This window comes from Klebsiella sp. CN_Kp097, from assembly GCF_040064495.1.
Taxonomy (GTDB): Bacteria; Pseudomonadota; Gammaproteobacteria; order Enterobacterales; family Enterobacteriaceae; genus Klebsiella; species Klebsiella aerogenes.
The window spans coordinates 222952-338294 of the sequence record NZ_JBEAIL010000007.1 but is presented as its reverse complement, the minus strand read 5'-3'; the positions used below and the strand labels follow the sequence as shown (position 1 = coordinate 338294).

General features: G+C 55.5%; 105 protein-coding genes and 1 pseudogene (2 of these 106 only partly in view). 42 read left to right on the top strand and 64 right to left on the bottom strand.

The window, feature by feature from the left end; translation table 11 throughout:
• On the bottom strand, positions 1-463 hold the 5' portion of the coding sequence (locus ABLV07_RS11955) for an XRE family transcriptional regulator (RefSeq protein ID WP_015705566.1). Its footprint begins 83 nt before the window's first position; 463 of the gene's 546 nt are visible here — the first part of the coding sequence; the start codon lies at positions 461-463; its stop codon lies off the left edge, out of view.
• A gap of 88 nt (positions 464-551) precedes the next feature.
• On the opposite strand from ABLV07_RS11955, the gene ABLV07_RS11950 reads away from it, so the two are divergent.
• Entirely contained in the window at positions 552-1724 is a 1173-nt protein-coding gene (locus ABLV07_RS11950; protein ID WP_257986724.1) for a benzoate/H(+) symporter BenE family transporter, read from the top strand.
• On the opposite strand, the gene ABLV07_RS11945 is transcribed toward ABLV07_RS11950, so the two are convergent.
• Positions 1701-2570: an AraC family transcriptional regulator gene (locus tag ABLV07_RS11945; protein ID WP_032707079.1), complete on the bottom strand. Its 870-nt coding sequence runs from the start codon at positions 2568-2570 to the stop codon at positions 1701-1703. The genes ABLV07_RS11950 and ABLV07_RS11945 overlap by 24 nt on opposite strands.
• A gap of 183 nt (positions 2571-2753) precedes the next feature.
• On the opposite strand from ABLV07_RS11945, the gene ABLV07_RS11940 reads away from it, so the two are divergent.
• Positions 2754-3650 (top strand): EamA family transporter, encoded by an 897-nt coding sequence (locus ABLV07_RS11940; RefSeq protein ID WP_348853289.1) that lies wholly within the window; start codon positions 2754-2756, stop codon positions 3648-3650.
• 45 nt (positions 3651-3695) lie between these two features.
• Here the strand turns inward: ABLV07_RS11940 and ABLV07_RS11935 are convergent, their stop codons facing one another.
• Positions 3696-4364: a DUF3313 domain-containing protein gene (locus tag ABLV07_RS11935; protein ID WP_032708181.1), complete on the bottom strand. Its 669-nt coding sequence runs from the start codon at positions 4362-4364 to the stop codon at positions 3696-3698.
• A gap of 135 nt (positions 4365-4499) precedes the next feature.
• Positions 4500-6092 (bottom strand): ABC transporter substrate-binding protein, encoded by a 1593-nt coding sequence (locus ABLV07_RS11930; RefSeq protein ID WP_026612294.1) that lies wholly within the window; start codon positions 6090-6092, stop codon positions 4500-4502.
• Positions 6093-6328: 236 nt separating this feature from the next.
• Here ABLV07_RS11930 and pepT point away from each other — a divergent pair, with 236 nt between their 5' ends.
• Positions 6329-7558, top strand: coding sequence for a peptidase T (pepT, locus tag ABLV07_RS11925; protein ID WP_015705572.1), 1230 nt, complete (start codon positions 6329-6331; stop codon positions 7556-7558).
• Here the strand turns inward: pepT and tehB are convergent.
• A complete protein-coding gene (gene tehB, locus ABLV07_RS11920; RefSeq protein ID WP_015705573.1) occupies positions 7555-8151 on the bottom strand; it encodes a tellurite resistance methyltransferase TehB in 597 nt (198 codons plus the stop codon). The two genes, pepT and tehB, sit on opposite strands and share 4 nt — an antisense overlap.
• A 2-nt stretch (positions 8152-8153) precedes the next feature.
• Entirely contained in the window at positions 8154-9152 is a 999-nt protein-coding gene (gene tehA / locus ABLV07_RS11915; protein ID WP_015705574.1) for a dicarboxylate transporter/tellurite-resistance protein TehA, read from the bottom strand.
• Between the two features lie 111 nt (positions 9153-9263).
• Between tehA and ydcK the strand changes: the two genes are divergently transcribed.
• Positions 9264-10244 (top strand): YdcK family protein, encoded by a 981-nt coding sequence (ydcK, locus tag ABLV07_RS11910; RefSeq protein WP_026612293.1) that lies wholly within the window; start codon positions 9264-9266, stop codon positions 10242-10244.
• Positions 10245-10248: 4 nt separating this feature from the next.
• On the opposite strand, the gene rimL is transcribed toward ydcK, so the two are convergent.
• From rimL to ABLV07_RS11895, 3 genes are all read right to left on the bottom strand, one after another.
• On the bottom strand, positions 10249-10809 hold the full coding sequence (gene rimL, locus ABLV07_RS11905) for a 50S ribosomal protein L7/L12-serine acetyltransferase (RefSeq protein WP_015366387.1): 561 nt from the start codon (positions 10807-10809) through the stop codon (positions 10249-10251).
• Between the two features lie 68 nt (positions 10810-10877).
• Positions 10878-12533 carry a glucan biosynthesis protein gene (locus tag ABLV07_RS11900; RefSeq protein WP_157195313.1) on the bottom strand — a complete coding sequence of 552 codons (1656 nt, stop codon included), beginning with the start codon at positions 12531-12533 and terminating at the stop codon, positions 10878-10880.
• Complete coding sequence (locus ABLV07_RS11895; RefSeq protein ID WP_152691907.1) at positions 12511-12804, bottom strand: hypothetical protein; 294 nt, start codon at positions 12802-12804, stop codon at positions 12511-12513. Before ABLV07_RS11895 ends, ABLV07_RS11900 begins: the two co-directional genes overlap by 23 nt.
• Positions 12805-12854: 50 nt before the next feature.
• Here ABLV07_RS11895 and ABLV07_RS11890 point away from each other — a divergent pair, with 50 nt between their 5' ends.
• Positions 12855-13943: an NAD(P)-dependent alcohol dehydrogenase gene (locus ABLV07_RS11890; RefSeq protein WP_015366385.1), complete on the top strand. Its 1089-nt coding sequence runs from the start codon at positions 12855-12857 to the stop codon at positions 13941-13943.
• A gap of 41 nt (positions 13944-13984) precedes the next feature.
• Here ABLV07_RS11890 and ABLV07_RS11885 read toward each other — a convergent pair whose 3' ends face one another.
• Together ABLV07_RS11885 and ABLV07_RS11880 are read right to left on the bottom strand one after the other, a co-directional pair.
• On the bottom strand, positions 13985-14758 hold the full coding sequence (locus tag ABLV07_RS11885; protein WP_015705578.1) for an ABC transporter substrate-binding protein: 774 nt from the start codon (positions 14756-14758) through the stop codon (positions 13985-13987).
• Between the two features lie 11 nt (positions 14759-14769).
• Positions 14770-15939 (bottom strand): pyridoxal phosphate-dependent aminotransferase, encoded by a 1170-nt coding sequence (locus ABLV07_RS11880; RefSeq protein ID WP_015366383.1) that lies wholly within the window; start codon positions 15937-15939, stop codon positions 14770-14772.
• A gap of 288 nt (positions 15940-16227) precedes the next feature.
• Between ABLV07_RS11880 and ABLV07_RS11875 the strand changes: the two genes are divergently transcribed.
• Entirely contained in the window at positions 16228-17574 is a 1347-nt protein-coding gene (locus ABLV07_RS11875; protein ID WP_045388153.1) for an L-cystine transporter, read from the top strand.
• 50 nt (positions 17575-17624) lie between these two features.
• Here the strand turns inward: ABLV07_RS11875 and ycaC are convergent, their stop codons facing one another.
• Positions 17625-18248, bottom strand: a complete 624-nt coding sequence (gene ycaC, locus ABLV07_RS11870) for an isochorismate family cysteine hydrolase YcaC (RefSeq protein ID WP_015366381.1) — start codon at positions 18246-18248, stop codon at positions 17625-17627.
• A gap of 172 nt (positions 18249-18420) precedes the next feature.
• On the opposite strand from ycaC, the gene ABLV07_RS11865 reads away from it, so the two are divergent.
• Positions 18421-19317: a LysR substrate-binding domain-containing protein gene (locus ABLV07_RS11865; protein WP_058676082.1), complete on the top strand. Its 897-nt coding sequence runs from the start codon at positions 18421-18423 to the stop codon at positions 19315-19317.
• On the opposite strand, the gene ABLV07_RS11860 is transcribed toward ABLV07_RS11865, so the two are convergent.
• Positions 19256-20764 (bottom strand): carboxylesterase/lipase family protein, encoded by a 1509-nt coding sequence (locus ABLV07_RS11860; protein ID WP_058676081.1) that lies wholly within the window; start codon positions 20762-20764, stop codon positions 19256-19258. The genes ABLV07_RS11865 and ABLV07_RS11860 overlap by 62 nt on opposite strands.
• A 42-nt stretch (positions 20765-20806) precedes the next feature.
• Complete coding sequence (locus ABLV07_RS11855) at positions 20807-22150, bottom strand: VOC family protein (RefSeq protein ID WP_015705582.1); 1344 nt, start codon at positions 22148-22150, stop codon at positions 20807-20809.
• A gap of 236 nt (positions 22151-22386) precedes the next feature.
• Here ABLV07_RS11855 and pcaH point away from each other — a divergent pair, with 236 nt between their 5' ends.
• The 6 genes from pcaH to ABLV07_RS11825 all read left to right on the top strand — a co-directional run bounded on the left by pcaH (position 22387) and on the right by ABLV07_RS11825 (position 28283).
• Positions 22387-23127 carry a protocatechuate 3,4-dioxygenase subunit beta gene (gene pcaH, locus ABLV07_RS11850; RefSeq protein WP_020078656.1) on the top strand — a complete coding sequence of 247 codons (741 nt, stop codon included), beginning with the start codon at positions 22387-22389 and terminating at the stop codon, positions 23125-23127.
• Entirely contained in the window at positions 23124-23744 is a 621-nt protein-coding gene (pcaG, locus tag ABLV07_RS11845; RefSeq protein ID WP_045366220.1) for a protocatechuate 3,4-dioxygenase subunit alpha, read from the top strand. The genes pcaH and pcaG overlap by 4 nt, the downstream gene beginning before the upstream one ends.
• A gap of 175 nt (positions 23745-23919) precedes the next feature.
• Entirely contained in the window at positions 23920-24843 is a 924-nt protein-coding gene (locus tag ABLV07_RS11840; RefSeq protein ID WP_015366376.1) for a LysR substrate-binding domain-containing protein, read from the top strand.
• Between the two features lie 300 nt (positions 24844-25143).
• The gene (locus ABLV07_RS11835) at positions 25144-27516 is read left to right on the top strand and encodes a glucose/quinate/shikimate family membrane-bound PQQ-dependent dehydrogenase (RefSeq protein WP_032714614.1); all 2373 of its coding nucleotides are present in this window, start codon (positions 25144-25146) and stop codon (positions 27514-27516) included.
• Positions 27517-27643: 127 nt separating this feature from the next.
• Positions 27644-27913: a hypothetical protein gene (locus tag ABLV07_RS11830; protein ID WP_020078653.1), complete on the top strand. Its 270-nt coding sequence runs from the start codon at positions 27644-27646 to the stop codon at positions 27911-27913.
• Between the two features lie 91 nt (positions 27914-28004).
• The gene (locus ABLV07_RS11825) at positions 28005-28283 is read left to right on the top strand and encodes a hypothetical protein (RefSeq protein WP_015366372.1); all 279 of its coding nucleotides are present in this window, start codon (positions 28005-28007) and stop codon (positions 28281-28283) included.
• A 56-nt stretch (positions 28284-28339) separates the two neighbouring features.
• Here the strand turns inward: ABLV07_RS11825 and ABLV07_RS11820 are convergent, their stop codons facing one another.
• The 10 genes from ABLV07_RS11820 to ABLV07_RS11775 form a co-directional block, all read right to left on the bottom strand.
• A complete protein-coding gene (locus ABLV07_RS11820) occupies positions 28340-29458 on the bottom strand; it encodes an S-(hydroxymethyl)glutathione dehydrogenase/class III alcohol dehydrogenase (RefSeq protein ID WP_015366371.1) in 1119 nt (372 codons plus the stop codon).
• Positions 29459-29481: 23 nt separating this feature from the next.
• Complete coding sequence (locus ABLV07_RS11815) at positions 29482-29757, bottom strand: metal/formaldehyde-sensitive transcriptional repressor (protein ID WP_015705585.1); 276 nt, start codon at positions 29755-29757, stop codon at positions 29482-29484.
• Positions 29758-29861: 104 nt separating this feature from the next.
• Positions 29862-30335 carry a GNAT family N-acetyltransferase gene (locus ABLV07_RS11810; RefSeq protein WP_015705586.1) on the bottom strand — a complete coding sequence of 158 codons (474 nt, stop codon included), beginning with the start codon at positions 30333-30335 and terminating at the stop codon, positions 29862-29864.
• A 19-nt stretch (positions 30336-30354) separates the two neighbouring features.
• The gene (gene hpaX / locus ABLV07_RS11805; protein ID WP_157195312.1) at positions 30355-31737 is read right to left on the bottom strand and encodes a 4-hydroxyphenylacetate permease; all 1383 of its coding nucleotides are present in this window, start codon (positions 31735-31737) and stop codon (positions 30355-30357) included.
• 284 nt (positions 31738-32021) lie between these two features.
• A complete protein-coding gene (gene cybB, locus ABLV07_RS11800) occupies positions 32022-32549 on the bottom strand; it encodes a cytochrome b561 (protein WP_058676079.1) in 528 nt (175 codons plus the stop codon).
• 142 nt (positions 32550-32691) lie between these two features.
• Complete coding sequence (locus ABLV07_RS11795; protein ID WP_015366366.1) at positions 32692-33594, bottom strand: endonuclease/exonuclease/phosphatase family protein; 903 nt, start codon at positions 33592-33594, stop codon at positions 32692-32694.
• 268 nt (positions 33595-33862) lie between these two features.
• A complete protein-coding gene (locus ABLV07_RS11790) occupies positions 33863-35974 on the bottom strand; it encodes a peptidase domain-containing ABC transporter (protein WP_348853290.1) in 2112 nt (703 codons plus the stop codon).
• Positions 35964-37241 (bottom strand): HlyD family secretion protein, encoded by a 1278-nt coding sequence (locus ABLV07_RS11785; RefSeq protein WP_213703586.1) that lies wholly within the window; start codon positions 37239-37241, stop codon positions 35964-35966. Before ABLV07_RS11785 ends, ABLV07_RS11790 begins: the two co-directional genes overlap by 11 nt.
• Before the next feature lie 12 nt (positions 37242-37253).
• On the bottom strand, positions 37254-37958 hold the full coding sequence (locus ABLV07_RS11780; RefSeq protein ID WP_348853291.1) for a CPBP family intramembrane glutamic endopeptidase: 705 nt from the start codon (positions 37956-37958) through the stop codon (positions 37254-37256).
• A 177-nt stretch (positions 37959-38135) separates the two neighbouring features.
• Positions 38136-38453: a colicin V family bacteriocin gene (locus ABLV07_RS11775; protein ID WP_348853292.1), complete on the bottom strand. Its 318-nt coding sequence runs from the start codon at positions 38451-38453 to the stop codon at positions 38136-38138.
• 781 nt (positions 38454-39234) lie between these two features.
• Between ABLV07_RS11775 and gap the strand changes: the two genes are divergently transcribed.
• On the top strand, positions 39235-40233 hold the full coding sequence (gap, locus tag ABLV07_RS11770; protein ID WP_047069353.1) for a type I glyceraldehyde-3-phosphate dehydrogenase: 999 nt from the start codon (positions 39235-39237) through the stop codon (positions 40231-40233).
• Between the two features lie 42 nt (positions 40234-40275).
• Here the strand turns inward: gap and ABLV07_RS11765 are convergent, their stop codons facing one another.
• From ABLV07_RS11765 to ABLV07_RS11735, 7 genes are all read right to left on the bottom strand, one after another.
• Complete coding sequence (locus tag ABLV07_RS11765) at positions 40276-41067, bottom strand: YdcF family protein (protein WP_047056601.1); 792 nt, start codon at positions 41065-41067, stop codon at positions 40276-40278.
• 110 nt (positions 41068-41177) lie between these two features.
• Entirely contained in the window at positions 41178-42614 is a 1437-nt protein-coding gene (locus ABLV07_RS11760; RefSeq protein WP_047056599.1) for an amino acid permease, read from the bottom strand.
• Positions 42615-42624: 10 nt separating this feature from the next.
• Positions 42625-43620 (bottom strand): succinylglutamate desuccinylase, encoded by a 996-nt coding sequence (gene astE, locus ABLV07_RS11755; protein WP_015705594.1) that lies wholly within the window; start codon positions 43618-43620, stop codon positions 42625-42627.
• A 10-nt stretch (positions 43621-43630) separates the two neighbouring features.
• Positions 43631-44971, bottom strand: a complete 1341-nt coding sequence (gene astB, locus ABLV07_RS11750) for an N-succinylarginine dihydrolase (RefSeq protein ID WP_221914287.1) — start codon at positions 44969-44971, stop codon at positions 43631-43633.
• Positions 44972-44993: 22 nt separating this feature from the next.
• A complete protein-coding gene (gene astD, locus ABLV07_RS11745; protein WP_171829561.1) occupies positions 44994-46460 on the bottom strand; it encodes a succinylglutamate-semialdehyde dehydrogenase in 1467 nt (488 codons plus the stop codon).
• Positions 46451-47473 (bottom strand): arginine N-succinyltransferase, encoded by a 1023-nt coding sequence (gene astA / locus ABLV07_RS11740; protein ID WP_161798757.1) that lies wholly within the window; start codon positions 47471-47473, stop codon positions 46451-46453. The genes astD and astA overlap by 10 nt, the downstream gene beginning before the upstream one ends.
• A gap of 18 nt (positions 47474-47491) precedes the next feature.
• Complete coding sequence (locus ABLV07_RS11735) at positions 47492-48697, bottom strand: bifunctional succinylornithine transaminase/acetylornithine transaminase (protein WP_015366354.1); 1206 nt, start codon at positions 48695-48697, stop codon at positions 47492-47494.
• 531 nt (positions 48698-49228) lie between these two features.
• Between ABLV07_RS11735 and ABLV07_RS11730 the strand changes: the two genes are divergently transcribed.
• From ABLV07_RS11730 to ABLV07_RS11705, 6 genes are all read left to right on the top strand, one after another.
• Positions 49229-50503, top strand: coding sequence for a Glu/Leu/Phe/Val dehydrogenase (locus ABLV07_RS11730; protein ID WP_015366353.1), 1275 nt, complete (start codon positions 49229-49231; stop codon positions 50501-50503).
• A 184-nt stretch (positions 50504-50687) separates the two neighbouring features.
• Positions 50688-51119: a MarR family transcriptional regulator gene (locus tag ABLV07_RS11725; RefSeq protein ID WP_015366352.1), complete on the top strand. Its 432-nt coding sequence runs from the start codon at positions 50688-50690 to the stop codon at positions 51117-51119.
• The gene (locus ABLV07_RS11720) at positions 51119-52771 is read left to right on the top strand and encodes an MFS transporter (protein WP_015705599.1); all 1653 of its coding nucleotides are present in this window, start codon (positions 51119-51121) and stop codon (positions 52769-52771) included. Before ABLV07_RS11725 ends, ABLV07_RS11720 begins: the two co-directional genes overlap by 1 nt.
• A 27-nt stretch (positions 52772-52798) precedes the next feature.
• Positions 52799-53884, top strand: coding sequence for an HlyD family secretion protein (locus ABLV07_RS11715; protein WP_348853293.1), 1086 nt, complete (start codon positions 52799-52801; stop codon positions 53882-53884).
• Positions 53881-55260, top strand: coding sequence for an efflux transporter outer membrane subunit (locus tag ABLV07_RS11710; protein WP_015705601.1), 1380 nt, complete (start codon positions 53881-53883; stop codon positions 55258-55260). The genes ABLV07_RS11715 and ABLV07_RS11710 overlap by 4 nt, the downstream gene beginning before the upstream one ends.
• Positions 55261-55935, top strand: a complete 675-nt coding sequence (locus ABLV07_RS11705; RefSeq protein WP_074160623.1) for an O-methyltransferase — start codon at positions 55261-55263, stop codon at positions 55933-55935. It abuts the gene before it with no gap.
• Between the two features lie 47 nt (positions 55936-55982).
• Here ABLV07_RS11705 and hrpA read toward each other — a convergent pair whose 3' ends face one another.
• Positions 55983-59885 carry an ATP-dependent RNA helicase HrpA gene (gene hrpA / locus ABLV07_RS11700; RefSeq protein ID WP_047064770.1) on the bottom strand — a complete coding sequence of 1301 codons (3903 nt, stop codon included), beginning with the start codon at positions 59883-59885 and terminating at the stop codon, positions 55983-55985.
• A 201-nt stretch (positions 59886-60086) separates the two neighbouring features.
• Between hrpA and azoR the strand changes: the two genes are divergently transcribed.
• Positions 60087-60692 (top strand): FMN-dependent NADH-azoreductase, encoded by a 606-nt coding sequence (gene azoR, locus ABLV07_RS11695; protein ID WP_015366346.1) that lies wholly within the window; start codon positions 60087-60089, stop codon positions 60690-60692.
• 36 nt (positions 60693-60728) lie between these two features.
• Here the strand turns inward: azoR and ABLV07_RS11690 are convergent, their stop codons facing one another.
• The 14 genes from ABLV07_RS11690 to paaA form a co-directional block, all read right to left on the bottom strand.
• On the bottom strand, positions 60729-61139 hold the full coding sequence (locus tag ABLV07_RS11690; protein WP_026612288.1) for a GFA family protein: 411 nt from the start codon (positions 61137-61139) through the stop codon (positions 60729-60731).
• Positions 61140-61154: 15 nt separating this feature from the next.
• Entirely contained in the window at positions 61155-61745 is a 591-nt protein-coding gene (gene paaY, locus ABLV07_RS11685) for a phenylacetic acid degradation protein PaaY (RefSeq protein WP_020078643.1), read from the bottom strand.
• 9 nt (positions 61746-61754) lie between these two features.
• Positions 61755-62681 carry a phenylacetic acid degradation operon negative regulatory protein PaaX gene (gene paaX / locus ABLV07_RS11680; protein WP_026612287.1) on the bottom strand — a complete coding sequence of 309 codons (927 nt, stop codon included), beginning with the start codon at positions 62679-62681 and terminating at the stop codon, positions 61755-61757.
• Between the two features lie 99 nt (positions 62682-62780).
• Positions 62781-64097 (bottom strand): phenylacetate--CoA ligase PaaK, encoded by a 1317-nt coding sequence (gene paaK, locus ABLV07_RS11675; RefSeq protein WP_004224503.1) that lies wholly within the window; start codon positions 64095-64097, stop codon positions 62781-62783.
• 26 nt (positions 64098-64123) lie between these two features.
• On the bottom strand, positions 64124-65329 hold the full coding sequence (gene pcaF, locus ABLV07_RS11670; RefSeq protein WP_348853294.1) for a 3-oxoadipyl-CoA thiolase: 1206 nt from the start codon (positions 65327-65329) through the stop codon (positions 64124-64126).
• The gene (gene paaI / locus ABLV07_RS11665) at positions 65329-65751 is read right to left on the bottom strand and encodes a hydroxyphenylacetyl-CoA thioesterase PaaI (RefSeq protein WP_015366341.1); all 423 of its coding nucleotides are present in this window, start codon (positions 65749-65751) and stop codon (positions 65329-65331) included. The genes pcaF and paaI overlap by 1 nt, the downstream gene beginning before the upstream one ends.
• On the bottom strand, positions 65741-67162 hold the full coding sequence (paaH, locus tag ABLV07_RS11660; RefSeq protein WP_047054837.1) for a 3-hydroxyacyl-CoA dehydrogenase PaaH: 1422 nt from the start codon (positions 67160-67162) through the stop codon (positions 65741-65743). The genes paaI and paaH overlap by 11 nt, the downstream gene beginning before the upstream one ends.
• Positions 67163-67165: 3 nt before the next feature.
• A complete protein-coding gene (gene paaG / locus ABLV07_RS11655) occupies positions 67166-67954 on the bottom strand; it encodes a 2-(1,2-epoxy-1,2-dihydrophenyl)acetyl-CoA isomerase PaaG (protein WP_348853295.1) in 789 nt (262 codons plus the stop codon).
• Between the two features lie 2 nt (positions 67955-67956).
• Complete coding sequence (gene paaF / locus ABLV07_RS11650) at positions 67957-68724, bottom strand: 2,3-dehydroadipyl-CoA hydratase PaaF (protein ID WP_015366338.1); 768 nt, start codon at positions 68722-68724, stop codon at positions 67957-67959.
• Positions 68721-69791, bottom strand: a complete 1071-nt coding sequence (paaE, locus tag ABLV07_RS11645; RefSeq protein ID WP_015705611.1) for a 1,2-phenylacetyl-CoA epoxidase subunit PaaE — start codon at positions 69789-69791, stop codon at positions 68721-68723. Before paaE ends, paaF begins: the two co-directional genes overlap by 4 nt.
• 7 nt (positions 69792-69798) lie before the next feature.
• Positions 69799-70296: a 1,2-phenylacetyl-CoA epoxidase subunit PaaD gene (gene paaD, locus ABLV07_RS11640; protein ID WP_077203555.1), complete on the bottom strand. Its 498-nt coding sequence runs from the start codon at positions 70294-70296 to the stop codon at positions 69799-69801.
• Positions 70297-70307: 11 nt separating this feature from the next.
• Positions 70308-71063 (bottom strand): 1,2-phenylacetyl-CoA epoxidase subunit PaaC, encoded by a 756-nt coding sequence (gene paaC, locus ABLV07_RS11635; protein WP_015366335.1) that lies wholly within the window; start codon positions 71061-71063, stop codon positions 70308-70310.
• Between the two features lie 7 nt (positions 71064-71070).
• Positions 71071-71358: a 1,2-phenylacetyl-CoA epoxidase subunit PaaB gene (gene paaB, locus ABLV07_RS11630; protein ID WP_002902768.1), complete on the bottom strand. Its 288-nt coding sequence runs from the start codon at positions 71356-71358 to the stop codon at positions 71071-71073.
• A gap of 11 nt (positions 71359-71369) precedes the next feature.
• Positions 71370-72299: a 1,2-phenylacetyl-CoA epoxidase subunit PaaA gene (gene paaA / locus ABLV07_RS11625; RefSeq protein WP_015366333.1), complete on the bottom strand. Its 930-nt coding sequence runs from the start codon at positions 72297-72299 to the stop codon at positions 71370-71372.
• A 286-nt stretch (positions 72300-72585) separates the two neighbouring features.
• On the opposite strand from paaA, the gene paaZ reads away from it, so the two are divergent.
• Together paaZ and tynA are read left to right on the top strand one after the other, a co-directional pair.
• Positions 72586-74631, top strand: coding sequence for a phenylacetic acid degradation bifunctional protein PaaZ (gene paaZ / locus ABLV07_RS11620; RefSeq protein ID WP_032714638.1), 2046 nt, complete (start codon positions 72586-72588; stop codon positions 74629-74631).
• Positions 74632-74814: 183 nt separating this feature from the next.
• The gene (tynA, locus tag ABLV07_RS11615; protein ID WP_032714639.1) at positions 74815-77082 is read left to right on the top strand and encodes a primary-amine oxidase; all 2268 of its coding nucleotides are present in this window, start codon (positions 74815-74817) and stop codon (positions 77080-77082) included.
• A 2-nt stretch (positions 77083-77084) separates the two neighbouring features.
• On the opposite strand, the gene ABLV07_RS11610 is transcribed toward tynA, so the two are convergent.
• Both ABLV07_RS11610 and ABLV07_RS11605 read right to left on the bottom strand, forming a co-directional pair.
• Complete coding sequence (locus tag ABLV07_RS11610) at positions 77085-78035, bottom strand: zinc-dependent alcohol dehydrogenase family protein (protein ID WP_047465298.1); 951 nt, start codon at positions 78033-78035, stop codon at positions 77085-77087.
• A 517-nt stretch (positions 78036-78552) separates the two neighbouring features.
• The gene (locus tag ABLV07_RS11605; protein WP_047038378.1) at positions 78553-80052 is read right to left on the bottom strand and encodes an aldehyde dehydrogenase family protein; all 1500 of its coding nucleotides are present in this window, start codon (positions 80050-80052) and stop codon (positions 78553-78555) included.
• 235 nt (positions 80053-80287) lie between these two features.
• On the opposite strand from ABLV07_RS11605, the gene feaR reads away from it, so the two are divergent.
• The gene (gene feaR / locus ABLV07_RS11600; RefSeq protein ID WP_348853296.1) at positions 80288-81196 is read left to right on the top strand and encodes a transcriptional regulator FeaR; all 909 of its coding nucleotides are present in this window, start codon (positions 80288-80290) and stop codon (positions 81194-81196) included.
• Here the strand turns inward: feaR and ABLV07_RS11595 are convergent, their stop codons facing one another.
• The 3 genes from ABLV07_RS11595 to ABLV07_RS11585 are packed head-to-tail and all read right to left on the bottom strand — an operon-like array spanning position 81197 to position 84343.
• Positions 81197-81520, bottom strand: coding sequence for a YdbL family protein (locus ABLV07_RS11595; RefSeq protein ID WP_015366327.1), 324 nt, complete (start codon positions 81518-81520; stop codon positions 81197-81199).
• Between the two features lie 7 nt (positions 81521-81527).
• Positions 81528-81713 (bottom strand): YnbE family lipoprotein, encoded by a 186-nt coding sequence (locus ABLV07_RS11590; RefSeq protein ID WP_032714641.1) that lies wholly within the window; start codon positions 81711-81713, stop codon positions 81528-81530.
• A complete protein-coding gene (locus tag ABLV07_RS11585; RefSeq protein ID WP_157195305.1) occupies positions 81710-84343 on the bottom strand; it encodes a YdbH family protein in 2634 nt (877 codons plus the stop codon). The genes ABLV07_RS11590 and ABLV07_RS11585 overlap by 4 nt, the downstream gene beginning before the upstream one ends.
• A gap of 186 nt (positions 84344-84529) precedes the next feature.
• Between ABLV07_RS11585 and ABLV07_RS11580 the strand changes: the two genes are divergently transcribed.
• From ABLV07_RS11580 to hslJ, 3 genes are all read left to right on the top strand, one after another.
• Complete coding sequence (locus ABLV07_RS11580) at positions 84530-85030, top strand: DedA family protein (RefSeq protein ID WP_087876943.1); 501 nt, start codon at positions 84530-84532, stop codon at positions 85028-85030.
• Between the two features lie 146 nt (positions 85031-85176).
• Positions 85177-86166: a 2-hydroxyacid dehydrogenase gene (locus ABLV07_RS11575; protein WP_087876942.1), complete on the top strand. Its 990-nt coding sequence runs from the start codon at positions 85177-85179 to the stop codon at positions 86164-86166.
• 125 nt (positions 86167-86291) lie between these two features.
• A complete protein-coding gene (gene hslJ, locus ABLV07_RS11570; RefSeq protein ID WP_151084904.1) occupies positions 86292-86714 on the top strand; it encodes a heat shock protein HslJ in 423 nt (140 codons plus the stop codon).
• Between the two features lie 16 nt (positions 86715-86730).
• On the opposite strand, the gene ABLV07_RS11565 is transcribed toward hslJ, so the two are convergent.
• Positions 86731-86997 (bottom strand): DUF333 domain-containing protein, encoded by a 267-nt coding sequence (locus ABLV07_RS11565; RefSeq protein WP_032711780.1) that lies wholly within the window; start codon positions 86995-86997, stop codon positions 86731-86733.
• Positions 86998-87652: 655 nt separating this feature from the next.
• Between ABLV07_RS11565 and nifJ the strand changes: the two genes are divergently transcribed.
• From nifJ to ttcA, 7 genes and pseudogenes are all read left to right on the top strand, one after another.
• Positions 87653-91180 carry a pyruvate:ferredoxin (flavodoxin) oxidoreductase gene (nifJ, locus tag ABLV07_RS11560; protein WP_042894581.1) on the top strand — a complete coding sequence of 1176 codons (3528 nt, stop codon included), beginning with the start codon at positions 87653-87655 and terminating at the stop codon, positions 91178-91180.
• Positions 91181-91541: 361 nt separating this feature from the next.
• A complete protein-coding gene (ompC, locus tag ABLV07_RS11555) occupies positions 91542-92684 on the top strand; it encodes a porin OmpC (protein WP_042894578.1) in 1143 nt (380 codons plus the stop codon).
• A 144-nt stretch (positions 92685-92828) separates the two neighbouring features.
• Positions 92829-93263, top strand: a complete 435-nt coding sequence (gene uspF / locus ABLV07_RS11550) for a universal stress protein UspF (protein WP_015366316.1) — start codon at positions 92829-92831, stop codon at positions 93261-93263.
• 236 nt (positions 93264-93499) lie between these two features.
• Positions 93500-93796, top strand: a complete 297-nt coding sequence (locus tag ABLV07_RS11545) for a type II toxin-antitoxin system RelE/ParE family toxin (protein ID WP_042894575.1) — start codon at positions 93500-93502, stop codon at positions 93794-93796.
• Between the two features lie 57 nt (positions 93797-93853).
• Complete coding sequence (locus ABLV07_RS11540) at positions 93854-94189, top strand: HigA family addiction module antitoxin (protein WP_032711784.1); 336 nt, start codon at positions 93854-93856, stop codon at positions 94187-94189.
• Positions 94190-94223: 34 nt separating this feature from the next.
• A pseudogene (locus ABLV07_RS11535) lies at positions 94224-94493 on the top strand (tyrosine-type recombinase/integrase); the annotation flags it as partial.
• Between the two features lie 47 nt (positions 94494-94540).
• Positions 94541-95476 carry a tRNA 2-thiocytidine(32) synthetase TtcA gene (ttcA, locus tag ABLV07_RS11530; protein ID WP_032711785.1) on the top strand — a complete coding sequence of 312 codons (936 nt, stop codon included), beginning with the start codon at positions 94541-94543 and terminating at the stop codon, positions 95474-95476.
• 47 nt (positions 95477-95523) lie between these two features.
• On the opposite strand, the gene dbpA is transcribed toward ttcA, so the two are convergent.
• From dbpA to zntB, 3 genes are all read right to left on the bottom strand, one after another.
• Positions 95524-96897, bottom strand: a complete 1374-nt coding sequence (gene dbpA / locus ABLV07_RS11525; protein WP_063410896.1) for an ATP-dependent RNA helicase DbpA — start codon at positions 96895-96897, stop codon at positions 95524-95526.
• A 14-nt stretch (positions 96898-96911) separates the two neighbouring features.
• Positions 96912-97094 carry a hypothetical protein gene (locus ABLV07_RS11520; RefSeq protein ID WP_071596126.1) on the bottom strand — a complete coding sequence of 61 codons (183 nt, stop codon included), beginning with the start codon at positions 97092-97094 and terminating at the stop codon, positions 96912-96914.
• 287 nt (positions 97095-97381) lie between these two features.
• Positions 97382-98365 (bottom strand): zinc transporter ZntB, encoded by a 984-nt coding sequence (gene zntB / locus ABLV07_RS11515; RefSeq protein ID WP_015366313.1) that lies wholly within the window; start codon positions 98363-98365, stop codon positions 97382-97384.
• Positions 98366-98545: 180 nt separating this feature from the next.
• Here zntB and ABLV07_RS11510 point away from each other — a divergent pair, with 180 nt between their 5' ends.
• Positions 98546-98989 (top strand): GNAT family N-acetyltransferase, encoded by a 444-nt coding sequence (locus tag ABLV07_RS11510; protein ID WP_020078629.1) that lies wholly within the window; start codon positions 98546-98548, stop codon positions 98987-98989.
• A 403-nt stretch (positions 98990-99392) separates the two neighbouring features.
• Here the strand turns inward: ABLV07_RS11510 and ABLV07_RS11505 are convergent, their stop codons facing one another.
• Genes ABLV07_RS11505 through ABLV07_RS11490 form a run of 4 tightly spaced genes read right to left on the bottom strand, consistent with a single transcriptional unit; the run spans position 99393 to position 103646 of the window.
• Positions 99393-100310, bottom strand: a complete 918-nt coding sequence (locus ABLV07_RS11505; protein WP_020078628.1) for an ROK family protein — start codon at positions 100308-100310, stop codon at positions 99393-99395.
• The gene (locus tag ABLV07_RS11500; protein WP_015366311.1) at positions 100307-101167 is read right to left on the bottom strand and encodes an ABC transporter permease; all 861 of its coding nucleotides are present in this window, start codon (positions 101165-101167) and stop codon (positions 100307-100309) included. Before ABLV07_RS11500 ends, ABLV07_RS11505 begins: the two co-directional genes overlap by 4 nt.
• Before the next feature lies 1 nt (position 101168).
• Positions 101169-102089 carry an ABC transporter permease gene (locus ABLV07_RS11495; RefSeq protein WP_077202982.1) on the bottom strand — a complete coding sequence of 307 codons (921 nt, stop codon included), beginning with the start codon at positions 102087-102089 and terminating at the stop codon, positions 101169-101171.
• 24 nt (positions 102090-102113) lie between these two features.
• The gene (locus tag ABLV07_RS11490; protein ID WP_348853297.1) at positions 102114-103646 is read right to left on the bottom strand and encodes an ABC transporter substrate-binding protein; all 1533 of its coding nucleotides are present in this window, start codon (positions 103644-103646) and stop codon (positions 102114-102116) included.
• Between the two features lie 232 nt (positions 103647-103878).
• Here ABLV07_RS11490 and ABLV07_RS11485 point away from each other — a divergent pair, with 232 nt between their 5' ends.
• The 7 genes from ABLV07_RS11485 (at position 103879) to ABLV07_RS11455 (ending at position 111464) form a co-directional block, all read left to right on the top strand.
• Positions 103879-105012, top strand: a complete 1134-nt coding sequence (locus ABLV07_RS11485) for an ROK family transcriptional regulator (protein ID WP_015705629.1) — start codon at positions 103879-103881, stop codon at positions 105010-105012.
• Positions 105013-105025: 13 nt separating this feature from the next.
• On the top strand, positions 105026-106477 hold the full coding sequence (locus ABLV07_RS11480) for a M81 family metallopeptidase (RefSeq protein ID WP_320896786.1): 1452 nt from the start codon (positions 105026-105028) through the stop codon (positions 106475-106477).
• 3 nt (positions 106478-106480) lie between these two features.
• Positions 106481-108298 (top strand): ABC transporter ATP-binding protein, encoded by a 1818-nt coding sequence (locus tag ABLV07_RS11475; RefSeq protein WP_126033178.1) that lies wholly within the window; start codon positions 106481-106483, stop codon positions 108296-108298.
• Positions 108299-108485: 187 nt separating this feature from the next.
• A complete protein-coding gene (locus ABLV07_RS11470) occupies positions 108486-109232 on the top strand; it encodes a DeoR/GlpR family DNA-binding transcription regulator (protein ID WP_180236780.1) in 747 nt (248 codons plus the stop codon).
• A 13-nt stretch (positions 109233-109245) separates the two neighbouring features.
• Positions 109246-110328 carry an oxidoreductase gene (locus ABLV07_RS11465; protein WP_015705632.1) on the top strand — a complete coding sequence of 361 codons (1083 nt, stop codon included), beginning with the start codon at positions 109246-109248 and terminating at the stop codon, positions 110326-110328.
• Between the two features lie 203 nt (positions 110329-110531).
• Entirely contained in the window at positions 110532-110726 is a 195-nt protein-coding gene (locus tag ABLV07_RS11460; protein WP_015366303.1) for a hypothetical protein, read from the top strand.
• 171 nt (positions 110727-110897) lie between these two features.
• Complete coding sequence (locus ABLV07_RS11455) at positions 110898-111464, top strand: DJ-1/PfpI family protein (RefSeq protein WP_015366302.1); 567 nt, start codon at positions 110898-110900, stop codon at positions 111462-111464.
• 65 nt (positions 111465-111529) lie between these two features.
• On the opposite strand, the gene ABLV07_RS11450 is transcribed toward ABLV07_RS11455, so the two are convergent.
• The 5 genes from ABLV07_RS11450 to ABLV07_RS11430 form a co-directional block, all read right to left on the bottom strand.
• Entirely contained in the window at positions 111530-112870 is a 1341-nt protein-coding gene (locus ABLV07_RS11450; protein ID WP_320896785.1) for a VasL domain-containing protein, read from the bottom strand.
• A 20-nt stretch (positions 112871-112890) separates the two neighbouring features.
• The gene (gene tssE / locus ABLV07_RS11445; protein WP_020078623.1) at positions 112891-113334 is read right to left on the bottom strand and encodes a type VI secretion system baseplate subunit TssE; all 444 of its coding nucleotides are present in this window, start codon (positions 113332-113334) and stop codon (positions 112891-112893) included.
• A gap of 1 nt (position 113335) precedes the next feature.
• Complete coding sequence (gene tssJ, locus ABLV07_RS11440) at positions 113336-113872, bottom strand: type VI secretion system lipoprotein TssJ (protein WP_175879567.1); 537 nt, start codon at positions 113870-113872, stop codon at positions 113336-113338.
• Positions 113873-114100: 228 nt separating this feature from the next.
• On the bottom strand, positions 114101-114670 hold the full coding sequence (locus ABLV07_RS11435) for a DUF3304 domain-containing protein (RefSeq protein WP_213194032.1): 570 nt from the start codon (positions 114668-114670) through the stop codon (positions 114101-114103).
• A gap of 108 nt (positions 114671-114778) precedes the next feature.
• A protein-coding gene (locus ABLV07_RS11430; RefSeq protein WP_348861445.1) for a DUF2235 domain-containing protein crosses the window boundary here: on the bottom strand, positions 114779-115343 show its end. 1880 nt of this gene lie beyond the right edge of the window; only the last 565 of its 2445 coding nucleotides appear in the window; its start codon lies off the right edge, out of view; its stop codon occupies positions 114779-114781.

Below are 115343 nucleotides of genomic sequence, written 5' to 3'. Positions count from 1 at the left end.
TCAGGTCGCCGGCAAAGCGCCGCCCTTCTCCCGCCTGCAACGTCTGCCATTGCCCCTGCAGACATAAATCCAGCGTACCGCTAATGACCACGACATGTTCAATGACGCCGGTCTCATGCGGCGTCGATTCGCTCAGCGCGCCCGGGGCGAGGGTAATTGAAAAATGGTCAAAACGTAGCTCAGGATCCCAGGGAAAAATCGGCGTCACTACCATCGCCTGCTGCTGCGGGTCGAAGGCGGCGGGCGCAGCCGTCTCATCGGCAACGATGAACGTCGAAAACGCCACATTGAGGCCGGTGGCTATCTTCCACAACGTCGCGACCGTTGGACTGGATTCATTACGTTCAATTTGCCCGAGCATCGCTTTCGATACCCCGGTTTCTTCCGCCAGCCGCGACAAACTCCAGCCGCGCTGCTGACGCAGGCTTTTCAGCGTCGTTGCCAGATGTTGCGCAATATTCATGGATGGCTCCTCATCATTTTCTTGATATTACCAGTTGTACGCTATAACGCACAATGCTACCTTCATCGTATGTTATAACGCACAAGAGGTGTTCATGCGCTCCTTTACCCTTCCCATCCCCACGCTGCTCGCGGGATTTGTCGCCGTGCTGGTAGGCTATGCCAGTTCTGCCGCCATTATCTGGCAAGCGGCCGCCGCCGCTGGTGCCGACGCCGGGCAAATAGCCGGCTGGATGACCGCCCTTGGCCTGGCGATGGGCGTCAGCACGCTGGTATTAACGCTATGGCGTAAAGTCCCCATCCTCACCGCATGGTCAACTCCAGGCGCGGCTTTACTGGTCAGTGGATTACAGGGAGCGACGCTAGCGCAGGCGGTGGGAATATTTGTTTTCGCCAACGCGCTGATCCTGCTATGCGGCGTGACGGGACTGTTTGCCCGCCTCATGAAGATCATTCCGCATTCGCTGGCGGCGGCAATGCTGGCGGGGATCCTGTTGCGTTTTGGTCTGCAGGCATTTGGCAGTTTGCAGGATAATCTCCCGCTATGCGGCGGGATGTTCGCCGCCTGGCTGTTATGCAAAGCGCTCTACCCACGTTTTGCGGTCGTTGCGGCGTTAGCGGCAGGCGGGATCATTGCCCTGCTAACCGGCGCGCTGTCGCCAGTGGCAAACGATATGGTTTTTGTTGCTCCGCAGTGGATTACGCCGCAGTTCACCCCTTCGCTACTGCTCAGCGTCGGTGTACCGTTTTTCCTTGTCACCATGGCGTCACAGAATGCGCCCGGCCTGGCGACCATTCAGGCATCAGGCTATCGGGTTCCGGTCTCGCCGCTAATCGTATTTACCGGCGCGCTGGCGTTGTTATTCTCACCATTTGGCGTCTATTCCGTGTGCATCGCCGCCATTACCGCCGCCATCTGTCAAAGCCCGGATGCGCATCCGGATGCGGATAAGCGCTGGCTCGCCGCAGCGGCGGCCGGTGTGTTTTATCTGTTGGCGGGGCTATTTGGCGGTTCGATAACCGCGCTTATGGCGGCGCTACCGCCGGTGTGGATCCAGATGCTGGCGGGGCTGGCATTGTTAGGAACCATTAGCGGCAGCCTCTATCAAGCGCTGGGGCAAGAAAACGAGCGCGATGCCGCAGTGGTAACCTTTTTAGTCACCGCCAGCGGCGTCTCTCTGGCAGGAGTCGGCTCGGCCTTTTGGGGGCTGGTCCTCGGCGGTATCAGCTATATGCTGTTAACCACGCTGCGCCGCACGTAGCTGGCTTGGCGTAAGACCCGTGGCGCTCTTAACCCGGTGGCTAAAGTGGCTGGCGGAGCTAAATCCGCAGGCCAGCGCAATCTCGGTCAACGGCTGTTGGGTGTGGCAAATCAGATTTTGCGCCTTAATCATCCGCCGCTGCATCACATACTGGTGCGGCGCCATATTCATTGACTGGCGGAACATCCGCGCAAAATGGTACTCGCTAAGCGACGCCTGTGCGGCAAGATCGGCAAGCGTAAGCGGCTGCTCGAGGTGCTCCTCAATCCACGCCAACAGATTACGCAAAAGATGCGGCGCCAGGCCACCGGTAACCGTCGGCAGGCGCCACTGCACGTTCGAATAGTTTTGAATCAGATGTGTTAACAGCAACGTACTGGCGGAGCTTAATAGCAGTTGATTAGCCTGCTGGCGCCAGTCGTTATCAAGCAGAAACTGGCGATACACCGCGGTAATTTTGTCATCGCTGGCAAAGGTTTTTTCCTGCAAGCTGAAAGACGCCGGGCTGCGATCCCAAATTTGCTCGCCGACGCGACGCAGGTGCTCATCGGTGCAATAGAGATGAACGAAAGAGAGATCGCCGCGAATATCCCAGGTGCTTTCATCGCCCTTTGGCATCAGACAAAAACGGTCCGGCCCGCCGCCATTCTTCCAGCCGTACGGTGTTTTTTGGTAGCTTTCGTAACCATCGGCGACATACAGGCTCAACGTGTGGTGGTCGCTGCGCACCGTGATCCGGTCAAGGTCGTTGTACCACGCGGCAAGCTGGATCCCGGAATTGAGTTCCACGGTCCCCCGCAGCACCGCATTTTGTTGTTGTAATGTTTCGAACGTCCCGTATGCCATAGCCTTCACATCGTTTTTAATCCGCAGACCTCTAGTCTATGAATTGTCATCACCGCTTACCAGCATTGACCATGAGCTTGTGAAAAATAAGCGCAAGATTTTGCAAGTCAGCAACAAAACGGTGACAGCGCTTTGCCTGGAAAAATCGCACACTTACGCCAGGCATTTTAAAGGAGAGACATTTTGAACGCATTACTCTACGGGCTGGTGGTGGTTATCTGGGGTACCACATGGATTGCAATCTTTTTACAACAGGGCCCCGTCGCCGCGCCGGTATCGATTTTCTGGCGTTTTGCCGTCGCCAGCGTCACCATGCTGACGATTTTGCTGATGACCCGCCGCCTGCGCCCGCTGGCGATGCGCGATCATCTCTTTTGCATGCTGCAAGGCTGCTGCGTCTTTTGCTTTAACTTCTGGTGTTTTTATACCGCCGCGGCGCATATCAATACCGGCCTTGAGTCGGTCATCTTTTCGATGGTGGTATTATTTAACGCGATCAACAGTTTTATTTTCTTCCGCCAGCAGCCGCCGGGGCGCTTTTGGCTGGCAGCGGCGCTGGGGCTCGCAGGAATTGTCACCCTCTTCTGGGACGATCTCCTCGCCAATGGTCTGAACGCGTCGCTGCTGTGGGGAATCGGCCTGAGCGCCCTGGGAACGTACGGTTTTTCATTGGGCAACATGCTGAGTATTCGTCACCAACGCCGCGGGCTTGAGACATTGACCACCAATAGCTGGGCCATGTTTTACGGCACCCTGGTCATGGGCGCGATCGCGCTGCTGCGCGGCGATAACTTTACGCCGCAGTGGACCTGGAGTTATATGGGCGCCCTGTTGTATCTGGCGTTGTTCGGTTCGGTGATCGCGTTCGGCGCTTATTTCACTCTGGTAGGCCGTATCGGGGCCAGCAAAGCGGCCTATAGCACGCTGCTTTTCCCACTGGTGGCGTTAACTATCTCCACCTTCTACGAAGGTTACGTCTGGCATAGCAATGCGGTGATAGGTCTGGCGTTAATACTGGTAGGAAATCTGGTGATGTTCGCCCGCCCCGAACAGCTGTTTATGCGCCGCCGGCTGGCTTAATAATAAGCCCGTCAGGCAACTCGCAAGACGGGCTTAACGCATCAATTACTTCTGCGACGGATCGAATTTCACCGCATCGATCGCCATATCATCAATCACTTGCTTCAACGTATCTGCGGTCAGCGGCGTGCTCTCATTAGACAGCGTTTTACCTTCGCCTTTACGCACAACCTTAATAACCGGCTTATTGGTCTTCGCGTCGATCAGTTCGCCTTCGAAGTAGAGATTCGTGTCCATCGTGCGATGGCCGGTTGCCGCCTGGGTACCCGCGACAATCATCGCCACCGGGATCACTTCATAGAACTGCAGCCCTTCTTTGCTGGTATCAACACCGGTGATTGCGCCGCGGAAAATCAGGCTGCGCGGGCCGGCCGTGGTCGCCAACGGCTTACGTTCGCTGATGGCCTGTTTCATCTGCTTGTTGGTGTAATTAAGGATGTCCTGCAGCGCTTTCTCCCCTACCTGGGTCGTTGGTTTCGGCACCGGATAGTAGGTGATTGGACGGTAGACGACGTTGTCATAGTTGCTCGGATTGTAGTCCGGGGAGATCCAGCGCAGTTCTGGTTTGCCGGAAGCCGAAGTGGTCTCTTTTAACTTAGAATAATCTTTTAAAAACCCGGAATACTGCTCCGGTTGCGCCAGTTTGGATGCACAACCAGTTAATGCCAGTAGCCCGGCCAGAGCGGCTACTTTAAATAACATTTTTGTACGCATGGATAATCCCTGTAAATGCAGTTTGTCGGCAAGGTTTATAACAAAATTTCACGCTTAGTTTTGTGACAAAAATGGTGGTCCGTCAACTCCTTGCAAAAAATAAATCCGCCAACGCGGCGGATTTATTTACGATGTTTATTTTACGTCCACCTGATAAAAAATATGCTTCCCAAACGGGTCGATTTCATACCCGGTCACCGATTTACTCACCGGTTCAAAAATAGTTGAATGCGCAATCATCACGGCCGGCATTTGATCGTGCATCATCTGCTGCGCCTGTTTATACAAAGCTTCTCGTTGCGGCCGGTCGGTGATGGTTTTAGCTTCGGCGATAATTTTATCAAACGGCGCATAGCACCATTTGGCCGAATTAGAACCGCCGTTGGCCGACTGGCAGGTAAATAATGGGCCAAAGAAGTTATCCGGGTCCCCGGTCGCGGTAGTCCAGCCCATTAACGCCGCCTGATGCTCGCCGTCTTTCACCCGCTTAAGGTATTCGCCCCATTCATAGGTGGTGATTTTGGTCTGCACGCCGATTTTAGCCCAATCAGCCTGGATCATTTCCGCCATCCGTTTCGCATTCGGGTTATAGGGACGCTGAACCGGCATCGCCCACAGGTCGATGGTGATGGGACTCTTCACTCCGGATTCGCGCAGCAGCGCTTTTGCTTTTTCCAGGTCCCAGCTGTAGTCCTGCAGATCGGCATCGGCACTCCAGACCCCGGGCGGCAGCAGGTTTTTCGCTACCGTACCGGTACCGTGGAACACCGCATCGATAATTGCCGGTTTGTTGATCGCCATCGCCAACGCCTGGCGCACCTTCACATTATCCAGCGGCGCTTTCTGCGTGTTGAAGGCGAGGAAACCGGTATTAAGCCCGGCTTTGCTCATCAGATTGATCTGCGGGTTCTTTTTCATCCGCGGTAAATCGGCGGGATTGGGGAATGGCATGACCTGACACTCATTTTTCTCAAGCTTAGCGTAACGCACCGAGGCATCAGGCGTGATACTGAATACTAAACGATCGATTTTCGCTTTACCCTGCCAGTAATCAGGAAATGCGGTAAACAAAATCCGCGAATCTTTTTGATATTGCGCCAGCTTAAACGGCCCGGTGCCGATGGGATCCATATCAACACGCTGCGGGGTACCGGCTTTCAGCATCGCATCAGCATATTCCGCAGAGAGGATTGAAGCAAAATACCAGCCGAGGTCAGCGACAAAAGGCGCCTCGGGGTGCGCGAGGGTAAAACGCACCGTATATTCATCCGGTTTATCAATTGCGGTAATTAACGAACCAAACTCCAGGCTTTCAAAATTGGAGTAGTTGCCATTAGAGACATTATGATAGGGGTTATTCGGATCTTTTTGCCGCATAAACGAAAAAATAACGTCATCAGCATTAAAATCACGGGTCGGTTTAAAATATTTATTACTTTGGAATTTAACGCCTTTGCGTAAGTGAAAAGTATAAACTTTACCGTCTTCGCTCACCTCCCAGCTTTCCGCCAGGCTGGGCTGCAATTCCGTGGTGCCAACTTTAAAGTCCACCAGCCGGTTATATATCGGTACCGCGCTGGCATCGACGCTGGTCCCGGAAGTATAAAGCTGCGGATTAAAGTTTTCCGGCGAGCCTTCAGAGCAATAAACCAGTGTTTTCGCATTCACGGCAGAACTCACCGCTAATGCCGCTATCGTCAGAGCTATTGAAGTAGATGTGCGTTGCATGCGTTTCCCTTTTCATTTTTTGACTAATGAATAGCTTTTTGTTTTATTGCCCATAGATAACACTAAAGCCAGATTGCAAACACCTTAAAAATAACTATACCCTAAATAATTCGAGTTGCAGGAAGGCGGCGACGCAGCGAATCCCCAGGAGCTTACTCCAGTAAGTGACTGGGGTGAGTGAGGAAAGCCAACGCACATGCAACTTGAAGTATGACGGGTATATAGAAGGAAACACTATGGCCTCGCCCTTAACCAGACAATTAACCCAGCGCTTCTTTCGCTATCTGGCTATCACCAGCCAAAGCGATCCACGAGCAACCACGTTACCCACAACGCCCGGACAACATCAGATGGCGCAGGCGTTAGCCGACGAGCTACGTCAGTTTGGCCTTGACGATATCGTTGTCGACGAGCATGCGACCGTGACGGCGGTTAAAAAAGGCACCGTCCCCGGTGCGCCGCGGATCGGCTTTATCACGCATATTGATACCGTTGATGTCGGACTGTCGCCGGATATTCATCCACAAATCCTGCGATTTACTGGCGAAGATCTCTGCCTTAACCCGGAACAGCAAATCTGGCTGCGGGTTGACGAGCATCCGGAAATTCTGGCCTATCGTGATGAAGAGATTATTTTCAGCGACGGCACCAGCGTACTGGGCGCCGATAACAAAGCAGCGGTGACCGTTGTTATGACGCTGCTGGAAAACCTGACCGCCGAACATAAGCATGGTGATATCGTCGTGGCGTTCGTCCCGGACGAAGAAGTTGGCCTTCGCGGGGCAAAAGCGCTGGATTTATCGCGTTTTGCCGTCGATTTTGCCTGGACCATCGACTGCTGCGAACTCGGCGAGATCGTTTATGAAAACTTTAACGCCGCCTCTGCGGAGATACGGTTTACCGGCGTAACCGCACACCCGATGTCCGCCAAAGGCGTATTGGTCAACCCGCTGTTAATGGCTACCGACTTCATGAGCTATTTCGACCGCCAGCAGACCCCGGAGCACACCGCCGGGCGCGAAGGCTACGTATGGTTTAACGGTATTCATGGCGATCAGAACAGCACAAGGTTGCAGGCAAACATTCGCGATTTCGATCTGGACAGCTTTAACCGCCGTAAACAACAGATTGGCGAAGCGGCAGAGAAAATCGCCGCCCAGTACCCTACTGCCAGGGTTGAATTCACTATCAGCGATACTTACAGCAATATCAGTAACGCCATTGGCGAAGACCGCCGGGCTATTGACCTGATGTTCACCGCGATGGAAAGCCTCGGTATAACGCCAAAACCTACGCCGATGCGCGGTGGTACCGACGGCGCAGCGCTCTCGGCAAAGGGTCTGCTGACGCCGAACTTCTTCACCGGCGCGCACAACTTCCATTCGAAATTCGAATTTTTGCCGCTGCGCGCCTTTGAGGCCTCCTATCTTACCGCCCTGCAGCTGTGCCTGCTGGCGGCGGATTAAGCCAGTTTACGCGCCAGCATTGTGGCGAAGCGTAGCTTGATGCGGTTTCCGCTGGCGTCGGTGCGGTGCAGTTCGCCGACGTCTTCGTTGTACTTGAGGAACTGCCAGCCAGCATAATAGTCACGCAGTTCTTCAGGTTTGAAGGCGAACGGGAAGCCCACGGTACAAGGGTAATCTTCGGTATCCATTGCGGCAACAATCAGGTTATAGCCGCCAGGCTTAGTGCAGCGCTGCATGTTGGCGATAAGACCAGGGATGGTTTTGGCTTCCAGGAACATCATCACCACGGTAGAAAGAATAAAATCATACTCGCCATCAAAGCTCAGCGTATTCAGATCTTTTATCGCAGTCTGCAGGTTCTCCAGCCCTTCGGCCTGACGAATGTTCTCCAGATTATCGATACTCATGGGATTTTTATCCCACGCGGTGACGTTGTAACCTTTTGCCGCCAGATACAGACTGTTTCGTCCATTGCCGCAACCAAGGTCGAGCGTCTGTCCCGGCTGCATCTGGGAGGAGGCATACACCACTTCTGAGTGGGTGCGCGTCAGGCCATATTTTTCAGTAAAGTAGTTTTCGTCACGAGTCGTCATGATTAATCCTTGTTTGGCAATAAAGTGGCACGGTCTACGCGAATTAACAGTTTACCCCGCACCAGCAGAAGAAAGGTACGCAGCAGCAGCAGGCCGATAATCAGGTTACTAAAAATAAATAAGGGGATCGCCAGAGTATGGAAAAATCCGTGCGGCTGGCCGTGACCCAGATGCAGGCCGGTGGTCGCCAGTGCGGAAATCCCGAACGAGAAGCTCCAGAATGACGCATTAAACGGCTGCTGCAGATACCACGGCATCAGGCGCAGCATAAATAGCAACTGCAACAGCCCATAACCAAATAGCATTTTGGCAAACGTATCACCGTCGCCGCCATTGACGCTGAGCCACGCGCTACAGGCCACCAGCGCCGGCGCCAGCTGGATGCCCAGCGACGTCCGCAACGCCGCCGGTAGCTCGCCGTTGCTGCGCAGCCGCTGCAGGATAACCGGCTCCAGGCTGAGCCAGGAAAAGACGCCAGCGCCGAGAAACGCCAGTCCGGCATCATTAAATCCCAGCGCGCCGCAGGCCATGGCGCTGATAAAATTGTTGGCGACGGTCGGCAGATATAAACCGGGCGTCGTCGCCTCTCCTGGATGTTTACCCCGCCACAACCCGGCGCTCTGCCAGGCCGCATAGCAAAGCTGCAGCGTAACCCCCGCAGCAAATAACGCCAGCGACAACGGGCGATACCAGCCAGCAAAAGCGATCGACACCAATAGCGTTGTCGCCGGGATCAGGCTGACAAAACTGCTGGCCACCGGATGACGCATCTCCTGCCGAACGCTCCACGGGAAACGAATAGCCCGCGCAATAAACACTATCATTAATAGCGCCCAGATAGTTGTCGCCAGCACCACCAGCGCATCGCCAATAATACTGCTCACCGGCCAGATGGTACTGGCATAACGCCAGGCGAAGCCCATGCCGATTATCCCCAGCACCATACCAAAATAGCCAGCCGGTAGATTCAGTACCTGGCCGCCCGTTACGTGTTTATTCATTTTATTTAAAGTTTCAATTTAATTTTAAGTTGCATTTTAAAGGAACCTTATAAAACGCGCTACGGAGATTTTTGCTATGTTTATGTTAACCAACAGTAAAGAGAAATGCTGATGAAGAAATATCGTCTGAGCGACCACGTCCGCCTGTATCACTTTGAAGAAGACGGAATTAAACATAGCGTAACTCTGCGGCAAATCGTGGCGCTGATTGATTTCTCTGACGTTAAGGCCGGAAGCGAAGGCGGCTGGCTCGATAATGAAGCCGCGTTAAGCCAGGGCGGCGACTGCTGGATATATGATGCCAATAGCGTCGTCTTCGCTGGCGCGCGCGTTGACGACAACGCCCGTCTGACCGGCACCTGCGTGATAAGCCACGGGGCGACAATTAGCGACAACGCATGGCTTGATAATGTTGAGGTAAGTCACGGCGCCAGGATAAGTGACAACGTCACTATAAAGCAATCGCAAATCCGTGGCGTCTGCCGAATCGCCGACCAGGCGCGTATTCTCCCCCACTGTCTGGTGATTGCCGCTCAGGGACTCACTTCTGATATCGACAAAGTGCTGCAAATTTATCAGCGCGCCACGGTCAGCGCCTCACGGATTGTTCATCAGGCGCAAATCTACGGCGATGCCGTGGTTGAGCATGCTTTTGTTGAACACCGTGCCGAAGTGTTCGATAACGCACGTATTGAAGGTAATGAAAATAACGATGTATGGATCTGTGACAACGCCCGGGTCTACGATCGCGCGCGGCTGGTCGCCGGGCGCGGCGAGGATCAGATCCCAACCCTGCGCTACAGTTCCCAGGTGGGCGAAAACGCCGTGGTCGAAGGCAACTGCCTGTTAAAGCATCGTGTCATGGTCGGCGGGCACGCCCATCTTATCGGCGGCCCCATTCTGCTGGATGACGAGATACTTATCGAAGGACATGCGACGATTCGAGGCGATGTGATTATCGAACAACAGGTAGAAATCTGCGGTAACGCCTGTATCGAAGCGCTGGAGGGTGACAGAATTCATCTTCGCGGGCGCAAAATCGTGAGCGGCGACGAGCATATCACCCGTACGCCGCTGCTGGGTTCGCTATAGCAGCTTATTGCGGGTCAATAATCCGCGCGTAGATATTCTGATCGTCATATGCGCCATTTAAAAACTCGGCCTGCTTCAGACAACCTTCCAGTTGGAAACCATTACGCAGCGCCACCTGATTACTGCGCTGGTTGGCGACCCGGCATTTAATAACGAAACGGCGAACGGCGCCCGTTTGCGCATAATGATGGATAAACGCCTGTAACGCCTGCGACAACAGTCCCTGCCCCTGATGGCTTTGATCGATCCAGTAACCGATATAGGCCGTCTTGTTCAACGGTTCAATCTGGTTAAATGACAGGACGCCGATCATCTGCCCCTGTAAAAACAGCAGGAACATTTTTGCATAACCGCGCTGGTGCAGCATCACGTTTCCCTGCACGTGGCGCCGGGTTTCATCTTCACTCAACACCTCCGCAGGCCAGCTTAAAGCATGCTGCAGCCAGTCACGGTTTTTGAGCACCAATTGATGGAGTTCGCTGACGTAACGTTCGTCAACCGCACGCAGCTCCAGCTGTTCGTTGACCGGGATAGTTTCGATGATGGGGCTGTTTTCGGCAGTCATGACGATATCTCACTGATAAACAACAACGCCCGCAGAAGCGCGCCGCGGGCGGATTTCAACGACCTGGGTTATTTCATAATCCGGTCATCAACGTAGTTACGCCGATCCGCCGCAGGCGGGAAGTACTGATACAGCCAGGTTTCGCTGATAGCGTCGCCACGGCAGCGCAGGAACATGCGCATCTCCACCGGATCGGTGGAATCTGAAGTCGGATACCAGTCAAAGAGAATACGATAGCCGTCAAACGGCTCGACGTAGAGGATCTCTACCTGCTTAGCCTCGCCGCTGGAGAGCGTAATCACCGGCTCAATGCCTTTCGGCGCCGCGGCTTTCAGGTCGCCGCCAACAAAATCGATAGCAAAGCGGCGCGCCCATTTGTCCGGGTAGTGTTCACCCGGCGCCCATCCTTCCGGGAAGCCGCCCATTCCGGTGCGTGTCGCCAGCACTCGCGCCAGCGGAGAGCGTACCGGCGGCTGCGCGCTCCAGTACAAGCGGTAGCTAAAGTCCAGTTGATCACCCGCTTTTACCGGTTTTTCCGGCTGCCAGAAGCAGACGATATTGTCCAACGTTTCGCCGGTGGTCGGGATTTCCATCAGGCTAACGGCCCCTTTTCCCCACTGATTACGTGGCTCCACCCACAGGCTCGGGCGCTTGTTATACCAGCCCATCACATCCTGATAATGACTGAAATCGCGATCCAGCTGCAGCAGGCCAAACCCCTTCGGGTTTTTATCCTGGAACGCGTTGAACTGCAGCTTTTGCGGATTATTCAGCGGACGGCAAATCCACTCGCCGTTGCCGCGCCACATCGACAGGCGGTCAGAATCGTGGATTTGCGGATGGATGGTATCGCACATCCGGCGTTCGTTGTTACCGCAGCTGAACATGCTGGTCATTGGCGCAATGCCCAACTGCTTAATGTCCTTGCGCGCATAGAGATGATTTTCGACATCCATGATCACCTGCGTTTGCTGGCAATTCACGGTGAACTTATAGGCGCCGGTGACGCTCAGGCTATCGAGCAGCGCGTAGACGGTGAACACCGTCGCGCCAGGTTTGACGGTTTCAAACCAGAATGACGTGAAATCCGGGAACTCTTCCGGGGTATCGGTAAAGGTGTCAACGGCCAGACCGCGCGCCGACAGGCCGTACTGGTAAGTGCTGTCGACCGCGCGGAAGTAGCTGGCGCCCAGAAAGGCGACGATATCGCGGCGCGCCAGTTCCGGCGCCTTAAACACGCGAAAACCGGCGAAACCGAGATCGGTCTGCCCTTCCAGCTGTTTGGTATCAACGCCGGCGTCGTTGTACTGGAACAGCTCCGGACGGAAGTGTATCTCCCGCGCCTGCTGAGACTGCGCGTCCAGCGAGAACATACGCACCCGGCGGCGGAAGCCCATACCAACATGGAAAAACTGGATATCCAGCTTACGCTCTTCAACGTTATTCCACAGCGAATGCGCCGCATCATACTGGATGCTGTTATAGGCCTGAGGGGTCAGATTCGCCAGCGTCGGCGGCAGGTCACGCGGCGCGCCGCCCCACGGCTGGCGGGCTAAGTCATGAGCCATCGCCTGCAGGACGGAAAAGTCAAAGCGGCGCGTCTGGCCATCGGCGATAGCAGAATCCGCGGCGAAAGCCGCTTTAGTGAATAACGAGGCGACTCCTGACGTTCCGCATACGGCGGCAACAGCCATGGATGATTTAAGAAAACGTCTGCGGTTCATGCCTGGAAAAGCGTCCTTTTTGAGAGTTCGACGGATACGCAACGTTGCAAACATCTGCGTCGTGAATTCCGCTCACTCTAGACAAAAATGATTGATAATCCAATTGTTGGCAGGCGAAAAGCATGAAAAAAAAGATGTCCACCGGAACAGACTGAATAACCACCCAGCGATCGCTATCGCTGAGCTGTTTTGGCGAACAGGCGCAACCCGAGACCTCAGCGTTTTTACCCCCGCTTTGTTTATTTTCAGCACGAACAGGATAAATTTTCATCACGCCAGGTGTAATCTCTACTCTCCAGGGAAAAATGTCAGGAGTATCTAATGAAAGTAAAAGCCGCCGTGACGTTGGGTTATCAACAACCATTTAGCATTAAAGATATTCAGGTTAGCGCCCCTAAAAAAGACGAAGTGATGGTAAAAATTGTCGCTACAGGCGTTTGTCATACCGACGCGGTAATCCGCGATAACGCCGGGATCCTGCCGATGCCCGCCATCCTGGGCCACGAAGGCGCAGGTATCGTGGTTAACGTCGGTGATGCCGTTCGTGGGGTCGAAATTGGCGATCATGTGGTACTGAGCTACGCCGCCTGCCATCACTGTGAGAACTGCCTCACCAACCATCCTTCCGCGTGCGAAAGTTTCAATGACTTAAACTTTGGTGGACGCTTAGACGATGGCACCACCCCTTATCGTCTGGATGATCAAGAATTATCCGTCTTCTTCGGCCAATCTTCGTTTAGTCAGTATGTGGTCACCAAAGCGACGAATGCTATTGTTGTCGACCGTGATGTCGAACTTTCGCTTCTTGGTCCGCTGGGTTGCGGAATTCAAACCGGGAGCGGCACGGTGTTAAATCGACTAAAACCGGTGGCCGGGGAATCGTTAGTGGTATTCGGCTGCGGCGCGGTTGGTTTAAGCGCCATTATGGCTGCAAAGCTCACCGGCTGTAGCCAAATCATCGCCGTCGATATTCATGCGAACCGCCTTGAGCTGGCACGTGAACTCGGCGCAACCCACGTGATCAATGGCAAACAGGAAGATAGCGTTGCGGTTATTCGCCAACTGACCGGTAAAGGGGCGCACTACGCCATCGAAACGACCGGCGTCGCCGCCATCGTTCTGCAGGCGATCCACGCGATTAAGCCGTTAGGCACGGTGGCGGTCGTCGGCTTTACCGGCGATATCACCTTTAATGTGCAAAACGATCTGATGGCGGAAGGTAAATCATTGATAGGGGTAATCGAAGGCGACGCCGTACCGCAGCTGTTTATCCCACAGCTGGTACAGTTTTATAAACAAGGGAAATTCCCCATTGATAAGCTTATCGAGTTCTATCCGCTCGAAGAGATTAATCAGGCTTTCGCAGATTCAGCTTCCGGTAAAGTCATCAAACCGGTGGTGCTGATGTAATGCGGGCGGCTCTTTGCGCAGCAAAGAGCCGCAAATAAAGATTATTTCACACTGACATCGATACCGGGGAAGTACTTCGCCGCCAGACGGGTGATAGTGCCGTCAGCGCGCACTTTATCAATTGCCGCGTCGAGCTGTTTTTTGGTCGCCTCATCACCCTTGCGCAAGCCGTAGCCAATACCGCTGCCCAGAATCGTATCATCAGCCACCGGCTTACCGATAAAACCGAATCCTTTACCCTGCGGCTTACTGAGGAACCCGGCCTGCCCGGCGGCAGACATCACCAGCGAGGCGTCGATACGGCCGTTAAGCAGATCGGCCCACGCCATGTTCTGGTCTTTGTAGGAAACTACCGTGACGCCGTGTTTTTCCCAGTGTTCTTTGGCAAAGGTCTCCTGAATCGAGCCCTGTAGCACGCCGATGGTTTTGCCCTTCAGCCCTTCCGGCGTCGCCTGCATACCGCTGTCGGACTTGCCCACCAGCTGTGAAGGAATACGGTAGATCGGCTGGGTGAAATCAATACTCTTGCGACGTTGCTCGGTAATGTTCATCGCCGAGTTAATCGCATCAAATTTCTTCGCCACCAGTCCCGGAATGAGCGCATCAAAGGAGGTTTCGACCCAGCTGCATTTCAACTGCGCGGCCTGACAAATCGCGTTGCCGAGATCAATATCAAAACCCTGCAGCTCTCCTGCCGGGTTGCGGCTTTCGAACGGCGGATATTCCGCTTCCACGCCGTAGCGCAACTCGCTGGCGGCAAAGCTTGATACGGTACACAGCATTCCCAAAGCTAGAGTTAGGGCTTTTATTTTCATCGTCTGGCTCCTTAACGCGGCTTAACGCGGCACAGCGCCTGCGCGCCAGCCCGCAATGTGGCTTCATCTTTGGCAAAAGAGAGCCGAATCAGTTTGTTATCAGTACCATCGGTATAAAATGCCGATAGCGGAATCGTGGCGACGCCGTATTCGGTAATCAGCCGCTTAACCATCTCGCTGTCATGCTCATCGCTGAAATGGCGATAATCCGCCAGCATGAAGAAAGAGCCGGCGCTCGGCAATAAGCGGAACGGTGAGTCTTGCAGCAGTTGCTGGAGCAAATCACGCTTTTGCTGATAAAAAGCGGCCAGCGACAGCCATGAAGCCGGGTTCTGCATATGCTCTGCAAAAGCGTACTGCATCGGCGTATCGGCAGAAAACATGAGGAACTGATGTACCTTGCAGATCTCATCCATTAGCGCTGCTGGCGCCACGCAGTAGCCAACGCGCCAGCCGGTCACATGGTAGGTCTTGCCGAAGGAAGAGATAATCACGCTGCGTTCCGCCAACTGCGGATGGGTCGCCATGCCGTGATGCTTTTCGCCGTCGAAGACTACGTGCTCGTAGACTTCGTCGGACAAAACCACAATATCGGTATTGCGGATCAGCATCGCCAGTTGATTAAGGTCATCGGCGGATAATACCTGGCCGCTTGGGTTATGTGGCGTATTAATGATGATCATCCGCGTCCGCGGGGTAATCGCGGCGCGTACCTCGTCCCAGTTAATAGCGAAATCCGGCACGGTGAGCTTAATCGCCACCGGGGTCGCGCCTTGCAGACGCACGATCGGCGCATAGCTATCAAACGATGGCTCAAAGTAAATCACCTCGTCGCCAGCATGTACCAGCCCGCCAATGGCGGAATAGATCCCCTGGCTGGCGCTGGCGGTGACCAACACTTCACTATCGACATCATATTGCGTGCCGTACAACGTGGCGATTTTATCAGCAATACGCTCCTTTAAGGCCCGCAGGCCGGTCATCGGCGCGTATTGGTTATGTCCGGCGGTCATCGCCTGCGTCACGCCGGCCACCAGCTGTGGGTCGCAGGCAAAGTTAGGCGCGCCCTGAGAAAGATTAATCGCGTTATGCTGCGCGGAGAGCTGACCGATAACGGTAAAAATCGTGGTGCCGACATCCGGCAATTTCGAGCGGGTGGTGACCGAAGCACTAAGAGCCATGATTAATCCTTTCTCGTTTTATTTGCATATCCATTCAAACTAAAGCGCCTTCAAGCGACAAGCGAATTGTTATCATAAGAGCTATGCATTTCGATCATGGCTCCCAGGGCTCCTGCTGAAATATGACAGGACTAACACTCAGGAGATAAACCACAATTTTTATATGCCTTATGCTATTCAATTCTTTATAATCCCCAGCGGTTCTAAGGTTTTTCACAGCCTTAGAGAAATTTGGAATAAATCTCTTTCCGGCATTTCAGGTGCTGAATGGGGCAAGAGGCACATCTTATGTTTATTACGCCAGCGTATATCGCGTTATTTTTAATCGCATCATGGGGACTTTTTAAACTCGAACAAAAAAGCCACTCGTTATCAAAAAGCGTTTTTATCGCCATCTTTCTCGGCGCCCTTCTCGGATTATCACTCCATTTCATTGCCAACGAACCGCGAAAAACGGTCATTGATTGGTACAGTATCGTCGGCAACGGCTATGTTAATTTGCTGAAACTTGTCGCGGTTCCGCTGATTTTCATTTCAATTCTGTCAGCGATTAATAAACTCGAAAATAGCGCCGGTATTGGCCGAATGTCCTTAACCATTGTTGCCTGCATGCTATGCCTGGTGATGGTGGCAGGCTGGGTCGGACTGTTTACCGCTGATTTACTCGGTCTTGACGCCAGCGCTTTTAGCCATATGCAATCGACGCTGACCGCCGAAGACGTCAGCAAAACCGCAGCCGTTTCGTTACCCCAACTGGTCACTTCGCTGATCCCGACAAATATTTTTCTCGACCTGACCGGCGCGCGCAGCGTATCGGTTATCGGCATCGTTATATTTACCCTGCTGGCCGGAGTCGCGTTATTGAAGGTGAAAAAAGAGGCGCCGGAGGAAGGTCAAAAACTAAGTAGCGGGATTAACGCGATTCAAATTTGGGTGATGAAGATGGTGCGTATCGTGATAGCGCTGACGCCATATGGCGTCCTCGCATTGATGGCAAAAGTCTTTTCGACCTATCAGCTAGCGCAATTCACCAGCCTGCTTGGCTTTATTGCCGCCTGTTATCTGGCGGTCGCTATCATGTTTATCGTGCATGCGATTCTACTGATCGTTAGCGGTCATCATCCTCTGCGCTACTTTAAAACGGTGTGGCCGGTGCTCACCTTCGCTTTTGTTTCCCGCAGCAGCGCGGCTTCGATTCCATTAGCCATTACCGCACAGGAAAAATTCGGCGTGCCGAATACCATCGCCAATATTGCCGCCTCTTTTGGTTCCAGTATGGGGCAAAACGGCTGCGCCGGGATCTATCCGGCTATCATGGTGGCCATGATTGCGCCAACGCTGGGTATCGACCCACTGTCCTTCTCGTTTTTAGCCAGCTTACTTCCGGCTATCGCGCTGGGCTCAATTGGCGTCGCAGGCGTCGGCGGCGGTGGGACATTTGCGGCGTTGATTGTCCTGTCTACGCTCAACTTCCCGGTGGCGCTGGTCGGCATTTTTATCGCCATCGAGCCAATTGTCGATATGGCGCGTACCGCGCTGAATGTGAATGGGTCGATGATGTCGGGCGTACTGGCGTCGCGGCTATTGAAACATCAAAGTGCAAAGTCGCACCATGTCGCCTCGATAAGTGAATAATCCCGTCTGATTGAAACGGCGGCCAGGCCTGAAAACTGGCCGCCAGCTGTTTATTTCTTGCTCAGCAGGTTAAAGCTGGTCATCAGGTTACGGTAATCCGGAATGTGGTTAGAGAACAGGGTTCCCAATCCTTCAATATCATTGCGCCAGTCGCGGTGCAGCTCACAGGCCACGCCAAACCACGACATTAACTGCACGCCCGCTTGCGACATACGATCCCACGCCGCATCACGGGTGATCGGGTTAAAGGTACCGGACGCATCGGTCACCACAAAGACGTCGAATCCCTCTTCAATCGCCGACAGCGCCGGGAAGGCCACGCACACTTCAGTGACGACACCGGCAATAATCAGCTGTTTCTTACCGGTGGCTTTTACCGCGTTAACGAAATCTTCGTTATCCCAGGCATTAATATTGCCGGGACGAGCGATATAAGGGGCGTCGGGGAACTGTTCTTTTAGTTCCGGCACCAGCGGGCCGTTAGGGCCATTCTCAAAACTGGTGGTCAGAATAGTCGGTAGTTTAAAGTATTTAGCCAGATCGCTGAGGGCAAGGACGTTGTTCTTGAATTTATCCGGCTCGATATCACGAACCAGTGAGAGCAGGCCGGTCTGATGGTCAACCAGTAATACTGCCGCATCATTTTTATCCAGACGAACGTAAGGTTTAGACATGGTGGCTCCTTTTATACACATCAACTAATCGGTGAGAGACGTTGTATCAACGAGATTAATAATAGTGTAAGCAGCGGATGACGATTAGATGGCAAAAACGGAACGCATCGTCCCAATTTCGCAACGAGGCGTGGCATACTGCCCATGATCAAAATGCATAGCTGGAGCCAACATGTCGCGTAGCGCCCTGCCTTTTCATACCGTAGAAACGTTTCTGATAACCGCGAGGCATCTCAACCTAACCCATGCCGCACAGGAGCTATGCCTGACGCAGGGGGCTGTCAGCCGACAGATCGCCGCGCTGGAAAACTGGTTCGGCTTCCCGCTATTTGAACGCCACGCCCGCGGCCTGCGACTGTCGCCACAGGGCAGCGCGCTTTATCCGGAGCTACAGTCGGCATTCGGCCGCCTGATAACGGTGGCCGAGCAGGCGCGCCAGCAGCAAACCGTCGTGCGCCTGAAAGCGCCTACCTGCGCGATCCGCTGGCTGGTGCCGAAACTGCTGGAGATTGAACGGCGTTATCCGGAACTGCAGGTGGCGTTGACCACCACCACCGAGCATAACGTCAACTTTAAAACTGAGCCCTACGATGCGGCGATTATCTTCGGCACCCATCAGAGCGCCGGCGACCTGCTGTTTGAAGAGGCACTGACGCCGGTAGCCAGTCCCGATACGCCATGCGATCCCCAGCTATCAGGCGTCACATTTCTCCATCCGACGCGCGATAAAACCGACTGGCAGCTGTGGCTTGCGCACTTTCCGCATGAAACTGCGCTAAAAATGCATAAAAACCAATATTTCGACACCATGGATCTGGCGATCACCGCCGCGATGCAGGGGCTCGGCGTGGCCATGGCGGACGAAACGCTGGTTGCCGGGGATCTGCGAACCGGGCGACTATGTCGCCCCTTCTCACTTAGCGTCAAAACCGGCGCCAGCTACCGGCTGGTTGTTCGCCGCTCGCAAAGCAAGGCCGACGGGCTGGCGCGCTTTCGCGCCGCGCTGGTTAATCCAGTGTCACATGATGTTTCATCACCCGACGAAACAGCGCCAGCCGCGCGCGCATAAAGCGGTTCTCAACTTTAAAGCCCGCGCACTTGTTGAGGCCGATACACAATAAACGGTCCCGTCCGCGCTGGCAGGCAGGCCAGCGCACCGGGCCGGTTAACTCGCTGCACTGATTGCCCGCCTGGCGAGCAAAATTAGCCCAGTAGTCGGCGACCTGTGCGGCGAAGGCTTGATCCGCCTCACTGGCGTACTGACATACCGGCTCGGCGCGGGTCAGGTTGTCAAAAACGTAAACCACTTCGTTGCCATGCCAGGCGCCATGGAGATAAGTTTCATGTTCCGCTTCGGCCACATAGTCAAACCAGTAGCGCCAGCACGGTTGCCCGAGACGCTGCTGCGCCTGCATGACAACATACCCCAAAGTCGTGAACGCCATATCGCGACACACTTCCCGCCCTAACGCCTCATCGCCTTTAACGCCGGGATACAGTAGTTTAATCAGCCCAAGGCCAAAACGGCGTTCGCGACGCAGTTTTTGAATCTGACCGGCAATATCGACGCCAAATACCGCCATCACGCTGGCCTCATCGCTATTGGAGCCAATCATCACCGGCATCGCATGCTGACGTCCCTTAAAGAACGTGTCGAGCATGGGCTCCGGCAGCACCGCATCGCCGACAATCGGCGCCGGGCCGATATTCAGCGGCGCAGTCAGCGCCCAAAAGGCATCGGCGGGGATTGCCCGCAGCTGTTCCGCGCTGGCATCGGCAAGAGAAAAATGTTCCGCCAGCAGCTTTCCCTTGGCCAGCGCCTTTTCCCGCGGTAAATCCGGTAAGGTATAACCGCTTTGCACGATCGCTTTATGGAACAATCCCTTCGCTTTCGGCGACGCCATTAACGACAGGACGCTGCGCGCCCCCGCGGATTCGCCGAACAAGGTGACATTGGCGGCATCGCCGCCGAAGACGTGGATATTATCCTGCACCCAGCGCAGCGCGGCTATCTGATCGAGCAGTGCAAAATTATACAACCGCTCGCCCTCTTCGCCTTCCAACGCTGGATGGGCGAAAAAGCCGAGGTGTCCAAGACGATAGTTCACGGTGACCACCACCACCTCGCGGCTGGCCAACGCGCTACCGTCGTAGGGCGGCAGACTGCCGGCGCCGATGGTGTAGCCGCCGCCGTGCAGCCAGACCATCACCGGGAGCGGCTGCGAACGGGCGGCGGGCGCCCACACGTTGAGATAGAGACAGTCTTCGGAAAAACGGCCAGGATCGCCGCCGCCCAGTTCACGACAATATTCGATATCCTGCCAGCTGGCGGCGGAAAAGGTATCGGCCTGACGCACGCCCTGCCAGCGCTCTGGAGGCTGCGGCGAACGCCAACGCAGCTCGCCTACCGGCGGCTGCGCGTAAGGAATACCACGCCAGATATGGATCCCCTGTTCACGGGTGCCGGATAACGTGCCCTGCCGCGTTTTCACCAGCGGCGTAGATGAATTCTGCATAACAACGTCCTTTTGCAAGTTATGCCATGCAGAGTACCGATTTTAGAGCAGACCGCAACGGCGTTTACTCCGCTCCTCCGCCTGTTGGTATAACTCGAACTCATCGAGGACCTCGCAGCCTAACGCCGCTTCAAAAGCTTCACGGCTGGCGTTACCGTGACTGCGGGCCTGCGTTTCGTTGCCCAGATTCGATTGGAAGATCCCCGCCGCGCTCACCGGTAAAAAATCTTCATAAACAATCGGCTGCGCGACTACCCAACCACGTTCGATCAGCGGTTGCGGATCGTCGCCGGGGCCAAAAGCATGGCGATGCGCTTCCCCCGCAGGCGTCAGGCGATAGCGAAACCACGCCAGCCCCTGCTGACGCAGCAGAAATTCGCTGTCAGGAAATTCGCTAAAGACCTCCTGCAAATGGCGCTGATGATTAAGGTTGTCTTTACCGACCCCGGCCTCATTCAGTAAGCGGTCATACAGCGCTCGTCCTTTCGGCGTCAACGCGACGCCGCGTTGCTCAATTTCGCCAAAGCGCGCGCTGTGTGTGCCTTTATGTTCACCAGCAAACATCACCGGTTCTTCCAGCGCTTTAAAACTGGTTTGCCGCAGTAAAATCGGCACCTCGCGGCGCGGCGGCCCCTCAATGAGCGCTTTCGGTTCGATACCACATTGCGGCATCAGCGCCTGAACCCGATCGATATCAAGAGTGCGCGGCGTCAGATGGTTAATGTGGCAACCGGGGAAACAGACCACATCGGCAATCAACCGGTGCTCATTATGCAGCGCGTGATAGGTTTGCTCGTCAACGGTGGCATGACGGTGCCAACGGAAAGTTTCCAACGCTTCGGTGACGAATTCACGCGCTTCTGCAGCCGTGAATTCTCCTCGATCTTCGTGTAACGCAATGAGTTCACGGCAGCGAGGCGTAAAGATATCGCGACGGGCGAGAATATCCGCCGCTCGCTGGCGCAGCGCCTCGTTGCCGATCAGTTCAAGGCGCAGCAATGAGGTGAAAACGCGAAACGGGTTACGCGCCAGCGCCGCGTCATCGACCGGGCGAAATGCGGTGGAGTGAACCGGTACCCCAGCCTGCGACAGATCGTAATAGCTAACGGGATACATCCCCATAATGGCAAACATGCGACGCAGGGTCGCCAGTTCTTCCGCCGTTCCCACGCGGATCGCGCCGTGGCGCTCAACGTTCAGCCGTGCCAGCTCGTCGGCATTAGCCAATTGTTCATGTAATTTCGGGTTATGTTCCAGGACCGCCAGATTCACATCCGCCACCAACTCCAGGAGGGTTCCATATTGCGGAACTTCCTGCTGGTACATTGCCGACATAGCCTGTGAAAAGTTTTCCCGAATCTCATCAGCCGTGATGGTGTTCGCCATGATGTCTTACCTCCAGTGAATACTTCCTGGAGTGTAGGAAAGCGCGTTAAGAGTGGCGGGAAGAATTTACAAACTGTGATGCGGATAACCTGCTACCGCGTTTCGCCTGCACAAATCATAACCAATGGTTATGAAAGATTAGATTTAATTTCACTTTAAATTAACAAAACATTTACAGAGACTGTTTCTGGCGACATTACAACAACATGCCTCTCTTCCGATTGATGGAGTACCCTATGAATAATAAATGGTCACCGCGCGAGGTTGTACATCGCGATTACAATAGCCATCCGCCGGCGCTGGCGCCGGGATATAAAACTAGTGTGCTGCGCTCGCCGCGTAATGCCCTCATCTCCCTGCAAAATTCACTTTCTGAAATTACCGGTCCGGTGTTCAGCAGCGACGACCTTGGCCCGCTGGATAACGATCTCATCCTCAACTATGCCAAAGACGGCCTGCCGATTGGCGAGCGAATTATTGTTCACGGTTACGTGCGCGACGGCTTTGGCCGACCAATGAAAAATACGCTGGTGGAAGTGTGGCAGGCCAATGCCGGCGGCCGCTACCGTCATAAGAAAGACCAGTATCTGGCGCCGATTGACCCCAACTTCGGCGGCTGTGGACGGGTGCTGACTGATGAAAACGGTTATTACTGTTTTCGCACAATCAAACCCGGCCCCTATCCGTGGCGTAATCAGGTTAGCGACTGGCGCCCGGCGCATATTCACTTTTCGCTCTCCGGCGATGCCTGGGCGCAGCGGCTGATTACCCAAATGTACTTTGAAGGCGATCCGCTTATTAAACAGTGTCCGATTGTCAGAACCATCAATAACGATGATGCCGTGCGTACCCTGATTGCCGAGCTGGATACCCACGCCGCCGTGCCGCTCGACAGCCTGGCCTATCGTTTTGACCTTGTGCTGCGCGGGCATCGCGCCACGCTGTTCGAAAATCGTACTCAGGGGGCCGCCCAATGAAAGACTATTTAGCTGAAACCGCCTCGCAGACTGCCGGGCCTTATGTGCATATTGGTCTGGCGCCGGACGCTGCAGGGTTTCATATTTTCGAAAAAAACTTCGGCCCCAACTTAGTGAGCGCGGAAACCAAAGGCCAACGTATTACGATTGAAGGCCGGGTTTTCGATGGTTCCGGAACGCCGGTACGCGACGTGCTGCTGGAACTCTGGCAGGCTAACGCCGACGGGCGTTATAACCATCCCGACGACCGTCAGCAGAGTAAGGCTCTGGACCCAAACTTCCGCGGCTGGGGGCGCACGTGTTCAGACTTTGCATCCGGCGTCTGGCGCTTTCAAACCATCAAACCCGGCGCGGTCGTCGGCCGTGACGGACGCATGATGGCGCCGCACCTCAATCTGTGGGTGGTAGCGCGGGGTATCAACATCGGCCTGAATACGCGGATGTATTTTGCTGATGAGCAGGCGGCAAATGAACAGGATCCGGTATTGAATCTGATTGAATGGGAAGTTCGCCGCCAGACGCTTATCGCGCAACGTGAAGTGCGTGGAGATGAAGTCGTCTACCGCTTTGATATTTATTTACAGGGCGATAAAGAGACCGTGTTCTTCGATATTTAATTTCCCACCAAAACATCCTTTTTTCCAGCCCCGCTGAGTGCGGGGCTTTTTATCGCGCCTGACAGAAATGACTTGTAAGACAATAAGATCAAATGTTAATAATATTTTGCTAACTAGTTATCAAAATTAAACAACTTCGCTTGCTACCGAGACAGCTCTGTTTTTAACATCGATTATGGAAAAAAATGGTCTCTTCAGTCAGCGCATTCGCTTGCGCCATTTACATACTTTCGTCGCCGTCGCACAGCAGGGAACCCTGGGGCGGGCGGCAGAAACCCTGAATCTTAGCCAACCTGCGCTATCAAAAACGCTCAACGAGCTGGAGCAGTTGACCGGTACCCGTCTCTTTGAGCGCGGGCGGCTTGGCGCGCAGTTGACGCTGGTTGGCGAACAGTTTCTTACCCACGCGGTTAAGGTGCTGGATGCCCTCAATACCGCAGGCCAGGCTCTCAATCGTAAAGAAGGCATGAATAGCGATGTGGTGCGGATTGGCGCCCTGCCAACCGCGGCGCTCGGTATTTTACCTACGGTGATTGGTCAATTTCATAAACAGCAAAAAGACATCACCTTACAGGTCGCCACCATGAATAACACCATGCTGCTGGCGGGGCTAAAATCCGGCGATGTCGATATTGGTATTGGGCGCATGTCTGATCCGGAACTGATGAGCGGCCTCAACTATGAACTGCTGTTTCTTGAATCGCTAAAGCTGGTCGTCCGCCCCGGCCACCCGCTGCTGCAGGAGACGGTAACGCTCAGCCGGGTGATGGAATGGCCGGTGGTGGTCTCACCGAAAGGGACAATTCCGCGGCAGAACGCGGAAACGCTACTGCAAAGCCAGGGTTGTAAAATTCCCCCCGGCTGTATTGAAACGCTGTCGGCCTCGCTTTCACGCCAGCTCACCGTCGATTACGACTATGTCTGGTTCGTCCCTTCCGGCGCGGTGAAAGACGACCTGCGTCGCGGTTTGTTAACCTCATTACCTATCGCCACCGAAGGCGCCGGCGAGCCGATCGGTATTCTTACCCGGGTGGACGCCAGCCTGTCGCAGGGGGCGCAAACTCTACTGAGCGCGATACGCAAATCCATGCCTGGCTGACTCTCAGTGGCCGTTACCCCGAATCAGCACATTGAGGTAACGGCACCGCTACGTTCATTCTTCTGCCACTTAATATATACATCGCGCTAATCAATTAGTGCGAAATCATTCATTAACATTTGCGCTCATTTCATTAACAGATTTATCATAGCCATGATTTCACCATTTGGTTCATGTGAAATGAATTCATCTTTTGAAATCACATTTATGAAGCTTTGAACAGCTTCACTCAAAAGCAATTTCAATTTGCACTTGATTCATTTGGTACACGCCTGGCAAGGGGTGGTATAAGGAGACAACATGGCTACGGGCAACGTGCCGCGCGGATTCCCCCGGATCCTGCAGTGGCTACTCGCCGGACTGATGTTAATCATCGGTCTGGCAATCGGCATTTTAGGCGCCAAACTGGCAAGCGTCGGCGGCACCTGGTATTTCGCCATTATGGGACTGGTGATGGTTATCGCCTCCCTGCTTATTTTCCGCAATCGGCGCGGCGGCATCGTTCTTTATGCCGTCGCCTTCGCGGCTTCCATTGTTTGGGCTATCAGCGACGCCGGCTGGACCTACTGGCCGCTGTTCTCACGCCTGTTTGCGCTTGGCGTTCTGGCTTTTCTGTGCGCCATTGTTTGGCCTTTCCTTTCCAGCGCACCGGCAAAAAAAGGCGCGGCCTTCACCCTCGCGGGCGTGCTGGCCGTGGTACTGCTGGTCAGTTTTGGTTGGATGTTTAAATCCCAGCCGCTGGTCAGCGCCAGCGAACCCGTGCCGGTAAAACCGGTACAGCCAGGTGAAGAACAAAAGAACTGGCAGCACTGGGGTAATACCACTCACGGCGACCGTTTCGCCGCGTTGGATCAGATCAATAAAAACAATATCAACCAGCTACAGGTTGCCTGGATTGCCCATACCGGCGATATTCCGCAGAGTAACGGTTCCGGTGCGGAAGACCAGAATACGCCGCTGCAGATTGGCGATACGCTTTATGTTTGTACGCCATATAGCAAAGTCCTGGCGCTGGATGTCGATAGCGGCAAAGAAAAATGGCGCTACGACTCGAAAGCGACGGCGCCTAACTGGCAACGTTGCCGCGGTTTAGGCTACTACGAAGATAGCCAGGCGCAGGCTAATGCCGTGGCCGGGACTCAGCCTGCCGCCTGTGCCCGCCGCCTGTTCCTGCCGACTACCGATGCGCGCCTGATCGCAATCGATGCCGATACCGGTAAAGCCTGTGAAGCATTTGGTGAACACGGTACCGTCGATCTCAGCGTCGGAATGGGGGAAATCAAACCTGGTTATTATCAGCAGACCTCTACCCCGCTGGTGGCCGGTAACCTTGTTGTCGTTGGTGGTCGCATCGCGGATAACTACTCCACCGGTGAACCGCCGGGTGTAGTTCGCGCTTTTGACGTGCATACCGGTAAACTGGCCTGGGCCTGGGATCCGGGTAACCCGCAGCTGACCGGCGTACCGCCGGAAGGACAAACCTACACGCGCGGGACGCCGAACGTCTGGTCCGCGATGTCTTACGATGCCAAACTGAATCTCATTTATCTGCCAACCGGTAACGCCACGCCAGATTTCTTCGGCGGCGAACGTACGGCGCTGGATGATAAATACAGCTCATCAATCGTTGCGGTCGATGCCGCCACCGGTAAAGTGCGCTGGCATTTCCAGACCACCCATCACGATCTGTGGGATTTCGACCTGCCTTCGCAACCACTGCTGTACGATCTGCCGGACGGTAAAGGCGGTACGACGCCGGTACTGGTGCAAACCAGCAAGCAGGGCATGATCTTCATGCTTAACCGCGCGACGGGTGAACCGGTGGCGAAAGTGGAAGAACGCCCTGTCCCGGCCGGCAACGTCAAAGGTGAACGCTACTCGCCGACGCAGCCCTACTCCGTCGGCATGCCGATGATCGGCAACGAAACGTTGAAAGAATCGGATATGTGGGGCGCCACCCCGGTTGACCTGCTGCTGTGCCGTATTCAGTTCAAAGAGATGCGCCATCAGGGGGTCTTTACACCGCCGGGTGAAGACCGCTCCTTGCAGTATCCGGGCTCGCTTGGCGGAATGAACTGGGGCAGCGTGTCGGTCGATCCGAATAACGGCCTGATGTTCGTCAATGACATGCGCCTTGGACTGGCTAACTACATGGTACCGCGAGCGAAAGTAGCTAAAGATGCCAGCGGTATCGAAATGGGTATCGTGCCGATGGAAGGTACGCCGTATGGCGCGATGCGCGAACGTTTCCTGTCGCCGCTGGGTATCCCCTGCCAGAAGCCGCCGTTCGGCACCATGTCGGCGGTTGATCTGAAAAGCGGTAAGCTGGTCTGGCAGGTTCCGGTAGGTACGGTAGAAGATACCGGTCCGCTGGGTATCCGCATGCATATGCCGATCCCTATCGGCATGCCAACGCTGGGAGCTTCGCTGTCTACCCAGTCTGGCCTGCTGTTCTTCGCCGGCACCCAGGATTTCTATCTGCGCGCCTTTGATACCGCCAACGGCAAAGAGATTTGGAAATCTCGCCTGCCGGTGGGCAGCCAATCCGGCCCGATGACCTACGTTTCACCGAAAACCGGTAAGCAGTACATCATTATCAACGCCGGCGGCGCGCGCCAGTCTCCGGACCGCGGCGATTACATCATCGCCTACGCGTTACCCGATAAAAAATAAAACCAGGGCCCCGTTCAGGGGCCTTTTTTTCTTCACCGCTTTCAGATTCCATTTAGGTGCCGATCCGCACGCCTTTGTTACACTAGCGTCTTATATTTCCGGCTCGATAATCAGGGAAGAAGCCATAATGTCTTTAATGAAAGGCGCTGCCGCGTTGATTTTTCTCCTGTTGCTGCAAGGTTGTACGCATCACCAGCCTCAGCAACTTTATCGCCATGATTTTGTAATTAAACATCCTTTGACTGGCAAACCTATTCCGTATCTGCCCTACCAAATCACCACGCCAGACGGCAAAATATTCAAGGGCAGAACCGATAAAAACGGTTTAACCGTAGAGGCGATTTCCACTATGCCGGGGGAATTCAAGCTCAATGTGATCCCTGCGTCAGCACTATAAGTGCCTTCGGCAGGCTCTAATTTTAGAATGTTCTATTGCGTTATGTTATTATTGCGAATGGTTATCAATAACAACATAACAAGGATAAAAGATGAAAGGAGCCCTCCATCACCTGCCGATCGGCGCACTCTTATTAGCCGCAACCACCTCAGCCCAGGCGCTGAAAGCGCCAGAAGTGGATTTACGCGATCCAAAGCTGTGGGAAGAGAAAAAGGTCAATCCGCTAAACGATATCTCCGCCCCCTGCGAAGTGGCAAGCGGCCCGGATTGCCCAGTCTGGGAAGATCAAAAGTCCGATATTCAGCGTGAAAGAGAACGGCGAGAGCAACGTCGTTGGCAAACCGGCTATGAGCACTGGCGCAAGTATTAACGCGGCCAGAAGTCAACCCGGGCGATAAATGGCCCGGGTTTCGCTATCAGCAATACTTAGTTATCACCGAAGTGAATAACCGTACGAATCGATTTACCTTCATGCATCAGATCGAAGGCTTCGTTGATCTGATCGAGCGGTAACCGGTGGGTGATAAACGGATCGAGGCGAATCTTACCCGCCATCGCGTCTTCAACCATCCCCGGCAGCTGGCTACGCCCTTTCACGCCGCCGAAGGCGGAACCACGCCATACCCGGCCGGTGACCAACTGGAACGGACGGGTTTTAATTTCCTGGCCGGCGCCAGCAACGCCGATGATAACGCTCTCACCCCAACCTTTATGGCAGCACTCCAGCGCCGCGCGCATGACGTTGACGTTACCAATACATTCGAAACTGAAATCAACGCCGCCATCGGTTAGCTCGACAATCACGTCCTGAATCGGTTTATCGTAGTCGTTCGGGTTGATGAAGTCGGTAGCACCCATCTCCCTGGCGAGGGTAAATTTATCCGGATTAGTGTCGACCGCCAGAATACGTCCAGCCTTCGCCTGCACCGCCCCCTGAATCACCGCCAGGCCAATACCGCCCAGCCCGAACACCGCGACGCTGTCGCCCTCTTTCACCTTCGCCGTGTTATGTACTGCGCCGATACCGGTGGTGACGCCGCAGCCCAACAGACATACTTTTTCCAGCGGCGCCTGCGGGTTTACTTTTGCCAGCGAAATCTCGGCGCAGACGGTGTATTCGCTGAAGGTGCTGGTGCCCATATAGTGATAAATCGGCTCGCCGTTATAGGAGAATCGCGTAGTGCCATCCGGCATCAGACCTTTCCCTTGGGTGGCGCGGACCGCCTGGCAGAGGTTAGTTTTGCCAGACTTGCAGAATTTACATTCGCCGCACTCGGCGGTATACAGCGGAATAACGTGATCGCCAGGTTTCAGGCTGGTCACGCCCTCGCCGACTTCAACGACGATACCGCCGCCTTCATGGCCCAAAACCGCCGGGAACACGCCTTCCGGGTCGTCGCCAGAGAGAGTAAAAGCATCGGTGTGGCAAACACCGGTGTGGGTGATTTTGACCAGGACTTCGCCTTTCTTTGGCGGCGCGACGTCAATCTCCACGATTTTTAACGGCTGGCCGGGGCCAAAGGCAACTGCTGCACGTGATTTCATACTGTCCATTCCTCGTCGTGATTTTACTTTAAATAGGATCGTAGCAGGTGACCGACTTCCGCCATGCGGGCGGCGCGTTGGTCCGGGGTGGTATCGCCGCTAACCAGTTCATCCTGCAGATGCATCTCCACCAACTCGCCCATCAAACCGTTGGCGGCGCCGCGAATGGAGGCAATCTGTTGCAGGATAGTCATGCAGGGTTCGCCGGACTCCAGCGCACGTTCCAGCGCTTCAACCTGCCCGCGAATACGGCGTACGCGGCTAAGCGCACGCTTCTTGTCTTCTGGTGAATGTGGCACGAGAGGCCCTCCATATCATATAGGGGGGTATACTATATTTATTTAACTAAAGTGGCAAATTGAAACGCCGTTAACAACCATAGCATAGCGGCGCAAGTTTACCGTTAATCGAGAGTGAGGCTCATGGCTATACAGCGTAGCTCGGCGTTGGCCATTTTCGAATAATGACTCTTTTCTCCTTGTGAAACAAAGCCATGGCGTAGATAAAAGCCCGCCGCATTGGGGGTCGCCTCAAGCGTAATCGTTTCGAGCCCCCGTCGGCGAGCTTCGGCAATAACCGCCCTCATGATCAAATCCGCGCATCCCTGCCCGCCCCACTCCGGCAGCGTAAAGATCGCTTCCACGCTTAAGGACTCAATATCGAGATAGCCGGTAGCGACGGGTTGGCCCAGCCTATTTTCCACGATATAAAACGGATTATCGGCAACGGCGTGACGATACCCTTCGGGCATCTGTTCCGGCGTCCAGGCGTGAATCACTTCAGCGCCATAGCTTTGACGACAGCCATGGCGAATCGCCTGATTACGGATATTCCACAACGCAGGGGCTTCATCAGGTACCGCGCGTCTCACTCTCATCACTACTCCTTTATCTTTTTTATGGCGTCGCTCGTGGACGGCTGGCCTTCATCGGGATGCGCGATACCACCAGCGCCCCCAATACCAGGAACCCGGCCACGAGGTAAAAGCCGGCGTTAAAGCTGCCGGTTAAATCCTTCAGCCAGCCGAATAACAGCGGACTCATGGCCGATCCCATATTACCCGTCGCGTTAATCACCGCAATGCCGATCGCTCGTGAGCGCAGGCTGATGGACTGATCTGGCGTGGTCCAGAAAATCACCATCGCCGCATAGGCCCCTGCCGAGGCCATAATTACCCCCAACAGTTGCATGATGCTATTTGATCCGTGCGCCGCCAGCATCCAGCCCGCGGCGGCAAACAGATAGGGCAATAACGTGTGCAGCTTACGTTCCTGTAAGCGATCAGAACGTTTACTCCAGCAAATCATCGCCACAATGGTACAGATATGTGGTACGGCGCTAAGCAAGCCGATGGCGATATTGCTGCTGCCCTGGTTAAAGCTTTTGAGGATCAGCGGCGTCCAGACGCTGAGCGCGCTTAAGGTATTACAGAGAAAGAAATAGGCCAGCGTATACATCAACACCACCGGGGTGAAGACGTCGCGCCAGAGGCTGCCTTTCCCCTGCTGCAGGGCGCTCAGGCTGGCGCTACCGTTCGGTTGCACCAGTCGTAGTTTGTCCTTCTCCATCATCTCGCCAAGGCAACGTTTGTCATCATCGGTGAGCCATTTGGCCTTTTGCGGACTATCGTCAAGATAGAACCAGACTACCGCCCCCAACAGCACCGATGGGAATCCTTCCAGCAGGAATAACCACTGCCAGCCTTTAAGCGCCAGCATGCCATCCATACTGAGGATATAGCCGGAGACCAGCGAGCCCAACGCCATCGTCACCGGCATAGCAATCATAAACAGCGCATTGGCGCGCGCCCGGTAGTAGGCCGGAAACCAGTAGGTTAAATAGAGTAGAAGCCCTGGAAGAAAGCCGGCTTCGGCAATCCCCACCAGCATGCGCAGCAGATACAGGCTGTTTGGCCCGGTCGCAAACATGGTCGCTGTCGATGCGATTCCCCACACCACCATAATGCTCGCAATCCAGCGGCGCGCGCCAACGATCCCCAGCATGATGTTACTGGGAATACCAAAGATGACGTACATCGCATAGAACAACGTCGTCGCGAGGCCGAACATGGTGCTACTCAGCCCCAAATCCTGGCTCATGGTGAGCCCGGCAAAGCCGATATTGATACGGTCAAGAAATGAAAAGATAAAAAGCAGAAACAGAAAAGGAATTAAGCGACGGAACAATTTATTGATCACCACCTGTTCGCGCGGGCTCAAGCGTTCAGCGCCCCCCGCATCGGCGACAGGAGGGGAAGTGGCCGGTATATTATCGGTCATGTCAGGTTTTCCTTTTGCTCATCGGTATTGAAAATGCAGGCGTTTTAGCCAATGACGCTGCGGATACCGCTGAACGTGGCTGGGTGTCGTTTCGACGGCCTCCCGGCTGGATTCAATCCACCGCACTCAGATTCTTATAGAACCTTTCATTTCAATTAGACATTTTTATTTACACTATTGATACAGATTTGCAGCATAAGTAACATTTCATGAATCATTTATTGGCGAGTTACGGAAACAAAAAACCCGCCGGTGGGCGGGTTCAGGAGTGCCGGGCGTGATACTCAGCGCTTGCGCGGCATCATGCGCAGCAGCGTATTATCTTTCCATAAATAGTGATGCAGCAGCGCCGCCAGCGCGTGCAGGCCAATCACGAAATAGCCGATATTGGCAAGTAAGCCGTGCAGCCCCTTAAGGCTGTCGACCAAAGCGAAGTTGCTTTGCGCCGCAAAGGGCATCGCCAGGCCGAAAGCAAACCACGGGTTACCGCGGTAATACATCATTACCATGCCAATCGCCGGTAGCGCGATAAACAACAGATAGATCACCAGATGGCCAAGATGGGCGAAACCGGTCATCATCGGCGAGGGTTTAGGAACAATCGGCGGCGCCGGAGACTTCAGGCGCACCAGCAGGCGTGCGATCATCAGGACAAAAATGGAAATACCGCAGGAGACGTGGATCATGTTTATCACCGGACGGTCGCTGCGCGGAAAGAAGCCGCGCAGTTCCATCGCCGCGTAGGCGACGACAACCAGTAAAAAGACCAGCCAGTGTATTCCTATCTGCAGGCCAGAATATTTATCGCGCATGAACAAACCTTAATGGAAGTGTGATGTTGTTAACATAACCGCCTTCCCTTAAATTTTCATTAACCTTTACCGAGGCTTAAAAAACTGCGTTAGCGCGAATTGAATAGCATCAGGGCTCTTTTGCAAAGAGCCCTGGGCAATGTTACTGCTCGGTGAGTTGCAGTTCAGCAATGACCGGCAGATGGTCACTGGCCGCTGACCAGTTAAATTCCGGCGAGTTATGCGGGATCTCCAGCTTCTTCACATCCCACTTTTGTCCTTTGAAGGTGAAAATGTGGTCGATATCAATGGCCGGGTTAACGGCAGGCCAGCTACGCGTATCCGTCCCCTGCTTCGACACTTCGTTAAAGAAATAACCGATCTCTTTCACCGGCTGTTCTTCACGGGTTGAATTGAAATCGCCGGCCAGGATCTTAATTGAAGAGGCGATATCTTTAAAATCAGACGCCGCATCGCCAATACTCAAATCAAGAAGATAGCGAGCCTGTTCGGTACGCATGGTGGGATCTTTTTGCCAGTCGAGATGGGTCACCATAATAATCGGCGCGGAATCAAAACCCGGTACATCAACCTGCGCCAGTAGCGCCACGCGCTGTTCCGCATTGCCTGACGGCAGCTTCACCACCTGAGAATGCAGGATTTTATATTTTGACAGCAGCCCCAGTCCGTATTCGCCACCGTCGAAATCTAACGCTTTACCAAAGGCATAATGCATATTGTTAGCATCGGCAATCGTCTTAAGCTGATCGATTTTCTGGCTGCGCTGAGTTTTGTGATCGACTTCCGGGACGGCAATAATATCGGCGTTAATTTTTTTAATCGCTGAATTAAGTGCCGTAAAATCGGCCACATTATCAGACGCTTCATTCTTGCCGATATTATAGGTTGCTATACGTAATTTCGGCTGATGTTGGGTATAGACTTTATCCGGCACCCCGCCTTTCTGTACGGCAAGTATTTCATTACCAGCAAGTTTCTCTGCTGCCTGGACGTTAGCCGCCAGGCAGGCCAGCGCCACCATCGTCAGTGCAATGCTCTTTTTCATTGGTATGCTATTCCCCTTGTTTAAGTATTCTTATATTAAGGGTACCGAGTGAAGACATTGATTATCGTGATGTATAGCGCAAACTTATAACGCAGAGTGAATTAAGTATCCCGAAAGATTTGAGGTTATCCACAAAACGAGTCGGTATCAGATCGCATAGTTTGTGGGTAACTCACTGCAGGCCCTGCCACTCCTGCCATTCCGCTTTGTGTTCATTATTCAACCGCATCGCAAACCAAATGGCCGCAGTGGATTAGGATATTGGCTGTTAATTGGATTCGCCGAGGGTGATGATCCTGTCCGCGGTTTGCAGGGTCGTTTCACGGTGAGCAATAATTATTCGGGTTATATTCAACTTTTTCATTGCCAGACTGACGTCTTTTTCACACTCTGCGTCCAGTGCGCTGGTGGCTTCATCCATGAATAATATATCCGGACGGCGATAAAGCGCCCGGGCAATAAAAATCCTCTGTTTCTGACCCCCAGATAGCCCCTCCCCCAGTTCTCCGATTAACGTCTCATACCCCATTGGCAGAGCCAATATCACGTCATGAATACGGCTTGTCCGGGCACATTCTCTCATCCAGGCATCATCAATATTTTCAGTGAATCCGCAGATATTCTCCCGAATTGAGCCAGAAAACAGCCGGTCATCCTGCATTACGCAGGCAATCAAGCGATGATAGTTATTTATCCCCAGTTGCCTGATATCCGTACCATTCATTAAGACAGTCCCTGATATCGGTTCAGACAAGCCGCACAGTACTTTGAGCAGCGTGGTTTTCCCCGAACCTGAGGGCCCGGTAATGGCCACACTCTCGCCGGCTCGGGTCCTGAAACTAAGGCCGCTAAAGACGGGTGCTGACTGGCTGTCGTAACGGAAGCTTAGCGCTTTAATCTCCAGACTAGCCGGAGACATGGTTGCCTTTAATCCTAAATCCGGTTTTCTTTCTTCCTTTTCATTCAAAGCGATATCCGAAATCCTTTCGTTGTGCAGGCTCATCATACGCAGCTGTAATAAGAAGTTGACCAGCGATCCTACCCGGTCAGAAAACTGCGCGCGGAATGCGCCAAATGCCACAAACATGCCGATAGTCATTTGGTTCTCCATAACCAGACTGATGCCCAGCCACAGAATAGTCACCTGATCGCACGTCGCCACAAACGTGTTAATGCCGCCGAAGAACATATCAAGTCGGCTGAGTCTGATACCGGTATTGATGGCATCAATCTTCAGGTTCAGCCAGTGGCTCCCACGCCGTTCTGCCATTCCCTGCATTTTAACCGTAGCTATTCCGTAGAGTGTTTCCATAAAATATGAACCAGCACGGGCTCCGGCGATTAACGCTTCTTCCGACAGCTGGCGGTACCGGCTATAGGTCAATATACGAATGAAGACATATACCGCTGTAAAGCCCAGTACAAAAACCGTCAATTTTCCACCGTACAGGATAAGCATCAACAAGAGACCGGCAACCATGATGCTGTCCATCATTGCCCCCACCACACAGGTTGTAAACGTGGCGCGAAGCGCATCCAACGAGCTGAAGCGGGAGTGAATATCGCCCATCTTTCGTCGCTCAAAATAGGTCAACGGCAACTGGAGCAGATGACGGAATAGCCCCGACTGCCATTGCACATTTATCAATGACTCCATCGCAAGGGATGACCATGCGCGGATCACGCTAACCAAAGTACGCCCCAAAATAAAAAACATCAGGACTCCACAGATAAGCATGAGCAGTCCCCGGTCATTCGCAGGAATAGCATGATCCATCACCAACTGCGTACCGACAGGCATCACCAGGCCGATAGCTTCAATAATCAGCGACAGAGAGAAAATTTTGCTCAGTACGCCCCGGATACCCTGCACGCTGCTGATTAATGCCCGTATTCCGATTCGGCTCTTCATCGTTTCCTGCACAAATGTACTGCCGGGCCAGACCTCCAGCGCCACGCCGGTGAAGCACTGTGACATTTCATCGCTCCCGACAGTTCTTCGCCCCCTCGCAGGGTCATGAAGCACGAACCGATTCTTACGTACGCTAACGAGCACCACGAAATGATTAAAATTCCAGTGCAGGATACAGGGCATTCTGAGAGCATTAAGTTCATGGAGATCCAGTGACAATGCCCGGCTTTCCATCCCTAACTCAATCCCGGTTTGCTGAACACTGGCAAGCGAGGCTCCACGGGCAGACAGATTTATTTGGCGACGTAGGGCGATCATGTCGATATTACGACCATAATGTCCGCATATCATCGCCAGACAGGCCAGTCCACATTCTGACGTTTCTGTCTGATGAACGACCGGGACTCGCCGCCGAAATTTCAGATCCAATTTCTCCTCGATGGATGATATGAAGTGGTTACGGTTCATGAATCGGCCCCGTAACGCTGCGCTTCATATCGTAGAATGGCGAGAGCATCCACTGATAGATTTTACGTTTTTCCAGAAATAACGTGCTCTGTGCCTTCATGCCATTTTCCAGAGGCAGACGCTTGCCGGCGTAGCTGACAGCCTGCTTTTCTGGACTAATCACAACTTTGTAGTAAGCAGCCGCACCTGCCGTAGAGTTAATCGGGGCGGTCGTATAGGTCTGCATTTCACGGTAGGAGGCTGGCGTCCGGGAAATGAGTGTGACTTTCGCCGAGAACTGACCAAACTTTTCAGCCGGAAAGGCTTCGTAGCGGATATTCACCCTATCACCGACTGAAATATATGGAACGGCTTCATTGGGTACCCAAAGAACCAAATAATAGCGTTGTATTTTTTCTGGAATTATCTGCAGCAGACTGTCGCCTTCGCTGACCATCTGACCTGGGGTGACGCTTAATGAATCAATTTTGCCGTCTGATGAGGCACGAATGATAATATCGCCTCCCGCATCAGTATTAATCCGCTCTTTCTGTAGCTCATAGCGCTGCAGTTCCATCTGATAAACCCGGTTGTCAAATTCCGCCGCCTGCGTCTGAATTTGACTTTCCAGATTGGTTAACTGTAGAGCATTTTGTTCATGCTGCGCGCTCAGGCTGAGCAAACTATTATGCTGCTGGTAGTACAAGGCCACCAGACTGGTTAACTGGTCCTTATTAATCAACCCCTGCTGCTGGTACCGTCGGTAATTATCCATATTATTTTTCATTAATTTTATTCCCTCCTCAGCACGCCTGACAATGCCTGCCGAGCGTTCAAAAGAGGCGCTATACTGTATTTTCTGTTGCTCAAGCATCCGCAAAGTGGTTTCCTTACTCTCTCTAAGGCGAGCGATAATCTCGGCGATGCGCTTCAATTGGTTTTCGATATCCTGTCGTTGAGTCTCATTGACCACGCCTCTACGTGTACTTTTACTGACATCAATTTGATAAACAGGATCACCTTTTTTTACAGGATCCCCTTCCCGGACGAACTGTGTCGCGACAAATCCCTGGACACCGGAATAGACATTAACCGGTCTCGGCCAGGTGGTAACTTCACCTTGCACGCTAATACGTCGCGTATAAGTGCAGGTACTAATTAAAACAATGAAGCAGACGAAAAAAAGCGCGCTGGTAATTATAACCAGCCGAGAGGAGATTCCCGGTAGTAATACTGCTTTGCCACACCATGTTTTATCCCTGTTTTCGAGCGCTTCCTTACGGAACATATTTCATTCCCGCTATGGCAAAGCCTCTCCGGAATACTGGAGGAATGACACATACTGAATACCAATTACGACCGCGTTCATCAGTGCATGAAGAATAATTGGCATCAGTATTCCGCTTGTTTTTATTCTCCCGATAACTAGCATCAGCGAAACCAGAAATAATATCAGGAACGATCGCCAGTCTATGTACTGTAAATGACAGGCTGAAAATACTACAGACACAGCGACAGCCGCCGCATAATTGTTATTCCCGAGCCAGTATTTAAACACACTGAAAAGGCAGCCGCGGAAGACCATCTCTTCATAAGCAGGAACCAATAGAATCATCACAATGGCATTTAGCCAGAATACATGCCTATCCAGTCGCATCTGAGAAGCTGACCAGTTTTCAGTCTGATAGCCTGCAGTGACAAAAGGCAACAGAAATTGGATCAACAGAATACACAGGAAAAGTATAATAAAAATGCCGAAATGAAAATTTCCTCTCCCCATACCCTCGCGTTTGTAGAAATAGAGATAATAAAGGGGGGCAATTGCCAGGAACTCTAGTCCGAAAAGTAGTGGATAGAGATATCCCGTCATCATAAGGTCTTTGCTGCCCTCGAAAAAAAGCGGCAAACATGTGATGCCAAAAAATAGCGCAAACATGGCAAAACAGCCGGTTACGGCTTTGTTTCTTGCAATATTGTACTCGCGGTTATATCCGTCAACGTTCATTTTTTATTCCATCGGCGCCAAAAGGCGTGGACGACTCCCACTCGACTGACAAACTTCAATTATGGCTAGTTTTAAAGGTTAAGAGATGGAAGAGCTGATAACATGCTCTTCCATACGCTGACAGCTATCCTTATTGGCTTTTAGACTGGTTTATACCCGTACGCCAATCAGCATCTGTCAGTAACAAATATCGTTGAGGTTATTCGGACTCCAGTAGCATTCTCTGCCTGCTGCTGCATTCCACGCTTCGGATGGAAGGTTAGCTGGTTTTTGTTTGAGCGTTCCGCCCAGACCAGATGGGGACATCGCTGGGTCCGGTGTTTTTGTTGCAGCCCAGTCATAAACCTGTCCCCCTGCGATCCCACCGGTTATGGAACCAGGAGTTCCGCCTACAAATGTGCCAGCCCCAGCGCCGATTCCCTGAGCAATTTCCCGCCCAATATCCCCCCCTGCACCGGAGACCATACCCAACTGTTTATTTGTCAGCTCTTTCATCTTTCATATTCCTTATGTAATTCAACAGCCAAAAATAAGCATTGCTCAGAAAATATATACATCCAATAGCAAACACAGACAGTAGTGCTCTGGGTGCCAATAAAATATCTGCATCATCAACAAAACATCGCACAACGAGAAAACAGAATATAAGACAGAAAAGAGAATGCTCCCGGCAAGGATAATATCTTTAAACACCCGCATTATGATTTACCCTGCAGATTTTCCTTCCCGCATTTCATGCCAGCAGGATGGAATTTCGGCATGATTTTTAAATTTTTAAGTTATGGGTTGATAATTATTCCTCAGGCCGCAATCCATTTTCTATTCATCCCTGTATTATTCCTAATGCAAGGTTACATTAATATGACCAGATGTCAATGAATGATATTCATTCTCATTATCAATGTTGTGCTGAACCACCGCTATAGTTATCAATACAACCTCGATGTAGCTATATCCTTCTGCGCTTTTTCTAATTTCTGTTATTGTGATGTAGATCATATTTACCACTCAACGCCGCATGAAATAGCGAACAATGGTAGGCACTCTTTTTGTTGTGCTGTCGCGGTAAGAACATTGGAACCACCTCCGACCCGGCGTTATACTTCCTTCGCACCATCTGGCTCCATGTGACAGTTACTGAAGACGCTTCAGGCAGGTAACTTAGCAATAGAAACACCGCAGGTGAACTGCTAAGCCGCTGAAAGTAAATAGTTTACTCTCCCCGCTCTGCCTGAAGAAGTTTTAACGTATCAACTTCACCACCAGGAGAATATCCATGAGCAAACTTGGGATTAATGGATTTGGTCGTATAGGACGTTTAGTACTTCGCCGCCTGTTAGAAGTAAATAGCCCGCTGGAGGTCGTGGCCATCAACGATCTCACCTCACCGAAAGTCTTAGCCTACCTGCTTAAACATGACTCTAACTACGGTCCTTTCCCATGGAGCGTTGATTTTACAGAAGATGCGCTGATCGTTAATGGTAAAAAAATCACCGTTTATGCGGAAAAAGAGGCTCAGCATATTCCGTGGAAAGCCGCAGGCGCTGAGGTGATTGTTGAATGTACCGGTTTCTATACGTCGGCGGAAAAATCGCAGGCGCACCTGACCGCCGGCGCGAAGAAAGTGCTGATTTCCGCCCCTGCCGGCGAGATGAAAACCATCGTTTATCACGTTAACGACGACACCATGAACCCGGATGACACCATCATTTCGGTTGCATCCTGCACCACCAACTGTCTGGCGCCAATGGCTAAAGTGCTCAACGATGCTTTCGGCATTACCGTGGGCACCATGACCACTATTCACGCTTATACCGGTACGCAATCGCTGGTGGACGGGCCGCGTGGCAAAGACCTGCGCGCCTCGCGAGCGGCGGCGGAAAACATTATTCCGCACACCACCGGCGCGGCAAAAGCCATTGGTCTGGTGATTCCGGAACTCAGCGGGAAACTGAAAGGTCACGCCCAGCGCGTGCCGACTAAAACCGGCTCAGTGACGGAACTGGTTTCCGTATTGGCGAAGAAAGTCACCGCTGAAGAGGTTAATCAGGCCATGAAAAATGCGGCGGCGAACAATGAATCTTTTGGCTACACCGAAGAGGAAATTGTCTCCTCCGACATTATTGGCAGCCATTTCGGCTCAATCTATGATGCGACTCAACTGGAGATCATGGAAGCCGGCGGCGTACAGCTCGTGAAAACCGTGGCCTGGTACGATAACGAGTACGGCTTTGTTACCCAGCTTGTCCGCGTACTGGATAAATTCGCGAAGTAAACTCAGGAACCAGCGGATAGCTGCGGCTATCCGCCTTTCTCCCTACCCCAGCGTTCTGGCGTTCAGCGCCTCGCTCAAAAGCTTATCTTCACGCAAGCATTGCCACGCCGCGCTAACATCACGTGGGAAATCGACGTGGGTAATAAACCCTTTACCGTTGGGGCCATAACCCTGCGCGTTGTCCAGCAGACGCGGCAGCTCGCCAAGCAGCAGCGCCAGATAACGCCCCACCGGCCACAATCCACTATCGTCTCCGCTGAATCTCAGGCCAGCAGCGCTGTTTTCAAGCCGCGGCGAACAACCAGGATAGCTCCACCACTGCGGCTTCACCGGTGCCTCCAGCCAGACGCGGGCAAACGTCGCCATCGTCCGACGCTGCATCGTCGGATCCTGAATCACCACGCCAGAGGTATGATCCAGTCCACGCTCTTCCAGTAACCGGCGGGTAAACCACGCGTTTTCGCCGCAGTTGGTTGAACGGTCCTCCACCACGATGCGATCGCGCGGAATTTGCCAGAATTGTTCGGCGATGTCCGCCAGGATATGCGATTCCGGACGCCCCTCTACCTGCAGCGCCTGATAGTGCGGATGCTTTTGTACGGCGTCGTAAAGAAAGGTCGTCGAATGACCAATACCGCCGCTTATCAATAGTGGAATCTGCCTCTGAGCCGCGAGCCGACAGGCGGCGTCAATGGTCGGGATCACCGCGTTACCGGCCAACACCGCAATCTGCGGCTGCGCATTCTGCGGCAAATCATCCTGCGCCAACCAGTCTCCGATGAGATTGGCCGCCGCTAACGTGTCGTGTGAAAGCGCCGGGAAATGCTCTGTCATACCCTTTCCTTCTTCTGTCCTGATCCAACAATGAAGTGTCGGGCGACATCATAAACCGCGCTACGGCGAAAAGGAAAATCCGGCAGCCACGCTTCAGCTGCCGGGTATCATCAGGCGCTGGCGTTATCCAATGCCAGTTGCCCTTCGCGCTTCTGTTTCACTTTCCAGAAGCACCATAGCGCGATAAACCACAGCGGCGAGGCCATCAGCGCCAGCAGCGTATCCGGGTCGAAAATCATAATGAAGATTGAGAAGGCGAAAAACAGCAGGCTCAGCCAGCACATCACCACTCCCGCCGGCATTTTGAATTTCGACCGCGCGTGCAGGTCCGGGCGTTTATGGCGATACACCAGGTACGCCACGAGGATCATACCCCAGCTGAAAACCACCATGACCGCCGCCAGCGTTGAAACGATGGTGAACAACGTCATCACATTTGGCACCAGGAACAGCAGTAACGTACCGCTTAGCATGCAGAAGCAGGAGAACAGCAGGCTACGTACCGGAATGCGAGTATTACGCGATAGTATACGGAACTGCCAGTGCGCATGTTTTTCCACCGACAGGCCGTACAGCATGCGGGTACTGGAATAAACGCCGCTGTTCGCCGACGACATGGCCGACGTCAAGGCGACAAAGTTTATCACCGCCGCGGCGGCAGGTAGCCCGGCCTTGGCGAACAGGGTCACGAACGGACTGGCATCCGGCGAGACGCCCGGCCATGAAGCCACGGCAATAATCACCACCATCGACAGCAGATAGAAAATAATGATGCGCAGCGGCAGCGCGTTAATCGCCTTCGGCAGGATGCGCTCAGGATCGCGTGTTTCCGCCGTCATGGTGCCGAGCAGCTCAATACCGGTGAAGGAGAAGATCGCTATCTGGAAACCGGCGAAGAAACCGGTCACCCCGTGCGGCATAAAGGCCGTCGGGTCGGTGATATGGCCTAACGAAGCCTTCACGCCGTCCGGCGAAGTCCAGCCGATAGCAATCATCCACGCGCCGGTTAAAATCAGCGCAATAATGGTGATGACCTTAATCAGCGCAAACCAGAATTCGGCCTCGCCGAACATTTTTACCGACAACAAATTAAACAAGAACAGGATCCCAAGCGTACTCAACGCGGGCATCCATGCCGACATCTCCGGAAACCAGTACTGCATATAGCTGCCGCAAACCACCACGTCGGCGATACAGGTCACCACCCAGCTAAGCCAGTAGGTCCAGCCCAGATAGAAACTGGCCTGCGGGCCAAGATAGTCGCCGACGAAATCCGCAAACGAACGGTAATCCAGGCGGGTCAGCAACAGCTCCCCCATCGCCCGCATCACCATATAGGTAAAGAAACCTACCAGTAGATAGATAAGCAGAATGGATGTTCCGGCGACGGCGATGTTTCTGCCCGCCCCCATAAACAGTCCGGTGCCGATAGCGCCGCCCAGCGCAATCATCTGAATGTGCCGGGCGCCAAGGCCGCGTTTGAGCTGCGACGGGCACTCCCCGTCGGTGGCAGGATGAACCAGCCCCTCTCGTTGATGTTCAGTCATGTTGATTCCTTCAAGCAGGCATGGAAAGGCTTGGCGCGGTAGCGGTCAGCAACAGCCCGGCGCGTTGACCGGCGGCGACGCCCGCATTCGGAAACAGGATGTAGGGGGCGTCAGCATTGACCACCCAGGTTTTCTGTGCCTGACGGGCGATTTCATAGCCTGCCGGCAGCGCGGTAAAGTTTTCAATTTTCGGGTCGAGATTAAGGGTAAAACCGTTCTCGCTCTTGATGATGCTCTGCTGCACCACAAAGTATTCGACCGGCGCTTTGCTCCGCGGCGGCATGATGCCGTCGGCGATCAGCGCGCCGATCGCCAGTTCGGTGGCGGCAAACAAGCGCAAATCATTTTCACCGAATGGCATCACTTTCCCCAGTTCCAGCGTGGCGCTTTGCGCGCCGAACTTCTCGCTGGTGAAGTGGGTAAAGGTGCCGCCCGGTTCGGTATGGCGCACGATGGCGTCCATACCGCTGGCCTGCAACAGCTGATAAAAATCCGCGCTGTAGTCGCCATCATGAGCGGGGAGCAGCGCGAACTGCCGATATTTTGACCCGCGAATGGCGGTATGCAGATCGAGATGCGTGCGCGGCACCTTGCCGTGAACATCGGCGCTACGGAAGAAGGCCTGTACGGCCATCTCCAGTTCAAAAGCGCGACGCGACTCGTTACCCGGCATCGCCGCCAGATGGCGGCCGCCAAACAGCCGGTTGAGATCGTTATGCAGATAGCGACGGCCGGCGCGAATGGCGGGCAGATTGCCGAACACCACCAGCAGCGCGTGGGTCAGCGGCTGCTCGCCCAGGCTTAATCCCTGCAGGATCTGCAGCAACATTTCAATCGGCGCGGTTTCGTTACCGTGCACCCCGGCAGAAAGCACCGTCGCCTGTCGCCATGACGTTTTTGGCAGCAGTTGCAGAATGCCATCGCCTAACCAACTGGCTTCGATAGTCGGCGGAAAGGTCCATGTCTGCAGTTTACAATGCAGTAAATCGTTGACGTTTTGTTCCATTCCCGGCCCCTTATCGCTGGAAGTCATAAATCGCGCCCAGATGTAAAATCTGCGTCAGCTCATCCAGCGCCTGATAAACCTCGCGCAGCAGCTGCGGGTCGGCGAGGTCGCTGGCATGCAGGCGATCGCGATAATGCTTTTCAACCCACGCGGTCAGCTGCCGGTAGCGTTCGTCATTCATCAGGCTGTGAGCGTTGACCGCCGCGCGCTCGGCATCGTTAAGCACAACCCGCAGACGTAAACAGGCCGGGCCGCCGCCGTTGCGCATGCTTTCACGTAGATCGAATGCCGCCACTTCATCGATAGGCGATGCGCTATCGGCGGCAAGAGCGGAGAGATAACGCCAAACGTTTTCACGCTGACGGCACTCTTCCGGCACCACGATCAGCATTTTGCCATCGGCTTTGCTCAGTAACTGGCTGTTGAACAGATAAGAGGCCACCGCGTCATCGAGGCTAACCTGCTCGTCAGGGACTTCAACGCTGGTGAATGGAATATTCAGCCTGGCGTTGATCTCCTTCAGCGTCGCCAGTACCTCCCGCTGCTCCAGGAAGGCGTGCTGATGATGGAACAGCACGTGGCGGTTGCTGACGGCGATAACATCATTGTGGAATACGCCATGGTCGATAGCCTGCGGATTTTGCTGAGCGAATACGGTGTACTGCGGGTCGAGCTGATGCAGACGCGCCACCGCTTCGCTGGCCTCCAGCGTCTGACGTGCGGGGTATTTTGCTGGCGTAACACCGCCGCTGGCTCGCTTACCGTAGACAAAAAACTGCACGCCCTGGCGATCATAATCCCCACAGAAACGGTTATGGTTCGCCGCCCCTTCATCACCTAAATCGCCATGCTGCGGCAGCGCCGCGTGATGCGCGAAGTAACGCTCATCGGCGAAGGTCGCCCTGAGGATGGCCGAGGTGATCGGCGCTTCCTGCATGCGGTGCAGCTTATTGTTGAGGTTGGCGACCGTAAAGTGCACTTTCCCATCAGCGCTATCCGCCGACGGCGACACGGTGGCGGCGTTGGCGGTCCACATCGAGGAAGCGGAGCTAAAGGCCGACAATAGCTGCGGGGCCTCTTTAGCCGCACGCTGGATAACCTGCTCGTCGCGACCCTGAAAACCAATACTGCGCAGCATCGTCATATTTGGCCGCGGCTGCGGCGGCAGAATGCCCTGTACAAAGCCACGATCGGCCAGGGTCTTCATCTTATAAAGCCCCTGCAGCGCCGCCTTCTTCGGGTTAGATAAACCGTCGCGGTTATTTTGTGACGCTTCGTTGCCTACCGACAACCCGGCGTAGTGGTGCGTAGGCCCCACCAGGCCGTCAAAATTCGCTTCAAATCCAGACATAGTGTCCTCACAAAAACGGTTATCAGAATGGCAGACCTGGCGACGTCGTCGCCGGAAGCGTCAGCGTTTCGCTGACCAGAGAAGCCATCGGCCAGGCGCAATAATCGGCGGCATACCACGCCGAAGCGCGATGGTTGCCGGAGGCGCCGACACCGCCGAATGGCGCTTTGCTGGAGGCTCCGGTGAGCGGTTTGTTCCAGTTAACAATCCCGGCGCGCGCTTCATCGGCCAGCTTGTCGAACAGCGCCGGGTCGGCTGAAATCAGCCCCACCGCCAGACCGTAGCGGGTGTTATTGGCGATCGCGATCGCCTCATCGATCTGGTCATAACGAATCACGGTCAGCAGCGGGCCGAAGTACTCTTCATCCGGCACCGCGATCCCGGTAACATCGATAATTCCCGGCGTCAGCACGGTTGACTGCGGATCAGGCTGGCTCATGCGCAGCAGCACTTTGCCGCCCAGCGCTTCCAGCTTCGCCTGCGCCGCCAGCATGCCCTGCGCGGCGGTTTGCGAAATCACCCCGCCCATAAACGGCTGCGGATCGGCGTCCCATTTACCGGCGCGGATCTGCCGGCTGGCAGCAATCAGTTGTTCAAGTAGCGCATCGCCCTGTTCGCCGCGCGGTATCAGTAAACGACGCGCGCAGGTGCAGCGCTGCCCGGCGGAGATAAAGGCCGATTGAATAATCACGTTCAGCGCCGCAACGCTATCGACAACATCGGCCACGATCAGCGAGTTGTTGCCGCCCATTTCCAGCGCCAACATTTTCTCCGGCTGGCCGCCGAGGTAGCGGTGGAAATGGAAGCCAGCGGCGGCACTCCCGGTAAACAGCACCCCGTCGATATCGCGGTTTTCCAGCAGCGCCTGGCCGGTATCTTTCGCCCCCTGCACCAGGTTCAGCACCCCATCCGGGATCCCGGCCTGCTGCCATAGCTGAACGGTGAGTTCCGCGGTCGCGGGCGTCAATTCGCTCGGTTTAAATACCACGGTGTTACCGGCGATCAGCGCCGGGATAATATGGCCATTCGGCAGATGCCCCGGGAAGTTGTAAGGGCCAAACACCGCCATCACGCCGTGCGGCTTATGGCGCAGCAGCGCTTTGCCGTCCGGCATAGCGGACTCGCGATAACCGGTACGTTCGGCGTAGGCATCAATGGAAATCCCGGCCTTGCCGATCATCGCCTGTACTTCAGTACGCGTTTCCCACAGCGGCTTGCTGGTTTCACGGGAAATTAACGTCGCCAGCGCCTCTTTATTCTCTTCCAGCAGTGCAGCGAAACGCTGAACCACGGCAATGCGTTCGCTTAATGGGCGATGCGACCAGCCATAAAACGCCTCGCGCGCGGCAGTACAGGCGGCCTGCACGTCGGCCGCGCCGGCGCTGCTCGCCTGCCATAAAATAGACTGGTCTTCCGGCGCCAGTTTGGTTAACGGCGCGCCTGCGCCCTGCTGCCACTTACCTGCTATAAACTGTGCGTTTACCGCCATGATCTGTTTTCCTCTGGATTGAGTGTCACCGCGTGAACCCGGTCGGTGGCATTGACCTGCAGGGCGTCCAGCGCCTGCTGATCGAGCGCTCCCGGCGTCTCTTGCGCGATGAGCACCGCGCGGAAATTATCAAACTGTCCGTTGGCGACGATGGTTGGCGTCGCCTGCGGCGTCATGAGTTGCAGCGCCGGCAGCGAGTAGCTCTCTCTGATGGCGCGAATATTATCGGTTTCTGCTTCCAGTACCGGGCCGGCATCGAAGATGTCGACGGACCCGCGCCAGCCAAACCCCTCTTTTTCGAGAATAGCCCGCGCCGGCGCGGTATTAGCATGAACCTGGCCTATCACCTCGCGGGCATCATCCGGCAGCAGCGAGATGTAAATCGGGTAAGCCGGCATCAATTCGGCGATAAAGGTTTTCATCCCTGTACCGGTGAGGCGGTCGGCATCGGCGAAAGGAATATCGAAAAAGTGGTGCCCCAACGCATCCCAGAACGGCGAATTACCCTGCTCGTCGCTGCGCCCGCGCAGCTCGGCGAACAGATGCGGTGAAAACCACTCGCGGAACGCGGCAATAAAGACAAACCGCGCTTTGGAAAGCAGCAGGCCATTGCGGTTCTTCTGGTACTCAGGGTCCAGAAACAGGGTACAGAGTTCGCTGTGGCCGGTATGGTCGTAGCTTAAATTGAGCAAATCCTGATGCTTGTAAACCCCAAGCTCTTTGGATGCCCGTACCGTTTTCTGAATACGAAAATTGTAGAACGGTTCGTCGAGCCCCACCGCGACCTCAATGGCGCTGACGCCGACAACCCGGCTCAGTTCGGTATCTTCCAGAACAAACAGAAACCCCTGTTCGCCGCGCGTCAGCTTGCCGGCAAAGGTCTCCACGCTGCGTTTGATCCGTGCGGCGAGGCGCACGGCATCATTGGGCAGCGAGGTCATTCCCACGCCCGCCCGGGAGGCCAGACGGACAATATCATCGAGGTCGTTTTCCCGTACGGGACGAAATAACATCATAGGCCGTCTCCCGGATTAGCTGGTTAAGCGGGCGACGGCGCGCTCAAGGCGCACGAAGGCTTCATCAATATCCGCCAGGGGAATATTGAGCGCCGGGGCGAAACGCAGTACGTCCGGCCCGGCTATCAGCGCGATCAGTCCCTCTTCCGCCGCCAGATTGGTCAGCGCTTTGGCTTTGCCGCGCAGATGGCTTGCCAGTTCGGCGCCAATCAGCAGCCCCATCCCACGCACGGCGCTAAAGAGATCATATTTGGCGTTCAGCGCATTGAGTTTATCGACGATAAGGGTATGGCGTTCGCCCACGCCCGCCAGCAGCGCACTATCTATTTGCGCCAGCACGCTATTGGCGACGGTCGCCGCCAGCGGGTTGCCGCCGAAAGTCGTGCCGTGGGTACCCGGCTGGAACACCTGCGCCCAGGCCTCTTTCGCCAGCATCGCGCCAATTGGGAAGCCGCCGCCCAGCCCTTTCGCGCTGGTGAGAATGTCCGGAACCACGTTGTAGTGCTGGTAAGCATACAGTTGGCCGGTACGCCCGGCGCCGGTCTGCACTTCATCAAAAATCAGCGTCGCTTCATGCTCATCACACAGCTCGCGCAGTGCCTGCAGGAATTGCGGATCCGCTGGCATGACGCCGCCTTCGCCGATAATCGGCTCGACGATGACCGCGCAGGTGCGGGAAGAGAACGCCGCTTTCACCGCGTCGATATCGTTATACGGCAGATGGGTGATGTCCTGCGGTAATGGCGCATAGTCGCTGGAGTATTTCGGCTGCCCCCCTACGGTTACGGTAAACAGAGTGCGGCCATGGAAAGAGTTTTTGAAGGCGATAATTTCGCTCTTGTCGGCGCCGAATTTGTCGTGAGCATACTTGCGCGCCAGCTTCAGCGCGGCTTCGTTGGCTTCAGCACCGGAGTTACAGAAGAAAATTTTATCGGCGAAGGTCGACTCCACAAGGGTTTTCGCCAGCTGCAGCACCGGTTCGTTGGTATAGCCGTTGCCGATGTGCCACAGCTTATCCAGCTGCGCTTTCAGCGCGTTAGCCAGCGCCGGATTCGCATGACCCAGCGCGTTAACCGCAATGCCGCCAGCCACGTCAATGTACTCTTTACCCTGCTGGTCCCAGACGCGGGAGCCCGCCGCTTTCACCGGGATAAACGGCGCGGGAGCGAAACACGGAACCATATAAGCATCAAAATCTTCGCGAGTGATACTGCCTGACATAACAATTCTCCGGAACGAGGATCGGCGGCATAAATTGGCCAATCGTGAATAGTCGAATTTAACAATTTCCCTTTAGCCGTTTTCAGGGCGCACACGTCCCGCTGCGATGACAAATATTTTCACCACAACTGAAATAAGCCATTTTATTTGTATGGATATATGTTAATTCACGGTTAACACCTTGTGTATTGCGTGAGCTAATGCTGGGCCCTGACGAGCAACAAAGTCAATACAACCATGAATCATTTTATTCACTTTTAGAGGATCATCAAGATAATGAAAAATATGAAAAAATTATTTCTATATTCACTTATCTGCATAAAATATGCATATCCATGCATGACATACAGGCACCTGGTCGTGCTTATTTATTCAAATGCAACCCCAAAAAACTAACAAAAATGTAAAATTCGGAATAGCCGTCAAATACTGGTTTATAAAATTGGTGATAACATTCATCACACAGATTTTACTGCTGTACCTATTCCACGGTTTTACACGACACAAATAACATTGAGATACAGGACTCTTATGGAAAAGTTATCTTACGCATCTGAAAGTAGTACATCTCCATGGACCACTTACCTGCGCCAGATCGACCGCGTCGCGCCGTATCTGGGCGACCTCGCCTACTGGGTGGAAACTCTGCGTCACCCGAAACGCGCGCTGATCGTTGATATTCCAGTGCAGATGGATGATGGCACCATCCGCCATTTCGAAGGCTATCGCGTACAGCACAATCTATCGCGAGGACCGGGTAAAGGTGGTGTTCGCTACCATCCGGATGTCGATCTTAACGAGGTAATGGCGCTTTCTGCCTGGATGACCATTAAGTGCGCCGCGGTCAATATTCCTTACGGCGGAGCCAAAGGCGGCATCCGCGTCGACCCGTTCTCACTGTCTGAAGGCGAGCTGGAACGTCTGACTCGTCGCTATACCAGTGAAATCGGCATTATCATTGGGCCACAGAAAGATATCCCGGCGCCGGACGTTGGCACCAACGGTAAAGTGATGGCGTGGATGATGGACACCTACTCCATGAATCACGGCACCACTATCACCGGCGTGGTTACCGGTAAGCCGATTCATCTCGGCGGTTCGCTGGGCCGTGAAAAAGCCACCGGCCGCGGCGTCTTCGTCACCGGTCGTGAAGTGGCTCGTCGCAACGGGATCGAAATCGAAGGCGCGAAAGTGGCGCTGCAAGGTTTTGGTAACGTCGGCAGCGAAGCCGCTCGTCTGTTTGCAGACGTTGGCGCGCGCATTGTCGTGATCCAGGACCATACCGCGACCCTGTTCAACGAAGGCGGCATCGACATGCAGGCGCTGACCGCATGGCAGGCCGAGAACAAGAAGATTGCTGGTTTCCCGGGCGCGCGTGAAATCGCCAAAGAAGATTTCTGGACCACCGAGATGGATATCCTGATCCCGGCGGCGCTGGAAGGCCAAATCACCCGTGAACGCGCGGAAAAAATCAGCTGTAAGCTGATCCTCGAAGGCGCCAACGGCCCGACCTATCCGGACGCCGACGACGTGCTGGCCGACCGCGGGGTGATCGTGGTTCCGGACGTTATCTGTAACGCCGGCGGCGTGACCGTCAGCTACTTCGAATGGGTGCAGGACATGGCAAGCTTCTTCTGGAGCGAAGAAGAGATCAACGCCAAGATGGACCGCATCATGACCGATGCTATTGTTCACGTCTGTGATAAAGCCGCCGAGAAAGCGTGTTCTCTGCGTACCGCGGCCTACATCGTCGCCTGCGAGCGCATTCTGCTGGCGCGTAAAGATCGCGGCATCTATCCGGGCTAATGTCCAGGTAATCCAGATACGAAACCCGGGCTCGCCCGGGTTTTTTATTTTTTTCTCCACGTGCCAGCCTGCCTTTCCCACAAAAAACGCACATTGCGTTAACCTATTTTTATCTTCGTGACTTGAAATCAGTAAATCGCCGCGCCTAAAATCATTAGAGCTCTAATGATTTTGCAGGCGGAACATGGATAACCGACAGCTTAACTTTTCCCATCTCTTATACTTAACCGCGCATCACTGGCGGCTGGCGGTTAACCGGCGGTTAAAAAATCTAGGCATGAGCCAGGCGTCATGGGTGGCGGTGTCAGCCATTGCCCGCAACGAGCAGCCCCTCTCGCAAAGCGAACTGGCGCAGGAACTGGGGGTCGAAAGCGCCACCATCGTCCCGCTCATTAACCGCCTGGTCGAACTTGAACTGGTGGAGCGCGTTAAGCCTGACAGCGATAAACGTAAGCGTCTGTTGGTTGCCACCGCCAAAGGGATGGCGCTCTTTCATCAGGTGAAAGCGGTCGCCGACGACCTGCGCGAGGAGATCCTCACCGCCATTACTCCAGAAGAGCGTGAGCAAACCCACCGGGTACTGGAAAAGCTGCTGCACGAGGTGGAAAAGAAATAATGCCTCGTCGCGAAGCTAATCCTTATGTGCCCCACGACTGGGCGCCGCATGAAAAACCGGCGATGCTCGGTTCGCCGTCGACGCCGATCCACAGTACGCCGAAACGCGTCGCTTATGGCATCGTCGGGCTGCTGGTGTGCCTGACCGGCGCGCTGGGTAACGCCGTCGTTACCGCCAACCTGCAGCTGCTGCAGGGCACTTTTGCCGCCTGGTCGACGGAAATCGCATGGCTGCCGGCGGTCTACGTTATGACTAACGTTTCCATCAACCTGCTGCTGGTGAAATTTCGCCAACAGTTCGGCCTGCGCGCCTTTACCGAAGGCTTCCTGGTACTGTATGTACTGGTCACTTTCTTCCACCTGTTCGTCAACGACCTCAGCTCGGCAATGATGGTGCGCGCGGCGCACGGCATGGTGGCAGCGGCGTTGAGTTCACTGGGAATTTACTATCAGGTGCAGGCCTGGCCGGCGCGCCACCGCCTGAAGGCGTTGACCATCGGTATCACCGGATCGTCGCTGGCGATCCCCCTGGCGCGTCTGTTCTCGACCGAACTGCTGCAGATTGACGAATGGCGCGGGCTCTACTTCTTTGAGCTCGGCCTGGCGCTGGTGTCGCTCGCCTGCGTCATCGCGCTGAAACTGCCGCCCAGCGACCGCAAAAAGGTGTTTGAGAAGAAGGACTTTATTACCTTCTTCCTACTGGCTCCCGGTATGGCTTTAGTCTGCGCGGTCCTGTCGCTGGGCCGTCTGGACTGGTGGTTTGAGGCGCCGTGGCTTGGCTGGTCGCTGGCGGGAGCGGTGGTGCTGATCGTTTCGGCTATCGCCTTCGAGCATAATCGCACTAACCCGCTGCTTAACACCAAATGGCTTTCCAGCGGCAGTATCCTTCGTCTGGGACTGATTATGTTGCTGATTCGCATCGTACTGGCGGAACAGAATACCGGGGTCATCGGTTGGCTGCAGTACGTCGGCTTGCAAAACGAGCAGATGACCAACCTGGCATGGTCGATTTTCGCCGGTATCGTCTGCGGTATCGTCGCCAGTTGCCTGACGCTTAACCCGCAGCGCCTCTACTGGCCCACCGCGACCGCGCTGGCGTTGATTATGATTGCGTCATTGCTTGATAGCCAGTCCACTGCCCTGACCCGTCCGGAACAGTTGATGTTCAGCCAGTTTTTACTAGGCTTCGGCAGCGCCTTCTTCCTCGCGCCGGCCATGCTGGCGGGAATTGGCGGGGTGATTGCCGACCAGCGGAATCTGGTCAGCTTCTCGGTTCTGTTTGGCATGAGCCAAAATATCGGCGGCCTGCTCGGCTCAGCTATCCTCGGTACTTTTCAGACCTGGCGCGAAAAATTTCATTCCAGCCAGTTGGCCGATCAGATAACCACGCTAAACCCGCTGATCGTCGAGCGACTGCAGCAGTATAGCCAGATGTACCAAAGCCAGATTGGCGACAGCACGCTATTGAACGTGCAGGCTACCACGCTGCTGCAAAACGCCTCGACGCTACAGGCCAATATTCTCGCCTACAATGACACTTATCTCCTGACGGCGGCGATCTCTGCCGCAACGCTGGTGTGGATTTTCTGGCGCTTAATCAGATTGCGAATCACCGCCCGTATCGCGTTAAAACGCGCAACCGGCAACAAATAATAAGATAATTTTTACTCTGGAGTGGTTATGAGTCAGCAGGACGCGGCCAGGCAACAGGCCAATACCCGAAACAACATCCGCGTGGTGTCTATTTTTACCGCCGCGGCGATCGGCATCGTCGGCGTATTGGTTATTCTTTACGCCTGGCAGTTGCCCCCTTTCACCCGGCATAGTCAGTTTACCGATAACGCTTACGTGCGTGGTCATACGACGTTTATCAGCCCGCAGGTTAACGGGTATATCACCGCGGTGAACGTCAAAGATTTCGATACCGTTCAGCCGGGACAGGTGCTGTTCCAGATTGACGATCGCATCTATAAACAGCGGGTGCACCAGGCGCAGGCAACGTTGGCGATGAAACAGGCGGCGCTGAAAAACAACCAGCAGCAGCGGAAAAGCGCCGAAGCGACGATCGTCAAAAACGAGGCCGCCTTGCAAAACGCCCGCGCGCAGAATCAGAAAACCCAAGCCGATTTAAAACGCGTACAGGAACTCACCGCGGACGGTTCGTTATCCATTCGCGAACGCGACTCTGCGCGGGCCAGCGCGGCTCAAGGCGCAGCCGATATCGAACAGGCGAAAGCCACACTGGAGATGTCGCGCCAGGATCTGCAGTCCACTATCGTCAATCGCGATTCGCTGGAGGCCGATGTGGCCAGCGCCAAAGCGGCGCTGGAGCTTGCCGAAATCGACCTGCAGAATACGCGGATTATCGCCCCGACGGCCGGGCAACTGGGGCAGATCTCCGTACGCCTCGGCGCCTATGTCAGCGCCGGTACGCATTTGACCTCGCTGGTACCGCCTCAGCACTGGGTTATCGCCAACCTGAAAGAGACACAGCTCGCCGAGGTGCGCGTCGGCCAGCCGGTCACCTTCTCGGTCGATGCGTTGAACAGCGAAACCTTCCACGGCAAAGTACAAAGTATTTCGCCAGCAACCGGCGTCGAATTCAGCGCGATCTCGCCGGATAACGCGACCGGCAACTTTGTCAAAATCGCCCAACGGATCCCTGTCCGTATCGCGGTCGATGAGGGGCAGAAAAACAGCTATCGTCTGCGTCCGGGGATGTCGGTGCAGGTGACGATTGATACCCGCGCGGAGAATAAACAATGATCCGCCCGTTAACCCTTGCCGTGGCGCTGGCGCTGGTCGGTTGTCAGTCTGCCGATGTACCACGTGCGGAGCCCACGCTGGCGATCCCGGCCGCCTGGCGTGCCGATGTGGGTCCTTCCAGCCCGGTGGAAGGCGTGTGGTGGCGCAATTTTCACGATAGCGCGCTTAATCAGTATGTCGATCGGGCGTTGCGCTACAACAGCGACGTCCTGATCGCCCGCGAGCGGGTTAACGAGTATCAGGCGCGCGCGTACGCTGCTGATAGCAGCTTATTCCCCTCGCTTGATGCCAGCCTGACCGGTACCCGCGCTCGCGCACAGTCCGCCGCGACCGGTCTGCCCATCCACAGCACGCTGTACAAAGGGGGCCTGACCGCCAGCTATGACGTCGATATTTGGGGGGCCAACCGCAGCGCCGCCAGCGCCGCCGAAGCCAGCCTTGAAGCGCAGAAAGCCGCTGCCGCTGCCGCTAATCTGACCGTGGCGACATCGGTCGCCGTCGGCTACGTCACCTTGTTGTCATTAGACGAGCAGTTGCGGGTCACCCGCCAAACGCTGAAATCGCGAGAAGATGCGTGGAATCTGGCTAAACGGCAGTATGAAACCGGCTATACCTCGCGCCTGGAACTCATGCAGGCGGATTCCGAACTGCGCTCGACGCGGGCGCAGATCCCGCCATTGCAGCATCAAATCGCGCAACAAGAGAACGCCCTGAGCGTTCTCTTGGGCGACAATCCCGGTGCGGTAAAACGTAACGAGTTCGCACAACTTAGCCCGCTACGCCTGCCCTCACAGCTACCCTCGACGCTAATGAGCCGCCGTCCGGACATTGTGCAAGCTCAACGCCAACTGGTGGCCGCTGATGCCACCCTTGCGTCGTCGCAGGCGCAGTTGCTGCCTTCCATCAACCTGACCGCCACCGGCAGCCTGCAGGACAGAACGCTGCCGGATCTGCTCGACAACCCGCTGCGGTTATGGAGCCTTGGCGGCAGTATTCTGGCGCCGTTACTCAACCGCCAGGCGCTAAATGCGCAGGTTGATGTCTCGATGGCCCAGCGCAATCAGGCGTTATACGGATATGAGAAAACCGTACGCGGCGCGTTCAAAGAGGTGAACGATAGCCTGGATGCCATCAGCCGCTACGGCGAACAGTTAAGCGAGCTCCAGGAGCAGGAATCGGTCGCCGCAGAAACGTTGCGTATCGCGCAGAACCGCTATCGTAACGGCTATTCTTCTTATCTGGACGTGTTGGATGCGCAAAGAACGTTGTTCTCCACTCAATTAAGCGTGGTGCAGGTGAAAAATAATCTTCTGCTGGCGCAGATTGATTTGTACCGGGCGCTGGGAGGCGGCTGGTCTGACTCATCAGGGAGCTAAATGGGGAAGCGTCATATGCAACAACAGTGGTCGGCAGTAGACAATTATTTGATTGAGGCCTTAATCCCCGGCGATCCTATGCTCGATCGGGTACTGGAAAACAACCATCGAGCCGGGCTGCCGGCACACGATGTCGCCGCCAATCAGGGGCAGTTTCTCGCCCTGCTGGTACGGCTTACCCAGGCTAAGCGGATACTGGAGATCGGTACTCTCGGCGGCTATAGCACCATCTGGATGGCGCGCGAGCTTCCTGCCGACGGCCAACTACTCACGCTGGAGGCCGACGCGCATCATGCCCAGGTGGCGCGGGAGAATCTGCAGCTGGCGGGCGTTGACCAGCGGGTCACGCTGCGGGAGGGGCCGGCGCTACAGTCTCTGGAGGCGCTTGGCGAATGTCCCGCTTTCGACCTGATCTTCATCGATGCCGATAAGCCGAATAATCCCCATTATCTGCGCTGGGCGCTACGTTATTCCCGCCCAGGAACCTTAATTATTGGCGATAACGTGGTACGCGACGGCGAAGTGGTTAACCCACAGAGCGCCGACGAGCGCGTTCAGGGCGTGCGTCAATTCATTGAGATGATGGGCGCCGAGCCACGGTTGACGGCAACGGCGCTGCAGACCGTGGGCACTAAAGGCTGGGACGGCTTTACTCTGGCGTGGGTAAACGCTTAAGCGAGTAGCCCTGGTAAGCGCAGCGCCACCGGGGACAACCAGCCAGGCTACGGCGTAATTTGCTCCATCGCCTGTAACACGCGTTTGTCCGAGATCGGATACGGTGTGCCCAACTGCTGAGCAAAGAAGCTGACGCGCAGCTCTTCGATCATCCAGCGGATCTCCTGTACGTCGTCATCATCGCGGCGATTCGGCGGCAGCTTATTCAACCACTGCTGCCACGCCTGTTGCACGCTCTCGACTTTTAGCATCTGCGCGCGGTCACGATGCGGGTCGATTGCCAGCTTCTCAAGACGCTTTTCAATTGCCTGCAGATAACGCAGCGTATCGCCGAGGCGGCGGAAACCGTTGCCGGTAACAAAGCCGCGATAAACCAGACCCGCCATCTGCGCTTTAATATCCGACAGCCCCAGGGCCATCGTCATATCTACCCGCCCTTTCAGACGCTTATTGATGTTAAATACCGCCGTCAGGATCTGCTCGACCTGCTTCGCGATATCGACCACCGTGTCGTTCAGTTCGGCGCGCACTTTATCGTGCAGTTTACTAAAGCCCTCTTCGGTCCACACCGGGCCGCCGGCTTCATCGATAAGCTTGTCAACGCCGCAGGAGATGCAGTCGTCAATCAAATCCAGCACCTTGCCATAAGGGTTGAAATAGAGTCCCAATTTGGCTTTGTTGGGCAGTTTCTCGTGCAGATACTTAATCGGCGACGGAATATTGAGCAACAGTAAACGGCGCAGACCACGCCACATCGCCTGCTGCTGTTCCTGTGGATTATCAAATAGTTTGATGGCAACGCTGTCACGCTCGTCCACCAGCGCCGGCCAGGCTTTCACCTTATAATTACCGCGCTTCTGTTCGTAACTCTCCGCCAGGGTGCCGAAACTCCAGATATGCAGCCCGCTCTGTTCAATACCATCGTCGGCCACCGCCGATAACGTCTCCTGAACTTTACCTTTGAGCGCGTCTTTTAAGACCTGCAGAGAGCGTCCTTCCTGCAGTTTCTTATTTTTGTCATCCACCACCCGGAAAGTGATTTTCAGGTGATCGGGCACCTGATCCCACTGCCAGGATTCGCGGTCGATGGTCACGCCGGTCATTTTACGCAGCTCACGCTCCAGCGAATCCAGTAGCGGCAACGCCTGCGGCGTCGCGCGGCCTAAAAACGCCTCGGCGTAATTAGGCGCCGGGACGAAATTACGCCGAACGGGTTTCGGCAACGATTTGATTAATGCGATGACCAGCTCGCGACGCAGGCCAGGGATCTGCCATTCAAACCCGGCTTCCTCTACCTGGTTGAGCAGCGGCAGCGGAATATGAACCGTTACGCCATCGGCATCCGCACCAGGTTCAAACTGATAGCTAAGACGCAGTTTAAGATTGCCCTGATGCCAGAAATTCGGGTAGTCCAGTTTACTGACCTGCTCCGCCCCCTCTTTAATCAGCATGCTCTTTTCAAAATTGAGCAAGTCTGGCGTTTCGCGGCTGGCCTGCTTCCACCACTTATCAAAGTGGCGAGCGGAGATAACATCGTGGCTAATGCGCTGGTCGTAAAACTCGAACATCGTCTCGTCATCCACCAGGATGTCGCGACGGCGCGACTTATGCTCCAGCTCTTCGATTTCAGCGCGCAGCTTGAGGTTATCGCGGAAGAAAGCATGCCGCGTCTGCCAGTCGCCCTCTACCAGCGCGTGGCGGATGAACAGCTCACGACACAGCGCCGGGTCAATCTGGCTATAGTTGACCTTACGCGCGGCGACGATTGGCAGACCGTAGACGGTGACCTTTTCTGTCGCCATTACCGCGCCCTGCGACCGCTCCCAGTGCGGTTCACTATATGAACGTTTAATCAGATGCTGGGCCACCGGCTCGACCCACTCCGGCTCAATGCGGGCGGCAATGCGCCCCCACAGGCGGCTGGTCTCCACCAGTTCCGCAACTATCGTCCACTTTGGCGGCTTCTTGAATAGACCAGAGCCGGGGAAGATAGAGAACCGCGCATTACGGGCGCCGGTATACTCCTGTTTATCGGAGTCCTTCATCCCGATATGCGACAACAAACCGGTCAGCAGCGCGGTATGAATTTCACGGTACTCCGCTGGCTCGCTGTTGATCGGCAGGCCGAGTTCTTTCACTACCTGGCGCAGTTGGGTGTAAATATCCTGCCATTCACGCACGCGTAAATAGTTGAGGAAATCCACCCGGCACTGGCGGCGGAACTGATTCGAAGAGAGCGCCTTTTGTTGTTCGCCGAGATAGTTCCACAAATTGACAAACGCAAGGAAATCAGACTCTTTATCGTGGAAGCGACGATGCTTTTCATCGGATGCCTGCTGCTTGTTCATGGGGCGCTCGCGCGGATCCTGAATCGACAGCGCGGAAGTGATGATCATCGCTTCACGCACGCAGCCATGTTTCTGCGCTTCCAGCACCATCCGTGCCAGACGCGGATCCACCGGTAGCTGGCTGAGCTGGCGGCCCAGCGGGGTCAGCTTATAGGCCGTTGCCTGCTCATCGGTGGTGATGGCGCCAAGCTCTTCCAGCAGACGAACGCCATCCTGGATGTTGCGCTTATCCGGCGCTTCGACAAACGGAAACGCGGCGATATCGCCCAGCCCCAGAGCGGTCATTTGCAGAATGACCGAGGCCAGATTGGTACGCAGAATTTCCGGGTCGGTAAATTCCGGCCGCGACAGGAAATCGTCTTCCGAGTAAAGACGAATACAGATGCCTTCCGAAACACGTCCGCAACGGCCTTTACGCTGATTAGCGGAGGCCTGTGATACTGGCTCGATAGGCAGGCGCTGCACTTTTGTACGGTAGCTGTAGCGACTGATGCGAGCGGTACCCGGATCGATAACGTATTTGATGCCCGGAACCGTCAACGAGGTTTCGGCAACGTTGGTTGCCAGGACAATACGCCGCCCGCTATGGGACTGGAAGACCCGGTTCTGCTCGCTGTTGGACAGGCGGGCGTACAGCGGCAGCACTTCGGTATGGCGCAGATCCAGCTTATTCAGCGCCTCGGCGGTATCGCGAATTTCCCGCTCACCGCTCATAAAGATCAGAATATCGCCGGGCCCTTCGCGCCCCAGTTCGTCAACCGCATCAAAGATCGCCTGTAACTGATCGCGCTCGGTATCGTCCGCCTCTTCCACTATCGGCCGATAGCGCACTTCCACCGGGTAAGTCCGCCCGGAGACTTCGATAATCGGCGCATGATTGAAATGCTTTGAGAAACGTTCCGGGTCGATGGTCGCCGAGGTAATGATAATTTTCAGGTCCGGGCGGCGCGGCAGGAGCTCTTTCAGATAACCCAGCAGAAAATCAATGTTCAGACTGCGCTCGTGCGCCTCATCAATAATGATGGTGTCATACTGCATCAGCAGGCGATCCTGCTGGATTTCCGCCAGCAGGATACCGTCGGTCATCAGCTTAACCATGGTGTTTTCGCTGACGTGGTCGCTGAAGCGCACTTTATAACCGATACAGCCACCCGGCTCGCTCTGCAGCTCTTCGGCAATACGGTTAGCGACGGTGCGCGCCGCCAGTCGACGCGGCTGGGTGTGGCCAATCAGGCCTTTCAGGCCGCGCCCCAGCTCCATGCAGATTTTGGGTAGCTGAGTGGTTTTACCAGAACCGGTCTCACCGGCGACGATCACCACCTGGTGATCGCGCACCGCTTCGAGAATCTCTTGTTTTTTCTGGCTAACCGGCAGGTTTTCCGGATAGGTGATTGCCGGACGCGCGGCTTCGCGTAGCACGACTTTCCCTGCTGCCTGCTCTATCTCCCGCGCCATCTCGTGCAGAATGGCCTGCTGGGCATCAGGATTTTTAACCTTCTTTGCGCCATGCAGGCGGCGGCTATAGCGCGATTTATCGCGCAGCATCAGACCATCGAGCCGTTCATAGAGCTGCGAAAAAGTGATTTTTTGTTGTTCTGTCATAACGTTATCGGGCAGCGCTCTGCCGGAAAAATCTCTCATGAAATATTGCTGTAGATTACCACATCTGTAGAACTCATGCCTTGTTCAAAAAAATTGAACATAGGATTCGATATATTGCGCTATCTCTGCGGCATGATTGTGAATACAGTGTCAACAAGCACCAGGGCATTGACCCGTCAATCACATTAAAAGGAAACACCCATGAGCAAAGTATTAGTTCTGAAGTCCAGTATTCTTGCAGGGTACTCGCAATCCGGCCAACTGTCCGACTATTTTGTTGAACAATGGCGTGAAAAACACGCAGGCGACGTTATCACCGTGCGCGATCTGGCGGCAAACCCGATTCCGGTTCTGGATGGTGAACTGGTTGGCGCGCTGCGTCCGAGTGATGCACAGTTGACCGCACGTCAACAGGAAGCGCTGGCGCTGTCCGATGAACTGATCGCTGAACTGAAAGCTAACGATGTGATTGTTATCGCCGCGCCGATGTATAACTTCAACATCCCGACTCAGCTGAAAAACTATTTCGACCTGGTTGCCCGCGCAGGCGTCACCTTCCGTTACACCGAGAAAGGTCCGGAAGGCCTGGTCACCGGTAAACGTGCGGTAGTACTGACCAGCCGCGGTGGTATTCATAAAGATACGCCGACCGATCTGGTTACGCCGTATCTGACCACCTTCCTTGGCTTTATCGGCATCACCGACGTGAACTTCGTGTTTGCAGAGGGTATTGCTTATGGTCCAGAAGTTGCGGCCAAAGCGCAGTCCGATGCCAAAGCGGCTATCGACAGCGTAGTTGCAGCCTAATATTTGACTCCTCTCGCTGCCTGCGGGAGGAGAGTTTTACTTTTTCTCGTAGCGCAAATACCCCACCACGCCTCCGCCGCCATCTTTTGGATGATTCACGCCGTCGTTGACCTCCACGCAAGCAAAATCGAAAGGCGAAACGCCATCAATGCAGGCCACATTTACCCCATACTGCTGCGGGTTTGATCGCCGTTGATGAAAGGTGTAGATCCCGCATACCGAGCAGAAAAAGTGCACGGCTTCCCCCGTATTAAAGCGATACTCTGTGAGCTTATCCCTTCCGCGTACCACCTCTATTCCTGAACGCGGCGAAGAGACCGCGACTGCTCCACGCATTCGACAATATGAACAGTTACAGCGACGAACGGTGTTGAAGCCATCGCTGAGCTCAACGGTAAATGCCACCGCACCGCAGTGACAGTGAGCGGATAATTTCTCTGCCATTATAGTTACCCCTCAGGTTTAGGATTTTGGCCGCAGGTTTTCGTCAAATTCCAGACGCTTGCGCCCGGCCTCCATCTCTTTTAATGGCTCCACCTGATGCAGCGTCTGCTTACAACGTTCGACCAGCACCTGGTATTCACGGGTACCGTGTTTTTTCCACTCCAGCTCCTGTTCGCTCAGCGTACGAATCGCTTTTGCCGGGCTGCCGATGATCAAATGGTTAGCAGGCATTTCCGCTTTCGCTTTTACGAAGGCGGAAGCGCCGACAATACTATTTTCGCCAATTACCGCCCCGTCGATAATCACCGCGCTCATTCCCACCAGCGCGTTGCGGCCAATCACACAGCCGTGCAGAATTGCGCCGTGGCCGATGTGGCCGTCCTCTTCCACCACGGTATCCTGGCCGGGGAAGCCGTGCATGACGCAGTTATCCTGAATATTGGCTCCGTCTTTTACTACAATACGGCCGAAGTCGCCGCGCAGGCTGGCATTAGGCCCAACATAGACCCCTTTTCCCAGGATCACGTCGCCAATGAGTACCGCCGTCGGATGAACATAGCTCTCATCCGGCACCACTGGCGTCAGCCCATCAATCTGATAAATCGGCATGCAACCTCCTTAGACGCCCGGCAAACCGCCAAAGCGTTGAAAATAAAGCGGACCCGGGGCGGGAAGCTCGCCAACTGAGCTTTCGCCTTTTTCGCCGACGAAGGCCAGCGCGCCTGGCGTCACGCGTTGATAAATATTGATGCACAGCTGCCGCGCGGTTTGCCCGGCCCAATGCGCCGGCAGGAGTTCTTCCGGCAGCAGCGGGTCTTTAAGCACCACACGGCGATAGAAATGGATAAGGAGCAGTTGGATCTGGAAACAGCGCTCCGGCGTCAACTCTGACGGCTCGCTGTCGCGCAGCAGCGGCAGTAATGGTCGGAACAATGCGATAAACGCCTCGTACATCTCATTTTGTTCGGTGAGATGCCAGCACTCCTCTACGCGGTCGCGTAGCGCCGCCCTTGAGAGCGCCAGCGGCGAATGGGCTTCAAAACAGATGACGTTTTCGGCAACGCCCGCTTCATGTAGCAGCGATTGGACATCGGCCAGTTTTTGCGACGGCGAGGCCAGCAGGCTCGGCGCCAGCGCGCCAAATCCCTGCCATAACAGTTGCTTTTTGACTTCCGCCAGAACCGTTTTTTCTAACCCTTCCGACAATAGCAGCAGCCAGGTTCCGTCCCATTCCGGGGCATTCGCCCGATAAATTTTATGTTCCGCGCGCCGGGTCAGACGTAGCCCTTTATCGCTCAGGCGATAGAAGCTGCGCCGGCCGATACGCACGACATCGAGCCACTCTTCTTTATTGAGACGGAATAGCGCAGTGCGGACAAAGCGCTCGCCAAATCCTAATCCTTCCAGCAGCGCCGCGACGCTACCCAGCCACACTTCCCCACCGCGTTGTAATAAAGCGTCGCCATACAGCGAGGCAATCAATGACGTACCGCTGATCGGCATCGCCGTCACCGCTTGTTGAATAAAGGCGTCGAGTTTACTCATCTGATTCATTCTGTTGTTATATTTTTCCTTTATGAATCATAGCACAGGAAATTCCCGGCTTACGGCGTAAAGGCCTCAGCCGGGTTATCGGGGAGAGAATTAACCGCTGACCACCGCTTTACGCAGGTCGAATACCCGACAGGCTTTCCCTTCAGAGCGAGGAATGCTGCCGCAGTTGACGATAGTAATATCGGTGGAGATCCCGACCATCGACTTAATGCGGTGACGCAACTGATGGCAAATCTGGCAGCGTTGTTCATGACTTAACGCCAGCCCGCTCTCTTTCAGCTCAACGCGTACCGCCAGCGAATCAAGATGACCGCGGCGATTGACCTCTAACTGATAGTGCGGCGCCAGGTGTTCAAACTTGAGGATCTCCTCTTCCAGCTGTGATGGGAAGACGTTAACCCCGCGGATAATCAGCATATCGTCGCTGCGTCCACTGATGCGATCCATGCGGCGCATGGTCCGCGCGGTTCCCGGCAGCAAGCGAGTCAGATCGCGGGTACGATAGCGGATCACCGGCAGCGCCTCTTTGGTCAACGTGGTAAACAGCAGTTCGCCATGCTCGCCATCTTCCAGCGGCGTACCGTCGTCCGGGTTGACGATTTCCGGGAAGAAGTGGTCTTCCCAGATGGTCGGGCCGTCAACGGTTTCCAGGCACTCCATTGCCACCCCAGGCCCCATCACCTCTGACAGACCGTAAATATCCAGTGCGGTGATACCCAGGCGGCGCTCGATTTCCGCGCGCATCGCCAGCGTCCACGGCTCGGCGCCAAAGACGCCGACCCGCAATGAACAGCCGCGGGCATCGCCGCCCATCTGGCGCTCCAGCTCTTCAATCAGATTCAGACAATAAGACGGCGTCACCATGATCATATCCGGCTGGAAGTCGCGGATCAGTTGCGCCTGTTTTTCGGTCTGTCCGCCGGACATCGGGATCACCGTCGCGCCTAAACGCTCCGCGCCGTAGTGCGCGCCAAGGCCGCCGGTAAACAGGCCGTAGCCGTAGGCGACGTGAATTTTATCTTTTGCTGAACCACCGGCCGCGCGCAGCGAACGGGCGACAATATTGGCCCAGTTATCAATATCGTTTTGCGTATATCCCACCACCGTCGGTTTGCCGGTGGTGCCGGAAGAGGCGTGAATGCGCACCACCTGCTCCATCGGCACCGCAAAGGTATCGAAGGGATAGTTGTCGCGCAGATCTTGTTTAGTGGTACAGGGGAATTTTTTCAGATCGTTTAATTCCCGAAAGTCGTCAGGGTGTACGCCGGCGGCGTCGAATTTGCGGCGATACATCGGCACATTTTCATACGCATGCTTCAGCGTCCATTTCAGGCGCTGGGTTTGCAGAGCCTGCAGTTCATCACGCGATGCGGTTTCAATCGGATCTAATTTTGTAGTAGTTATCATTGTAGGGTACTCGCAGGTAAATTAGCTCACACTCGCTCGAGGATCATGGCAATGCCCTGACCCACGCCAATACACATCGTACACAGCGCATAACGCCCGCCCCGGCGTTGCAGCTCAAGGCTGGCGCTCAGCGCCAGTCGCGCGCCGCTCATGCCCAGCGGATGACCTAACGCGATGGCACCGCCGTTGGGATTCACGTGCGCCGCATCATCCGGCACGCCGAGTTGTCTGAGCACCCCCAGCGCCTGCGCGGCGAAGGCCTCATTCAGCTCTATCAGATCCATATCGTTAATATTGAGTCCGGCTCGCTCCAGCACTTTACGCACTGCCGGTACCGGCCCCAGCCCCATCAGGCGCGGTTCAACACCCGCCGTCGCCATCGCCACGATACGCGCGCGCGGCGTGAGCCCCTGTATGCTGGCCTGCTGTTCACTGGCGATAATCAGCGCCGCTGCGCCATCGTTAACGCCAGAAGCATTTCCAGCCGTAATGACTCCACCTTTACGGAACGGCGCTTTTAATAGTGCGAGTTGCTCAAGCGTGGTTTCCGGGCGGGGATGCTCATCATCGCGTACCGCGCTGACCGCCCCTTTCTTGCCGATGATCTGCACCGGCACGATTTCCTGCGCCAGAATGCCGTCGCGCTGGGCCTGCGCCGTGCGCTGCTGGCTGCGCCAGGCGAAAGCGTCCTGATCGGCCCGACTGATATTTAACAATTCAGCTACATTCTCTGCCGTTTCCGGCATGCTGTCAGTTCCGAATTGTTGCGCCATGAGCGGGTTCACAAAACGCCAGCCAATCGTGGTATCAAAGAGTTCCGCCTGACGCTGATACGGCGTGCTGGCTTTTCCCATCACGAACGGCGCGCGCGACATCGATTCCACGCCGCCAGCAATCAGCAGATCGGCATCGCCGGCTTTGATCGCCCTGGCGGCAAAACCGATCGCATCCAGACCCGATCCGCACAAGCGGTTAATCGTGGTGCCCGGCACGGTATGCGGGTAACCTGCCAACAGCGTCGCCATGTGCGCCACGTTGCGGTTATCCTCACCGGCCTGGTTCGCACAGCCGAAAATCACATCATCAATCGCTGCCAGGTCGAGCCCGGGGTTACGGCTCAGCAACTCACGTAGCGGGATCGCCGCCAGATCGTCGGCGCGGACGCCGGCCAGCGCTCCGCCGTAGCGGCCAATCGGCGTGCGGATCCCGTCACAAATAAAGGCGTCGCGCATTACACTTCTCCCGTGATTGTGCCGCCGATACGGTGCGATTTGCCGCGAAACAGGGCCACAATCTTTTGCTGTTGATTAACAATTTCGATGTCGTAGACGCCGGTCAGCTTGCCCTGCTGTTTGACTCTTGCGGTGGCGACCAGCCTGTCGCCGGCAAACGCCGGACGAAGAAAATCAATATTTGCCGCCGAAGCCACCGCCGCCAGCCCCTGGCTGTTACAGGCGTAAGCGAAAGCGGTATCGGCGAGCGTAAATAGCTGACCGCCGTGACAGGTTTGATGGCCGTTAAGCATGTCCGCCGAGACGGTCATGCTCATCTGCGCAAAACCATCGTCCATTTCGATAAGTTCAATCCCCATCTTTCTGGCGCAGGTATCTTTTTCGTACATCACGCGCGCGTTGCGCCACGGATCATTGCTCATGGTGCTTCTCCATCAGCGCCTTCTGGCGCAACAGGGAACTGGGGCGATAGCGCTCCTCGCCATAATGGTGTTGCAGGTTCTCCAGCAGTTGCAGCACCCGCCGCCAGCCAAGGCGTTCTCCCCACGCCAGCGGGCCGTGCGGATAATTGACACCAAGGCGCATCGCGGTATCAATGTCATGCGGGCTGGCGATCCCTTTTTGCACCGCATCCAGCGCTTCGTTAATCAGCATCGCCACCGTGCGCCACACCAGCAGGCCGGGATAATCGGCAATACGCAGAACTTTCTTGCCCTGCTGTTGGAAGTAATGCACGGCCTTTTCAGTGGCCGCAGGCGCGTTGGTCGCCGCTGCGGCCAGCACCACCGTTTCGCTGGCGCACAGGTCATACACCACCACCGGGCGGTGATGCTTAACGCTTAACGCTAGCGCGGTCTCGCCTTCGGTCTCCAGCAACAAGAGCTCATCGAGTTCTGTGACACTGTCACTTATAGCTGTAATGGATTGAGCGCCAATAGATACCGGCGGCAGCGCCGCGTCCGGCTGCGTCTCCGCGGGCCAGCGATAGACGCCGTGGCCGCTCTTTTTACCCAGCCGCCCGGCCAGCGCCAGCTCTTGCTGGAGTAGCGATGGTAGGTAGCGGCGGTCCTGCCAGAAGGCGTTAAACACCGAACAGGTCACAGCGAAGTTGACGTCCTGGCCAATCAGGTCAGTCAACGCCAACGGTCCCATCGGAAAACCGCCGCCGTCACGCAAAGCGGCATCGATAACCTCAGGTGCGGCAACCTGTTCTTCCAGCGCGCGCCAGGCCTCAGCGTAGAACGGACGCGCTACGCGGTTAACGATAAATCCCGGCGTTGAGCGGCAGCGTACCGGCTGTTTCCCCCAGCCGCTTACGCACTGGCACAGCTGCTCTACCACCTCAGCAGACGTCTCCAGGCCACTCACCACCTCAACCAGCTTCATCACCGGCGCCGGATTAAAAAAGTGCAGCCCGGCCACCCGCTCCGGGTTTTTGACCCCGGCGGCGATGGCGGTAATCGAAATAGACGAAGTGTTACTGGTCAACAACGTTGACGGCGCGCAGATCTCCGCCAGCTGTGCGAACAGCGCCGTTTTGACCTCCAACCGTTCAGAGGCCGCTTCAATTACTAAATCCGCGTCGGCAAGCGCGGCTAAATCGTGAGCCGGATGCAGGCGCGCCAGCAGCGCGTCGGCCTGCTCTGACGCCAGTTTGCCGCGCTCGACCCGCGATGCCAGACGCATAGCAATGCCGTCGATCGCCTGGGCAATCGCGGTTTGATTAATATCGAAAATACGCACCGGATGTCCGGCGGCAGCGGCTACTTCAGCAATACCGGCTCCCATGGTGCCGCTGCCAATCACCGCCACGGTGGCAAAGGATGTTGTCATGGCCTATTTCCCGCTGAACTGTGGTGGCCGTTTGGCCAGAAACGCGCTGACCCCTTCGCGGTAATCATCGCTGCGCCCGGCCAGGCGCTGATAATCGCGCTCAAGATCCAACTGCGCATCGAGACTGTTGGTTTCAGAAGCCAGCAGCGCCTTTTTAATCAGCCCAAGACCAAACGTCGGTTGCGCCGCCAGATGGCGCGCCAGTTGCAGACTGGTATCCGCCAGTTCTGAATCGTCCACCAGTTGCCAGATAATCCCCCACTGCACGGCCTGTTCCGCGCTGAGGCTATCGCCCAGCAGCGCCAGCCCCATCGCGCGAGCGCGGCCGGCCACCCGCGGCAGGAACCAGCTGCCGCCGCAGTCCGGCACCAGGCCGAGCTTGCTGAACGCCATCACAAATTTCGCCGAACGCGCGGCCAGCACGATATCGCAGCCCAGCGCCAGGGTGGCGCCAGCGCCGGCGGCCACGCCGTTGACCGCGCAGATAACCGGCTTCGGCAGCGCCGCCAGACGGCGCACTAACGGATTGTAAAAGCGTTCTACCGACAGGCCGAGATCCGGCGGTGGGCCGCTGGGGTCGACATTGCGATCGTTCAAATCCTGGCCGGCGCAAAAGCCGCGACCGGCGCCGGTGATCAGCAAGCAACGTACGCCGTCATCACGCTCGGCCTGATTCAGACATTCCGCCAGCTGTTGATGCATCAGGTCGTTAAAACTGTTGAGGCGGTCCGGGCGATTGAGGGTAATGGTCATGACGCCCTGTTCCACTGCGCTGAGAATGAAAGCTTCCACGATTAGCGTCCTTTAAATTCCGGTGTACGTTTTTGTAAGAAGGCGTCGATGCCTTCGCGGCGGTCCTCGGTGGCGCTCAGCAGGCTAAACAGCTGGCGCTCCTGTTGCAGACCAGCCTGCAGGCTGACTTCCTGCGACAGGCGCAGCGACTGTTTTGCCGCCCGTAGCGCCAGCGGCGAATGGCGGGCAATGGTGGTTGCCAGTTTCAGGGCATACTCATCGGTTAAAGCCGCCGGATGGATATCGCTGACCAGCCCGGCCTGTTGCGCCTGGCGGGCGTCAATACTCTCGCCGCTCAGCACCATCCGGCTGGCGAGCGCCTTGCCAACGCTGCGGATCAGCCGCTGGGTGCCACCAGCGCCCGGCATAATGCCGAGGGTAATTTCCGGCAGGCCAAAGCGGGCGTTGTCGCCGGCGACAATCAGGTCGCACAGCAGAGCCAGCTCGCAGCCGGCACCGAGCGCGTAGCCGTTGACCGAAGCGATGAGCGGTTTAGTAAAGGCGTCGATTCGCGCCCATAACCGTGGGCGAATATCATCAAGGGTGGCAGGCAGATCTTTTTCCGCCATTTCATTGAGGTCAGCCCCGGCGGCGAAAAAACGCGCGTTACCGCTGATAACGCAGACGCCGACGCTGTCATCAACTGCCGCGGCCTCCAGCACCTCGGCAATCTGGGTTAATAAGGCATTGTTCAGCGCGTTGCGGGCCTGCGGGCGGTTCAGCGTCAACTGAAGCGCCCGGCCATGACGGTGGATCAGCAGGTCACTCATGCCATCCCCCGCGCGTCAAAGTCGACCACTACATCGCCGCTGGTCGGCAACGACTGGCAGCTCAGCACGTAGCCCGCCGCCAGCTCATCCGCTTCCAGGCTGTAATTGGCGGCCATCGCCACTTCACCGCGTAGCACTTTGCATTTACAGGTGGCGCATACCCCCCCCTTACAGGCGAACGGCAGATCGGCGCCCTGACGCAATGCGGCGTCCAGGATGCTGTCGTCTTCGGCGCTGAGGGCGATAAGCCGATCGCGCCCGTCCTGACGGATGGTCACCGTGCGCCCTTCCGCCTGCACTCCAGCGGCCCGCTTCACATTGCCGCCTGGGGTATTAAAGCGTTCGAGATGAATCGATTTCTCCGCTACGCCAAGTTCACGTAACGTCGCTTCCGCCTCGTCCATCATCACCGCCGGCCCGCAGATAAAGGCCTCGTCGAAACGGCTGAAATCCAGCAGATGGTCAGCGAGCTGGCGCAGTTTGTCGCCGTCAATGCGCCCCTGTAGCAGATCGCTGTCCATCGACTCCTGGCTAAACAGGTGTATCACCTGCAGGCGCTGCGGATAGCGGTCTTTTAAATCGGCCAGCGCCTGGCGGAACATCATGCTATGGCTGCTGCGGTTGCCGTAGATCAGCGTAAAGCGGCTTTGCGGCTCGGTCGCCAGCGTCGCGCTAATGATCGCCATCATCGGCGTGATCCCGGAACCGGCGGCAATCGCCAGATACTCACCCTGCCGTTCGGCCTGCGGTTGATAACCGAAATGCCCCTGCGGCACCATCACTTCCAGCTCCATACCCTGCTGGATATCGTGCTGGGCGTAGCGCGAGAAGCGCCCGCCGTCGATGGCTTTGACCGCGACGCTAATTTCGCCTGGCGTGCGGCTGCGACAAATGGAGTAACAGCGGCGCAGTTCTTCGCCGCCCAGACGGGCTTTTAGCGTCAGATGCTGGCCCGGGCGAAAACAGTATTCCGCCTGCAGGGCTTGCGGAATCGCAAAAGTGATGGTCACCGCATCGCGGGTTTCCGGCTCGACTCTCGCCACCTTAAGCGAATGGAACGTCGTCATGGCAACCTCAAATACATTTAAAGTAATCAAAAGGTTCCCGGCAGCTGTCGCAGCGATAGAGCGCTTTGCAGGCCGTGGAACCGAATTCGCTAATCAGCGAAGTATGGGTGCTGCCGCAGCGCGGACAGCTCACCTCAGCGGGCATGTCCGCATGGCAGGCGTGCCCCTGGGGCGGGCTGATGCCGTACTGGCGCAGGCGCTCGCGAGCATCCTGACTCATCCAGTCGGTGGTCCACGGCGGATCCAGCTGCAGGACGATATGCACCGGCAGAAAGCCATGCTTGCTCATGACCGTACGGATCTCGCCCAGCAGATGCTCCGTCGCCGGACAGCCCGAATAGGTCGGGGTAAAGCCAATCACCCAGCCGTCGCCATGGCGCGCGACGCTGCGTACCATACCGAGGTCGGTGATGGTGAGTACCGGCACTTCCGGATCCGGGATCGCGCTTAATAACCCCCAGATGGTGCGAACCTCTGCAGGAGCGATATCGGCAAGACGTTGCATAGTCACCTCACTTACCACTGCAGTCCGGGATGCGAACGCTGCAGATATTGCATCTCCGCCAGCAGCGGGCCGAGATGTTCACTGTGCAGCCCCTGTTTGCCGCCGCTGCGGAAGGCCGCTTCCTGCGGGATTTGTAAGCCGGAGTCGAGCAGCGCCGTGTGTACCGCGCTTTGCCATTCGGCCTGAAGCTCGCGCGGATCAACCGCAATGCCCTGCTCAACCAGGCTGAGCTCCACTTCATCGGCAAGGAACAGTTCGCCGGTGAAGCGCCAAAGATTGTCGACCGCCTGCTGCATTTTGCGATTTGATAACTCGGTGCCGTTACCCAGACGCTCCAGCCAGCCGCGGCTAAAGCGCTGATGGTAACGCACCTCTTTCAGCCCTTTAGCGGCAATGGCCGCCAGCTGCGTGTCGCGGCTGTTCACCAGGCGGCTGAACAGAGCGACGTGCCAGACATCGATAAAGAACTGGCGGGCGATAGTGTCGGCAAAATTGCCGTTTGGCTGCTCCACCAGCAGCAGGTTGCTGAACTGGCGCTCATCGCGGCCAAAGGCCAGCGTATCTTCGTCGCCGCAGCCGTTAAGCTCGGCGGCATAGCTTAAAAAATTGCGCGCCTGGCCGAGCAGGTCGAGGCCGATGTTGGCCAGCGCAAGATCGATCTCGAGCTCGGGAGCATGGCCGCACCAGGCGCCTAAACGCTGGGCCAGAACCAGACCATTGTCGCCAAGACGCAGGGCGTAGGTGGCTACGGGGTTAGGATTATTCATCGCCGCCTCACATATGTTCCATGCCGTCCGGCACGGTATAGAAAGTCGGATGACGGTAGACTTTGCTTTCCGCCGGGTCGAAGAATTCGCCGCGATCTTCCGGCTGCGAAGCAACGATTTCGCTAGCCTTCACCACCCAAATTGAGCAGCCTTCGCTGCGGCGGGTGTAGGCATCGCGGGCATTCTCCAACGCCATTTGATCATCGGCAGCGTGCAGACTGCCGACGTGACGATGGGATAACCCCTGTTTGCTGCGAACGAACACTTCATATAACGGCCAGTAAACTTTGCTCATGTTGTCTCTCCTCATGCCGCGCTGCGGGCCTGCTGTTTTTGCGCATGGGCCAGCGCGGCTTCGCGCACCCATTCGCCCTCTTCCCAGGCCTTACGCTTGGCGGCCAGCCGCTCGTGATTGCAAATGCCACGGCCGCTAATCACCTCGTTAAATTCCTGCCAGTCGATTTCGCCGAAGCGGTAGTGGCCGCTGGCTTCATCAAACTGCAAATCCGGGTCCGGTACGGTCATACCGAGGATCTCTACCTGCGGCACGGTGTTATCGACGAAGCGCTGACGTAGCTCGTCGTTGGAGTGCAGTTTGATTTTCCACGCCATGCTGCGGGCGCTGTTCGGCGAGTTGTCATCGTTAGGGCCAAACATCATCAGCGCCGGCCACCAGAAGCGGTTAATAGCGTCCTGCAGCATCTGCCGCTGCGCGTCATTGCCCTGCGCCAGCGCCATGCAGGCTTCAAATCCCTGGCGCTGGTGAAAACTCTCTTCTTTGCAGATTTTGACCATCGCCCGGGCATAGGGGCCGTAAGAGGTCCGGCACAGCGCCACCTGGTTGACGATGGCCGCGCCATCGACCAGCCAGCCGATTACGCCGATATCGGCCCAGCTCAGGGTCGGGTAGTTAAAAATAGAGGAGTATTTCATCTGCCCGTCGAGCATTTTCTGATACAGGTCTTCCCGGGCGCAGCCCAGCGTTTCCGCGGCGCTATAGAGATACAGCCCGTGTCCGGCCTCATCCTGTACCTTAGCCAGCAGTATCGCTTTGCGGCGCAGCGTCGGCGCACGGGTGATCCAGTTGCCTTCCGGCAGCATGCCGACAATTTCCGAGTGCGCGTGCTGGCCTATCTGACGAATCAAGGTCTTACGGTAGGCATCCGGCATCCAGTCCCGCGGTTCGATGGCCGTTTCCTGCGCGATGCGCTGGTCAAAGCGTTGTTCTTCTGTCACGTCATCACCTTTATGATTCCGATATTCACAACAAAAACATTTATGTGAATCACTTTATTTATTGAAGGTTACATATTGGTTAAATGAAACCACAAATTTTGTTTGTTCTTTTTGTGATGATAACCGCAAAACCTTTTGTAAATAGCATTAATAACAGTCACATAAACAAAAACCCCAATTAACCACCGATCACAATGTTAATAAAATATTAAATATAGACTTGCATTTTATGATTCATAAAAGAACTATTTATAGTAATCATGCGTAACACATTTGGAGATTTGCGATGCAGCAGTTAGCCAGTTACTTATCCGGCGCCTGGCAGACCGGCCGGGGCCGCGCCCGTACTATCCATCACGCCATCACCGGCGCGGCGCTTTGGGAGGTGACCAGTGAAGGCCTGGATATGGCGCAGGCGCGTCGTTTCGCGATTGAACGCGGTGGCAAAGCCCTGCAGGCGATGACCTTTATTGAACGCAGCGCGATGCTGAAAGCGGTAGCAAAACGGTTGCTGGAGCAGAAAGACGAGTTCTACGCCATCTCCGCGCAAACCGGCGCCACTCGCGCCGACAGTTGGGTGGATATTGAAGGCGGTATCGGTACTTTGTTCACTTATGCCGGGCTCGGTAGCCGCGAACTGCCGGACGATATTCTGTGGCCGGAAGACGAGCTGATCCCGCTCTCCAAACAGGGCGGTTTTGCCGCGCGTCATGTGCTGACCTCGAAATCAGGCGTCGCCGTCCATATCAACGCCTTCAACTTCCCCTGCTGGGGAATGCTGGAAAAACTGGCGCCGACCTGGCTTGCCGGCATGCCGGCTATCATTAAACCGGCAACCGCTACCGCCCAGCTCACCCAGGCAATGGTGAAAGCGATTGTCGACAGCGGCCTGGTGCCGGAAGGCGCCATCAGCCTGATTTGCGGCGGCGCGAGCGATCTTCTCGACCATCTCGATAGCCAGGATGTGGTGACCTTTACCGGCTCAGCCGCCACCGGCCAGCAGCTACGGACGCACCCTAACCTGGTGGCCAAATCTATTCCCTTTACCATGGAAGCAGATTCGCTCAACTGCTGCGTATTAGGTGAAGACGTCACGCCGGAGCAACCGGAATTCGCGCTGTTTATTCGGGAAGTGGTCCGCGAGATGACGGCGAAAGCCGGGCAAAAATGTACCGCTATCCGCAGAATCATCGTGCCACTGGCTCAGATTAATGCGGTTAGCGATGCACTGATCTCCCGCCTGCATAAAGTAACCGTCGGTGACCCTGCTCAGGAGGGCATTAAGATGGGGGCCCTGGTTAATCGCGAACAGCGTCAGGATGTGCAGGATAACGTCAATAAACTGATTGCCGCCGGCTGTGAAGCGCTGCTCGGCGGACAGGCAGATCTTAATGCTGATGGCGCGTTCTTCCCGCCGACCCTGCTGTACTGCCCGCAGCCGGATGAAACGCCAGAGGTTCACGCCATTGAAGCCTTTGGCCCGGTAGCGACGCTGATGCCGTATCGCGACGGCCAGCATGCGCTCACGCTGGCACGCGCCGGCGGCGGTAGCCTGGCTGGTACGCTGGTCACCGCCAGCGGCGAGCTGGCGCGCGAGTTTATCCTTGGCGCCGCGCGCGCGCATGGCCGTATTCAGATACTGAATGAAGCATCCTCCGTAGAATCAACCGGCCACGGTTCGCCGCTGCCCCAGCTGGTACACGGCGGCCCCGGCCGTGCTGGCGGCGGAGAAGAACTCGGCGGACTGCGTTCGGTGAAACACTATATGCAGCGTACCGCGATTCAGGGCAGCCCAACGATGCTGGCGACCATAAGCCAGCAGTGGGTGCGCGGCGCTCAGGTGAATGAAGACCGCATTCACCCGTTCCGTAAATACTTCGAAGAGATCCAGCCTGGCGATAGCTTATTAACCCCGCGCCGAACGCTGACCGAAGCGGATATCGTTAATTTCGCCTGCCTGAGCGGCGATCATTTCTACGCGCACATGGACAAAATCGCCGCCGCCGAGTCGATTTTCGGCGAGCGGGTGGTCCACGGTTATTTCCTGATCTCCGCTGCGGCCGGGCTGTTCGTCGATGCCGGCGTCGGGCCGGTTATCGCCAACTACGGCATGGAAAACCTGCGCTTTATTGAGCCGGTCAAACCGGGAGACACCATTCAGGTTCGCCTGACCTGTAAGCGGAAAACGGTCAAACGTCAGCGCAGCGCCGATGAGAAAGCCACCGGTGTGGTGGAATGGGCTGTCGAGATTTTCAACCAGCACCAGCAGGCGGTGGCGCTGTATTCCATTCTTACCCTGGTGGCGCGCCAGCAGGGAGACTTCCCGGCGTAGTCAACACGCACCACCCACGCGCTTAATGCCTCTACGGAGGCATTTTTTACGTCCGTCTGGCAAAACTGACAAACAAGCTGGCAAAAGCAAACAAACGTTCCCGGGCGGCAGACTGCTAGGGTAAGCGTAACAAAGCCGACATTCGCAGCGGCAACAACAACACAACAATAAGATGAGGTCACAATGGCAAACGGCTTGATGTTTTCCCCTCGTAAAACCGCGCTGGCGCTGGCTGTCGCGGTGGTTTGCGCCTGGCAATCACCGGTCTTCGCTCACGGTAGCGAAGCGCACATGGTGCCGTTGGATAAAACGCTGCAGGCGTTCGGCGCCGATGTGCAGTGGGATGACTACGCGCAAATGTTCACCCTGATAAAAGACGGCGCTTACGTCAAAGTAAAACCCGGCGCCAAAACGGCGATCGTCAACGGTAAACCCCTTGATCTACAGGTGCCGGTAGTAATGAAGGAAGGTAAAGCCTGGGTCTCCGATACCTTTATCAACGATGTATTCCAGTCCGGTCTCGATCAGACCTTCCAGGTAGAAAAACGCCCTCACCCGCTAAACTCCCTCTCGGCGGCGGAAATCGGTGAAGCAGTGACCATTGTCAAAGCCGCGCCGGAGTTCCAGCCGAATACCCGCTTTACTGAGATTTCCTTACACGAGCCGGATAAAGCGGCGGTATGGGCCTTTGCCCTGCAGGGAACGCCCGTTGATTCCCCCCGCACCGCCGATGTGGTGATGCTTGATGGCAAACATGTCATTGAAGCCGTCGTCGATCTGCAAAACAAAAAAATCCTCTCATGGACGCCGATTAAAGGCGCCCACGGGATGGTGCTGCTCGATGACTTCGTCAGCGTGCAGAACATTATCAATGCCAGCAGCGAGTTCGCTGAGGTGCTGAAAAAGCACGGTATTGCCGATCCCAGTAAAGTGGTCACCACCCCGCTCACCGTCGGCTACTTTGATGGCAAAGATGGCCTGCAACAGGATGCGCGTCTGCTGAAAGTCGTCAGTTATCTGGATACCGGCGACGGCAACTACTGGGCGCACCCGATTGAAAACCTGGTGGCGGTGGTCGACCTTGAAGCGAAGAAAATCATCAAAATCGAAGAAGGCCCGGTGATCCCGGTCCCAATGGAACCCCGACCTTATGATGGCCGCGACCGCAACGCCCCGGCGGTGAAACCACTGGAGATAACCGAACCGGAAGGCAAAAACTACACGATCACCGGCGATACCATTCACTGGCGGAACTGGGATTTTCATCTGCGCCTGAACTCGCGCGTCGGGCCCATTCTCTCGACGGTGACTTACAACGATAACGGCACAAAACGCCAGGTGATGTATGAAGGTTCCCTCGGCGGGATGATCGTCCCCTACGGCGACCCTGACGTCGGCTGGTATTTCAAAGCCTATCTGGACTCCGGCGATTACGGCATGGGCACCCTAACATCGCCGATTGTTCGCGGTAAAGATGCGCCGTCAAATGCGGTACTGCTGGACGAAACTATCGCTGATTACACCGGCAAACCGACCACTATTCCAGGCGCGGTCGCCATATTCGAACGCTATGCCGGGCCTGAGTATAAGCACCTGGAAATGGGCAAGCCCAACGTCAGCACCGAGCGCCGGGAACTGGTGGTGCGCTGGATCAGTACCGTCGGGAACTATGATTATATCTTTGACTGGGTGTTCCACGACAACGGCACCATCGGTATCGATGCCGGCGCCACCGGCATTGAAGCCGTTAAAGGCGTGAAGGCGAAGACCATGCACGACCCCAGCGCCAAAGAGGATACCCGCTACGGGACGCTGATCGACCATAATATTGTCGGCACCACCCACCAGCATATTTATAATTTCCGCCTCGATCTCGACGTGGACGGCGAAAACAACACCCTGGTGGCGATGGATCCTGAAGTGAAGCCAAACACCGCCGGCGGCCCGCGCACCAGCACCATGCAGGTGAATCAGTACACAATCGATAGCGAGCAGAAAGCGGCGCAGAAATTCGACCCGGGCACCATTCGCCTGCTGAGCAACACCAGCAAAGAGAACCGCATGGGTAACCCGGTCTCTTACCAGATTATCCCTTATGCCGGCGGCACGCATCCGGCGGCGACCGGCGCCAGGTTCGCCCCGGACGAGTGGATATATCATCGTCTGAGCTTTATGGATAAACAGCTGTGGGTGACGCGTTACCACCCGACAGAGCGTTATCCGGAAGGGAAATATCCCAACCGTTCCGCCCAGGATACCGGCTTAGGGCAGTACGCGAAGGATGATGAGTCGCTGACTAACCACGACGACGTCGTGTGGATCACGACCGGCACCACCCACGTCGCGCGCGCCGAAGAGTGGCCAATTATGCCGACCGAGTGGGCGCACGCGCTGCTCAAGCCGTGGAACTTCTTTGACGAAACCCCAACGCTTGGCGAGAAGAAAAAGTAATCTTAGCCCGCGGTGAAATCGAGCAGGATTTTACCGCCTCTTCCCGGCTGGCCTGCGGCGGCAATCGCCTCACGCCAGTCGCACAGCTTTATCACCTGCGCGGCGGGCTGCGCCGTGGTCGGCAGCTGTCGCCAGATCCCGGCAAACGCCGCCTGCCACGCATCAACGCTGAGTGTCGGTAAGGCCTCCCGCAGATGAAATTTGCGTACCGCTGCGCAGCCTCGCGTCTGGGTGAGCGGTTTACCGGATAATAACCCGTAAGAGACCAGCGTTGACGTCTGCGGCAGTACCACCAGCAGAAAATTCGCCAGCTCACCGCCCACCGCATCAAACACCAGATCGCTGTACTGGCTTACTTGTTCAACCAGCGCTCTATCGCCTTCAAGTAGCGGGTAGACGCCATATTGCTGTAAGCGCGCGATGTGCTGCGGCGAACGAATAATACCGCTGACCGAACGCGCGCCCATGGCTAGCGCCCACTGTCCCAGCAGGCTGGCGCAGGACGATGAAGCGGCGGTCAAAAGCACCTGTTTCCCCGCTACCGGCCAGCGCGTGAGCATCAGCATCGCGGTCAGCGGATTGATATAGCCGCGCGCGGCCAGGATGTCATCGATATCTTCAGCGACCGGCACCAGCCAGCGCGGGTCAATATCGAGATAACGCTGCCAGGTTCCGGCGCCGCGTAGCGGCAGAACCCGTTGCCCCAGAAGTGGGCGACCGTTTGTCGAGTCTTCAACTACCACCCCAACACCTTCATAGCCCGCCACCGATGGCAGCGTCGTACGATGGCGGTAAGCGCCGGTAATGGGAATCAGATCGGAAGGGTTGACCGGCGCATAGCGCATTTGTACCCGAACAAGTCCGGGCGCCAGCGGCGGCAACGGCAGGTGATGCAGCGCGAGCACCGTTTCCGGCGCGCCGTACTGCTGATAGCAAAGCGCATCATTCCACATAGTGGGGCAACATCAGAAAAAAAGAGCGCCGATCATAGCAAATCAGCGCTCAGGGGGAAGAGGTATGTGCGCCTTCTCCGGGCTACCAAATCGCACAGCGCTGTAGATACTGTTATCGATTTGCAACTGTTTTGGTCCGGGAAAAACAGTTGTTTTTTATTATTTCAGAGCAGATTGCGCTCCCGATATTTCTTCTGCGTTATGTCCCTCATGGCGCAGGGAGCGCACAAAGGGCGGCCAGTCGCCGCCGCCCTCTGTACTCCCGGGCTCTGGCCGCCAAAATCGCCACTTCGTGGTACCTTCGACTTATCCCTGCAGGCTTCGGGTCGGGCCGAGGCAGCGTCCGTGCAAAACACGGCCCTCAGCCCGCATCCATGCGGGCTGCCCCGGCCTTCCGGGAACGTCTCAGCGATTTTGAGGCCACCAACACCGGCAGTTTCAGTCAGCATGGTGAATAAATTAAAGGCAGGCCGCACGAACCGTAGGTCGGATAAGCGTAGCGTCATCCGACAAAAAATCAGTAGCGCACGCACACCGATTTGGTTTCGCACCAGTCGTCCAGCCAGTCCGGACCAAAATCGCGCCCGGTACCGGACTGCTTCATTCCGCCGAACGGCAGGTTGGCATCGATAAGCGTATGGCTGTTAACCCATACCGTACCGGCCTGCAGGCGATCGGTATAGTTCAGCGCCTGGGTCAGGTCACGGGTCCAGACGCTGGCGGTAAGACCGAAATCACTGTCGTTGGCTAAACGTAGCGCCTCTTCGCCATCGGCGACGCGCACCAGGTTTACCACCGGGCCGAACACCTCTTCGCGATTCAGGCGCAGCCCGGCATCCGGATTAATCACCAGCGTCGGCGCAATATAAAAACCGTTGCCATTTGGCCCAACGTTACCGCTAATCAGCTCGGCGTTTTGTTGACGCGCTTCATCCAGATAAGCGGCCACTTTGGCGCAGTGCGCCTGCGACACCACCGGGTTAATCTGCGTCGTTTCAACCATTCCCGGCCCCACCTGCAGCGATTTCACCGCCTGCTCAAAGCCAGCGACCAGGTTATCAAACAGCGGCGCTTCTATATAGATCCGCGAACTGGCGGCGCATACCTGCCCCTGATTGAGGAAACTTCCGGTCATCAACCCTTCAATCACCCACTGCGGATCGGCATCTTTCAGCACGATGGCCGGGTTTTTGCCGCCGAGTTCAAGGGTTACGCGGGTCAGACGGTCAGCTGCCGCGCGGGCAATATGCTTGCCGGTGGCGGTCGAACCGGTAAAACTCACTTTCGCCACCTGCGGATGGGTGGTTAAGGCGGCGCCGCACTCGCCGCCGCTGCCGGTGACGACGTTAAAGACGCCATCCGGGATCCCGGCTTCCGTTGCCAGCTCCGCTACCCGTAGCAACGTTAACGGCGTCGTCTCGGAGGGTTTAATCACAATTGAACAGCCGGAAGCCAGCGCCGGCATCACTTTCCACATGCCGATCATCAGCGGGAAGTTCCACGGAACAATCCCCGCCACTACCCCAACCGGCTCTTTACGGGTCCACGCCTGATAGCGCGCGCCTTCCGGGAACGGAATGGAAACGTCCAGCGTACGGCCGCTGATTTTGGTGGTCAGCCCGGCGGTGTAGCGCATCCAGTTGAGGGTGCAACCGACTTCAAACGCGCGCGAAATATTGATCGACTTCCCCTGTTCAAGGGTTTCGAGCTGCGCTAGCTCTTCACCATGCTGTTCCACCAGATCGGCGAAACGCAGCAGGATCCGCTCGCGGTCGGCCGGCGTGCGCCCGGCCCAGCTCCGGGCGACAAAAGCGCGCCAGGCGGACATCACCGCGCGGTCAACGTCGGCGGCATTAGCATCTGCCGTAGTGGCAATCGCCTGGCCGGTGGCCGGGTCACAGACGGTTAAGCGTTTTTCACTCTGCGCCGCCTGCTGGTTGCCATCAATATATAAGCCATGCTGTCTGTCGAGAAACTGCTGTACGCTGGCGAGCAGCGCGACCTGTGATGTGGACATGCGACTTCCTTATTGTTCGCGGATAGTGAACACAGTCTAGGACGGGTCAGCCATTTGCGCTTTTTTCTCTGTGACAATCGTTGTTGCCGCTGTGACAGGTCCCGCAATTAAGCACCCAGAAAGGCGGTGAAATGTGCCGCAGGTAATAGTTCTTTCATATACTCCACGCTGCGCTCTTGCCACTCACGGCATAAATGCAACAATGCAGAAACATTATTATTACAAGGTGCAGACAATGGCGACGGTAGAAAGCGGGCAGGACTATCAGCGTTGGTTAGCGAAGATTAATCAGGTATGCGGCCATTTTGCCGCCCGTCCGCTGGGCGACGAATTCCATGGCGAGATTGATGCAAGCTATACCGGTAGTCTCAAAGTCAGTACCGTCACCGCCCGCGGCGTCAATCTTTACCGCACCCGTAACGAAATCAAACGCGACAACGACGCCTGGTTCTATACCGTTTTTCAGCTCGAAGGCCAGGCGGCTATCGAGCAGGACGAGCGCCAGGTGGCGCTCGAAGCCGGCGATATCACGCTCATTGATGCCTCGCGCCCCTGTTCTATCTTCTGGCAACACACGTCAAAACAGGCTTCGCTGCTGCTGCCCCGCCAGCTCGTGGAAAGCCAGCTGCACGGCGGCGACATCAGCATCGCCACCCGGCTGAATAAAATGCTGCCGATGGTCCAGCTCAGCCAGCGGTTGCTGCAAGAAAGTTTACGCAGCCCGGCGCTCTCAGAAAGCGAAGGCGAAGCGGCGCTGGAGGCTATCATCTGCCTGTTACGCCCAATGCTGCTGCAACAGGACGCGCCGCCGACGCGCCGCGACAAGCAATTTCAAAAGATCATGGCGTTGATAGATGAGTCAATACAGTCGGAACAGCTGCGTCCGGAGTGGCTGGCCGGGGAAACCGGCATGTCGGTACGCAGCCTGTACCGCCTGTTTGCCGATAAGGGTCTGGTGGTCGCGCAGTATATTAAAAACCGGCGTCTTGACCTGTGCGCCCGGGCGTTACAAAACGCGCACGACGAAGAGAAACTGGCGGGAATTGGCTACAGTTGGGGCTTTAGCGACCATAGCCATTTTTCAACGGCGTTTAAGCAGCGCTTCGGCGTGTCGCCTGGCGAATACCGCAAGCGCTATCGTTAACTATTTGCGCAACCATTTACCGTTAATCCCCTGCACATATTCTCCCGGCTGTGCGCGGGCGACCAGTTTCTGTCCGGCCATTTTCGCCACCTCATCCACCGGCAGATTATTGTCGTCCGCCAGTTGCTGGTAGCTTTCGCTGCGCGCGGCATTAATCTGTTTAACTAACGCCAACGTCTGCGCATCCTGTTTCAGCGGCGCCAGATAGCCGTTCAGCGTCTCCCCCACTCGACCCTGCGCCCGCGCCTCATTCAAGGTCAGCGCCAGCGCCGGGCTACTCAACAGCATTAACGCCAGGGTGGCAGTCAGCAGTCGTTTTCTCATTATCGCCTCAGAACAGATCGCTACGTGACTTCAGCAAATTTTCGACATCCTTATCCACCTTAATATGAATCTCATGCTCAATTTTGACATTCATATTGATGGTGATCGGCTCCTTGGACGCGGCGATTTCAATACGCGGCGTACAGCCTGCCATCAGCAGGGTCGCCAGCGCCGCGGCGAACAGTTTTATCATTTTGATTCCTTACATGTATCCGTACAGCGCGGAGCGGGCAGTTTCGCATTCTGCTCAAGCCATGCCTGCAAATTATCGCCGAAGCGCAAGCTGCGCCACAGATCGAAAATATTCTCTTCATGGGTATAGTTTAAATGCACGGTGCTGCTTTTTCCGTCCACCCGGCTGGTGCCGCTAATCGCCGCGCTCATCGTCAGCTTACCGAGATTATCAAGGTTGATGCGCGTCCATGATTTCGAGACTTCCATGTAGCGTAGCCAGTTAATTGCCGCGCCGGCGGAGACGTTATCGGCCACCAACGCATCGGCGGTGTCTTTATCCAGCCGCAGGGTCATCGGGCCGGGGTTGCTAAACCAGCCGTCTTTAATGATCCATTTATCGTTGTTCAGCCATAACGGTAACGCGCCGTTAAACGCGCCAGAGACCGCAAATTGTTTTACTTTGATGGCGCTTATCAACTCACTGCTGGAGATATTCTGCAGACGCAGCAGCGCCGGTTGATGCTGCGGCATTCTTAGCTGCTGCATGGACAGCTTGCCGCCAAGGATATCAACATTAACGTTGCTCAATTCCAGCGGATCCTGCTCGCTCCAGGGCCATGTTCCCTGGAGATCGGCACTCAGGTTTTTGGCGGTGAACTGGTTGACGATTTCGCCAATACGCAGTGAAACCGGACGGCGGGTACCGAGCTGCCAGCTCCCGCCGCTGAAACGGAATGGCAGAACAAAGTCGACGCCGTTGATCTGGTTGTCCGGCATCCAGGCGCTACCGCCTTTTAAGACGCCATGGCCCCCGGCCTCAAAGCCCTGCCCGGCTGCCGCGGAGAACGCCACCTGCGCATACATATCACCTTCACGCAGGGTCATTTTCCAGTCCGGCGGAATCAGCGGCTGGAATACGCTTAGCGCCTGTTTCGGCCACCATGCCTGGCCACGCAAGCGTTCGCCGTCCCAACGGCCGGTCAGACGAATCGGGCCGATTTTCTCCGCGTGCAATGAGCCGTTAAACAGGAACCAGGTCGGATCGCGGCCATCAATATTGAATTTGAGCGTTGACGGCGGCAGAACGCTGCCGCCGCTGAAGGTGGTTTTACCGGCATCCAGCGACAACGTGCCGCTGAATTTTGGATGCTGTTCATTGCGCAGCCAGTGAATGGGTTTATCGAGGGTCAGGCGCGGCGTGCTGACCAGCATGGTGCCGTACTGTAGCTTATCGAACCCGGTCGACAGGCTGTTAAGAATAATGGCGCTGTCCCGCCACTCGCCGGCGCCCTTCACATCCCAGCGCGCCTGCATCGGCGTAAAGTGACCATCTCCCCAGTATCGCCACGACCAGCGACCGCGGTCGGGCATAAAGTTGTCGGCCTGCCCATCCAGGTGCAGGATGAAATCGCCCATTTCCTGTTCGTGGGCGCGCAGTATCGCCTGCAGGCGGCCATCCACCCCCTGCTGAGTCACTTTCACTCCCGCCAACGGCAGGCGGATCTCATCGATATTCAGCGAGTCAATCACCCGCCCGCGCGAGCGCAGCAGCGCGCCGGGATGAAAAGCCAGCTCCGGCGTCGTTAGCGGCCCACTGAGTTTGGCGGGCAGCACGGCGTAAAAAATCATATCGTCGAGCTTGGCTTCGCCGGTCAGGCTGAGCGGCATGTCGCTGTGATCCATGCTTAGCTTACCTGGGCCAATGTTCAGCACGGCGTTCCCCTTACCCGCTTCACCGTGCGTTAACACATTGAGCCGGCCGCTGATTTCCATCTCTTCGGTGCCTTTTTGCCAGTCGCCAACCGATAGCGCCACCCGCCCGCTAAGCGGATAGCCGGCATAAACCGCGTTCCAGCGCCCGTCGCTGATGGTGATACGTTCCGGGGTGATCTCCCAAGGCAAATCCAGCATCGGCTCAACCTCACCGCGCGGCGTGACCAGCAGCTGGCCGCGATTTTTCTGCCATTCCAGTTCCGCATCCACCAGACCCGGCGTTTGCGGGAATTCGAAAGTGCTGACCAGATGACCATCGACCGGTAGGCCATCCGGCACCAGCGGCATTTCGAATTCACCAACCAGCTTAACCGGCGCCTGATCTTCCACCAGCCGCGCGCTGAAATTGCTGACCGTTAAGGTCTGGCCGCGCAGTTTCGCCTGTAGTGTGACCTCTTTGCCTGAATAACCGATATCCTGCTGCCCAGGCGTCAACGACATCACCAGTTTTCCCTGCCATTTTTCCCACGGCGACAGGCGCAGATTGTCGATAGTTAACCAGCTATACGGCAGCATCGATTGCCACTCGGCGAGGGTTCGCGGCGCGCCGGAGAGCGGCTCGCTGGCGGGGATCTTAGCCAGGCAGGCGCTATTGATATCCAGTTCACTCAGGTGTAACCGCCAGCGGCTGGGACGGGTAAGACGCGCGTTGCTGACGCGAGCAATTTCACAATCGCCCACCAGGTAGCGTAAATCGGGGATAACCAACGAGGAGCGCGTCAGGCGCGGACTTTCGCCAAGCGAGATCCGCGTGCCAACCGGCAGCCAGATACCCGCCAGCGTCGGAACCCAATGCGTTAATGTGGCCAGCAGGGCCAACGGCAGCAAAATTAGAGCTAATAACAGCGCAAGAGCGGCTTTATATTTACCCTTCATGGGCAGTCAAATCCTGATTCTAAGTAAAAGCCGATAAGCGCCTATTGTGGCACGTTCGACCCGCGAGTGAAAGTTAACGTCCAGATTAAGGATAGCCGCACTCATTTCTGCTGAAAAAATATTTAGTCTTCGTTTAAATTATGCCTGCGACACTTGGAAAAACAGGTAATAAGGAGCCGTTATTCCGTGGAGCTCATTATCTCGCTGATCGAACGCGCGCAGAGCCACTATTCATTGGTATTACTGATTGTTTTCCTGCTGACCTTCAGTAAATCCTGCGCCCTCATCTCATTTGTGATCCCCGGGACCTCCGGTTTGCTGGTGCTCGGGGCGTTGGCGTCAACCAGTATCGGTCATTTCTTGCTAATGTGGCTAAGCGCCAGCCTCGGCGCAATCGGCGGATTCTGGCTCTCATGGCAAATTGGCCGTCGCTATCAGCATCATCTGCAGCGTCTGCGCTGGCTCGGCGCCGAACGAGTGCTGCGCAGCCAGCTATTCCTGCGCCGTCACGGCGGTTGGGCGGTATTCTTTGGCCGCTTTCTGTCGCCGCTGCGAGCAACGTTACCGCTGGTTACCGGTGCCAGCGGTACGCCGCTATGGCGTTTTCAGGTGGCCAACGTTGCATCGGGTTTACTCTGGCCATTGATCCTGCTGGCGCCGGGAGCATTTAGCCTCAGTTTTTGGTGAAACGTATTGTCTTTTAAAGAGATTTCTTAAGACTGCGATATGCTCTAGAATTAATATCATAACCTGATGATTAAACTAATTTTTAATATTTGTAAGATTATTTTAATTATGCTACCGTGACGGTATTATCACTAGAGGAAAGCCTTATGAAAATCGCTGTTTATAGTACCAAGCAGTACGATAAAAAGTATCTGCAGCATGTTAACGACGCATACGGCTTTGAACTGGAATTTTTCGACTTCCTGCTGACCGAAAAGACCGCAAAAACGGCCAACGGTTGTGAAGCGGTATGTATCTTCGTTAACGACGACGGTAGCCGTCCGGTGCTGGAAGAGCTAAAAGCCCACGGCGTGAAATACATCGCGCTGCGCTGCGCCGGGTTTAACAACGTCGATCTTGATGCGGCTAAAGAGCTGGGTCTGCGCGTCGTGCGCGTTCCGGCCTACTCGCCGGAAGCCGTAGCAGAACACGCTATCGGTATGATGATGTCCCTGAACCGCCGTATCCACCGTGCTTACCAACGTACCCGCGATGCCAACTTCTCGCTGGAAGGGCTGACCGGCTTCACCATGTACGGTAAAACCGCGGGAGTGATCGGCACCGGCAAAATCGGCGTCGCGACGCTGCGGATCCTTAAAGGTTTCGGTATGCGCTTGCTGGCGTTTGATCCCTATCCGAGCGCGGCGGCGCTGGATCTCGGCGTTGAATATGTCGACCTGCCGACGCTGTACGCGCATTCCGACGTTATCTCACTGCACTGCCCGCTTACCGACGAAAACTATCACCTGCTCAATCAGGCAGCCTTCGATCAGATGAAAGACGGCGTGATGGTCATTAATACCAGCCGCGGCGCGCTAATCGATTCTCAAGCGGCTATCGACGCGCTGAAGCATCAGAAAATCGGCGCGCTGGGAATGGACGTGTATGAAAATGAACGCGATCTGTTCTTTGAAGATAAATCGAACGATGTCATTCAGGATGACGTGTTCCGCCGGCTCTCCGCCTGCCACAACGTGTTGTTTACCGGCCACCAGGCGTTCCTGACGGCTGAAGCGCTGATCGGTATTTCCGAAACAACGTTGAGTAATCTTCAGCAGGTTGCTAAGGGCGAAACCTGCCCGAACGCACTGGTCTAAGCTTCTTTCCCCTTTTGTGCTCCCCGTTAGCGGGGGGCACATTCAGACAATCCCCACAGATCCTGCCTGCATTACAGTTACACTGTTTTTCGTTTTATTGATATGACAAATGTTTTGGAGTACGAATGAATAAGTTTGCTGCACTGCTGGCGGCGGGAATGCTGCTATCGGGCTGCGTATACAACAGCAAAGTTTCTACCAATGCCGAACAACTGCAACATCACCGTTTTGTGCTGACCAGCGTTAACGGCCAGGCGCTACCGACAGGCCAGACGCCGCCGCCGGAAATTAGCTTCGGCGAAAAAATGTATGTGTCAGGCACGATGTGCAACGGCTTCAGCGGCCAGGGCAAGCTGTCTGACGGCGAGCTAAAAGTTGAACAGCTGGCGATGACGCGTAAGCTGTGCGCGGATCCGCAACGGAACGCGCTGGATAATACCCTCAGCAAAATGCTGCGCGATGGCGCGCAGGTCGATCTGACGGAGAATCAGCTCACGCTGGCGACCGCCGACCAATCACTGGTGTATAAACTCACCGATTTAATGTAGCGAGACGCGTTGCGTATTAGTAGTTTCCGCAGCTTCCGCCCGCTAAGGCCTGCTCGCTGCAGCGTTTACCATTCGGTAGCGCGCACATGCCAATAGCGCTGCCATCAAGCTGGCGGGCGACGGATAATGAACCGCCAACCATCGCGCAATTCGCCTGGCCGCTGTCGCTCATCGCCGCGCGCATGCCGGGCGGTACGTGTGCCGCGGTGGCTTGTTGCACCGGCTCGTTGCTACAAGCCGACAGTAATAACGCAGCGCACCCCACTAAAAACGCAGCTCGCATCCTCTCCCCCTTTCAGAAACATCTTAGAATAAACAAACTCAAGAATAATAGGCAGCGCAGCGCCTGCCGTCGAGAGGCGAAATACGTATTTATGCGCCTCATTAACATTTTCTAGCAAATTTTCCGCTTAAAGCTTGATCTCGGCAGGCAAAGCGCCTTACCAGCGAGGCTTTCATCCCAGCCCGAAATATTTTCCCGACGAAAAAATCACGGTTGCAGCGACCGGGCGGCATAGTTTGCACATGATGATTGCGGTGCCGGGTGCCTCCCGGTGAATTAGCCAGTTCGAGCTAATTCGCGTGCTAATTTTCGCCAACAGGGAACTGAACTGAACGCTCCGCCGCAGAGGGGAATTCACCGCAGCAAATAAATAGCACGCGATTGCCGGTTGGCTAAAAGCTATTAAATTTAAAAATATATTTTGCTTTGTTTAAGCGATGCATCGCCGGTATCCGTCACTACCTTTTGAGCTCTCTGGTCAGCCACTTTTCTGTTTTTCCGCCAAAAAATTGATCCAAACATAGATAAGGACATTCCCAAGGACACAAATGCGAAAATGGTCGCGGCGGGCGTTTGCTAAAATATGGAAATAACAACAGGACTCGTCGCCGTTTCACGAGTCCCTTCTTTTTGCGCAATGTAAGGGTGTCTTCTTATGATTACGATTGACGGTAATGGCGCGGTCGCTTCAGTCGCGTTTCGCACGAGTGAAGTTATCGCCATCTACCCGATTACGCCCAGTTCAACGATGGCGGAGCAGGCTGACGCCTGGTCTGGCGATGGGCTGAAAAACGTCTGGGGCGATGTCCCCCGCGTGGTCGAGATGCAGTCGGAAGCCGGGGCTATCGGCGCCGTGCACGGCGCGCTGCAGACCGGCGCCCTTTCCACTTCCTTTACGTCATCGCAGGGCCTGCTGCTGATGATCCCGACGCTGTATAAATTGGCCGGCCAGTTGATGCCATTTGTCCTGCACGTAGCCGCCCGCACCGTGGCTACCCACGCCCTGTCAATTTTCGGCGATCATTCCGACGTGATGGCCGTGCGCCAGACCGGCTGCGCGATGCTGTGCGCCAGCAGCGTCCAGGAAGCGCAGGACTTCGCGCTGATTTCCCATATCGCCACGCTGCAAAGCCGGGTGCCGTTTATCCATTTTTTTGATGGTTTCCGCACCTCGCACGAAATCAACAAAATCGCGCCGCTGGCGGATGACACCATTCGTTCCCTGCTGCCGCAGAATAAAATCGCCGAGCATCGCCAACGCGCCCTTAACCCGGAGCATCCGGTCATTCGCGGCACCTCCGCCAATCCGGACACTTATTTCCAGTCCCGTGAAGCGACCAACCCGTGGTACGACGCGGTATACGAACACGTTGAAACGGCGATGAATGATTTCGCCGCCGCCACCGGTCGCCAGTACAAACCGTTCGAATTTTACGGTCACCCGCAGGCGGAACGGGTAATTGTCATCATGGGGTCCGCTATCGGCACCTGTGAAGAGGTCGTGGATGAACTGCTGAGCCGTGGGGAAAAAGTCGGCGTGCTGAAAGTTCGCCTCTATCGCCCGTTCTCCGCCACGCATCTGCTGCAGGCGCTACCGGAGAGCGCCCGCGCGGTTGCCGTACTGGATCGCACCAAAGAACCTGGCGCGCTTGCCGAACCGTTGTATCTCGACGTGATGACCGCGCTGGCGGAAGCCTTCAACCGCGGCGAGCGCGAAACGCTACCACGTACTATCGGCGGCCGCTATGGTCTCTCGTCCAAAGAGTTTGGCCCGGAATGCGTGCTGGCCATCTTTAATGAATTACAGGCCGCACAGCCAAAACCCCGCTTTACCGTGGGCATTTATGATGATGTGACTAACCTTTCGCTGCCGCTGGCGGAAAATACGCTACCGGCGGAAGCGAAGCTGGAAGCGCTGTTTTACGGCCTCGGTAGCGACGGTAGCGTCTCGGCGACCAAGAACAATATCAAGATTATTGGCAACTCCACGCCGTGGTTCTCACAAGGCTATTTTGTCTATGATTCGAAGAAGGCCGGCGGCCTGACCGTCTCGCACCTACGCGTCAGCGAAAAACCGATCCGCTCGTCGTATCTGATCTCGCAGGCCGATTTCGTCGGCTGCCACCAACTGCAGTTTATCGATAAATATCAGATGGTAGAGCGGTTGAAGCCCGGCGGCATTTTCCTGCTCAATACCCCCTACAGCGCTGATGAGGTATGGTCCCGCCTGCCCCAGGAAGTACAGGCCGCGCTGAATCAAAAGCAGGCGCGCTTTTATGTCGTTAACGCGGCGAAAATCGCCCGTGAGTGCAGCCTTGGCGCGCGCATCAACACCGTTATGCAGATGGCCTTTTTCCATTTAACCCAAATCCTGCCGGGCGACAGCGCGCTGGCCGAACTACAGGGTGCGATTGCCAAAAGCTACAGCAGCAAAGGCCAGGAGCTGGTGGAACGCAACTGGCAGGCGCTGGCGCTGGCCCGCGAATCGCTGGCGGAAGTGCCGCTGCAGCCGGTTAACGCCAGCAGCCCCAACCGTCCACCAGTGGTCTCCGATGCCGCGCCGGACTTTGTCAAAACCGTCACCGCGGCGATGCTTGCCGGTCTTGGCGATGCGCTGCCGGTCTCCGCGCTGCCGCCAGATGGCACCTGGCCCATGGGCACCACCCGTTGGGAGAAACGCAACATTGCCGAAGAGATCCCGATCTGGAAGGAAGAGCTGTGTACCCAGTGCAACCACTGCGTCGCCGCCTGTCCGCATTCGGCGATCCGCGCCAAAGTGGTCGCTCCACAAGAGATGGAAAACGCGCCAGCCAGCCTGCACTCGCTGGATGTGAAATCCCGCGATATGCGCGGGCAGAAATACGTTCTGCAGGTCGCGCCTGAAGATTGCACCGGCTGCAACCTGTGCGTCGAAGTGTGCCCGGCGAAAGATCGCCAGAATCCGGACATCAAGGCCATCAATATGATGTCGCGCCTTGAGCACGTTGAAGAAGAGAAAGTCAATTACGACTACTTCCTCAACCTGCCGGAAATCGATCGCACCAAACTTGAGCGCATTGATATTCGCACCTCGCAGCTAATTAGCCCGCTGTTTGAATACTCTGGCGCCTGCTCGGGCTGCGGCGAAACGCCGTATATCAAACTGTTGACCCAGCTGTATGGCGATCGGATGTTGATTGCCAACGCCACCGGTTGTTCGTCCATTTACGGCGGCAACCTCCCCTCAACGCCTTATACCACTGACGCTAACGGACGTGGTCCGGCGTGGGCCAACTCGTTGTTTGAAGATAACGCCGAATTCGGCCTGGGCTTCCGCTTAACCGTCGACCAACACCGCCAGCGCGTGATGCGGTTGTTGAGCGAATTTGCCGATAAACTTCCAGCCGAATTGAACGCCGCGCTGCATACGGAAGCGTCGCCGGAAGCTCGCCGCCAACAGGTCGCCGAGCTGCGTCAGGCGCTGACGGGGGTCGAAGGGGCCGAAGAGCTGCTCACCGATGCGGATGCGTTAGTCGAGAAATCAGTCTGGCTTATCGGCGGTGATGGCTGGGCCTATGATATTGGCTTTGGCGGTCTTGACCATGTGCTGAGCCTGACCGAAAACGTCAATATCCTGGTGCTCGATACGCAATGTTACTCCAATACCGGTGGTCAGGCATCAAAGGCGACGCCGCTCGGCGCAGTCACCAAGTTTGGCGAGCACGGCAAACGTAAGGCGCGCAAAGATCTCGGTGTGAGCATGATGATGTACGGTCATGTCTATGTGGCGCAGATTTCGCTCGGCGCACAGCTTAACCAGACGGTGAAGGCGATTCAGGAGGCGGAAGCCTATCCGGGCCCATCGTTGATTATCGCCTATAGCCCATGCGAGGAGCACGGCTACGACCTGGCGCTGAGCCACGACCAGATGCGCCAGTTGACGGCAACCGGCTTCTGGCCGCTGTACCGCTTCGACCCGCGTCGCGCCGATGAAGGCAAGCTGCCGCTGGCGCTGGACTCGCGCCCGCCGTCGGATGCGCTGGCGGAAACGCTGCTCAACGAGCAACGCTTCCGTCGTCTGAACGCCCAGCAGCCGGAAGTCGCCGAGCAGTTGTGGAAGGACGCGGCCGCCGACCTGCAAAAACGCTATGATTTCCTGGCCCAGCTGGCAGGTAAAACGGAGAAACCGGCAACCGAAAGTTAACCCGGCGGACGAAAATCTGGCGCGATAAAAAAAGCCCGAATAGTAAAACTATTCGGGCTTGTCATTTTCCGACAAATTAATCATTCGATATGAATGAGACGGCAACAATATAAATTTTAAATGACAATAAAGGCATATAACCCAGGCAGAATACGATATTCAAACGATGATGTATAATTTTTATTTTATATGCATCCTCACAATATATTCATGCGGAAAATTATCATTACTGTATATTTATTTGCTTTAGAATTTACTTATATTGTAACAATTGATACTTATCATATCAGAATGCGCTCCTTTAGCATGGCCGTACTTCCACCCAGGAAGTTAAAACAAAAATAGTTAAAGGAATATCCAAATGAAAAGAAAAGCACTGGCATTGGTTATCCCGGCATTATTGGCTGCCGGCGCTGCTCACGCGGCAGAAATTTATAATAAAGATGGCAACAAATTAGATCTCTACGGCAAGGTAGACGGTTTACATTATTTCTCCAGCGACTCCAGTAAAGACGGCGACCAGACCTACCTGCGCTTCGGCTTTAAAGGTGAAACGCAAATTAACGATACGCTGACCGGTTATGGCCAGTGGGAATATAACGTTCAGGCTAACAATACTGAAAGCTCTGGCGATCAGGCATGGACCCGTCTGGCGTTCGCCGGGATCAAAGCAGGCGACTACGGTTCATTCGACTATGGCCGTAACTACGGCGTCCTGTACGACGTCGAAGCCTGGACCGATATGCTGCCGGAGTTCGGCGGCGACTCTTACACCTACGCTGACAACTTTATGACCGGCCGCGCCAACGGCGTCGCAACCTATCGTAACAGCGATTTCTTCGGCCTGGTTAACGGCCTGAACTTCGCCCTGCAGTATCAGGGTAAAAACGAAAACCAAGCCAGCCATGAATATAACCCTTCCGCCAGCCAGGAAGGTACCGCCAATGGCGACGGCCGCGATGTTAAAAACTCCAACGGTGATGGCTTCGGTATCTCCTCTACCTATGATTTAGGTATGGGCGTCAGCGTAGGCGCGGCCTACAGCTCTTCTGACCGTACCAACGAGCAGACCCATCAGTCTACCGCGGGCGGTGATAAAGCCGATGCCTGGACCGCAGGCGTTAAATACGATGCGAACAACATCTATCTGGCGACCATGTATTCTGAAACTCGTAACATGACGCCGTACGGCAATCAGAATGGCACCATCGCCAACAAAACCCAGAACTTTGAAGTTACTGCACAGTATCAGTTCGATTTCGGTCTGCGTCCGGCAATTTCCTACCTGCAGTCCAAAGGTAAAGATCTGGTTTACGGCGGTCAGTACTCCGATAAAGATCTGGTTAAATATATGGATGTCGGCGCGACCTATTACTTCAACCGTAATATGTCCACCTACGTTGATTACAAAATCAACCTGCTCGACGGCAATGACGACTTCTATAAAGACAACGGTATTTCTACCGACAATATCGTAGCGCTGGGTCTGGTATATCAGTTCTAATGCTTGCGCCCGCCGCTCGCGGCGGGCATTTCACTTCAACCGCCAATAAAATAGCGGTTCCCGTAGCAATTTGTGATTCACGCTGTAGTAGAACCTCAATCCTGATGGCATACTGTTTTGGTGGTTATTAAAACAGGAGGTTTTATGAGTAGAATGATTCTGGTACCCATCGATATTTCTGATAAAGAATTTACGCAACGTGTGATCCGCCACGTTGAATCCGAAGCTCGCGTCGATGACGCGCAGGTGCATTTCCTGACCGTTATCCCTTCGCTACCCTACTACGCCTCCCTGGGCATGGCCTATACCGCTGAACTGCCGGCTATGGATGAACTACGCGCTGAATCGGAAGCGCAACTGCGCGAATTAGCCAAAGGCTTCGCCATTCCGGAAGACAGAATGCATTTCCACGTTGCCGAGGGCTCGCCAAAAGATAAGATTCTGGCGCTGGCTAAATCGCTGCCCGCCGACTTGGTCATTATCGCCTCGCATCGCCCGGACATTACTACCTATCTGCTCGGCTCTAACGCCGCGGCGGTGGTGCGCCATGCCGAGTGCTCGGTGCTGGTCGTCAGGTAATCCCAAGCCCGCCGCCCGGCGGGCTTTATGCACTCGACCTTCTCAAGGGACATATTCCGTATGTCGGAGGTGCATGGTTTTTTTGCAAGAATACCTACAACCCCACCAGCAAACGCTCCCTCACAATAAGAGATCTACTTTTCAACCTGTAATCTGAACAAGATTTTAATGCACTTGCGCACTGTGCATGAGTGCGGTAAAATGACCACATAAAGGATCAGGGAGGTTTAAATGGAATGCAGAATCACATAGGTAGCTTTCGTGATGTATGGTTGGAAGAGTTTTTTTTGCACTCGGCACCACATAAAAAAATTCCTCCAGACATACATACCACGCTAGCTCGCAAACTCGATATCATCAATGCCGCCGTTACCTATCTGGATTTACGCTCGCCACCTGGTAATAGATATGAAGAGCTAAACGGCAAATTGGAAGGTTATTCGTCAATTAGAATTAACCAGCAGTACCGCTTAATATTTAAGTGGGTGGATGGAAAAGCGGAAGACCTTTACCTGGATCCTCACAAGTACTAAATAAGGGTGCCAGTTGCAGCTGGCGCCTTTTGAAACTCAAAAACCTCAAGGAATACTATGAAACAGGCAACCAGAAAACCAACTACCGTAGGTGACATCCTGCAGTTTGAATACCTGGAGCCGCTAGATTTAAAAATCAACGAACTTGCGGAAATGATACATGTGCATCGTAATAGTGTAAGTGCATTAGTTAACAACAACCGCAAACTAACTACTGACATGGCATTTCGCCTGTCTAAAGCCTTCAATACCACCGTTGATTTCTGGCTTAACCTTCAGGCTGCTGTAGATTTGTGGGAGGTGGAGAATGACACCCGCGCGCAGGAAGAGTTTAGCCGCATTGTTCCTGCCTCGAAATTTATCGCCAGCAAAGCTGATAAGAAAGTCGCCTGATTCCCCGCGAGCCCGCTTAACTGCGGGCTTTTCAAATGGCGAGCAAAAACCGTACTACTCACACAGCCGCAGAGGAAGCCGTTGGGAGGCAGCAGTAAAACGCGCTGGCATTCGGCGCAAGAATCCGTACCATACGCGGCATACTTTCGCTTGCTGGCTGCTGTCGGCTGGCGTAAACCCGTCTTTTATAGCCATTCAGATGGGGCATGAAAACGCACAGATGGTGTACGAAGTTTACAGTACATGGATTGAAGAGATGAACGGCGACCAGCTTTCAATGCTGAATTCCCGGCTTGGGCTTTAAATCATATTGTCCCCTATATGCCCCTTTAGTTTCAGAGAACGTTAATAATGCAAGATAATCAGCAAGTTACAAAGAAAGAAAAATACAACATCGACAAACTGCAGAAACGACTGCGTCGCAATGTCGGTGAGGCGATCGCCGACTTCAACATGATTGAAGATGGCGACCGTATTATGGTCTGTCTTTCCGGTGGTAAAGACAGCTATACCATGCTGGAAATTCTGCGCAGCCTGCAAAAAAGCGCGCCTATTTCTTTCTCGCTGGTGGCCGTTAACCTCGATCAGAAACAGCCGGGCTTCCCGGAGCACATTCTGCCGGCGTATCTGGAACAGCTGGGCGTTGAATATAAGATTGTCGAAGAGAATACTTACGGCATCGTTAAAGAGAAAATCCCGGAAGGCAAAACCACTTGCTCACTGTGTTCTCGTCTGCGTCGCGGCATTCTCTACCGTACGGCGACCGAACTGGGCGCGACCAAAATCGCGCTCGGCCATCACCGCGACGATATCCTGCAGACGCTGTTCCTCAACATGTTCTACGGCGGCAAAATGAAAGGTATGCCGCCGAAGCTGATGAGCGATGACGGCAAACATATCGTTATCCGCCCGCTCGCCTACTGCCGCGAAAAAGATATCGAACGCTTCTCGCAGGCCAAAGGCTTCCCGATTATTCCTTGTAACCTGTGCGGCTCCCAGCCTAACCTGCAGCGTCAGGTGATCGCCGATATGCTGCGCGATTGGGATAAACGCTATCCTGGCCGTATCGAAACCATGTTTAGCGCAATGCAGAACGTGGTGCCGTCGCACCTGAGCGACGTCAATCTGTTTGATTTTAAATCCATCACACACGGTTCTGCGGTGGTTGACGGCGGCGATCTGGCCTTTGACCGCGAAGAGATCCCGCTGCAGCCTGCGGGCTGGCAGCCGGAAGAAGAAGACGCTCAGTTAGATGAACTGCGTCTGAATGTGGTTGAAGTAAAATAACAGGCAACACGTCTCCGGCAAGCGCCGGAGACCGTCACTTGCCGCCCTTACTTCAGCAAACGTACGCGGCAGGACTTGCCTTTGATCTTGCCGTTTTGCAGCTGCTTATACGCCTTCTGCGCCACGCCCTGACGGATAGCGACATAAACATGCGCGGGATGAACATTGATCTTACCGATATCCGCGCCATCAAACCCCATATCGCCAGTTAACGCCCCCAGCACATCGCCCGGACGCATTTTCGCCTTTTTGCCGCCATCAATACACAGGGTCGCCATTTCCGCCTGCAGCGGCGCAATATGATTACCCGCCGGCGCGTTAACCCAGTTGAGTTTGATCTGCAGCATTTCGGCAAGAATGTTAGCGCGCTGCGCCTCTTCCGGCGCGCAGAAACTAATCGCCAGGCCGCTTTCGCCTGCACGCGCGGTACGCCCGATACGGTGAACGTGAACTTCAGGATCCCACGCCAGTTCAAAGTTAACCACCAGCTCCAGCGATTTGATATCCAGGCCGCGCGCCGCCACGTCGGTGGCGGCCAGCACGCGGGCGCTACCGTTAGCAAAACGCACCAGCGTCTGATCGCGATCGCGCTGTTCCAGATCGCCATGCAGCGACAGCGCGCTCTGGCCGGCAGCGTTTAATGCATCGCACACCGCCTGACAATCACGCTTAGTATTACAAAATACCACGCAGGAAGCCGGCTGATGCTGGCTGAGCAATTTTTGCAGCAGCTTGATTTTACCGCTTTGCGAAACGTCGAAGAACTGCTGTTCAATAGACGGCAGCGCATCAACGCTATCGATTTCAATCGTCTGCGGATCCCGCTGCACCCGCCCGCTGATTGCGGCGATAGCTTCCGGCCAGGTCGCGGAGAACAGTAAGGTCTGGCGCGAAGCTGGCGCATAACGAATCACTTCATCGATGGCGTCGCTAAAGCCCATATCGAGCATCCGATCGGCTTCATCCATAACCAGCGTCTGCAACGCGTCCAGCGATACGGTCCCCTTCTGCAGGTGGTCAAGCAGGCGGCCAGGCGTGGCGACAATAATATGCGGCGCATGCTGTAAGGAATCGCGCTGGGCGCCGAAAGGCTGGCCGCCGCAGAGGGTTAATACTTTAATATTTGGCAAAAAGCGCGCCAGGCGACGCAGTTCGCCAGCAACCTGATCCGCCAGTTCGCGGGTCGGGCACAGCACCAGTGATTGGGTCTGGAACAGACCGGCATCAACGTGCTGTAGCAATCCCAGACTAAAGGCCGCCGTTTTACCGCTGCCGGTTTTCGCCTGTACGCGCACATCCTTTCCGCCCAGGATCGCAGGCAATGCGGCAGCCTGCACTGGCGTCATTGCGTGATATCCCAGTTCGTTAAGGTTGTTCAGTTGAGCTTCGGGCAAAAGGTTCAGTGTTGAAAAAGCGGTCACAATGTTTTCTCGCATTAAAGGGCGGACAATCTGCAGGCGCGTATCCTCGCAGATCTCCGCTCTTGATGCGACAATTTAATCGGGTCATCGTCCGGCGGCGGGTCGGGAAGCGGGTGCGGGCGAGGCCGCGGATCGGGCACCGGCACCGGGTCATTGGGCTCAGGGCCGATGGGTATCGACTGCAAGGACAGCGCCATGTTACGCATATTTTATCCCCTCTCTTTACAGGACTATTCTTTAAGCGTAGAAGTTAGCTGGCAGAGGGCAAAAAAAAAGCCGACTCAATGAAGTCGGCGTCGTACGAATCAATTGTGCTATGCAGTAATTCAAAAAAGGAAGTAAGACAATATGGAGCGCAACGCCCATCGCTTGACGTTGCATTCACCTGCGAGAGAGATATTGCCCTGAATGGGTAGATGGTTTATTGATTTCGCTCAAATATTGCCGGAGTTTCAGCGGCAAAATCGCCTGAAAAGACAATTTCTTACAACCATTTACTACGATGTAACCACCAGGTAACACCACCGATTAGAACAACTAACATTACGCAAAATATCGAAAAGCCAAGATGCCAGCTGTTGCCAGGAATACCGCCAAGGTTGACGCCAAACAGACCGGTCAGGAAGGTGCTGGGCAAAAAAACCATCGCCATCAATGACATCGTGTAAGTCCGCCGCGACAGCGACTCCTGCATGATCTGCGCGATTTCATCGCTCATGATTGCCGTGCGGGCAATGCAGCTGTCAATCTCGTCAAGACCGCGGCCAAGACGGTCGGCAATATCCTGCATCCGCCGACGGTGATCGTCACTCATCCACGGCAGACGCTCACTGGCAAGACGGGCGTAGACATCGCGCTGCGGAGCCATATAGCGGCGCATGACGATAAGCTGCTTTCGCAGTAGCGCCAGAAAACCGCGCGGCGGCACCTGTTGATCAAGCAGGTCATCTTCAAGGTCGATAATCCGGTCGTGCAGCTGTTCAATAAACTCGCTGGCGTGATCGGTCAACGCATCGCAAATTTCCACCAGCCAGCTGCCGCAATCCGTCGGCCCATTGCCTTCCTGCAGATCCCCCAGCACATCATCCAACGCCAGCACCTTACGCTGACGAGTGGAAACGATTAGCCGCTCGTCCATATACAGTCGCATCGCCACCAGTTGATCGGGGCGTTCATCGGTGCTGCCGTTGATACAACGCAAGGTAATCAGCGCGCCATCGCCGATGCGCGTCACGCGCGGGCGCGTGCTTTCACCGGCCAGCGCGTCGCGAACATTATTCGGTAACAACGGCGTAGCGGCTAACCAGTCGGCGCTATCGGTATGGGTATAATTAAGATGTAGCCAGCAGGGACTGCTCTTATCGATAATATCGTCATCAGCCAGCGGCTTTACGCCGCCCTGCCCGTCGAGCACCCATGCAAAGATGGCGTCCGGCACTTTCAGCTCCGAGCCCTTAATCGCGTCCACTGAACCTCCATTAATGCATGCCTGTAAAAAGCGTGAATAATCCATAAGGTACGCTATTCGGCTGCATTTCGCCTCCCGCAATCGTCGCAATCGCCTAACAAATACGCAGCATAGTGCGTTTGGCGACAGTTGATCATATTTGTATTACAATTACATCCGTAATTTTAATGAGGTTTTAGTATGAATATTTATCAAGCCCAGCCCCAGGATGTCGATACCATCCTGCCGCTGTATCTCGCCTATCGACGTTTCTATCAGGTCGAAGAAAATCTCGGCCAGGCGCGGGAGTTCATCCTTAAGCGCCTGCAACTGAATGAGTCGGTCATTTTCTTCGCAGAAATGGACGGCAAAGCGGTGGGCTTTACCCAGCTCTATCCCCTGTTCTGCTCGCTGGAAATGAAGCGCATCTGGTTGCTTTACGATCTGTACGTTGATGAGTCTGCCCGCCAGCACGGCGTGGCGCAGCAGTTGATTGCCCGTGCCGAACAGCTGGCAAAAGAGAGTGATTCCGCATTTATTATGCTCAGCACAGCAACCGATAATACTAAAGCGCAGGCGTTATACGAGCGTAGCGGCTTCGTACGCGATACGGATTTTTACGTCTATAACAAAATGTTGAAGTAAGTTGTTCAGGCCGTCAGAAAGGGAGAACCCGCCATTGGCGGGTTCTTATTCGTTCGTATCAGTCGTCGGCTAATCCACTGTATTAACCTTTGCCGTCGTCTGGGTGGGCACAGGACAGGATTAGTAGCAAGAGTTCATTTTTTCTCTTCCGCATAGCGGCGGGCGTTATCGTGTAAATTAGTGCACATGGTTATTACTCCATTTTTATAAGCAGACTAAGAGCCTATCCCATTAGGGCTATTTTACTTGCCATTTTGAACCAGGGCAGTGCTCGAAATCCTCACGTACTACGTGTACGCTCCGGTTTCTGCGCGCTGTCCGTGTTCAAACTGGCTGCGCCAATTACGCTTACTGGGATAGGCTCTAATCCTAGAAGCTTCCGTCAAATTCGCCACATTTCTGGCTAAAATTTTTCCCAGCCCAGCACCGATGCCCCCAGTAATCCCCCTTCGCGACTAAATTGCCCGGCGACCAGTAGTGGCTCAGCGCTCTTCAGCAGAATCTTTGCCCGCAATGCTGTATCAAGGCGCGCCAGCAGCGTCGTTTCGCCCGCCAGCCCGCCGCCAGCGACGATTTTATGCGGCCCGAGGATATTTACCGCATGAGCCAACGGTTCGCTCACCAGATCAAGCCATACTTCAAGGGTCAACGCCGCTGTCTCTTCTCCGGCCATACCCTGCTTCACGATCTCGACACTGCTTAGCGCCTGACCGCTGAGCAGTTGATGCAGCCGCTGCATCCCTTTTGCACCGCCGAGCGTATCGAGGCAGCCCTGCTGTCCGCAGCCACAGGCCAGCCGCGGCAACTCAATTCCCCGCAGCTGAGTGCGCGTAATGGGTCCGTGCCCCCACTCGGCGCCGATCCCCTGATTGCCGTAGAGAATGTTGCCGTTGATGGCAATCCCCCCGCCGATCCCGCTGCCGAGGATCACGCCCAACACCACCGGCAGATCTTTTGCCGCGCCGAAACGCGCCTCGGCTAAGGTAAAACAGTCAGCATCATTAGCCATCGCCACCGGGCGCCCGAGCTCAGCCTGCAGCGAACGGGTAATATCAATACCGGCGAACGGCGGAATGTTGCTCGACAGAATACGATCGTTGGCAACATCCACCACTCCGGCGCAGGAGAGCGCCAGTGGACTCTGTTCGCTAATCGCATCGCCATATTGCGCGATAATCTCCTGCACAGCGTAGACGAAGGCGGGCCAGGAGCTTAGCGGCATCGCCCGCTGGCGCGGCATAACAAGTTGCCCCGGCGCTGGAGAAACCGCGCTTTTAATAAAGGAGCCGCCAATATCCAGACACAGCACGCTGTTACTCATAGGCGCGAATCCATTAAATCACGCAGGCCATCACCCAGTAGGTTGAAGCCTAATACCGAAAAGACAATAGCCAGCCCCGGCCACAGCGAAATCCCCAGGCTGATGCCAAGGAAGTTACGCCCGTCGCTCATCATTGTCCCCCACTCCGGCATCGGCGGTTGCACGCCCATGCCGAGGAAGGAGAGCGAAGCCGCAGCGAGGATCACCGAGCCGCCGGTCAATGTCGCCTGCACGGTAATCGGCCCCAGGGTATTACGCAGAATGTAGTGAATTATCTGCCGGCGATAGCCAATTCCCAGCGCCCGTGCCGCTTCCATGTACTCCATATTCTTGATGCCCAACGTCAGGTTACGGCTGAGGCGCGCGTAAACCGGCACCGAGAAGATGGCGATCGCCAGCAGCATATTCATCAACCCTGCGCCGAGGACGCTGACCAGCAGGATCGCCAGCACGATGCCGGGAAAAGCGAAAATGACATCCATCACCCACATAATCAGGTGGTCGACACTTTTACCGCACAGGGCGGCGATAATACCCAGAGGTAGCCCCATCAGTAGCGACAGCGCCACGCTGACCACCACTTCAATCAGCGAGATCCTGGCGCCGTAAATGGTGCGGGAAAAGATATCGCGGCCATAGTCATCGGTGCCCAGCCAGTGGTCGGCCGACGGTGCGGAGAGAATATTCAGCAGGTCCTGCGCATAGGGATCGTAGTGGCTTAACCACGGCGCGAAGAGGGCACATACCACGATTAAGGCGACGATGATGCCGCCGAGGGTCAGCGAGGGATGCTCCATCCCCCAGCGCAGGCCGCTGAGTACGCCGCTGCGCGATTTGGCGAGTGAAATTTCCGACATATCAGTCAAACCTTATTTTCGGGTTGATTCTGGCGATAATCATCTCGCCAACCAGGTTCATCACCACCACGCTTGCCACCGTAATCATCGTCACGCCCTGGATAACGGGATAATCGCGATAGCGCACCGAATCCACCAGATAGCGGCCTATCCCCGGCCAGTTAAACACCGACTCGGTCACCACCGCGCCGCCGATCAGGCTGCCGAAGTTGAGTGCGATAATGGTCACGATGGGGATCAGCGCATTACGCAGTGCATGCTTGAAATAGACCTGAAACGGCGCCAGCCCTTTGGCCCGCGCGGTGCGGATATAATCTTCGCCTAACACGTCAACCATACTGGAGCGGGTCATCCGCGACATCACCGCCATCGGGAAAATCCCCAGGCAGACCGACGGCAGGATATAGCTTTTCCAGCCATCCGCGCCCAGCAAAGGCAGCCAGCCCAGCTTCACCGAAAAAGTATCCATGGCGATCAGCGCCAGCCAGAAGTTGGCTATCGACGCGCCGGCTATCGCCACCAGCATCAGCACATGGTCGGCTACATGATTGCGGTAAATGGCCGCGCACATCCCCATGGGAATACCGAGGATCACCGCCATCATCCACGCCAGCAGCGCCAGGCCTAACGTATAAGGAACCCGCTCGCTCATTTCGGCGGAGACCGGCTGGCCGGACTTCAGCGAGGTGCCAAAATCCCCCTTCAGCATTCCGCTGACGAAATGGCCATACTGCACCGCCAGCGGATCGTCCAGGCCGAGGCGCGTATGCATACGGCTGACATCATCCTGGGTGGCCTGCGGCCCGGCCATCAGGCGGGCCGGGTCACCGGGGAGCATCCTGATCGCCAGAAAGACAATCAGCGATGCGCCCAGTAGGATCAGCGGCAAAGAAAGCAGTTTTTTAATCACATAAGCTTTCATAACAACTCCACCCTGACCCCAGCGTTACGGTTTTTGCGCTTCGGTTACGATAATTTCGCCGCCCGGCTCCATCCGCACGCCTTTAATAGTGGCGCGGGTGGCGTACAGATCGTCCTGGAAGTAGAGCATCACATGCGGCGCGTCCTGCATAATGGCCTTTTGCGCCGCCACATATTCGGCGATACGCGCGTTGTCATCCATGGTGGTCGCGGCTTTATCTAACAGCTCATCTACCTGCGGGTTGCGGTAGAAACCAAGGTTAGCCCCGGCCGGCGCGGCGCTCTGTGAGTAGTACAGCGGGCGCAGTTGCAAATCCGAACCATTAAGGCCGGAAGACCAGGAGGCCAGCACCGCATCGGTACGGTTGGCCAACTTTTCCGCCGCCGGGGCAAACGCCGCTTTGCTCCAGACGCCGCTCTCCATCTGCTGGATATTAAGTTTCACGCCAACTTTGCCCCACATCGCCTGCAGGATTTGCGCGGTACGCGCATCCGGTCCCTGCACGGCGATGTTCATCTCAAAGCCCTGCGGGTAACCGGCCTCTTTTAATAGCGCTTTCGCTTTATCGAGATCCCACGGATAGTCGTTGAGGGTTTTATCATATCCTTCGTTCACCGGCGCCAGCGGCGAGTTGGCGGCAGAAGCAAAACCAAACATCACCGCCTTCAGCAGCGCTTCTTTGTCGGTCGCCAGGTTCAGCGCCTGACGAACGCGGACATCATTCAGCGGCTTTTGCTCAACGTTGAGCGCTACCCAGAATACCGACGCTCCCTGCCCCTGCTCCAGCTTCACCTGCGGGTTGCTTTTCAACTGCAGACCAAACTGCGGCGGTACCGGGTTAATCACATCGACCTGGCCGGAAAGCAGCGCCATGTTCATCACCGACGGCTCCGCGCTCCAGGTCCACTTAATCTCATCCGGGCCGTGATTCTCGCCCCAGTATTTCGGGTTTTTCTTCTCCAGCACGTATTCACCGGTTTTATACTCCTGCAGCATATATGGACCGGTACCGTCCGCTTTACGGCCAATGGTGCCGGCTTTCGCCGCCGCCGGGCTCACCATCTTCGCCGAGCCGCCGGTCAACAGATTGAGGAAAGAGGGATAGACCTTCTTCAGCGTAATCTCGACGTTGTTATCATCGATCTTATTCACTGAGGCGATAACGTTGCGCATCCGCGAACTCGCGGCCAGACCGCCTTTTGGGTCGATATGTCGTTCGATATTGGCGACCACCGCATCGGCATTAAACGGCGAGCCATCATGAAAAGTCACGTTTTTACGCAGGGTAAACGTCCAGACTTTACCGTCATCGCTCACCTTCCAGGCAGTGGCCAGTGCGGGCGCTATCTTGAAATCCGGCGATAAATCTACCAGTCCTTCGTACATTGGTTTTAATACAGTATCGGTAAAAGTCGCGGTTTGATCGCCCGGATCCATGCTACGCGGAGGTTCGTTTTGCATTACGTTCAGCGTTGCCGCCTGCAGCGCCGTCGCCCCACCAGCCGCCAGTAAGCCTGCCAGAATGGCAAGTCGATATTTATTCATAATTGCCTTCATCCGTTAACCCCTACCTGTCTGTTATGTCGCCAGTTGTGGCTTTTATGTTGCGATTAGGTTTTCTTTTTACCCAAAACAGAGTCCCATAAATGTGATATTAGCCATGAATAACGTTTAATTAGGTAATAAATTTAACTTATATGTGATGCTTTAGTTATTTTTGAAAATAAAATGATTGCTAAAGCGCCAGCCCGCGATTATGTTCAGAAAAAAGCGTTATGGCTGAGTAACTATGCTGAACAAACTCCACCAACAATTGATTCATTTGGTCTGTAGCGAGGAAGGCGCCAGCCGCGCTGACCTCGCCCGCCTGACGGGTATGAGTAAAGCGGCCATTGGTGCGCTGGTAAAAGAGATGCTGGCTGATGGTCTGCTACAGGAGAGCGATATGGCCGCTTCCGGCGGTCAGGGACGCCCCTCCGTCACCCTGTCCCTGGCGCCGGACGCTGCTTACGCCATCGGCATCTCACTTATCGATAATCAGCTTGTGTTGGTGCTGATGAATGCCAGCGGCGAGAAAATCGCCGAGCGCCTGCTCACGCCACAGCTTGAAATCCCCGACGTAATCCAGCAACTGGCGGGTGAAATCCGCAGTTTATTAAAGGATACGCTCATCGAGCACCAACGGCTCGTCGGCATCGGTTTTGCCCTGTCTGCCTTTGTGGACGCCGCGCAAGCGGTCTGCGTACAGTCGGCGCTGCTGGGCTGGCATCAGGTGCCGCTAGCTGAATTGTTAAGTCACGCGACCGGCGGGATCCCGGTATTTATTGAAAACGACACCCGGGCACTGGCGAACTGGGAGAAAACGTTTGGTCATCTGCGCAAGCTGGAGAGCGCAGTGGTGATTTCCCACGGCAGCGGCATCGGCAGCGCGGCGGTCATCTATGACCGAATCTGGCGCGGCGCCCACGGCGGCGCAGGCGAAATAGCCCATTGCACCATTGTGCCTGCAGGCACGCCTTGTCGCTGCGGGAAGCGCGGCTGTCTCGACACCATTGCGTCTCTCACCGCTATCTTTGAACAGGCGCGCATGGCCGGTATCAACACCGACCAACTGGATGAACTGGAGGCCATGGCGCGCAAGGGCCACACTGCCGCCATCCAGATCTTGCATCGGGCCGGTGACGCCTTAGGGTTGGCTATTTCACATCAGATCCAGACCCACGATCCGGCGGCGATCATGCTTGCCCATCAGCCGGAAAGCTTTAACGGTTTACTGAATACCGTGATGCAACAAGCTATAGAAACCAACCTGCTGCCGGGGATGGCGGGAAACACACCGCTTATCTATCGCCCGCTGACGCAGGACAGTTGGGCGCTCGCCGCGGCGAGCGTCGCGCTGACTCACGTTCTCTTCCCAGCCTAATTTCGAGGTCCCTATGCGCATTGCCGTTGGTGGAATACATATTGAATGCAGCACGTTTAACCCGGTACTGACTCATGAAGCAGAGTTTCGCACCGTCAAGGGCGATGCCCTGCTGGAGGCGCCCCACTTTCAGTTTTTACGTGATTATCCGGCGACGTTTCTGCCGACGCTGCACACCAGGGCGATTCCCGGCGGCCCGGTGGCGCGAGAGACCTATGAACAGTTCAAAGCTGAATTCTTAAGCCGTCTACAGGCGCAACTGCCGATCGACGGCCTGTACCTGGCGATGCACGGCGCAATGTTCGTTGAAGGTATGGAAGATGCCGAAGGAGACTGGGTCGCCGCCGCCCGCGCCTGCGTTGGCGATGACTGCCCGATTGCCGTCAGCTACGATCTACACGGTAACGTGACCCAGCGCATCATCGACGCCATCGACATCTACTCAACCTATCGCACCGCGCCGCATATCGATATCGAAGAGACCATGCGCCGTTCGGTCAGTATGCTGGTGAATAGTCTGCAAAGCGGCGTGCGCCCGGGCGTCGTGTGGGCGCCCATCCCGGTATTACTCCCTGGCGAGCGAACCAGTACAGAAGATGAACCGGCAAAAAGCCTGTACGCCATGCTGCCGCACAGCGACCAGATAGACGGCGTACTCGATAGCTCATTAATGGTCGGCTACGTATGGGCCGATGAACCGCGCGCCACCGCCGCGGCCATTTTTACCGGCACCGATCGCGCGGTACTGGAGCAACAGGCCGCAAAACTGGCGCAGGCCTATTGGGACGCGCGGGAAGATTTTGTTTTCGGCTGCCGGACGGGCGGCGTCACCGAATGCGTCGCTCAGGCTATCGCCAGCGCCACGGGCCCGGTGATCCTGGCGGATTCTGGCGATAATCCAACCGGCGGCGGCGTCGGCGATCGCGGCGATGTGCTCGCCGAACTGCTACGCCAGCAGGCGCAAAATACCCTGGTTGCCGGCATTACCGACGCGCCGGCGACGCGTGCGGCCTTTGAAGCCGGCATTGGCGCGGAACTACAGCTAACACTCGGCGCTAACCTCGATCCGGCGGGCGTCAGCGCAAGCGCGCGTTTTACCGTGACAGGCCTACTGGCGGCAAGCCCGCAGCGCCCGGCCAATCAGGCGATTTTGCAGACCGGCGGTATTACCGTGGTGGTGGCCGACCGTCGTCGTCCGTATCACGACATTGCCGACTTTAGCGCGCTAGGACTCGACCCGCGGCAGGTGAAAATTCTGGTGGTCAAATCCGGCTATTTATCGCCGGAACTGGCGCCGCTGGCCAATCCGAACCTGATGGCGCTCTCGGAAGGGGTCGTCGATCAGGATATTGAACGGGTGGCCCGCCGGCGAATGCTGACCCCGACCTGGCCGTTTACGCGTGACCTCGAATTCACTCCACAGGTGCGGGTTTCCGCCCGCGCGCCCTTTGCCACGGAGTCCTGAGTCATGAACCGGGAAACGCCTGCGCCAGTGCTGGCCGTCAACAATCTGAGCATCTCATTCCGCCACGGCGATAGCTGGCAGAAAGTGGTGCGTAATATCAGTTTTAGCCTTTATCCAGGTAAGACGCTGGCGATTGTCGGCGAATCGGGCTCAGGCAAAAGCGTGACGGCGATGGCCATCATGCGCCTGCTTTCTGCCCGCCATAGCCGTACCGAGGGACAGGTGTTGCTCGGCGGCCAATCCCTGCTCGAGCTTCCTGAAGAGGAGATGCGTCGTGTACGCGGCGCCGAGGTAGCGATGATTTTTCAGGAGCCGATGACCAGTCTTAATCCGGCATTTACCATCGGCAATCAGATAGCGGAAGTTTTTATCCGCCATCAGAGGTTATCGGTGCGCCAGGCGAAACAGGAGGCCATCGCCCTGCTGGAAAAAGTCCGCATTCCGCATGCCGCACAGCGTTTCGATGAATATCCGCATCAGTTTTCCGGCGGTATGCGCCAGCGCGCGATGATCGCGATGGCGCTGGCCCTGAAGCCTAAACTGCTGATCGCCGATGAACCTACTACCGCGCTGGACGTCACTATCCAGGGGCAAATCCTCGATCTGATTAAAACTCTGCAGGCAGAAAACAATACCGCAGTGCTGTTTATTACCCATGATATGGGCGTAGTCGCGGAAACCGCCGACGATACGCTGGTGATGTTCCGCGGCGACGCCATCGAATGCGAGCGCACAACGACGCTATTCGCCGCACCTCAACAGCCCTATACCCGCGCGCTGCTGGCCTCGGTACCTGCGGCAGGTGAAATGGATGTAAGCTCGACCCCTTGTAAATTTCCATCGGTGAACCTGCAAACCGGAGAAATTCATCGTTATCCGCCAGAAGCGGATCTCAGTCTGACCAGCAACGAACCTGTGCTGTCGGTCAAAAACCTGGTCACCCGTTTTCCCGTCAAAAAAGGCTTTTTCAATCAGTTAGCCGGGCATATCCACGCCGTAGAAAACGTCAGCTTTGATTTATGGCCCGGCGAAACGCTATCGCTGGTGGGCGAATCAGGCTGCGGTAAATCGACCACCGGTCGCAGTCTCATTCGCCTGGTCCAGGCGCAATCCGGCCATGTTCGCCTTAATGGCTATGACGTCCTGCAAGCCGGGCGCCAGCAGCAAAAGCGGATGCGTCAGGATATCCAGATGATATTTCAGGATCCGTTCGCCAGTCTGAATCCGCGGCTGAAAATCCAGGAAACGCTGATTGAACCGCTGCTGGAAAATGGCCTTGCCACCCGCCAGCAGGCGCTGGCGCGCGCCCATGAATTAATTGAAAAAGTGGGGCTCAACGTCGCGGTACTTAACCGCTATCCGCATGAATTTTCCGGTGGTCAGCGCCAGCGCATCTGCATTGCCCGCGCGCTGGCGATGAACCCCAAGGTGATTATCGCCGACGAGTCGGTGTCGGCGCTGGATGTGTCGGTCAAGGCGCAGGTGGTCAACCTGATTATCGAACTGCAACGAACGATGAAAATCGCCTTTCTGTTCATCTCGCATGATATGGCGGTGATTGAACGGATCAGCCACCGGGTGGCGGTGATGTATCTCGGTGAAATCGTCGAAATTGGCCCGCGGCAGGCCATTTTCGCCAATCCGCAGCACCCGTATACGCAAAAGCTGATTGCGGCGATCCCAAAGACCGATCCGTCTCGTCGCCATCTGTTGCGTGAAGCCAATAACGATGAACTGCCGTCGCCGTTTCGCGATAAAGACTGGCAGCCGCCGACCCGTCGCTACGAACAAGTCGGTAATCAGCACTGGGTAATGCGCTGAGCGGATTACCTTGAATAGACCGGTTTAACGCTCTACAGGCTGCGCTGAGCCGGTCCCCCTTCCCAAAAAGCGATGCTCCATCTCCCCTTTTAACTGGCAACGCATTTTTTGCTGTTTTTTGCGATTCACATTCTCACATCATGCTGTATTATGCAGGTTGTTGCAGTATTTTGCAGGAACAGCAATTATGCATAAAACCGCCCGACAACAGTTTTTGCTCGAACTACTGAGCGAAAACGGTCAAATTAGCATCAGCGAACTGGTTGAACGATTGCAGGTCTCACCCGATACCGTTCGCCGCGATCTAAGTGACCTGGAAAAACGCGGACTGGTGCAGAAAAACCATGGCGGCGCTATCGCCCTCGATCTTCCGGCCATGAATCGCCAGGGGCGCAACGCGCTGCTGCCGGAGACTAAACAACGCCTTGGCGCGCTGGTCGCCCGTGAGGTCCCACCGGGAGCAACGCTATTTTTAGACGCCGGCAGCACGGTACTGGCCGTCGCCGCTCATCTAAAAGGACCGCTGACGGTCATCACCCCTTCGCTGGATATTGCCCAACTATTTAGCGAACGGCCCGATATCGAGTTGGTTTTACTTGGCGGGAAATGGGATATGCGGCAGCGGCTGTTTGCCGGTAGCGCCACGCTGGCGCTGCTTTCTCGTTACCGCGCGGATATCGCCATTCTCGGCGCCTGCGCGATCCATGCGCGGCAAGGGCTTAGCGCCAGCCAGGAAGCGGATGCTGAAGTGAAACGCGCCATGCTGGCTGCCAGCGTCGAGCACTGGCTGGTGGCTGATCATCTGAAACTTAATCGCTGCGAGCCTTACCTGGTCGCCGAACTGAAACACATCGATCGTATATTCCTCGACAAGCCGTGGCACGCGCTTGGCGAAGACAATTCAATGCAGGTCAGCATTGCTGACGCTGAATAACGTGGAGAAAGTCATGCATAAAGTTATCAACGGCGCAGGTAAGCACATTAATATTGCGCTGATCGGCTACGGATTTGTCGGCAAAACGTTTCACGCGCCGCTCATTAATTCGGTCGAAGGGTTAAAGCTTGCCGTCGTCGCCTCCCGCGACGAAGCTAAAGTGAAGCAGGATCTGCCGGATGTCGCGGTCATCGCTTCGCCGGAAGAGGCCATTCAGCATCCGGACGTCGATCTGGTGGTACTCGCTTCGCCAAACGCCACCCACGCCCCGCTGGCTCGCCTGGCGCTCAATGCCGGTAAGCACGTAGTGGTAGATAAACCTTTTACTCTCGATATGCAGGAAGCGCGCGAGCTGATCGCGCTGGCGGAAGAAAAGCAACGGTTGCTTTCTGTCTTCCATAACCGCCGTTGGGATAGCGATTATCTCGGCATTAAGCAGGCCATCGAGCAGGGGCTGATCGGCAAGGTTAAGCATTTCGAGTCGCATATCGACCGCTTCCGCCCGCAGGTTCGCGTCCGCTGGCGCGAGCAGAATGTACCAGGTAGTGGCCTGTGGTTTGATATTGGCCCGCACCTGATCGACCAGACGCTGCAACTTTTCGGCCTGCCGCAAACTGTACAGGGCAATATTGCCACCCTGCGCCAGGGCGCGGAGATTAACGACTGGGCACATGTGGTACTGAACTATCCACAGCACAAAGTGATTTTGCACTGTAGCATGCTGGTGGCCGGCGGCGTCTCGCGTTTCACGGTCCACGGAGATAGCGGCAGCGTCGTGAAACTGAAAGCAGACCAGCAGGAGAGCCAACTGCTGGCAGGCGTCATCCCAGGGAGTGAAAGCTGGGGCCAGGATGACGACAGCATGACGTTGTTCGACGCCAGCCTGCAGGCGCACACGCTCGCCACGCCGAAAGGCGATCAGCGCCAGTACTATATTCAGGTTCGCGATGCCCTGCTGGGCAAAATTGCCAACCCGGTGCCTCCGCTACAGGCGCTGGCAGTGATGGCGGTGCTGGAAGCTGCCGTTGCCTCGTCAGAAAGCGGCAGCGTGCAGAAGCTGGCGTTAACCGCCAACGAACTGGCCGGGCTTCAGTAAGCTCTCCCTGGCGGCTGTCGTACTCTTCAGCCGCTACATATTCTCTTCTGCTGAAAACTCTCCCCAGGAAAATCTCTCTCGATCGCCAATTGGCTGCTGGAAATTTCCCACATTTGGGAGCAGGATATAATCAAATACCTGATTATTGTGGTACGCCCTTAGCTTCTGCGGACGCAGCCCGACACACTGGACAGGAGAATGTCATGTATTACACGTTAGGAGAAAAGACCCTCCACTTTTATCGCTATCAGTGCCGTTACTACGTCGCCCACTGGGACGGCGGCCATGTGATGACCGAGCAGTTCAAGCCGTTTATCGCCGGGATCAGCGAAAAGACCGGCCTGGAAGCAAAGCGTGTGGAAGCGGTCGCTCGCGACTACTTCACTAACGTGGATTAACTCTGACCGCTTCTTGTTGCCGTGGCCGTTGGCTGCGGCAACGCATTCCCCTCGGGTTAAATCCCGGCAGCCAAATGTCATCAATAACCATTTTTGAGCGCCCTCACGGTTCGCTTTCTCTCTTGTGGCAGTCTATATCTTATTCATCTTTATCGTGGGAGGAACAAGAATATGGGCAAGAAAATTTTAATGCTGGTGGGTGATTACGCTGAAGATTACGAGACCATGGTACCGTTTCAGGCATTACAGATGATCGGCCATCAGGTTGATGCCGTCTGTCCGGATAAGAGCAAAGGCGATTATATTATGACGGCGATTCATGATTTTGACGGCGCTCAGACCTACAGCGAAAAACCCGGTCACCGCTTCGTGCTGAACGCCGATTTTGCCAGCGCCAGAGAACAGGACTACGACGCCCTGTTGATCCCCGGCGGCCGCGCCCCCGAATATCTGCGCCTGAATGAGCAGGTAATTAAGCTGGTACAGGCTTTCGACGCCGCGCATAAACCGATTGCTGCCGTTTGCCATGGCCCGCAGCTTCTGGCCGCCGCGGGTATTCTTAAAGGCCGTACCTGTAGCGCTTACCCGGCTTGCGCTCCCGAAGTGCGACTCAGCGGCGGGCATTATGCGGATATTGGCATCGACCAGGCGCACGTTGACGGCAATCTGGTCACCGCCCCCGCCTGGCCCGCCCATCCGCAGTGGCTTGCTAAATTTGCCGAGGTGCTGCAGCGGTAAGCACCTTTGCCAGGGCTGGCGTCGCTACGCTACGAGATGCCTCAGCCCTTACGCCTTGCGCGAAGCTATTCCGGCGTTTTACTTTTCAGTAGCGCATAAGAGACTATCAGTTGTTGCAGGTGCTGTTCCGTCTGTTTTTGCTGCGCGGCACGGCTGATTTGTCCTTCTGTCATCGCTGACAGTTGGCGTAACTGTTCTTCAGCCGGGACGGTTCGATTAAAAGACTGAGTAATGGCGAACACCGCGGATTTCAGTTCACTAACCGTCATGTATTTGCCCTTCTGTTCATCAAGGGCATCCAGACGCTGAGTTAATTGCTGCAGTTGCTGCATTCCCTGATACCACCCGGTGAGATTTTCCGCCGGCAGCGCGGCGGCTATGATCTGCTGCCGCCACTGCGAGGACAATGCTTTCGCCTGCTCCGGCCATAGCACTTGTGCCTGTTGTACCAGTTGCTCGCTATAGTCGATGGCCCAATTCGGCTTGAGTTGAGCCAGATGTGTAAGCTGCTGCCGGGTCTGCTTTATCCCACTGTCTGCTGACGGTGCGTGCAGAGAAAAGGAGCGTAACTGATCTGGCGAAAGTACAGTCGGCAATGGCGCCAGACTGAGAGCGAATTGCCGCTGTTCCGGCTCTGGTTTAGCCATCGCCTGCCACCCCCATCCCGCCGCTGCGGCCAGCGCCAGCATCGTCAGCATACCGGCCACAAAAGGTCGCCATCGTTTTTCAGAATTCTGACGCTCATTGCCGGCTTGCACGTGTGGCAGCGTTTCCGGCGGCGCAATATAAATCCACTTCGTTCGCTCAACCCGCTCATCCAAATGGGTGGAAGCATTCTCCATCGCGACTACGTGCGGTAGGGTATCAGCGCTAGTTACGCCATCGCTGTTCTCCAGCCGTACCGCCGCGTTATGCATCAAATTGAGCAACGCATCAAACTGACTGGCATGCTTTAATTCCAGACGCTGCAGCGCAGCATCCAGCGCTTTCAGATGCGCTTCCGCCTCATAAATCAAACTAAGATCGGCATAGGTCAGCGTCAGCGTACGCAGCGCTTGCTGTAGCCGTTTACCCAAACCGCTGAGGATTTCCATCCGCGCGTGTACCGGCTGTGGCCAAAGGCTCCCCCACTGACGGGTAATCAGCGTTTCCAGGATAGCCAGGCCTTCATTCAGCCCGGATAAACCGGTTAACTGCGTACGGGCAAGCGTATACCAGGCCGCAGTCTGCAGCTCTACGCCGTTACGGTCAAACAGCGACAGACAAAGCCGTTCTGCGTACAGCCAGTCAACGTCGGGGCGCGCCGGGTGGCTGAGTTTATGCATTTCTTCACGCAGCTTTGCGTAGTCTGCCAGCGTGCGCGGATCGCCGCCGGTAGTCAGGTGACGCTTAGGATAAGTTGTCATAGGAGTAACCAGAGTGAGGGCTAAATAGCGGTGCGGGCATTCAGATACTGTTGCTGTTTCAGATGGCGAAGGAGAACCCTGCCTTCAGGCATAAATTCCGTGCCATAGCGTACCAGACCAATTTCCTTCAGTTCCGCGTCGATGGCATAACGCAGTTCGCCCGGCTGTGTCTGTTCGAGCATCTCCACACGGAGGCTCTTCAGCCGCGGTTCGTATTTGAGCAGTACCGCGGACAGCGTGGTCATTAACTGGTGCGCGCTACCCGGCATCCCCTGGAGAATTTTTGTCATATCCGGCAGACCGTAATCCGGAAGATGCGCCAGCGTACCCGCCCGGCAGTTGAGGATACGCTGCATATTATCAAGCACCGATAAAATGACCTGATTTTCTTCACCGATCTGATGCAGATCGAGACCGCCGGAGAAATTACCAAACAGGGTGTCGTAAAGTGAGGGGCGTGGCATTTTAGTTACCTTTTAACGGTTGCAGCGTCAGCCGGTTGTGACCGGCTTCGATAATATGCGGCTTGTCGGGGTCGAGGTCGTCGCGGGTCAACACTAACCGCCAGCTGTCCTTGACCCGATCCGGCGCGATAAACATCCCCGCCACCGCGACGTATTGCGCCGCCGTCTCCAGCGGCATATCCAGCGCCACGGATTCCCCCGGGCGTAGACGGATATCTTTTTGGGCCAGCCAATCGCTTGGTATTGCCCGGCTATCGTCAGCAAATAGCGAGGGATAATCGCTGGCGTCAAACGCTTTGCGCTCTTTGAGTTGGTAAATTCGCACTACGGTTGCCAATGACGCCCCTTGCGCATTGTGGTTCACCCCTTCCCGGGCCCGAATATCCAAATGCAGCGTTTTGATCTGTTTATAAAAAATAGCGTAGGTCACTGAGACGGCTCCATCTTTTACGCTCTGCGTCAGGCCGCAGCCGGTTAAGGCTGCAGTGAGAGTGATGGGCAGCAATGTGGCGCAATTTTTACCAGCGATAGTTGCCATCTTCATCGTTCTCCCTTCGGTGAATATTTTTCGGACGCGCTGATAACGCCCCAGATGAATGGTGATAATGTCAGTAGCAGGGTATTGCGCGTTAAGCGGGCGCAGTACCGCGGTCCGCCCTAACCGCGCCGCGTTTTTGGGTTGGCAAGAGCGTTGCGCAGCCGGTAATAAATGGCGGGCCACATACAGCTGTAGCCGTACATCCAAATGGGCGCCCAGCCAGGGCATTCAGCGTGGAGTCTGCGGTGTCGGACATACGATCTCCTCCTTGATATGTTTGAAAATAACGTTATCTGCTTTTTTATCCTCATCAGGATGAGGATGTATCGGGTATTTCGGATCTGCGCGACCGTAGCAGGAACGGACTATCCGCACCTTATCGCAGGGGAAAATATGCACATCAAAACCGCAGGCCTGCCCCTTCTCCCAGCGTTCAATGGGGACAGTAATCGGCCCATGTTTCTGATAGTGAGTCTCATAATCATCGGGCATCTCACTCGATTTCATCCAGGCATTAGGATCGGAGGTCCAGGTGATTTTTGCCGTCAGTCCCGGGCGCCAGACATCAGGCACCATCACGCAGCAGAATCCGCCACCGCCACCGTAGGGATTCGCCCTGGGCCCTCCGTAGCCATCAACCTGCACCGAAACGATGGCATCAGGTCCGTGGTTTAATACGGCTATATCAGCGCCGCTCATGCCGTCATGACTGTGATCGCGGCAGGCCGTCAATAGACAGAGAAAAACGGCGACCAGTACCGCCAGCCCTGTGGGCAAAATGCGGGTATGCTTTATCATTGATGTATCCTTACAAAAATAAAATAAAGTAATGAATTATTAAGAGATGACGTAATTACAGATTTTTATTTTTACGACGCCGTCCATAGTAATATGGTAATTAAAGTGTCAGGGAAGCAGTATTTTAAAAGCCTCGCTTTTTATATCGCGATATATTTTACCCAACACGCCCGATACCGTATTCAGATCTTTCATATCCGTTCGCGCCTGCACTAATATATCGCCAACATTAATATCTATAATCGCTTTTACCCGCTGACCAAATTGTTTCACCGAATCCCACGTATCGTCATCGTTATCGTAAATCGTCCGCGACGCAAAATAGCCGTGTGAAAACGAGGAGTGCAGCGGGTCGTGATTATATTTGGCCAGCGTGTCATGCACGTAGTTATCGTAAAAATCCAGCATCGTCGGCGAGCCCATCAGCGCCGCCCGCCGGGCATCGCCGCTTTTCTTGATCTGGATATATTCTGACTCCTGCGCCGCCACCAGCGGACCGCCAAGCTGGTTGGTCTGCGTGGTGGGGATCACATCCAGCAGCACCTGAGCCAGCAGCGCCACGATACCGGTATGGGCAAAGTCATAGCCCCACGCCGCGCGATCCAGCCGATCCTTATCGATAAACGGCACTTCACGCGGCCCTTCGTTTTCCGCGGGCGCCGCCGCCGACGGC

Bases quoted from the DNA above. Each gene is read 5' to 3' on its own strand.
- ABLV07_RS11945 (WP_032707079.1), bottom strand. From the start codon at position 2,570: ATGGCATACGGGACGTTCGAAACATTACAACAACAAAATGCGGTGCTG.
- ABLV07_RS11935 (WP_032708181.1), bottom strand. From the start codon at position 4,364: ATGCGTACAAAAATGTTATTTAAAGTAGCCGCTCTGGCCGGGCTACTG.
- ABLV07_RS11930 (WP_026612294.1), bottom strand. From the start codon at position 6,092: ATGCAACGCACATCTACTTCAATAGCTCTGACGATAGCGGCATTAGCG.
- pepT (WP_015705572.1), top strand. From the start codon at position 6,329: ATGGCCTCGCCCTTAACCAGACAATTAACCCAGCGCTTCTTTCGCTAT.
- tehB (WP_015705573.1), bottom strand. From the start codon at position 8,151: ATGACGACTCGTGACGAAAACTACTTTACTGAAAAATATGGCCTGACG.
- tehA (WP_015705574.1), bottom strand. From the start codon at position 9,152: ATGAATAAACACGTAACGGGCGGCCAGGTACTGAATCTACCGGCTGGC.
- ydcK (WP_026612293.1), top strand. From the start codon at position 9,264: ATGAAGAAATATCGTCTGAGCGACCACGTCCGCCTGTATCACTTTGAA.
- rimL (WP_015366387.1), bottom strand. From the start codon at position 10,809: ATGACTGCCGAAAACAGCCCCATCATCGAAACTATCCCGGTCAACGAA.
- ABLV07_RS11900 (WP_157195313.1), bottom strand. From the start codon at position 12,533: ATGAACCGCAGACGTTTTCTTAAATCATCCATGGCTGTTGCCGCCGTA.
- ABLV07_RS11895 (WP_152691907.1), bottom strand. From the start codon at position 12,804: ATGAAAATTTATCCTGTTCGTGCTGAAAATAAACAAAGCGGGGGTAAA.
- ABLV07_RS11890 (WP_015366385.1), top strand. From the start codon at position 12,855: ATGAAAGTAAAAGCCGCCGTGACGTTGGGTTATCAACAACCATTTAGC.
- ABLV07_RS11885 (WP_015705578.1), bottom strand. From the start codon at position 14,758: ATGAAAATAAAAGCCCTAACTCTAGCTTTGGGAATGCTGTGTACCGTA.
- ABLV07_RS11880 (WP_015366383.1), bottom strand. From the start codon at position 15,939: ATGGCTCTTAGTGCTTCGGTCACCACCCGCTCGAAATTGCCGGATGTC.
- ABLV07_RS11875 (WP_045388153.1), top strand. From the start codon at position 16,228: ATGTTTATTACGCCAGCGTATATCGCGTTATTTTTAATCGCATCATGG.
- ycaC (WP_015366381.1), bottom strand. From the start codon at position 18,248: ATGTCTAAACCTTACGTTCGTCTGGATAAAAATGATGCGGCAGTATTA.
- ABLV07_RS11865 (WP_058676082.1), top strand. From the start codon at position 18,421: ATGTCGCGTAGCGCCCTGCCTTTTCATACCGTAGAAACGTTTCTGATA.
- ABLV07_RS11860 (WP_058676081.1), bottom strand. From the start codon at position 20,764: ATGCAGAATTCATCTACGCCGCTGGTGAAAACGCGGCAGGGCACGTTA.
- ABLV07_RS11855 (WP_015705582.1), bottom strand. From the start codon at position 22,150: ATGGCGAACACCATCACGGCTGATGAGATTCGGGAAAACTTTTCACAG.
- pcaH (WP_020078656.1), top strand. From the start codon at position 22,387: ATGAATAATAAATGGTCACCGCGCGAGGTTGTACATCGCGATTACAAT.
- pcaG (WP_045366220.1), top strand. From the start codon at position 23,124: ATGAAAGACTATTTAGCTGAAACCGCCTCGCAGACTGCCGGGCCTTAT.
- ABLV07_RS11840 (WP_015366376.1), top strand. From the start codon at position 23,920: ATGGAAAAAAATGGTCTCTTCAGTCAGCGCATTCGCTTGCGCCATTTA.
- ABLV07_RS11835 (WP_032714614.1), top strand. From the start codon at position 25,144: ATGGCTACGGGCAACGTGCCGCGCGGATTCCCCCGGATCCTGCAGTGG.
- ABLV07_RS11830 (WP_020078653.1), top strand. From the start codon at position 27,644: ATGTCTTTAATGAAAGGCGCTGCCGCGTTGATTTTTCTCCTGTTGCTG.
- ABLV07_RS11825 (WP_015366372.1), top strand. From the start codon at position 28,005: ATGAAAGGAGCCCTCCATCACCTGCCGATCGGCGCACTCTTATTAGCC.
- ABLV07_RS11820 (WP_015366371.1), bottom strand. From the start codon at position 29,458: ATGAAATCACGTGCAGCAGTTGCCTTTGGCCCCGGCCAGCCGTTAAAA.
- ABLV07_RS11810 (WP_015705586.1), bottom strand. From the start codon at position 30,335: ATGAGAGTGAGACGCGCGGTACCTGATGAAGCCCCTGCGTTGTGGAAT.
- hpaX (WP_157195312.1), bottom strand. From the start codon at position 31,737: ATGACCGATAATATACCGGCCACTTCCCCTCCTGTCGCCGATGCGGGG.
- cybB (WP_058676079.1), bottom strand. From the start codon at position 32,549: ATGCGCGATAAATATTCTGGCCTGCAGATAGGAATACACTGGCTGGTC.
- ABLV07_RS11795 (WP_015366366.1), bottom strand. From the start codon at position 33,594: ATGAAAAAGAGCATTGCACTGACGATGGTGGCGCTGGCCTGCCTGGCG.
- ABLV07_RS11790 (WP_348853290.1), bottom strand. From the start codon at position 35,974: ATGAACCGTAACCACTTCATATCATCCATCGAGGAGAAATTGGATCTG.
- ABLV07_RS11785 (WP_213703586.1), bottom strand. From the start codon at position 37,241: ATGTTCCGTAAGGAAGCGCTCGAAAACAGGGATAAAACATGGTGTGGC.
- ABLV07_RS11780 (WP_348853291.1), bottom strand. From the start codon at position 37,958: ATGAACGTTGACGGATATAACCGCGAGTACAATATTGCAAGAAACAAA.
- ABLV07_RS11775 (WP_348853292.1), bottom strand. From the start codon at position 38,453: ATGAAAGAGCTGACAAATAAACAGTTGGGTATGGTCTCCGGTGCAGGG.
- gap (WP_047069353.1), top strand. From the start codon at position 39,235: ATGAGCAAACTTGGGATTAATGGATTTGGTCGTATAGGACGTTTAGTA.
- ABLV07_RS11765 (WP_047056601.1), bottom strand. From the start codon at position 41,067: ATGACAGAGCATTTCCCGGCGCTTTCACACGACACGTTAGCGGCGGCC.
- ABLV07_RS11760 (WP_047056599.1), bottom strand. From the start codon at position 42,614: ATGACTGAACATCAACGAGAGGGGCTGGTTCATCCTGCCACCGACGGG.
- astE (WP_015705594.1), bottom strand. From the start codon at position 43,620: ATGGAACAAAACGTCAACGATTTACTGCATTGTAAACTGCAGACATGG.
- astB (WP_221914287.1), bottom strand. From the start codon at position 44,971: ATGTCTGGATTTGAAGCGAATTTTGACGGCCTGGTGGGGCCTACGCAC.
- astD (WP_171829561.1), bottom strand. From the start codon at position 46,460: ATGGCGGTAAACGCACAGTTTATAGCAGGTAAGTGGCAGCAGGGCGCA.
- astA (WP_161798757.1), bottom strand. From the start codon at position 47,473: ATGTTATTTCGTCCCGTACGGGAAAACGACCTCGATGATATTGTCCGT.
- ABLV07_RS11735 (WP_015366354.1), bottom strand. From the start codon at position 48,697: ATGTCAGGCAGTATCACTCGCGAAGATTTTGATGCTTATATGGTTCCG.
- ABLV07_RS11730 (WP_015366353.1), top strand. From the start codon at position 49,229: ATGGAAAAGTTATCTTACGCATCTGAAAGTAGTACATCTCCATGGACC.
- ABLV07_RS11725 (WP_015366352.1), top strand. From the start codon at position 50,688: ATGGATAACCGACAGCTTAACTTTTCCCATCTCTTATACTTAACCGCG.
- ABLV07_RS11720 (WP_015705599.1), top strand. From the start codon at position 51,119: ATGCCTCGTCGCGAAGCTAATCCTTATGTGCCCCACGACTGGGCGCCG.
- ABLV07_RS11715 (WP_348853293.1), top strand. From the start codon at position 52,799: ATGAGTCAGCAGGACGCGGCCAGGCAACAGGCCAATACCCGAAACAAC.
- ABLV07_RS11710 (WP_015705601.1), top strand. From the start codon at position 53,881: ATGATCCGCCCGTTAACCCTTGCCGTGGCGCTGGCGCTGGTCGGTTGT.
- ABLV07_RS11705 (WP_074160623.1), top strand. From the start codon at position 55,261: ATGGGGAAGCGTCATATGCAACAACAGTGGTCGGCAGTAGACAATTAT.
- hrpA (WP_047064770.1), bottom strand. From the start codon at position 59,885: ATGACAGAACAACAAAAAATCACTTTTTCGCAGCTCTATGAACGGCTC.
- azoR (WP_015366346.1), top strand. From the start codon at position 60,087: ATGAGCAAAGTATTAGTTCTGAAGTCCAGTATTCTTGCAGGGTACTCG.
- paaY (WP_020078643.1), bottom strand. From the start codon at position 61,745: ATGCCGATTTATCAGATTGATGGGCTGACGCCAGTGGTGCCGGATGAG.
- paaX (WP_026612287.1), bottom strand. From the start codon at position 62,681: ATGAGTAAACTCGACGCCTTTATTCAACAAGCGGTGACGGCGATGCCG.
- paaK (WP_004224503.1), bottom strand. From the start codon at position 64,097: ATGATAACTACTACAAAATTAGATCCGATTGAAACCGCATCGCGTGAT.
- pcaF (WP_348853294.1), bottom strand. From the start codon at position 65,329: ATGCGCGACGCCTTTATTTGTGACGGGATCCGCACGCCGATTGGCCGC.
- paaI (WP_015366341.1), bottom strand. From the start codon at position 65,751: ATGAGCAATGATCCGTGGCGCAACGCGCGCGTGATGTACGAAAAAGAT.
- paaH (WP_047054837.1), bottom strand. From the start codon at position 67,162: ATGACAACATCCTTTGCCACCGTGGCGGTGATTGGCAGCGGCACCATG.
- paaF (WP_015366338.1), bottom strand. From the start codon at position 68,724: ATGAGTGACCTGCTGATCCACCGTCATGGCCGGGCGCTTCAGTTGACG.
- paaE (WP_015705611.1), bottom strand. From the start codon at position 69,791: ATGACGACGTTCCATTCGCTTAAGGTGGCGAGAGTCGAGCCGGAAACC.
- paaD (WP_077203555.1), bottom strand. From the start codon at position 70,296: ATGCAACGTCTTGCCGATATCGCTCCTGCAGAGGTTCGCACCATCTGG.
- paaC (WP_015366335.1), bottom strand. From the start codon at position 71,063: ATGAATAATCCTAACCCCGTAGCCACCTACGCCCTGCGTCTTGGCGAC.
- paaB (WP_002902768.1), bottom strand. From the start codon at position 71,358: ATGAGCAAAGTTTACTGGCCGTTATATGAAGTGTTCGTTCGCAGCAAA.
- paaZ (WP_032714638.1), top strand. From the start codon at position 72,586: ATGCAGCAGTTAGCCAGTTACTTATCCGGCGCCTGGCAGACCGGCCGG.
- tynA (WP_032714639.1), top strand. From the start codon at position 74,815: ATGGCAAACGGCTTGATGTTTTCCCCTCGTAAAACCGCGCTGGCGCTG.
- ABLV07_RS11610 (WP_047465298.1), bottom strand. From the start codon at position 78,035: ATGTGGAATGATGCGCTTTGCTATCAGCAGTACGGCGCGCCGGAAACG.
- ABLV07_RS11605 (WP_047038378.1), bottom strand. From the start codon at position 80,052: ATGTCCACATCACAGGTCGCGCTGCTCGCCAGCGTACAGCAGTTTCTC.
- feaR (WP_348853296.1), top strand. From the start codon at position 80,288: ATGGCGACGGTAGAAAGCGGGCAGGACTATCAGCGTTGGTTAGCGAAG.
- ABLV07_RS11595 (WP_015366327.1), bottom strand. From the start codon at position 81,520: ATGAGAAAACGACTGCTGACTGCCACCCTGGCGTTAATGCTGTTGAGT.
- ABLV07_RS11590 (WP_032714641.1), bottom strand. From the start codon at position 81,713: ATGATAAAACTGTTCGCCGCGGCGCTGGCGACCCTGCTGATGGCAGGC.
- ABLV07_RS11585 (WP_157195305.1), bottom strand. From the start codon at position 84,343: ATGAAGGGTAAATATAAAGCCGCTCTTGCGCTGTTATTAGCTCTAATT.
- ABLV07_RS11575 (WP_087876942.1), top strand. From the start codon at position 85,177: ATGAAAATCGCTGTTTATAGTACCAAGCAGTACGATAAAAAGTATCTG.
- hslJ (WP_151084904.1), top strand. From the start codon at position 86,292: ATGAATAAGTTTGCTGCACTGCTGGCGGCGGGAATGCTGCTATCGGGC.
- ABLV07_RS11565 (WP_032711780.1), bottom strand. From the start codon at position 86,997: ATGCGAGCTGCGTTTTTAGTGGGGTGCGCTGCGTTATTACTGTCGGCT.
- nifJ (WP_042894581.1), top strand. From the start codon at position 87,653: ATGATTACGATTGACGGTAATGGCGCGGTCGCTTCAGTCGCGTTTCGC.
- ompC (WP_042894578.1), top strand. From the start codon at position 91,542: ATGAAAAGAAAAGCACTGGCATTGGTTATCCCGGCATTATTGGCTGCC.
- uspF (WP_015366316.1), top strand. From the start codon at position 92,829: ATGAGTAGAATGATTCTGGTACCCATCGATATTTCTGATAAAGAATTT.
- ABLV07_RS11545 (WP_042894575.1), top strand. From the start codon at position 93,500: ATGCAGAATCACATAGGTAGCTTTCGTGATGTATGGTTGGAAGAGTTT.
- ABLV07_RS11540 (WP_032711784.1), top strand. From the start codon at position 93,854: ATGAAACAGGCAACCAGAAAACCAACTACCGTAGGTGACATCCTGCAG.
- ttcA (WP_032711785.1), top strand. From the start codon at position 94,541: ATGCAAGATAATCAGCAAGTTACAAAGAAAGAAAAATACAACATCGAC.
- ABLV07_RS11520 (WP_071596126.1), bottom strand. From the start codon at position 97,094: ATGGCGCTGTCCTTGCAGTCGATACCCATCGGCCCTGAGCCCAATGAC.
- ABLV07_RS11510 (WP_020078629.1), top strand. From the start codon at position 98,546: ATGAATATTTATCAAGCCCAGCCCCAGGATGTCGATACCATCCTGCCG.
- ABLV07_RS11505 (WP_020078628.1), bottom strand. From the start codon at position 100,310: ATGAGTAACAGCGTGCTGTGTCTGGATATTGGCGGCTCCTTTATTAAA.
- ABLV07_RS11500 (WP_015366311.1), bottom strand. From the start codon at position 101,167: ATGTCGGAAATTTCACTCGCCAAATCGCGCAGCGGCGTACTCAGCGGC.
- ABLV07_RS11495 (WP_077202982.1), bottom strand. From the start codon at position 102,089: ATGAAAGCTTATGTGATTAAAAAACTGCTTTCTTTGCCGCTGATCCTA.
- ABLV07_RS11490 (WP_348853297.1), bottom strand. From the start codon at position 103,646: ATGAAGGCAATTATGAATAAATATCGACTTGCCATTCTGGCAGGCTTA.
- ABLV07_RS11485 (WP_015705629.1), top strand. From the start codon at position 103,879: ATGCTGAACAAACTCCACCAACAATTGATTCATTTGGTCTGTAGCGAG.
- ABLV07_RS11480 (WP_320896786.1), top strand. From the start codon at position 105,026: ATGCGCATTGCCGTTGGTGGAATACATATTGAATGCAGCACGTTTAAC.
- ABLV07_RS11475 (WP_126033178.1), top strand. From the start codon at position 106,481: ATGAACCGGGAAACGCCTGCGCCAGTGCTGGCCGTCAACAATCTGAGC.
- ABLV07_RS11470 (WP_180236780.1), top strand. From the start codon at position 108,486: ATGCATAAAACCGCCCGACAACAGTTTTTGCTCGAACTACTGAGCGAA.
- ABLV07_RS11465 (WP_015705632.1), top strand. From the start codon at position 109,246: ATGCATAAAGTTATCAACGGCGCAGGTAAGCACATTAATATTGCGCTG.
- ABLV07_RS11460 (WP_015366303.1), top strand. From the start codon at position 110,532: ATGTATTACACGTTAGGAGAAAAGACCCTCCACTTTTATCGCTATCAG.
- ABLV07_RS11455 (WP_015366302.1), top strand. From the start codon at position 110,898: ATGGGCAAGAAAATTTTAATGCTGGTGGGTGATTACGCTGAAGATTAC.
- ABLV07_RS11450 (WP_320896785.1), bottom strand. From the start codon at position 112,870: ATGACAACTTATCCTAAGCGTCACCTGACTACCGGCGGCGATCCGCGC.
- tssE (WP_020078623.1), bottom strand. From the start codon at position 113,334: ATGCCACGCCCCTCACTTTACGACACCCTGTTTGGTAATTTCTCCGGC.
- tssJ (WP_175879567.1), bottom strand. From the start codon at position 113,872: ATGGCAACTATCGCTGGTAAAAATTGCGCCACATTGCTGCCCATCACT.
- ABLV07_RS11435 (WP_213194032.1), bottom strand. From the start codon at position 114,670: ATGATAAAGCATACCCGCATTTTGCCCACAGGGCTGGCGGTACTGGTC.